Origin of the sequence: Pseudonocardia terrae (genome assembly GCF_021343995.1) — a bacterium.
In the GTDB taxonomy this organism is placed as follows: domain Bacteria; phylum Actinomycetota; class Actinomycetes; order Mycobacteriales; family Pseudonocardiaceae; genus Pseudonocardia; species Pseudonocardia terrae.
The window spans coordinates 57,672-154,847 of sequence record NZ_JAJTTE010000010.1; the positions used below are offsets into that span (position 1 = coordinate 57,672).

At 73.3% G+C, this 97,176-nt stretch carries 86 protein-coding genes, 1 tRNA gene and 2 pseudogenes (1 of these 89 cut by a window edge); 61 read left to right on the forward strand and 28 right to left on the reverse strand.

What is annotated here, in order from left to right; translation table 11 throughout:
* The 7 genes from LWC33_RS08970 to LWC33_RS09000 form a co-directional block, all read left to right on the forward strand.
* Nucleotides 1–199 carry the end of an ABC transporter ATP-binding protein gene (locus LWC33_RS08970; protein ID WP_233303788.1) on the forward strand. 563 nt of this gene lie to the left of the window's left edge, so only the last 199 of its 762 coding nucleotides appear in the window; its start codon lies off the left edge, out of view; the stop codon is at nt 197–199.
* Nucleotides 196–924, forward strand: coding sequence for an ABC transporter ATP-binding protein (locus tag LWC33_RS08975; RefSeq protein ID WP_233303789.1), 729 nt, complete (start codon nt 196–198; stop codon nt 922–924). Before LWC33_RS08970 ends, LWC33_RS08975 begins: the two co-directional genes overlap by 4 nt.
* Complete coding sequence (locus LWC33_RS08980) at nt 921–1,775, forward strand: branched-chain amino acid ABC transporter permease (RefSeq protein WP_233303790.1); 855 nt, start codon at nt 921–923, stop codon at nt 1,773–1,775. Before LWC33_RS08975 ends, LWC33_RS08980 begins: the two co-directional genes overlap by 4 nt.
* The gene (locus tag LWC33_RS08985) at nt 1,772–2,788 is read left to right on the forward strand and encodes a branched-chain amino acid ABC transporter permease (protein ID WP_233303791.1); all 1,017 of its coding nucleotides are present in this window, start codon (nt 1,772–1,774) and stop codon (nt 2,786–2,788) included. Before LWC33_RS08980 ends, LWC33_RS08985 begins: the two co-directional genes overlap by 4 nt.
* Nucleotides 2,785–3,411, forward strand: coding sequence for a TetR/AcrR family transcriptional regulator (locus tag LWC33_RS08990; protein ID WP_233303792.1), 627 nt, complete (start codon nt 2,785–2,787; stop codon nt 3,409–3,411). The genes LWC33_RS08985 and LWC33_RS08990 overlap by 4 nt, the downstream gene beginning before the upstream one ends.
* The gene (locus LWC33_RS08995) at nt 3,408–4,472 is read left to right on the forward strand and encodes an NAD-dependent epimerase/dehydratase family protein (RefSeq protein ID WP_233303793.1); all 1,065 of its coding nucleotides are present in this window, start codon (nt 3,408–3,410) and stop codon (nt 4,470–4,472) included. The genes LWC33_RS08990 and LWC33_RS08995 overlap by 4 nt, the downstream gene beginning before the upstream one ends.
* Nucleotides 4,473–5,062: 590 nt before the next feature.
* Nucleotides 5,063–6,382, forward strand: a complete 1,320-nt coding sequence (locus LWC33_RS09000; protein ID WP_233303794.1) for an HNH endonuclease signature motif containing protein — start codon at nt 5,063–5,065, stop codon at nt 6,380–6,382.
* A gap of 273 nt (nt 6,383–6,655) precedes the next feature.
* Here the strand turns inward: LWC33_RS09000 and LWC33_RS09005 are convergent, their stop codons facing one another.
* From LWC33_RS09005 to LWC33_RS09025, 5 genes are all read right to left on the reverse strand, one after another.
* Nucleotides 6,656–6,835, reverse strand: coding sequence for a hypothetical protein (locus LWC33_RS09005; protein WP_233303795.1), 180 nt, complete (start codon nt 6,833–6,835; stop codon nt 6,656–6,658).
* 220 nt (nt 6,836–7,055) lie between these two features.
* Entirely contained in the window at nt 7,056–8,714 is a 1,659-nt protein-coding gene (locus tag LWC33_RS09010; protein ID WP_233303796.1) for a long-chain fatty acid--CoA ligase, read from the reverse strand.
* Nucleotides 8,715–8,847: 133 nt separating this feature from the next.
* Nucleotides 8,848–10,014 (reverse strand): acyl-CoA dehydrogenase family protein, encoded by a 1,167-nt coding sequence (locus LWC33_RS09015; protein WP_233303797.1) that lies wholly within the window; start codon nt 10,012–10,014, stop codon nt 8,848–8,850.
* A 16-nt stretch (nt 10,015–10,030) separates the two neighbouring features.
* Nucleotides 10,031–11,725, reverse strand: coding sequence for an AMP-binding protein (locus LWC33_RS09020; protein WP_233303798.1), 1,695 nt, complete (start codon nt 11,723–11,725; stop codon nt 10,031–10,033).
* Between the two features lie 55 nt (nt 11,726–11,780).
* Nucleotides 11,781–12,467, reverse strand: a complete 687-nt coding sequence (locus LWC33_RS09025) for a TetR/AcrR family transcriptional regulator (protein ID WP_233303799.1) — start codon at nt 12,465–12,467, stop codon at nt 11,781–11,783.
* A gap of 88 nt (nt 12,468–12,555) precedes the next feature.
* Here LWC33_RS09025 and LWC33_RS09030 point away from each other — a divergent pair, with 88 nt between their 5' ends.
* From LWC33_RS09030 to LWC33_RS09065, 8 genes are all read left to right on the forward strand, one after another.
* Nucleotides 12,556–13,710 carry an acyl-CoA dehydrogenase family protein gene (locus LWC33_RS09030; RefSeq protein WP_233303879.1) on the forward strand — a complete coding sequence of 385 codons (1,155 nt, stop codon included), beginning with the start codon at nt 12,556–12,558 and terminating at the stop codon, nt 13,708–13,710.
* A gap of 70 nt (nt 13,711–13,780) precedes the next feature.
* Nucleotides 13,781–15,370 carry an AMP-binding protein gene (locus LWC33_RS09035; protein WP_233303800.1) on the forward strand — a complete coding sequence of 530 codons (1,590 nt, stop codon included), beginning with the start codon at nt 13,781–13,783 and terminating at the stop codon, nt 15,368–15,370.
* A complete protein-coding gene (locus LWC33_RS09040) occupies nt 15,370–16,968 on the forward strand; it encodes an acyl-CoA carboxylase subunit beta (RefSeq protein ID WP_233303801.1) in 1,599 nt (532 codons plus the stop codon). Before LWC33_RS09035 ends, LWC33_RS09040 begins: the two co-directional genes overlap by 1 nt.
* Nucleotides 16,969–16,973: 5 nt before the next feature.
* Nucleotides 16,974–18,971, forward strand: coding sequence for an ATP-binding protein (locus LWC33_RS09045; RefSeq protein WP_233303802.1), 1,998 nt, complete (start codon nt 16,974–16,976; stop codon nt 18,969–18,971).
* Nucleotides 18,968–20,497 (forward strand): class I adenylate-forming enzyme family protein, encoded by a 1,530-nt coding sequence (locus tag LWC33_RS09050; RefSeq protein ID WP_233303804.1) that lies wholly within the window; start codon nt 18,968–18,970, stop codon nt 20,495–20,497. The genes LWC33_RS09045 and LWC33_RS09050 overlap by 4 nt, the downstream gene beginning before the upstream one ends.
* Nucleotides 20,494–21,270, forward strand: a complete 777-nt coding sequence (locus LWC33_RS09055) for an enoyl-CoA hydratase/isomerase family protein (protein WP_233303806.1) — start codon at nt 20,494–20,496, stop codon at nt 21,268–21,270. Before LWC33_RS09050 ends, LWC33_RS09055 begins: the two co-directional genes overlap by 4 nt.
* 2 nt (nt 21,271–21,272) lie before the next feature.
* Nucleotides 21,273–22,079 carry a TIGR03084 family metal-binding protein gene (locus LWC33_RS09060; RefSeq protein ID WP_233303807.1) on the forward strand — a complete coding sequence of 269 codons (807 nt, stop codon included), beginning with the start codon at nt 21,273–21,275 and terminating at the stop codon, nt 22,077–22,079.
* The gene (locus LWC33_RS09065) at nt 22,076–23,848 is read left to right on the forward strand and encodes an acyclic terpene utilization AtuA family protein (RefSeq protein WP_233303808.1); all 1,773 of its coding nucleotides are present in this window, start codon (nt 22,076–22,078) and stop codon (nt 23,846–23,848) included. Before LWC33_RS09060 ends, LWC33_RS09065 begins: the two co-directional genes overlap by 4 nt.
* A gap of 1 nt (nt 23,849) precedes the next feature.
* On the opposite strand, the gene LWC33_RS09070 is transcribed toward LWC33_RS09065, so the two are convergent.
* From LWC33_RS09070 to LWC33_RS09080, 3 genes are all read right to left on the reverse strand, one after another.
* Nucleotides 23,850–24,692: an alpha/beta fold hydrolase gene (locus LWC33_RS09070; RefSeq protein ID WP_233303809.1), complete on the reverse strand. Its 843-nt coding sequence runs from the start codon at nt 24,690–24,692 to the stop codon at nt 23,850–23,852.
* A gap of 84 nt (nt 24,693–24,776) precedes the next feature.
* Nucleotides 24,777–25,664, reverse strand: coding sequence for an alpha/beta fold hydrolase (locus tag LWC33_RS09075; RefSeq protein ID WP_233303810.1), 888 nt, complete (start codon nt 25,662–25,664; stop codon nt 24,777–24,779).
* A 73-nt stretch (nt 25,665–25,737) separates the two neighbouring features.
* Nucleotides 25,738–26,190 carry an Lrp/AsnC family transcriptional regulator gene (locus LWC33_RS09080; protein WP_233303811.1) on the reverse strand — a complete coding sequence of 151 codons (453 nt, stop codon included), beginning with the start codon at nt 26,188–26,190 and terminating at the stop codon, nt 25,738–25,740.
* Nucleotides 26,191–26,356: 166 nt separating this feature from the next.
* Here LWC33_RS09080 and LWC33_RS09085 point away from each other — a divergent pair, with 166 nt between their 5' ends.
* On the forward strand, nt 26,357–29,794 hold the full coding sequence (locus LWC33_RS09085) for an indolepyruvate ferredoxin oxidoreductase family protein (protein WP_233303812.1): 3,438 nt from the start codon (nt 26,357–26,359) through the stop codon (nt 29,792–29,794).
* A gap of 47 nt (nt 29,795–29,841) precedes the next feature.
* Here LWC33_RS09085 and LWC33_RS09090 read toward each other — a convergent pair whose 3' ends face one another.
* The gene (locus tag LWC33_RS09090; RefSeq protein WP_233303813.1) at nt 29,842–31,914 is read right to left on the reverse strand and encodes a helix-turn-helix domain-containing protein; all 2,073 of its coding nucleotides are present in this window, start codon (nt 31,912–31,914) and stop codon (nt 29,842–29,844) included.
* Nucleotides 31,915–32,044: 130 nt separating this feature from the next.
* Between LWC33_RS09090 and LWC33_RS09095 the strand changes: the two genes are divergently transcribed.
* From LWC33_RS09095 to LWC33_RS09105, 3 genes are all read left to right on the forward strand, one after another.
* Nucleotides 32,045–32,866 (forward strand): alpha/beta fold hydrolase, encoded by an 822-nt coding sequence (locus LWC33_RS09095; RefSeq protein ID WP_233303814.1) that lies wholly within the window; start codon nt 32,045–32,047, stop codon nt 32,864–32,866.
* 74 nt (nt 32,867–32,940) lie between these two features.
* Nucleotides 32,941–34,284 carry an FAD-binding oxidoreductase gene (locus tag LWC33_RS09100; protein ID WP_372476580.1) on the forward strand — a complete coding sequence of 448 codons (1,344 nt, stop codon included), beginning with the start codon at nt 32,941–32,943 and terminating at the stop codon, nt 34,282–34,284.
* Between the two features lie 28 nt (nt 34,285–34,312).
* Nucleotides 34,313–35,644 carry an MFS transporter gene (locus LWC33_RS09105; protein ID WP_372476578.1) on the forward strand — a complete coding sequence of 444 codons (1,332 nt, stop codon included), beginning with the start codon at nt 34,313–34,315 and terminating at the stop codon, nt 35,642–35,644.
* Nucleotides 35,645–35,676: 32 nt separating this feature from the next.
* Here the strand turns inward: LWC33_RS09105 and LWC33_RS09110 are convergent, their stop codons facing one another.
* Nucleotides 35,677–36,423, reverse strand: a complete 747-nt coding sequence (locus LWC33_RS09110; RefSeq protein ID WP_233303815.1) for a Mut7-C RNAse domain-containing protein — start codon at nt 36,421–36,423, stop codon at nt 35,677–35,679.
* A 104-nt stretch (nt 36,424–36,527) separates the two neighbouring features.
* Here LWC33_RS09110 and LWC33_RS09115 point away from each other — a divergent pair, with 104 nt between their 5' ends.
* The 5 genes from LWC33_RS09115 (at nt 36,528) to LWC33_RS09135 (ending at nt 40,700) form a co-directional block, all read left to right on the forward strand.
* Complete coding sequence (locus LWC33_RS09115; RefSeq protein WP_233303882.1) at nt 36,528–37,214, forward strand: RibD family protein; 687 nt, start codon at nt 36,528–36,530, stop codon at nt 37,212–37,214.
* The gene (locus LWC33_RS09120; RefSeq protein ID WP_233303816.1) at nt 37,211–38,182 is read left to right on the forward strand and encodes a zinc-dependent alcohol dehydrogenase; all 972 of its coding nucleotides are present in this window, start codon (nt 37,211–37,213) and stop codon (nt 38,180–38,182) included. Before LWC33_RS09115 ends, LWC33_RS09120 begins: the two co-directional genes overlap by 4 nt.
* A gap of 15 nt (nt 38,183–38,197) precedes the next feature.
* Nucleotides 38,198–38,599 carry a 6-pyruvoyl trahydropterin synthase family protein gene (locus LWC33_RS09125; RefSeq protein ID WP_233303817.1) on the forward strand — a complete coding sequence of 134 codons (402 nt, stop codon included), beginning with the start codon at nt 38,198–38,200 and terminating at the stop codon, nt 38,597–38,599.
* Nucleotides 38,596–39,645, forward strand: a complete 1,050-nt coding sequence (locus LWC33_RS09130; RefSeq protein ID WP_233303818.1) for a glycosyltransferase family 4 protein — start codon at nt 38,596–38,598, stop codon at nt 39,643–39,645. The genes LWC33_RS09125 and LWC33_RS09130 overlap by 4 nt, the downstream gene beginning before the upstream one ends.
* Nucleotides 39,646–39,761: 116 nt before the next feature.
* On the forward strand, nt 39,762–40,700 hold the full coding sequence (locus LWC33_RS09135; protein WP_233303820.1) for a lysylphosphatidylglycerol synthase domain-containing protein: 939 nt from the start codon (nt 39,762–39,764) through the stop codon (nt 40,698–40,700).
* Nucleotides 40,701–41,004: 304 nt separating this feature from the next.
* Here the strand turns inward: LWC33_RS09135 and LWC33_RS09140 are convergent.
* Nucleotides 41,005–41,088, reverse strand: a tRNA-Leu gene (locus LWC33_RS09140).
* A gap of 106 nt (nt 41,089–41,194) precedes the next feature.
* On the opposite strand from LWC33_RS09140, the gene LWC33_RS09145 reads away from it, so the two are divergent.
* Together LWC33_RS09145 and LWC33_RS09150 are read left to right on the forward strand one after the other, a co-directional pair.
* Nucleotides 41,195–42,511: a M20/M25/M40 family metallo-hydrolase gene (locus LWC33_RS09145; protein WP_233303821.1), complete on the forward strand. Its 1,317-nt coding sequence runs from the start codon at nt 41,195–41,197 to the stop codon at nt 42,509–42,511.
* 34 nt (nt 42,512–42,545) lie between these two features.
* Nucleotides 42,546–43,322, forward strand: coding sequence for an SDR family NAD(P)-dependent oxidoreductase (locus LWC33_RS09150; RefSeq protein WP_233303822.1), 777 nt, complete (start codon nt 42,546–42,548; stop codon nt 43,320–43,322).
* Nucleotides 43,323–43,328: 6 nt separating this feature from the next.
* Here the strand turns inward: LWC33_RS09150 and LWC33_RS09155 are convergent, their stop codons facing one another.
* Nucleotides 43,329–43,577 carry a DUF5703 family protein gene (locus LWC33_RS09155; RefSeq protein ID WP_233303823.1) on the reverse strand — a complete coding sequence of 83 codons (249 nt, stop codon included), beginning with the start codon at nt 43,575–43,577 and terminating at the stop codon, nt 43,329–43,331.
* Nucleotides 43,578–43,709: 132 nt separating this feature from the next.
* The gene (locus tag LWC33_RS09160; protein ID WP_233303824.1) at nt 43,710–44,657 is read right to left on the reverse strand and encodes an aldo/keto reductase; all 948 of its coding nucleotides are present in this window, start codon (nt 44,655–44,657) and stop codon (nt 43,710–43,712) included.
* A 93-nt stretch (nt 44,658–44,750) separates the two neighbouring features.
* On the opposite strand from LWC33_RS09160, the gene LWC33_RS09165 reads away from it, so the two are divergent.
* The 7 genes from LWC33_RS09165 to gnd all read left to right on the forward strand — a co-directional run bounded on the left by LWC33_RS09165 (nt 44,751) and on the right by gnd (nt 51,032).
* Entirely contained in the window at nt 44,751–45,578 is an 828-nt protein-coding gene (locus tag LWC33_RS09165; RefSeq protein ID WP_233303826.1) for an undecaprenyl-diphosphate phosphatase, read from the forward strand.
* 64 nt (nt 45,579–45,642) lie between these two features.
* Nucleotides 45,643–46,374 (forward strand): histidine phosphatase family protein, encoded by a 732-nt coding sequence (locus tag LWC33_RS09170; RefSeq protein WP_233303827.1) that lies wholly within the window; start codon nt 45,643–45,645, stop codon nt 46,372–46,374.
* A gap of 61 nt (nt 46,375–46,435) precedes the next feature.
* Nucleotides 46,436–47,026, forward strand: coding sequence for a DUF3090 domain-containing protein (locus LWC33_RS09175; RefSeq protein WP_233303828.1), 591 nt, complete (start codon nt 46,436–46,438; stop codon nt 47,024–47,026).
* An 81-nt stretch (nt 47,027–47,107) separates the two neighbouring features.
* Nucleotides 47,108–47,836 carry an SCO1664 family protein gene (locus LWC33_RS09180; RefSeq protein ID WP_233303883.1) on the forward strand — a complete coding sequence of 243 codons (729 nt, stop codon included), beginning with the start codon at nt 47,108–47,110 and terminating at the stop codon, nt 47,834–47,836.
* Nucleotides 47,837–47,847: 11 nt separating this feature from the next.
* Nucleotides 47,848–48,732: a 4,5-DOPA-extradiol-dioxygenase gene (ygiD, locus tag LWC33_RS09185; RefSeq protein ID WP_233303829.1), complete on the forward strand. Its 885-nt coding sequence runs from the start codon at nt 47,848–47,850 to the stop codon at nt 48,730–48,732.
* 115 nt (nt 48,733–48,847) lie between these two features.
* Nucleotides 48,848–49,444 (forward strand): hypothetical protein, encoded by a 597-nt coding sequence (locus LWC33_RS09190; RefSeq protein ID WP_233303831.1) that lies wholly within the window; start codon nt 48,848–48,850, stop codon nt 49,442–49,444.
* Between the two features lie 154 nt (nt 49,445–49,598).
* A complete protein-coding gene (gnd, locus tag LWC33_RS09195; RefSeq protein ID WP_233303832.1) occupies nt 49,599–51,032 on the forward strand; it encodes an NADP-dependent phosphogluconate dehydrogenase in 1,434 nt (477 codons plus the stop codon).
* A gap of 78 nt (nt 51,033–51,110) precedes the next feature.
* Here gnd and LWC33_RS09200 read toward each other — a convergent pair whose 3' ends face one another.
* On the reverse strand, nt 51,111–52,820 hold the full coding sequence (locus tag LWC33_RS09200) for an MFS transporter (RefSeq protein WP_233303834.1): 1,710 nt from the start codon (nt 52,818–52,820) through the stop codon (nt 51,111–51,113).
* Nucleotides 52,821–52,958: 138 nt separating this feature from the next.
* Here LWC33_RS09200 and LWC33_RS09205 point away from each other — a divergent pair, with 138 nt between their 5' ends.
* Nucleotides 52,959–53,471 carry a DUF2127 domain-containing protein gene (locus LWC33_RS09205; RefSeq protein WP_233303835.1) on the forward strand — a complete coding sequence of 171 codons (513 nt, stop codon included), beginning with the start codon at nt 52,959–52,961 and terminating at the stop codon, nt 53,469–53,471.
* A gap of 3 nt (nt 53,472–53,474) precedes the next feature.
* Here LWC33_RS09205 and LWC33_RS09210 read toward each other — a convergent pair whose 3' ends face one another.
* The 5 genes from LWC33_RS09210 to LWC33_RS09230 all read right to left on the reverse strand — a co-directional run bounded on the left by LWC33_RS09210 (nt 53,475) and on the right by LWC33_RS09230 (nt 57,815).
* Complete coding sequence (locus tag LWC33_RS09210) at nt 53,475–54,578, reverse strand: FAD-dependent oxidoreductase (protein WP_233303837.1); 1,104 nt, start codon at nt 54,576–54,578, stop codon at nt 53,475–53,477.
* A gap of 41 nt (nt 54,579–54,619) precedes the next feature.
* On the reverse strand, nt 54,620–55,600 hold the full coding sequence (locus LWC33_RS09215; protein ID WP_233303838.1) for a threonine ammonia-lyase: 981 nt from the start codon (nt 55,598–55,600) through the stop codon (nt 54,620–54,622).
* Nucleotides 55,601–55,602: 2 nt separating this feature from the next.
* Nucleotides 55,603–55,923 (reverse strand): putative quinol monooxygenase, encoded by a 321-nt coding sequence (locus LWC33_RS09220; RefSeq protein ID WP_233303839.1) that lies wholly within the window; start codon nt 55,921–55,923, stop codon nt 55,603–55,605.
* Nucleotides 55,924–55,932: 9 nt separating this feature from the next.
* Nucleotides 55,933–56,859: a vWA domain-containing protein gene (locus tag LWC33_RS09225; RefSeq protein ID WP_233303840.1), complete on the reverse strand. Its 927-nt coding sequence runs from the start codon at nt 56,857–56,859 to the stop codon at nt 55,933–55,935.
* Nucleotides 56,860–56,930: 71 nt separating this feature from the next.
* Nucleotides 56,931–57,815, reverse strand: a complete 885-nt coding sequence (locus LWC33_RS09230) for an AAA family ATPase (protein WP_233303841.1) — start codon at nt 57,813–57,815, stop codon at nt 56,931–56,933.
* A gap of 161 nt (nt 57,816–57,976) precedes the next feature.
* Between LWC33_RS09230 and LWC33_RS09235 the strand changes: the two genes are divergently transcribed.
* Both LWC33_RS09235 and LWC33_RS09240 read left to right on the forward strand, forming a co-directional pair.
* Nucleotides 57,977–59,098: an NDMA-dependent alcohol dehydrogenase gene (locus LWC33_RS09235; protein WP_233303842.1), complete on the forward strand. Its 1,122-nt coding sequence runs from the start codon at nt 57,977–57,979 to the stop codon at nt 59,096–59,098.
* Nucleotides 59,098–60,702: a class I adenylate-forming enzyme family protein gene (locus tag LWC33_RS09240; protein WP_233303843.1), complete on the forward strand. Its 1,605-nt coding sequence runs from the start codon at nt 59,098–59,100 to the stop codon at nt 60,700–60,702. Before LWC33_RS09235 ends, LWC33_RS09240 begins: the two co-directional genes overlap by 1 nt.
* Here LWC33_RS09240 and LWC33_RS09245 read toward each other — a convergent pair.
* Nucleotides 60,680–62,299: an AMP-binding protein gene (locus LWC33_RS09245; protein WP_233303844.1), complete on the reverse strand. Its 1,620-nt coding sequence runs from the start codon at nt 62,297–62,299 to the stop codon at nt 60,680–60,682. The two genes, LWC33_RS09240 and LWC33_RS09245, sit on opposite strands and share 23 nt — an antisense overlap.
* Before the next feature lie 113 nt (nt 62,300–62,412).
* Between LWC33_RS09245 and LWC33_RS09250 the strand changes: the two genes are divergently transcribed.
* The 6 genes from LWC33_RS09250 to LWC33_RS09275 all read left to right on the forward strand — a co-directional run bounded on the left by LWC33_RS09250 (nt 62,413) and on the right by LWC33_RS09275 (nt 67,217).
* Nucleotides 62,413–62,862, forward strand: a complete 450-nt coding sequence (locus LWC33_RS09250; RefSeq protein WP_233303845.1) for a hypothetical protein — start codon at nt 62,413–62,415, stop codon at nt 62,860–62,862.
* Nucleotides 62,859–63,239: a hotdog family protein gene (locus LWC33_RS09255; protein ID WP_233303846.1), complete on the forward strand. Its 381-nt coding sequence runs from the start codon at nt 62,859–62,861 to the stop codon at nt 63,237–63,239. The genes LWC33_RS09250 and LWC33_RS09255 overlap by 4 nt, the downstream gene beginning before the upstream one ends.
* An 89-nt stretch (nt 63,240–63,328) precedes the next feature.
* Nucleotides 63,329–64,714, forward strand: a complete 1,386-nt coding sequence (locus tag LWC33_RS09260) for a phytoene desaturase family protein (RefSeq protein ID WP_233303847.1) — start codon at nt 63,329–63,331, stop codon at nt 64,712–64,714.
* 1 nt (nt 64,715) lies between these two features.
* On the forward strand, nt 64,716–65,837 hold the full coding sequence (locus LWC33_RS09265; RefSeq protein ID WP_233303848.1) for an LLM class flavin-dependent oxidoreductase: 1,122 nt from the start codon (nt 64,716–64,718) through the stop codon (nt 65,835–65,837).
* Nucleotides 65,834–66,202: a nuclear transport factor 2 family protein gene (locus LWC33_RS09270; protein WP_233303849.1), complete on the forward strand. Its 369-nt coding sequence runs from the start codon at nt 65,834–65,836 to the stop codon at nt 66,200–66,202. The genes LWC33_RS09265 and LWC33_RS09270 overlap by 4 nt, the downstream gene beginning before the upstream one ends.
* Nucleotides 66,203–66,212: 10 nt before the next feature.
* Nucleotides 66,213–67,217, forward strand: a complete 1,005-nt coding sequence (locus tag LWC33_RS09275; RefSeq protein WP_233303850.1) for an LLM class flavin-dependent oxidoreductase — start codon at nt 66,213–66,215, stop codon at nt 67,215–67,217.
* 747 nt (nt 67,218–67,964) lie between these two features.
* On the opposite strand, the gene LWC33_RS09280 is transcribed toward LWC33_RS09275, so the two are convergent.
* From LWC33_RS09280 to LWC33_RS09295, 4 genes are all read right to left on the reverse strand, one after another.
* Nucleotides 67,965–68,516: a DinB family protein gene (locus tag LWC33_RS09280; protein WP_233303851.1), complete on the reverse strand. Its 552-nt coding sequence runs from the start codon at nt 68,514–68,516 to the stop codon at nt 67,965–67,967.
* A 264-nt stretch (nt 68,517–68,780) separates the two neighbouring features.
* On the reverse strand, nt 68,781–70,490 hold the full coding sequence (locus LWC33_RS09285) for a glycerol-3-phosphate dehydrogenase/oxidase (protein ID WP_233303852.1): 1,710 nt from the start codon (nt 70,488–70,490) through the stop codon (nt 68,781–68,783).
* 42 nt (nt 70,491–70,532) lie between these two features.
* Nucleotides 70,533–72,050: a glycerol kinase GlpK gene (glpK, locus tag LWC33_RS09290; protein WP_233303853.1), complete on the reverse strand. Its 1,518-nt coding sequence runs from the start codon at nt 72,048–72,050 to the stop codon at nt 70,533–70,535.
* Nucleotides 72,050–72,880 carry an MIP/aquaporin family protein gene (locus LWC33_RS09295; protein WP_233303854.1) on the reverse strand — a complete coding sequence of 277 codons (831 nt, stop codon included), beginning with the start codon at nt 72,878–72,880 and terminating at the stop codon, nt 72,050–72,052. The genes glpK (LWC33_RS09290) and LWC33_RS09295 overlap by 1 nt, the downstream gene beginning before the upstream one ends.
* Before the next feature lie 166 nt (nt 72,881–73,046).
* On the opposite strand from LWC33_RS09295, the gene LWC33_RS35885 reads away from it, so the two are divergent.
* The 9 genes from LWC33_RS35885 (at nt 73,047) to LWC33_RS09340 (ending at nt 81,053) form a co-directional block, all read left to right on the forward strand.
* On the forward strand, nt 73,047–73,808 hold the full coding sequence (locus tag LWC33_RS35885) for an IclR family transcriptional regulator (RefSeq protein ID WP_233303855.1): 762 nt from the start codon (nt 73,047–73,049) through the stop codon (nt 73,806–73,808).
* Nucleotides 73,805–75,325: a glycerol kinase GlpK gene (glpK, locus tag LWC33_RS09305; RefSeq protein ID WP_233303856.1), complete on the forward strand. Its 1,521-nt coding sequence runs from the start codon at nt 73,805–73,807 to the stop codon at nt 75,323–75,325. Before LWC33_RS35885 ends, glpK (LWC33_RS09305) begins: the two co-directional genes overlap by 4 nt.
* 123 nt (nt 75,326–75,448) lie before the next feature.
* Nucleotides 75,449–75,859: a nuclear transport factor 2 family protein gene (locus LWC33_RS09310; protein ID WP_233303857.1), complete on the forward strand. Its 411-nt coding sequence runs from the start codon at nt 75,449–75,451 to the stop codon at nt 75,857–75,859.
* On the forward strand, nt 75,859–77,430 hold the full coding sequence (locus LWC33_RS09315) for an AMP-binding protein (protein ID WP_233303858.1): 1,572 nt from the start codon (nt 75,859–75,861) through the stop codon (nt 77,428–77,430). The genes LWC33_RS09310 and LWC33_RS09315 overlap by 1 nt, the downstream gene beginning before the upstream one ends.
* 50 nt (nt 77,431–77,480) lie before the next feature.
* The gene (locus tag LWC33_RS09320; RefSeq protein ID WP_233303859.1) at nt 77,481–78,617 is read left to right on the forward strand and encodes an NDMA-dependent alcohol dehydrogenase; all 1,137 of its coding nucleotides are present in this window, start codon (nt 77,481–77,483) and stop codon (nt 78,615–78,617) included.
* A 5-nt stretch (nt 78,618–78,622) separates the two neighbouring features.
* On the forward strand, nt 78,623–79,048 hold the full coding sequence (locus tag LWC33_RS09325; protein WP_233303860.1) for a nuclear transport factor 2 family protein: 426 nt from the start codon (nt 78,623–78,625) through the stop codon (nt 79,046–79,048).
* 72 nt (nt 79,049–79,120) lie between these two features.
* Nucleotides 79,121–79,537, forward strand: coding sequence for a nuclear transport factor 2 family protein (locus tag LWC33_RS09330; RefSeq protein ID WP_233303861.1), 417 nt, complete (start codon nt 79,121–79,123; stop codon nt 79,535–79,537).
* Nucleotides 79,538–79,640: 103 nt separating this feature from the next.
* Nucleotides 79,641–80,129 (forward strand): VOC family protein, encoded by a 489-nt coding sequence (locus tag LWC33_RS09335; RefSeq protein WP_233303862.1) that lies wholly within the window; start codon nt 79,641–79,643, stop codon nt 80,127–80,129.
* A 72-nt stretch (nt 80,130–80,201) separates the two neighbouring features.
* Nucleotides 80,202–81,053 (forward strand): mycofactocin-coupled SDR family oxidoreductase, encoded by an 852-nt coding sequence (locus LWC33_RS09340; RefSeq protein WP_233303863.1) that lies wholly within the window; start codon nt 80,202–80,204, stop codon nt 81,051–81,053.
* A 59-nt stretch (nt 81,054–81,112) separates the two neighbouring features.
* Here LWC33_RS09340 and LWC33_RS09345 read toward each other — a convergent pair whose 3' ends face one another.
* Nucleotides 81,113–81,532 (reverse strand): DUF7144 family membrane protein, encoded by a 420-nt coding sequence (locus LWC33_RS09345; protein ID WP_233303864.1) that lies wholly within the window; start codon nt 81,530–81,532, stop codon nt 81,113–81,115.
* On the opposite strand from LWC33_RS09345, the gene LWC33_RS09350 reads away from it, so the two are divergent.
* From LWC33_RS09350 to LWC33_RS09365, 4 genes and pseudogenes are all read left to right on the forward strand, one after another.
* Nucleotides 81,516–83,048: a phytoene desaturase family protein gene (locus tag LWC33_RS09350; RefSeq protein WP_308190923.1), complete on the forward strand. Its 1,533-nt coding sequence runs from the start codon at nt 81,516–81,518 to the stop codon at nt 83,046–83,048. The genes LWC33_RS09345 and LWC33_RS09350 overlap by 17 nt on opposite strands.
* Before the next feature lie 61 nt (nt 83,049–83,109).
* On the forward strand, nt 83,110–83,943 hold the full coding sequence (locus LWC33_RS09355; protein ID WP_233303866.1) for a mycofactocin-coupled SDR family oxidoreductase: 834 nt from the start codon (nt 83,110–83,112) through the stop codon (nt 83,941–83,943).
* Between the two features lie 218 nt (nt 83,944–84,161).
* On the forward strand, nt 84,162–84,815 hold the full coding sequence (locus LWC33_RS09360; protein ID WP_233303867.1) for a TetR/AcrR family transcriptional regulator: 654 nt from the start codon (nt 84,162–84,164) through the stop codon (nt 84,813–84,815).
* Nucleotides 84,816–84,896: 81 nt separating this feature from the next.
* Nucleotides 84,897–85,523, forward strand: a pseudogene (locus LWC33_RS09365) (SDR family NAD(P)-dependent oxidoreductase); the annotation flags it as partial.
* A gap of 138 nt (nt 85,524–85,661) precedes the next feature.
* On the opposite strand, the gene LWC33_RS09370 reads toward LWC33_RS09365, so the two are convergent.
* Nucleotides 85,662–87,629, reverse strand: a complete 1,968-nt coding sequence (locus LWC33_RS09370; protein ID WP_233303869.1) for an acetyl/propionyl/methylcrotonyl-CoA carboxylase subunit alpha — start codon at nt 87,627–87,629, stop codon at nt 85,662–85,664.
* A 199-nt stretch (nt 87,630–87,828) separates the two neighbouring features.
* Between LWC33_RS09370 and LWC33_RS09375 the strand changes: the two genes are divergently transcribed.
* Genes LWC33_RS09375 through LWC33_RS09400 form a run of 6 tightly spaced genes read left to right on the forward strand, consistent with a single transcriptional unit; the run spans nt 87,829 to nt 94,246 of the window.
* The gene (locus LWC33_RS09375; RefSeq protein ID WP_233303870.1) at nt 87,829–89,343 is read left to right on the forward strand and encodes an acyl-CoA carboxylase subunit beta; all 1,515 of its coding nucleotides are present in this window, start codon (nt 87,829–87,831) and stop codon (nt 89,341–89,343) included.
* On the forward strand, nt 89,340–90,149 hold the full coding sequence (locus LWC33_RS09380; protein ID WP_233303871.1) for an enoyl-CoA hydratase/isomerase family protein: 810 nt from the start codon (nt 89,340–89,342) through the stop codon (nt 90,147–90,149). Before LWC33_RS09375 ends, LWC33_RS09380 begins: the two co-directional genes overlap by 4 nt.
* A complete protein-coding gene (locus tag LWC33_RS09385) occupies nt 90,149–90,952 on the forward strand; it encodes an ester cyclase (RefSeq protein WP_233303872.1) in 804 nt (267 codons plus the stop codon). The genes LWC33_RS09380 and LWC33_RS09385 overlap by 1 nt, the downstream gene beginning before the upstream one ends.
* Entirely contained in the window at nt 90,949–92,163 is a 1,215-nt protein-coding gene (locus tag LWC33_RS09390) for a cytochrome P450 (protein ID WP_233303873.1), read from the forward strand. Before LWC33_RS09385 ends, LWC33_RS09390 begins: the two co-directional genes overlap by 4 nt.
* The gene (locus tag LWC33_RS09395; protein ID WP_233303874.1) at nt 92,160–92,354 is read left to right on the forward strand and encodes a ferredoxin; all 195 of its coding nucleotides are present in this window, start codon (nt 92,160–92,162) and stop codon (nt 92,352–92,354) included. The genes LWC33_RS09390 and LWC33_RS09395 overlap by 4 nt, the downstream gene beginning before the upstream one ends.
* Entirely contained in the window at nt 92,351–94,246 is a 1,896-nt protein-coding gene (locus LWC33_RS09400) for an NAD(P)/FAD-dependent oxidoreductase (RefSeq protein ID WP_233303875.1), read from the forward strand. Before LWC33_RS09395 ends, LWC33_RS09400 begins: the two co-directional genes overlap by 4 nt.
* A 113-nt stretch (nt 94,247–94,359) precedes the next feature.
* Here LWC33_RS09400 and LWC33_RS09405 read toward each other — a convergent pair whose 3' ends face one another.
* Both LWC33_RS09405 and LWC33_RS09410 read right to left on the reverse strand, forming a co-directional pair.
* Nucleotides 94,360–95,997 carry a flavin-containing monooxygenase gene (locus LWC33_RS09405; protein WP_233303876.1) on the reverse strand — a complete coding sequence of 546 codons (1,638 nt, stop codon included), beginning with the start codon at nt 95,995–95,997 and terminating at the stop codon, nt 94,360–94,362.
* Nucleotides 95,998–96,165: 168 nt separating this feature from the next.
* Nucleotides 96,166–97,176: pseudogene (locus LWC33_RS09410) on the reverse strand (hypothetical protein); the annotation flags it as partial.

Genomic DNA, 97,176 nt, shown 5'->3' on the forward strand with positions numbered 1-97,176 from the left:
CGCCCTCGCCGACCTGCTCCGCGCGCTGCGGGAGCGTGGGCTCGCGATCGTGCTCATCGAGCACCACATGGACCTGGTGATGGAGATCGTCGACCGGCTGCTCGTGATCGACCGCGGCGAGACGATCGCCTACGGCCCGCCCGCCGAGGTGCAGCGCGACCCGCGGGTGCTCGAGGCGTACCTGGGGCGGACGGCGTGAGCGCGCTGCTCGACGTCGCCGACCTGCGGGTTCGCTACGGGCACAGCCTGGCCGTCCACGGGGTGTCGCTGCGGGTGGGCGGCGGCGAGCTCGTCGCGGTCGCCGGGGCCAACGGCGCGGGCAAGTCGACGCTGGTCGACGCCGTCGCCGGGTGGTCGCGCGGGCGGCCGACGGTGACGGGGTCCGTGGTGCTCGCGGGCCGCGACGTCGGCCGGCTCGCCGCCCACCGCCGCGCCAAGCTCGGCCTGGTGCTGGTGCCGGAGGGCAAGGGCGTGTTCGACGGGATGACGGTCCGGGAGAACCTGCAGGTGGTGCGCCCGCCGCGCGAGGCGGCCGGGCGGCCGTACTCGGTCGACGACGTCCTCGACGTCTTCCCCCGGCTGCGCGAGCGGATCGCCGCCCACTGCTCGACGCTCTCCGGCGGCGAGCGGCAGATGGTGGCGATCGGCCGTGCGCTGCGGGCGGCGCCGCGCCTGCTGATCCTCGACGAGCCGTCGGTCGGCCTGGCGCCCCGGCTCGTCGTCGAGGTCCTCACGCACATCCGTGACCTGGTGGACGACGGGTTGTCGGTGCTCCTCGTCGAGCAGAACGTGCGGGCCGCGCTCGAGGTCGCCGACCGGCTCCACCTGCTCGACCAGGGCCGGATCGTCGCCTCGGGCACCGCCGCGCAGATGCGCGAGGACACCCGCGTCGCCCAGGCCTACCTCGGAGGGCTGGGCTCGTGATCCTCGCCGCCCTGGTCAACGGGCTCGCGCTCGGCGCGGGCTACGCGCTCCTCGCCGTCGGCTGGACGGTGCTGCTCGGCGCCGCCCGCCTGGTCAACTTCGCGCACGGCCAGCTCTACATGATCGGCGCGTTCGTCACCTGGTTCGTGATCAGCCGGTTCGGTCTGCCCTACGGTATCGCCGTCCCGGTCGCGCTGGTGGTCGTGGCCCTGCTCGGCGTGGTCCTGCAGCTGCTGATGACCCGGATGACGCTCGACCAGAACATCGTCAACCTCATGCTGGTGACGCTCGCGTTCGGCTACCTGCTGCAGGGCGGCGCGGCGCTGCTGTTCGGCGGCGACCCGCAGACGATCGACAGCCCGCTGCAGCAGCAGGACCTGGCGCTCGGGGCCGCGCGGTTCACCGGGCAGGACGTGCTGATCGTCGTGCTGGCCCTGGCCTTCTACGCGCTGACGTTCGTGGTCCTCGGCCGCACCGACCTGGGCCGGATGGTCCGCGGCGTCGCGGAGGACCCGAAGCTCGCCCAGCTCTACGGCATCAACGCCGCCCGGGTCTACCTCGCGGTGTTCGTGTTCGCGGCGGTCTGTGCGGCGCTCGCGGGTGCGGTGGTGGGCCCGCGCAGTCCCATCCTCACGTCCATGGGCTTCGAGGAGGTCATCATCACCTTCCTCGTGGTGGTGCTCGCGGGCGTCGGCAACCTCGTCGGGGGGCTCGTCGTGGCTATCGGACTCGGCCTGTTCACGGCCTTCTTCGGGACGTTCTTCCCGCCGGCCTACTCGACCGCCGCGGCGTTCGTCGTGCTGCTGGCCGTGCTCGTGGTCCGCCCGCAGGGACTGGCGGCCCGCCGATGACCGCCGACCTCGCGACCCGCGAGACGACGGGCGCACCGGCCGCGCGGCGCGTCCCCACACCGCTCCGCGCGCTGCTCTGGGTGGTCCTGGTCGCGCTCGCGTACCTGCTGCCCACCCTGCTCGGGGGATCGGACCGGATCTACACGACGGTGGTGCTGGTCGCGATCTTCGCGATCATGTCCTACGGCGTCGACGTCGTCCTGTCCTACCTCGGCGAGGTCAGCCTGGGGCACACGCTGTTCTGGGCGGCGGGTGCCTACACGACGGCGATCCTCGCGGTGCGGTCCGGCTGGTCGCCGATCCCCGCGCTGCTCGCGTCCGTCGTGGTGACCGTCGTGCTCGCGCTGCTGCTCGGCCTCGCGACCCTGCGCACCCGGGAGTTCGTCTTCTCGCTGGTCACGTACGCGGCGGCGATCATCGGGCTGACCGTCGTCCAGAACACGACGGCCCTGGGCGGGTCCGACGGCGTCGTCGGCGTCCCGCTGCTGGAGCTGCCGGCGTTCGGCGGGACCTACGTCGCCCGCACCAACGCCGAGCTGTGGCCGATCGCGCTGGTCTGCCTGGTGCTCGTCGTGCTGCTGGTGTCGCGGTTCCGGCGGTCCCGGCTCGGCACCACGGCGCTGATGGCGCAGATGAACGGCGAGCTGTCCACGGCGATGGGCGTCGACGTCCGGCGCACCCGGGTGCTGGTCTTCGTCCTGTCCGCGCCGATCACCGCGCTCGCCGGCTGGCTCTACGCCTACCAGCGCAGCTACGTCAGCCCGGACCTGCTGTCGCCGACGTTCCTGCTCTTCATGCTGACCGCGGTGATCCTCCCGGGCCGGCGGCTGCTGCTCGGGCCGCTGGTCGGGGCGGCCCTGCTGACGAGCCAGCAGCAGCTGGCGTCGCTCGGCGGGGACGCGGACAAGATCGTCCTCGGCGGTGTGCTCGCGGTCGTGCTGCTGGCCTCGCCGACCGGGCTCGTCGGGATCTGGCACGCGCTGGTGCGGCGCGTGCGAGGATCCCGGAGGTGACGCGCGAGCTCTCCCGCTCCGGCGCGGGCCCCGGACGCCAGGACATCCTCGAGGCCGCCGCGGTGGCCTTCACCCGCAACGGCTACGACGCCACCACCATCGACGACATCGCCGACGAGCTGCACGCGACCAAGGGGCGCGTCTACCACTACTACCGGAGCAAGGCCGACATCTTCCTCGACGTCGTGTCCACCGGGATCCGCGACCTGCTCGCCGAGATCCGGCCGCTGGCCGAGGCGGACGGCGACGCCCTCGCACGGCTGGCACGGATGGTGCGCCGGCACGCCGCGATGATGATGACCCGCAACGCGTTCCAGCGGGTGGCGGTGCAGGCGGTGGAGATGCGCCGGCTCGGGCAGGGCCCGCGCTACGAGTCGCTCCACGACATCGTCGTGATGCGCGACGAGTACGAGCAGCTCTTCGCCGACGTCGTCGCGCAGGGCCAGCGGGAGGGCACGCTGCGCGGGACCGACCCGCGGCTGGCGACCAAGCCGGTGCTCGGGGCGCTCAACTGGATCACCGTCTGGTACGACCCCGACCTCGCCGGCGACCAGGTGGTCGACCAGATCGCCGACGAGTACGCCGAGTTCGTGGTGGGCGGGTTGCGGAAGGGGGACCGATGAGCGGGCGGACGGTGCTGGTCGCGGGCGCGAGCGGGCTGGTCGGGGAGGCCGCGGTCGACTCGTTCGCCGAGGCCGGGTGGGAGGTCGTCGCGCTGTCCCGACGGCCGCCCGTGCGCCCGGTCCGGCACCTCGCCGTCGACCTGACCGACGCCGACGCCGTGGCCGGGGCGGTCGCCGACCTGCGGCCGTCGCACCTGGTCTACGGCGCGCTGCACGAGAAGCCGGGGCTGATCCGCGGCTGGCGCGAGCAGGACCAGATGCAGACGAACCTGGCGATGTTCCGCGCGCTGCTCGACCCGCTCGCGCCCGGCCTGGAGCACGTCACGCTCCTGCAGGGCACCAAGGCCTACGGCGTGCACCTGCACCCGATCCCGATCCCCGCGCGGGAGCGGTCGCCGCGGGACCAGCACGAGAACTTCTACTGGCTGCAGGAGGACCACCTGCGCGCCTCGGCCGCGGCGCACGGGTTCGCGTGGACGATCCTGCGACCGCAGATCGTGGTCGGCCCGACGACGGGGGTCGCGATGAACCTGCCTCCGGTGATCGGCGTCTACGCGGCGGTGCGCCGCGAGCTCGGCCTGCCCTTCGGCTACCCGGGCGGGGCCGGCCTCGCGAGCGAGGCCGTGGACGTCCGGCTGGTCGGCGACGCCGCGCTCTGGGCCGCCACCGCCGAGACCGCGCGCGACCAGCACTTCAACCTCACCAACGGCGAGGCCTTCAACTGGCGCGACCTCTGGCCGGCGCTCGCCGACGAGCTCGGCATGGACCCCGCGCCCGACGAGCCGGTCCGGCTCGCGGAGTACCTGCCCGCGCACGCCGACGTCTGGCGGGGGATCGCGGAGCGCGACGGGCTCGTCGAGCCCTCGCTCGACGCGCTGCTCGGGGAGTCGCACTTCTACGCCGACTACTGCTTCGCCCACGGCGCCACCGAGGCGCGCCGGCCGGCGCTGGTCAGCACGGTCAAGGTGCGCCAGGCGGGCTTCGGCGACTGCTACGACACCGAGGAGTCCTTCCGGCACTGGCTGCGGGTGCTGCGGGAGCGGAAGGTGCTGCCGGGATAGGGGTTCTCGGGTCGGGCGCCGCGGGTGGGTTGCTCGGGGTGGGTCGCTCGGGGTGGGTCGCTCGCCCCCAATGCCAGCCTCGGGCTCGGTCACCAACGACAAGGTGGAGTGGGTGTCGGATCCGAACCGCTCGCGCAGGGATGCGGGGCCCGCACAACAGCTGTGGCTGGTGCGCGGGGATGGATGGTGGGGGGCGGGCGTGTCGAGCCGGTCGTTTGCGCCTGTCGCCGGCGCGCGGGTCTCGCCACGCTCGGCCTGCCGCCGTCGCAGGAGTGCTGAACACAAGAATCGTGGGCCGTGCCGGACCGGCAGCTACTGGGCTGGTCGTCTCCGGAGTCGCGTTGGTCGTCCGCGCCGGGTGGCTGTCGGACCCGGAGGTTCGTGCCGCGGCCTGGAGGTTCGCCTTGTGGTCGTTCTCCGTGATCGGTTCTCAGGACTCCCGGGCGGTCGGTCCTTCCGCGGGTGCTCGTGCGGCGCCGCGGCAGTCGCCTGGCGTACCCGTGCTCTGGGTTAGCGGTGGATCGAAAAGTAGGCCTCTGAGCTGCGAACTTTATCTTGTGTTCGAAGCTGTGTTCGAGTAGGGTCGATGCATGCTCCCCAGCCCGATCGCCGACGCGTGGCGCCTGCTCGACGACGCCGTCGACGCGCTCGCCGCCGCGACCGGACCGGGCGCAAGTGCCGCCGAGCTGGTGGAGACGCTTCGGGTACGCGAATCGGTCACCCGGCGCCTGGAGCAGCTCGGCGTGCAGACATGCGCCGAACTGGACCGGCGCGGCACGTTCGCCGAACACGGCTACGCCTCACCCACCCGGGCGCTGCAGGATCTGCTGCGCCTCGACCACGGGGCCGCGGCCCAACGGGTCACCGTCGCCGACGCGGTCTGCCCGCGGATCGGGCTCGACGGCGCGGTCCTGCCGGCGAAGTTGTCGGCCACCGCGGCGGTGTTCGCCGCCGGGGACACCTCACTGGCGCACGTGGCCGTGGTCGCCCGCTTGTTGGCCTCCCCGCCGGCCGGTCGGTTGGCCCCGGGAATCTGGGCCGGGGCCGAGGTGCAGCTCGCCGACGCGGCCGCGGTCTACACCCCACGCGAGCTGCAGCAATGGGGCACCGCGCTGCTCGAGATGCTCGACGAGGACGGCCCCGAACCCGACGACACCCCACCCCCGCAGGTCAACGAACTGCGCCTGACCCGCCACGCGAGCAGGCCCGGCGGAAAGCTGGTCGCCCGCTACGACGACGCCGCACTGTTCGACGCGATCGCCGCGGTCCTCGACGCCACAGCCGCCCCGCTGACCGCCGAGGACGAGCGCCCCGCCGCGGAGCGGCAGGCCGAGGCGCTGGCCGAGGTGTGCGGCTGGGTGCTCGAACACGGGGAGTTGCCCGCGGTCGGCGGGCGCCGCCCGGTCTTGACCGTGCAGATCCGCCTCGAGGACCTCGAACAGCGCGCCCGGTCGGGCATGTTGGAGTTCGCCGGACAGCTCTCGCCGACCGCGCTGCGGCAGCTGGCGTGTGACTGCGGGGTGGTGCCGATGGTGCTCGACGGTGCCGGGCAGCCGCTCGACGTCGGGCGGCTCACCCGCTCGATCCCCGACGGGCTGCGCCGAGCGGTGACCTCCCGCGACGGCGGCTGCGCGCACCCGGGCTGCGATCGCCCACCCTCCTGGTGCGAAATCCACCACGTGATCCCCTGGGAACACGGCGGCCATACGGCGCTGGGCAACCTGGTGATGTTGTGCAAGGCCCACCACCGCCAGATCCACACCACCGACTGGGTCGTGCGACTACGCGACGGGATCCCGGAGTTCATCCCCCCGATCTGGATCGACCCCGACCAGACACCCCGCACCCGACCACGAACATGGAATCTCACGGGTGCCCGCGAAGGTCCGCGGATCGCGCAGTTCGCCTAGGACCGCGCCCACGAGGTGCGGCGCGGAGACCTGCGCACAGCACCGTGCCGCCGACGTCCACGCCGGCGACGAGCGCTCCCCGCGAGGAACCTGCCGGTGTCGGTGGCGCTCAGGAGCTTCGCGAAGGACTGCGACCCGATCACGCCCGACCGCGCCCGAGGTGCCGGTGAAGGGCGTGCTCACGCCCCGCTGCGCCGAGCGCGACGGCACCTACGCCGAACTCGTCGCGCGGTGCTCGCAAAGCGGGCGGTGTGCCCGGATCACTGGGCTCCCTCAGCAACCGTCCTCCACGGACGCGGTCGGGGCGAAGACCCCCCAGGCCCCGCAGAACAGGCACGTGCGGTAGCTGACCGGGCCGCCGGAGACGAGGTGGTGCGAGTCGGAGGACCAGGTGTGTCGGTGTTCCGGGGCCGGAAAGGTGCGGCCGGGCCGGATGCTGATGAGCGTGGACATCGGTGTTCCTCTCGTGGTGTCCGCCGGACGTTCCGGCTGGGGCGACACAACGCCCTGCACCACGGTGGCGACTGCTGCGCTCGGTGCCGATCCGGTGACCGGCGGACGCCCCGCCCGACCCCGGGGCCCGCCGATCGCCCGACGGGGGCCCGCCGATCGCCCGACGAGAGGACCCCGCCCGACCGCCCGGCCGACAGGCCCGCCGAACGCCCGGCCGGGGCTACCCGGCGCCCAGCGTCGCCCTTGCCCGCTCCAGCCCCTCGTCGGCGACCACCCCGCGGATGGCTTTCTTGTCGTACTTGCCGACGCTGGTCTTCGGAACCTCGGGCACGAACAGGAACGTGTCCGGGATCCAGAACTTGATGAAGCCCTCGGCGAGCAGGTGCTCGCGCAGTTCCTCCGGGGTGAGCGAGGGGTCGCTCGGCACCACGCAGGCCAACGGGCGTTCGAGCCACTTCTCGTCCTCGATCCCGACGACGGTGGCCTCGGCGACCTTGGGGTGCAGCATCAGCGCGTTCTCCAGGTCGATGGTGGAGATCCACTCGCCGCCGGACTTGATCAGGTCCTTCGACCGGTCCTTGAGCAGCACGTAGCCCTCGGGGTCGATGCAGCCGACGTCGCCGGTCCGCAGCCAGCCGTCGACGATCGAGTCCTTGGTGCGGTCGTCCTTGTAGTACTCGGAGGCGGTGAACGGGGAGCGGACGTGGAAGTCGCCGATGCTCTCGCCGTCCCACGGCAGCTCCTCGCCGGTCGCCTGGTCGACGACCTTGATCTGCAGCAGCGGGATCGGCAGGCCCTGGGTCTGGCGCAGCGCGTAGATCTCGTCCTCGGTGCCGCCGTCGAGGGTGGACTTGAGGGCGAAGAAGCAGATCTGCGGGGAGTTCTCGGTCATGCCGTAGCCCTGCATGACCTCGCACTCGTACTCCTCGGCGAACCACTTCATGACGGCCTTCGACGGCGCCTGCCCGCCCAACCAGAGCGTGGACAGTGACGACAGGTCCCGCGGCCGGTCGCCCGCCCGCACCGCGTCGCGGATCATGGTCCCGATCGTCACGGCCGCGTTCATCCCGGTGACGCCGAGGTCCTCGATGATGTCGACGTAGTCGGCGGGGGTGGGGTGCGCCCCGGGCAGCACGAGCGTGGCGCCCTGCAGCAGCGCGGTGTGCGGGATGTTCCAGCCGTTGCAGTGGAACATCGGCGCGACCTCGAGCCACACCTGGCGTTCGCTCATGTTGAGCTTGTCGTGCATCGCCAGGCACATGGCCTGCAGCACCATCGCCCGGTGCGAGTACACGACACCCTTCGGGTCACCGGTGGTCGCGGAGGTGAAGCACATCGCCGAGGCGGAGTGCTCGTCGAACTCCTCGAACTGCGCGTTCTCGTCGGCGGCGGCGAGCAGCTCCTCGTAGGAGTGCACGGTGATGCCGATCCGGTGCGCGGGCACCTCGTCGGCGAGCACGACGACCGCCTCGACCGTGGGCAGGCCCAGGTCGAGCAGGTCGGCGACGAGGTCGAGCTGGTCGACGTCGACCAGCAGCAGCCGGTCCTCGGCCTTGTCGATCGTGAACTTCTGCTGCGCGGGGGAGAGCCGCAGGTTGATCGTGTGCAGCACCGCCTGGATGCCGGGCACGCCGAAGTAGGCCTCCAGATGCCGGTAGTGGTTCCAGGCGAGCGTCCCGACCCGGTCGCCGGGCCCGATGCCCAGCGTCCGCAGGGCGTCGCCGAGCCGGCGGGCCCGTTTGCCGAAGTCCCGGTAGGTGTAACGGTGGTACTCGGCCGGCCCGAGCCGGGTGACGATCTGCTTGTCCGCGAACAGTCGCTCCGTACGCCACAGGAACGAGTGCAGGAGCAGCTGGCTGTCGAACATCAGACCGCGCATGGGCGCCTCCACGGTGAGACCCGGATCGCGGTGGAGCGTGACATGCTACTCGGCCGCACGGCAACCCCCGGCCGTGACGCTCACCCGCCCGGGAGCGGAACCGACGACCCCCTGCCCGAGGACTCCAGGACGCTCAGTAGCCCCGCGGCAGTCCCAGCACGTGCTGCGCGAGGTAGTTGAGCACCATCTCCTGCGGCACCGGGGCGATCCGCTGCAGCCGGGCCTCCCGGAAGTACCGCTCGACGTGGTACTCGCGGGCGTAGCCGAAGCCGCCGTGGGTCTGGACGGCGGCGTCGGCGGCCTGGAAGGCGGCCTCGGCGGCGAGGTACTTGGCGGTGTTGGCCTGCTCGCCGGCGTGCAGGCCGCGGTCGATGCGCCAGGACGCCTCGCGGATGACGAGTTCGGCGGCGCGCAGCCGGGCGTGCGCGTCGGCGAGCGGGAAGGCGATGCCCTGGTTCGCCCCGATCGGCCGGTCGAACACGACCCGCTCGCCGGCGTAGGCCACGGCGCGGCGCAGGGCGGCCCGCCCGATGCCGAGCGCCTCGGCGGCGATGAGCACGCGCTCGGCGTTGAGCCCGTCGAGCAGGTAGCGGAAGCCCGCGCCCTCCTCGCCGACGCGGTTCTCCACGGGCACCCGCAGCCCGTCGTAGACCACCTCGCAGGAGGCGACGGCGTTGCGCCCGAGCTTGTCGATCGGCGAGATCGCGACGGCGGGGTCCTTCAGGTCCGCGACCAGCAACGTCATGCCCTGGGTCGGCTTCGCGGCCTCGGCGCGCGGGGTGGTACGCACCAGCAGCAGCACCTTGTCGGACTCGAGGGCCTTCGACGTCCAGACCTTGCGCCCGTGCACCACGTAGGCGTCGCCGTCGCGCACCGCGCGGGTGGTGACGTTGGTGGTGTCCAGTCCGGCGTCGGGCTCGGTCACGCCGAACGCCACGTGCAGCGTTCCGGACGCGACGTCGGGGAGCACCCGGCGGCGCAGGTCGTCGCTGCCGTGCAGGACCACGGGGTGCATCCCGAAGATCGACATGTGGATCGCGCTCGCGCCGTTCATGCAGGCCCCGGACGCGGCGACCTCCTCCAGCACGATCGACGCCTCGGTGATCCCGCGCCCGCCCCCGCCGTACTCCTCCGGCATCGCGATGCCGATCCAGCCGCCCTCGGCCATCGCGGCGTAGAACTCCCACGGGAACGTGTGGGTCGAGTCCCGCTCGCTCCAGTACTCGTCCGGGAATTTCGCGCAGATGTCCCGGACGGCCTCGCGGATCAGCCGGTGGTCGTCGTCCTCGGTGAAGTCCATTGCACCAAGTCTGCCTCTACGAGTACAGGTCCGAGTGCTGGGCGCGCAGCTTGTACTTGAGGACCTTGCCGCCGACGGTGTCCGGCAACGACTCGGCGAACACCACCGCCTTGGGCGTCTCGTAGCCGGCCAGCCGGGCGCGGCAGTGCGCGATCAGGTCCTCGGCCTCGGGCTTGCGCCCGTCGCGCGGGACGACGACGGCGGTCACCGCCTCGCCCCAGTGTTCGTGCGGGAGCCCGATCACCGCCGCCCGCAGCACGTCCGGGTGCTCGTGGAGCACGGCCTCGACGCGGATGCTCGAGACGTTCTCGCCGCCGGACTTCACGATGTCCTTGTACCGGTCGACCATGACCCGCAGCCCGTCCTCGTCGACCGTCGCGGAGTCGCCGGAGTGGAACCAGCCGCCGCGGAACGCCTCCCGGGTGGCCTCGGGGTTGCGGTAGTAGCCGGCGGTCATGATCGGCGAGCGGTAGACGGCCTCGCCCGGTTCGCCGCCACGGACAGGGTCGCCCAGCTCGTCGACCACGTCCGAGGCCAGCATCCCGCTCGGCACCCCGACGTGGTTCACGGCCGGGGCGGTGCGGGCGTGGACCTCGGGCCAGCGCGTGGGCCAGAACCGGTGGCAGGCGATGGCCTCGGTCTGCCCGAAGATCCCGAGCGTGACGAACCCGGGTGCGGCCCGCGCCCCCAGCCGCTCGAGCACGGCGGGGGAGAGCGCGCCCCAGCCGTAGACGAGGATCGACAGGGCCGAGACGTCCAGGTCCGGCCGGGCCTCCAGTTCGTCGGCCACCGCCGTGACGAACTGCGGGGACCCCGCCCACAGGGCGGTGGCCCGCGTCGCGGCGGCGGCCTCCGCGACCGGACCGGCGGCGGGGCGTCGGCCGAGCGCGAACGAGCCGCCGGAGACGAAGGCGCCGAAGGGGAAGATCTCGTCCCCGATGTGGTAGATCATCGGCAGGAACGTGCAGAGCCGCAGGTCCGAGTCGTGTCGCAGGCCGCGCGTGAGCGAGAGGGCGAAGTTCAGAGCCGCCAGGTGCGCGTAGCTGTGCGAGAGCATCACGCCCTTCGGCATCGCGGTGGTGCCGGAGGTGAACAACAGCTGCCAGATGTCGTCGCCGTGGATCTCGACCTCGGGCTCCTCGGCGGACGCGCCGGCGACGAACTCGCCGAACGCCGGGCTGCCCGCCACCGGCCCGCCGCCGACCGTGATCGTGGCGCCCACGGTCAGCCCCGTCACCGCGAACACCTGCTCGACGCGGGGCCACAGCTCCGCGTCGACGAACGCGAACCGCGGCTCGGTCAACCCGATCAGGTGCTCGAGGACGTCCGGCGCCAGGCTCGGGTTGAGCGGCACGGCGACCATCCCGGCCTTCGCGACGCCGATCTTCGCCAGCAGCGCCTCGACGGAGTTCTCGCAGATCAGCAGCACCCGGTCGCCGGGGGAGAGCCCGGCCGCGGCCAACGCCTGGGCCACCCGGTTCGCCGTGTCGTCCGCCTCGCGGTAGGTGACCTCGGCGAAGCGCTCCTCGCCGCACGCCCCGTCGACGGCCGTGATCGCGACCTTGTCCGGGTAGCTCCAGGTCAGCCGCTCGAAGAGGTCGCCGACCGAGGTGCGCTCCCAGCGGTGGACGGCCCGCCGCCCCCGCAGGGTCTCGACGTCGATCGAGGCGGGATCGGGCAGCGCCGTGCCGTGCGGCTGGAGGGGCAACATGCCGCCAGCATGCCGTGATCGTCGTCACCCTGGCAAGGATTCAGTCATCCTCGGTTCACTCCAGCGCGGAGTCCGACAGCGCCGGTTCCGGCCCCGGTGCCGGCGCCGGGGCGGGTTCGACGCCGAGGCAGGCGTGGGCCATCCCGTCGAGCAGGTCGGCGAGCCGCTCGGGGGCCAGGCCGCTGCGGAAGAACAGGGTGGACTGGATCGCGCCGATGGCGGCGTGCACGGCCAGCCGGAGCTCGCCGTCGGCCAGGTCGCGACGCAGCGGGGACAGCACGTGCACCCAGTCCTCGAGGTAGTGCCGCTGCAGCCGGCGCAGCCGCCGCCGGTCCTCCTCGGGGAGCGTATGCACCTCCCGGTGGTAGACGGCGAGCACGCTGCGATCCTCGATCGCGACCCGGATGTGGTCCCTGACCAGCGCCGACAGGTGAGTCCGCTCGTCGCCGGGACCCGCCAGCACCGCTCCGGCGCCCTCCTGCAGCCGGGCCATCACCCGGTCGAGCAGGGCGACGAGGATCGCGGTCTTGCTGTCGAAGTGCCGGTAGACGCCGGACCCGACGATCCCGGCCTCGGCGCCGATGTCGGCCATCCCGACGGTGTGGAAGCCACGCCGGGAGGCGAGCTGCGCGGCGGCGGCCAGGATCCGCTCGCGGCGCTCCGGGTCCCGCCGGCTGCGCCCTCCGGCCGCCGGGCCGGAGGCCGTACCGGAGGTGGTCGCGGTGCTGGGGGCGGTCGGCATCTGGTCATCATGGCAGCCGCGCGGTAGGGTCCGCCACGAGTGAACCAGGAATCACAATCCAGGTTCCGTCGAGGTGACGGGAGTCGGAGTGGACTTCGCCGAGAGCGACGAGCACCGCGACCTGCGGGCGGCGGTCGGGGCCGTCGCGGCGCCCTACGGGGGCGCCTACTACGTCGAGCACGCGCGCACGGGCACGGAGTGCACCGAGCTGTGGCACGCCCTGGGCGACGCCGGGTTCGCCGGGGTCAACGTGCCGGAGGAGTACGGCGGGGGCGGCGGTGGCCTCGTCGAGCTCGCGCTGGTGTGCGAGGAGATCGCGGCGCAGGGCGCGCCGATCCTCCTGCTGCTGGTCACGCACGCCATCTCGGCCGAGGTGATCGCCGAGTACGGCTCCGAGGAGCAGCGCAAGGAGTGGCTGCCCGGCCTCGCGAGTGGCCGGCAGAAGGTGGTCTTCGCGATCACCGAGCCCGAGGCGGGGTCCAACACCCACAAGCTCTCGACCCGGGCGCGCCGCGTCGGCGACGAGTGGATCGTGACCGGGGAGAAGTACTACATCTCCGGCGTCGACGAGGCCGAGGCGCTGCTGCTGGTCGCGCGCACGGGCACCGTGTCTTCCGGCTCTGGGGGGCAGCTGTCGTTGTTCCTGGTCCCCACCGACGCCCCCGGCCTGCAGAAGACCGTGCTCCCGGTCGACGTCATGCTCCCGGAGAAGCAGTTCACCCTGCACTTCGACGAGGTCCGGCTGCCGGCGTCGGCGCTGGTCGGGGAGGAGGGGCAGGGCTTCCGGCAGGTGTTCCACGGGCTCAACCCCGAGCGGATCACCGGTGCCGCGTTGTGCGTCGGCATCGCGCGCTACGCCCTGGACCGTGCCGCGCGATACGCGAAGGACCGGCAGGTGTGGGACCGGCCGATCGGCGCCCACCAGGGGGTGGCGCACCCGCTGGCCAAGGCCAAGATCGAGACCGAGTTGGCCGCGCTGATGACGCGCAAGGCGGCGTGGCTGCACGGGAACGGGTTGCCGGCCGGCGAGGCGTCGAACATGGCGAAGTACGCCGCGGCCGAGGCCGCGCTGGCCGCGCTCGACGCCGCGATGCAGACCCACGGCGGCAACGGCGTGGCGCAGGAGTTCGGGCTGCTGCCGTACTGGGGGCTGGCCCGGCTGCTGCGGATCGCCCCGGTGAACCGGGAGATGATCCTCAACTTCGTCGCCCAGCACAGCCTGGGCCTCCCGCGGTCCTACTAGAACCCACCGGCTCCCGGACCGGGCCCCTCGAGCCGAGCGGACCCGCCGAGCGCCGTGAACAGGAGCGCCGATGACGGTCAACCTCATCCAGCGGATCAACGTCGGCGACGCGCTGACCCGCTCCGCCTTCGCCCGCCCCGACCACCTCGCGCTGGTCGACGGGGACCGCCGCTGGACCTACGCCGAGTTCGACACCTGGGTGAACCGGCTGGCCCGCGGCCTGCTCGACCGCGGCTACCGGCTGGGCGACGCGCTGGCCCTGGCCTCGGCGAACAGCGCCGAGTTCCTCGCCGTGTACTACGCCTGCGCCAAGGCCGGCGTGGTGTGTGTGCCGATCAACCTCGGCTGGCGGCCGGACGAGGTCGCGTACGTCCTCGACCACTCGCGGGCACGCGGCATCGTCGTCGAGAGCCAGCTCGTAGCGGGGCTGGCCGAGCTCGACCTACCGGAGACGATCGTCGCACCCGGTGCGGGCGAGACCGCCCCCGGAGCGACCACGCTCGCCGGCCTCGAGGACGCCGACGGCTCCCCGGTCGAGGTGGAGATCCCGGACCGGGCGCCGCTGAGCTACCTCTACACCTCGGGGACGACGTCGTTCCCCAAGGGCGTGGTGGGCACGCACCTGGCGATCCACCTCGAGTCGATGTCCGCGGCGCTGGACTCGGGGTGGAACGCCGAGGACCGCTTCATCGCGATGATGCCGATGTTCCACACGGCCCAGCTCAACGCCTTCTGCACGCCCGCGATCACCGTCGGGGCCACGATCCACGTGCACCGCGGCTTCGAGCCCGAGCGGTTCCTCGACACCGTCGAGCGCGAGCGGATCACCCAGGTCTTCGGGCTGCCGATGATGTACCGCGCGGCGCTGGAGCACCCGTCGTTCGGCGCCCGGGACCTGTCGTCGCTGCGCCGGGCCGTCTACGCCATGGCGCCCATGCCCGAGGCGCAGATCAAGGCCTGCCTCGACGGATTCTTCGGGGGTCGGCAGGAGGCGGAGCCGACGGGGTGGGGAGAACGCAGGGGGTTCGCGCTGCTGTTCGGTCAGACCGAGATGTCGCCGATCACCACGCTGTTCCGCCCGGAGCATCAGCTCAGCCACGTCGGCGCCGTCGGCACCCCGCTCACCGGGGTGCAGGTCGCGATCATGGGGCCCGACGGCGCGCTGCTCCCGCGCGGCGAGCAGGGCGAGATCGTCTACCGCGGCCCGTCGACCATGCAGGAGTACCTGCGCAACCCGGAGGCGACCGCGGAGGCGTTCCGGCACGGCTGGTTCCACTCCGGCGACGTCGGACGCTTCGGCGCGGACGGCGTGCTCTGGTTCGCCGACCGCTTCAAGGACGTGATCAAGACGGGCGGCGAGAACGTCGCCTCGATCGAGGTCGAGCGGGCGGTCTACGACGCCGAGCCGAAGGTCGCCGAGGTCGTGGTGGTCGGGCTGCCGCACGAGCGGTGGAGCGAGGCCGTCACCGCCGTCGTGGTGCCGAAGCCGGGGGAGACGGTCGACCCGGAGGCGCTGCGCGTCGCCCTCAAGGCCCGGCTCGACGGCTACAAGGTGCCCAAGTCCGTGATCGTCGTCGACGAGCTGCCGCGGACCTCGACCGGGAAGATCCAGAAGAACGTCGTCCGCGAGACGCACGCGGACCACTACGGGGGACAGTGATGCCCGTCCTGAAGTCCCTGCTCGACGTCTCCGCGGAGACCTACGCGAGCAACCGCAAGGCCCAGCTGGAGGTGATCGACCAGCTGAACGAGCAGCTGGAGCTCGCGATCGCCGGCGGCGGGGAGCGCTACACGCAGCGGCACCGCGACCGCGGCAAGCTCCCGGTGCGCGAGCGGCTGGAGCTGCTGCTCGACCCGGACAGCCCGTTCCTGGAGCTGTCCCCGCTCGCGGCGTGGGGCACCGAGTTCACCGTCGGCGCCTCCGTGCTGACCGGCATCGGCGTGGTGTCCGGTGTGGAGTGCGTGGTGATCGGGCACGACCCGACCGTGCGCGGCGGGGCGATGAACCCGTACTCGCTGAAGAAGACGTTGCGCGCGTTGGAGATCGCCCGGCTCAACCGGCTCCCGGTGATCAACCTGGTGGAGTCCGGCGGGGCCGACCTGCCCACTCAGGCGGACCTGTTCGTGCCCGCCGGGCGGATCTTCCACGAGCTGACCGAGCTGTCCTCGCTGGCCATCCCGACGGTCGCGCTGGTCTTCGGCAACTCGACGGCCGGCGGCGCCTACGTGCCCGGCATGTGCGACTACGCCGTGCTGGTCGACCGGCAGGCCAAGGTGTTCCTCGGCGGCCCGCCGCTGGTCAAGATGGCCACCGGCGAGGAGTCCGACGACGAGTCGCTCGGCGGCGCGGAGATGCACTCGCGGATCTCCGGGCTCTCGGACTACTTCGCCGCCGACGAGCACGACGCCATCCGGCTCGGCCGCCAGATCATGTCCCGGATCAACTGGCACAAGCTCGGGCCCGCGCCGGCGCTCAACCCGCCGCCGCCGCGCTACGACCCGGAGGAGATCCTGGGGATCCTCCCGCCCGAGGCCAAGGTGCCGTTCGACCCGCGCGAGGTGCTGGCCCGCACCGTCGACGGCTCGGACTTCGACGAGTACAAGCCGCTCTACGGCACCTCGCTCGTCACCGGCTGGGCGAGCATCCACGGCTATCCGGTCGGGATCCTCGCGAACCACCGGGGCGTGCTGTTCAGCGAGGAGGCCAGGAAGGCGTCGGAGTTCATCCTGCTGGCGAACCAGACGGACACGCCGCTGGTCTTCCTGCAGAACACCACCGGCTACATGGTGGGCAAGGACTACGAGCAGGGCGGGATCATCAAGGACGGCGCCAAGATGATCAACGCCGTCACCAACAGCCGGGTCCCGCACCTGACGATCAACATGGCGTCGTCCTTCGGCGCGGGGAACTACGGAATGTCCGGCCGCGCCTACGACCCCCGGCTGATGTTCTCCTGGCCCGGCGCCAAGCTCGCGGTGATGGGCGCCGCGCAGCTCGCCGGGGTCATGTCGATCGTCGGGCGGGCGTCGGCGGCGTCGCAGGGCAAGCCGTTCGACGAGGAGGCCGACGCGGCGCGCACCCGCGCGATCGAGCAGCAGATCGAGGCCGAGTCGCACAGCTTCTTCGTCACCGCCAAGCTCTACGACGACGGCATCGTCGACCCCCGCGACACCCGCACCGTGCTCGGCCTGTCCCTGTCCGCCGTGCACTCCCAGACCGTCGCCGGCCGCCGCGGCTTCGGCGTCTTCCGGATGTGAGACCCGTGATCACGAAGCTCCTGGTGGCCAACCGCGGCGAGATCGCCGCCCGCGTCATGCGCACCGCCCACGCCCTCGGCATCGCCACCGTGGCCGTGTACTCCGACCCCGACGCGTCGGCCCCGTTCGTCCGGCTCGCCGACGAGGCGGTGCGGCTGCCCGGTTCTGCCCCGGCGGAGACCTACCTGCGCGGTGACCTCGTGATCGAGGCGGCCCGCGCGACCGGCGCCGACGCCGTCCACCCCGGCTACGGGTTCCTGTCGGAGAACGCCGGGTTCGCCCGGGACTGCGCGGCCGCCGGGCTGACCTTCGTCGGGCCCACCCCGGAGGCCATCGCGTCGATGGGTTCCAAGCTCGAGGCCAAGGCGCTCATGGACAAGGCGGGCGTGCCCGTCCTCCCCGGGGCGACCGTCGGGCCCGACACCGATCTGGGCGCGGTCGCCGCGGACATCGGCTTCCCGGTGCTGGTCAAGGCCGCGTTCGGTGGCGGCGGGCGGGGGATGCGGGTCGTGCACGACCCGGCGGAGCTCGCCGACGCCGTCGAGGGCGCCCGCCGCGAGGCCGCCTCGGCGTTCGGCGACGGGACCGTGTTCCTGGAGCGGTTCGTCGTCGACCCCCGGCACGTCGAGGTGCAGATCGTCGGCGACACCCACGGCGAGGTCGTGCACCTGTTCGAGCGCGAGTGCTCGATCCAGCGGCGCTACCAGAAGATCGTCGAGGAGAGCCCGTCCCCGGCGGTCGACGACGCGCTGCGGGCCGAGCTGGGTGCCGCCGCGGTCGCCGCGGGGAAGGCGATCGGGTACACCGGCGCCGGCACCGTGGAGTTCATCGTGGACGCTTCCGGGGGGTCTCCGGGGGGCGGAGCCCGCCGGATGGAGTTCTTCTTCCTCGAGGTCAACACCCGCCTGCAGGTCGAGCACCCGGTCACCGAGCTGGTCACCGGCCTGGACCTGGTGGCGCTGCAGCTGCGGGTGGCCGAGGGCGAGCCGCTGCCGCCCGAGGTGACCGGCGCGGTCCTCGACGGGCACGCCATCGAGGTCCGGCTCTACGCCGAGGACGTTCCCGCCGGCTTCCTCCCCGCCACCGGCACCCTGCACCGCGTCCGCATCCCGGACCTGCCCGGCGTGCGGGTCGACACCGGCGTGGCGGACGGCTCGGTCGTCAGCCCGCACTACGACCCGATGCTGGCCAAGGTGATCGCCCACGGCCGCACCCGTGGCGAGGCGGCGCGGACCCTGGCCCGGGCGTTGCAGCGCGCCGAGATCCACGGCGTGACGACCAACCGGGACCTGCTCGTCGACGTCCTGCGCGAGGAGGAGTTCCTCGCCGGGCGCACCGACACCGGCTACCTGACCAGGCACCCCGACCTCGTGAGCGGAGGGTCGCGCTCCGGCATTACGCATCACGCACCGGCGGTGGCGGCCGCACTGGCGAGCCAGGCGACCCACCGGGCCGAGGCGCAGGTGCTGGGCGGCCTGCCGAGCGGGTGGCGGAACGTCGGCGGGATGCCGCAGAAGGTCGCCTACACCCTCGGCGACGAGACGCTGGAGGTCGCGTACGCGTTCCGGCGGGGCGGGCTGACGGCCTCGGTCAACGGCACGCCGCTCGACGTGCGTCTCCTCGGGGCGACGCCCGACGCCGTCGAGCTCGAGGTCGACGGGGTGCGGCGCCGGTACACCGTGCACCGGGTCCCCGGCTGGTCGTTCGTCGACGGCCCGGACGGGTCCGCCGCCCTCGCCGAGGTGCCGCGCTTCGCCGACCCCGACGCCGTCGCCCACGCCGGGTCCCTGCTCGCGCCCATGCCGGGCGGCGTGGTCCGGGTGCTCGCCGCACCGGGCGACATCGTGACCGCCGGCCAGGCCCTGGTCGTGCTCGAGGCGATGAAGATGGAGCACACCGTGGCCGCACCCGTCGACGGCGTGGTCGGCGAGGTCCACGTGGGGCCCGGCGACCAGGTGGAGACGGGCCAGGTGCTGGCCGTGGTCGAGGAGGAGGCGTCGTGAACATCGCCGGCCTGCTGCGCCGCGCTGCCGCCGACCACGCCGGCCAGGTCGCCCTGCGGCTGGAGGACACCGAGATCGGCTACGCGCAGTTCGCCGAGCGGGGCGGCCGGTTCGCGGCGTACCTGCGGGCGACCGGGGTCGAACCGGGCGAGCGGATCGGCTTCTTCCTGCCCAACTGCCTGGAGTACCTGATCGGGCTGCTGGGGACCTGGCAGGCGGGTGCGGTAGGCGTTCCCCTCAACTACCTGTTCCCCGACGCCCCGTTGCGGCACGCGATCGAGGACTCCGGGGTGACCCGGCTCGTCGCGCCGCCCGGCGACGTCGAGCGGCTGAAGACCCTGCTCGGCGGCGGCCCGGAGATCCTCACCACCGGGCCCGACGGCGGTTTCGCCCGGGTCCTGGCCGCGCACGAGCCCGTCCACGACGTCGTCCCGCGGCTGGACCGCGACGACGCGCTGCTCATGTACACCTCGGGCTCGACCGGGGTGCCGAAGGGCGTGCGGCAGACCCACCGCAACACCACCGCGCAGGTCGACGGCGTGATCGACCTCTACGAGCTCACCTCGGCCGACCACGTGCTCAACTGCATGCCGCTGTTCCACGTCGGCGGGCTGCAGCTGGCGAGCCTGCCGATCCTGCTGCGCGGCGGGCAGATCACGTTCATGCCGCGCTGGGACGTCACAATGTGGCTCGACCTCGCGCAACGGCTGCGGCCCACCTACGGGGGCCTGATCTCCACGATGATGATCGACGTCGGCAACCGGACGGCGGCGCAGCCCGTCGTCCTCGACTCCTTCCGGATCTGCATGTTCGGCGGCTCCCGCACGCCCACGGCGGCGATCGAGCGGCTCCGGGCGGGCACCGGGATCCGGGGCGTCGAGATCTACGGGCAGACCGAGCAGAGCGGGCTCGTGGTGTCCTATGCGCCCGGCGACCCGCGCCGGCCGGACTCGATGGGGAAGCCCCTCGAGCAGGTCGTGCGGACGAGGCTCGTGCCGGTCGACGGCGGGCCGGACCTGCGGCCCGGCGACGAGGGCGTCGGCGAGCTGTGGGTGCAGGGCGACGCGGTGACGCCGGGGTACTGGCACCCGGAGCGGAGCGCAGGCGGAGCGACCCTCGGCACGGACGCGCCGGAGAAGTGGTCCGACGGCTGGTTCCGCACCGGCGACCTCATGTCCGTCGACGCCGACGGCTACCTGTACTACGTGGACCGGATCGACGACATGATCGTCTCGGGCGGGGAGAACGTGTTCCCGCAGATGGTCGAGGAGCACCTGGCGAACCATCCCGACCTCGCGGAGGTGGCGGTCATCGGGACGGCGCACGAGCGCTGGGTGGAGCAGGTGACCGCGGTCGTGGTGCCGGCCCAGCCGGGCGTGACCGCCGAGCAGATCGCCGAGTGGTGCGCCACCAACCCCGACCTGCGCGGCATGCACAAGCCGCGGCGCATCGAGATCGTCGAGGCCCTGCCGCGCACCGGCAGCGGCAAGCTGAACCGCCCCGAGCTGAGGAAGAGGTTCCCGTGAGCGAGACCCTGACCGACGTGGTGACCTACGAGGTCGTGGACGGGATCGCCTGGCTCACCATCGACCGGCCCGAGGCCCGCAACGCGCTGAGCAAGGCGGTCCGCGACGGGCTGTGGGAGGGCACGCGCCGCTTCGTCGCCGACGACTCCGCCGCCGTGCTGGTGCTGACCGGGGCCGGGGACAAGGCCTTCTGCGCCGGCGGCGACCTCAAGGAGATGGCGGAGACCACCCTGCAGATCCCGCCGCCGGACTTCCTGCCGCAGTTCGGGCGCAACATCGAGGTCCCCAAGCCGACGATCGCGGCGGTCAACGGGGTGGCCTACGCCGGCGGCTTCCTGTTGGCCCAGCAGTGCGACCTGGTCGTGGCCGCCGAGCACGCGCGCTTCGCCGTCACCGAGGTGAAGGTGGGCCGCGGTTCGCCGTGGGCCGCACCGCTGTCCTGGCTGGTCCCGCCGCGGGTCGCGCTGGAGATCCTGCTGACCGGTGATCCCCTCGACGCCGCGCGCGCCCGCGAGGTCGGCCTGGTCAACCAGGTCGTCCCGGGGGCAGAGTTGCGGCAGCGCACACAGGAGCTCGCCCGGCGGATCGCGGCCAACGCGCCGCTGTCCGTGCGGGCGGCGAAGCGCACGGCGTACCTCTCCGCGGAGTGCACCCGCGCCGAGGCGTACGACCGTGCGGAGGAGATCTGGGCGCCTGTCTACCGGTCCGAGGACGCCCAGGAGGGACCCGCCGCGTTCCGCGACAAGCGGACCCCGGTGTGGAAGGGGAGGTAGCGATGCCCGTCTCGATGGCCGCCCTGGCCGACGACCTCGCCGCCGAGTCGGCGGAGCTGCGCGCGATGCTGGCCCCGCTGGACCACCACGGCTGGGCCCGCGACACCCCGGCCGAGGGATGGACGATCGCCGACCAGGTGTCCCACCTGGCGTACTTCGACGACGTCGCCCTGCAGTCCGCCACGGATCCCGAGGCCTTCCGGGCCGAGCTGGAGCGGATCGAGGCCGAGGGCGGCGTGAACCCCGACGCGGTGGCCGCGCGGTTCCGCGACCTGTCCGGCGGCGAGCTGCTGCGCTGGTTCGACCTGTCCCGGGAGCGGCTGATCGAGGCGTTCCGGGGCCTCGACCCCGGGCTGCGGGTGCCGTGGTTCGGGCCGCCGATGAGCGCGGCGTCGTCGCTCACCGCCCGGATCATGGAGACCTGGGCGCACGGGCAGGACGTGGCCGATGCCGTCGGCGTGGTCCGCGAGCCCAGCGCCCGGCTGCGGCACGTGGCCCACATCGGGGTCGGGGCACGGGCGTTCAGCTACGCGCTCCACGGCCGCGAGCTGCCGGCCGCCGCGGTCCGGGTGGAGCTCGACGCCCCCGACGGCTCGCTGTGGACCTGGGGACCGGACGACGCGACCGACCGGATCACCGGGACCGCCGTGGACTTCGCCCTGCTCATCACGCAGCGGCGGCACCGCGACGACCTGGCGTTGGTCGTCACCGGGCCGGCCGCGCAGGAGTGGGTGGAGATCGGCCAGGCGTTCGCCGGCGAGCCCGGGACGGGGCGGGAGCCGGGGCTGTTCGTCGGAGGTGGTGCATGACCGGCTACAGCGCCCCGGCCGAGACCGACCGGCCGATCCGCATCGGCAACTGCTCGGGCTTCTACGGGGACCGGCTGCGCGCGGCGCGGGAGATGGTCGAGGGCGGGCCGATCGACGTCCTGTGCGGGGACTACCTCGCCGAGCTCACCATGCTGATCCTGGCGAAGGCGCAGGCCAAGGACCCCGCCGCGGGCTACGCGCGGACCTTCCTGACCCAGATGGAGGACGTGCTCGGGACCTGCCTGGAGAAGGGGATCAAGGTCGTCGCGAACGCGGGCGGGCTCAACCCGGCCGGGCTGGCCGCGGCGATCGAGGCGCTCGGGACCGACGCGAAGGTCGCGTACGTCGAGGGCGACGACCTGCGCGGCGCGCTCGGCGCGATCGACCCGCCCGTGGAGGGCAAGCCGGTGTCCGCCAACGCCTACCTGGGCGGCTGGGGGATCGCCGAGGCCCTCGCGGCCGGGGCCGACGTGGTGGTGACGGGCCGGGTCACGGACGCATCGCTCGTCGTCGGGCCGGCGGCGTGGTGGCACGGCTGGGGCCGGGAGGACTTCGACGCGCTGGCCGGCGCGGTCGTCGCCGGGCACGTGATCGAGTGCGGGCCGCAGGCCACCGGCGGCAACTACGCCTTCCTCGACGAGATCACCGACCGCCGCTACCCGGGCTTCCCGATCGCCGAGGTCGCCGCGGACGGGTCGTCGGTGATCACCAAGCACCCGGGCACCGGCGGGCTGGTCTCGGTCGGCACGGTCACCGCGCAGCTGCTGTACGAGATCGCGGCGCCCGCCTACCTCGGCCCGGACTGCACCACGCACTTCGACACGATCCGGCTGGACCAGGAGGGCGAGCACCGGGTCGCCATCTCCGGCGTCCGGGGCAGCGCTCCGCCGCCCACGCTCAAGGTCGCGCTCAACGACGCGGGCGGCTACCGCAACACGATGACCCTGGTGCTGACGGGCCTGGACGTCGAGGCCAAGGCGGCGTTCGCCGAGGAGCTGCTGTTCGACGTGCTGGGTGGGCGGGAGCGCTTCGCGGAGGTCGACGTCCGGCTGCTGCGGTTCGACACGCCCGACGCCCCGGCGAACGAACGGGCCACGGCCCACCTGCGCATCACGGTCAAGGACCCGGACCCGCGCAAGGTCGGGCGGGCCTTCTCCAACGCGACGATGGAGCTCGCCCTGGGCGGCTACGCGGGCTTCCACACCACCACGCCGCCGAGCGCCGAGTCCGCCTACGGCGTGTACCGGCCGGCCGCCGTGCCGCGGGAGGCGGTCACGCACACCGTCGTCCTGCCGGGCGGGGAACGGCGGGTCGTGGCGGACCCGCCGGTGGCGCCGGTGGACACCGGACCGGCCGCCGGGTCCCCGACCCCTCCGGGACCCGGCGGCCCCACCCGGCGCGTTCCACTGGGCACGGTCTGCGGAGCGCGGTCGGGCGACAAGGGCGGCGACGCGAACGTCGGCGTCTGGGCGCGCACGGACGAGGCGTACGGCTGGCTCCGCGGGTTCCTCACCGCCGAGCGGGCCCGCGAGCTGCTCGGACCGGAGGCCGCGGACCTGCCGATCGAGGTGCACCCGCTGCCGAACCTGCGGGCGCTCAACGTCGTGGTGCACGGGATCCTCGGCGAGGGCGTGGCCTCCTCCACCCGGCCGGACCCGCAGGCCAAGGGCTTGGGCGAGTACCTGCGCAGCCGGGTCGTCGAGATCCCGGAGGCCTTGCTCGGAGAGGTCGGGTCGGACCGGTCGGCTCCGACAGGTCGGCTCGGGTAGGTCAGGGGTGGGCCGGCACCGGGTCGCCGGCACGCTCCGGGACCGCGTCGGGCGCGGTCGGGACCGCGTCGGGCGCGGTGACGTCCAGGATCGTGCGGACCACCAGCGCAGGATCGTCGTACATCGGCACGTGTTCGACGCCGGGCAGCCGGACCCGCCCGGCGTCGGGGAACAGGGTGCGGAAGCGCTCGGCGTAGAGCGGGGCGGGCAACAGCCGGTCATGTGCGGACCAGGCGATCCGTACCGGCACGTCCGGTTCCGGCACGGTGAAGTCGTAGTCGATCGCGGACCGCAGAAGCGGGCGCAGGAAGCGGCAGCGGGCGTTGTCGCGCAGGAAGTCCGCGGCCTCGGCCGGCTCCAGCCGGTCGCCGTGCTCCACGCCGAGCCGCAGCAGCGCCTTGCGCGCCGGCGCGAGCCGGACGGCCCGGTCCAGGTGGCGCTCGGTGCGGCGGGCCAGGTCGTGTGCCGGCACCAGCAGCCGCCAGACACGGTGGATCTCCTCGCTGTCCGGTCGCCAGCCGCCCGCCGGGGACAGCGCGACGACCGAGAGCGCGCGGCCGCGGGCTGCCAGCTCGAACGCGAGCCAGCCGCCGAGCGAGTTGCCGACCAGGTGCGCCCGCCCGATCCCGGCCGCGTCGAGCGCGGCCTCCACGCCGTCGACCAGCGCCGGGACGCTCGGGCGGACCCGTACCGGGAAGAGCTCGCCGCCCACGTGGCCGCGCAGGGACACGGTCCGGACCGCGTGCCGGGCCCGCAGGCCGGGCAGCACACGGTCCCAGGCACGCGCGCTACCACCGAGCCCGTGCAGGCACACCAGGGGCTCGGGGGCGTGCGGGTCGGCCATGCGAGATCCTCCGTCGTCGGGTGAACGACAGGGGAATCGTCGGAACGGCCGGGAATGTCACGCGCCGGGCCGGATCCGGGCCGATCAGGCGGGTGGAACCACCCGGTCGAGCCACCCCAGCAGGTCGGCGACGACCTCCGCGCGGTTGGTCTCGTTGAACACCTCGTGCCGGGCGCCCGGCCAGATCCGCACGGTCACGTCCTTCACCCCGGCCGCTGCGAGCCGCTCGGCGAGCGGGTGCAGCAGCGCGAGCCCGCCGTTGACGGGGTCGGCGTCACCGACCGTGATCAGGATCGGGAGGTCCGGGCGGATGCTCCCGACGCGGGCGGGGTCGGCCAGCGCCCGACCGCGCGCGAACATCGCCTTGGACCCGGGGACGTCGAGGCCGAAGCCGCACGCCGGGTCGGCGACGTACTTGTCGACCTCGGCCTCGTCCCGGGACAGCCACTCGTAGCCGGTGCGCTGCTCGAAGGGGGCGTTGAAGCCGGACAGGTCGATCGGGCCGTCGAGGTCGAGGTTCGGCTCCAGCAGGTCGATCACGGCGGTCCCGGAGAGGACCAGCCCGTCGATCTCGCCCGAGTGGTCGAGCACCCACTGCTGGGCGGCGAAGGAGCCCATGCTGTGCCCGAGCAGGACGACCGGGACGCCGGGAAAGGCGGCCCGGCCGGCGTCGAGCAGGATCCCAATGTCGTCGACCAGTCCGGTCCAGCCGGTGGTGCCGAGGACGCCGTGGCGCTCCGGGGTGCCGGCGGTGGCGCCGTGCCCGCGGTGGTCCTGCCCCTGCACCACGAACCTGCGCCCCGTCAGCGCTCCGGCCAGCCGGTCGTAGCGGCGCAGGTGCTCGCCCATCCCGTGGGTGAGCTGCACGATCCCGCGCGGGGTGCCCTCCGGCTCCCACCGGTAGGCCGTGACCTCCGTACCGTCGCGGCCGGTGATCGTGAAGGTGGTCGGTGCGGGGGTCGGCTCGGTCACGGGGCCTCCTCGGGGCGGTCGGCCGTGATCGTCGTCGGCGGCCCGCGGACGGGTCAAGGGGGAGGGCCGTGGGTCAGGAGGCCCCGCGGTTCCACGCTCCCAGCACCAGCAGGGTCTTCGTGCCGGTGACCGTGCCGGCGGTCCGCAGGGTGTCGATGACCTGCTGCAGGTGGGCGACGTCGCGGACGCGGACCCGGACGAGCGCGTCCGGGTCCCCGGCGATGGTGAAGATCGACTGCACCTCCGGCACGGTGCTGGCGGTGGCGACGATGTCGGCGACGCCCGTCGTCCCGGCGTAGCGCAGCTCGGTGAAGGCCTCGACGCCCCAGCCGAGCTTCGCGTGGTCGATCTGGGCGGTGAACCCCGTGATCACCCCGACCTCCTGCAGCCGGTCGACGCGCCGCTTCACCGCGGCCACCGACAGGCCGACGATCCCGGCCATGTCCGAGTAGGTGCGGCGGCCGTCCTCCTGCAGCAGGGCGAGCAGCCGGTGGTCGATGGCGTCGATGGCGCCGTTCTCGGGCACAGGGCCTCCTCACGCAAAGAATTACGCCAGTATCGAGCATGGTCGCATCTCCTTTGCGTCTTGCGCGCCACTTCTCGCGACTGGCTTGCGTGGTCCCCGATCACTCCGGTGTGCTCGACGCCACGCGCGCCGGGAACCGGCGCCCCGGGAGCGACGGGAGCCGAGCTTGAGCATCGACACCACCGTGACCCTCGACGACCGCTATGCGGCCGAGCGCGGGCGGGTCCTCCTCACCGGGATCCAGGCCCTGGTCCGGCTGACCCTGGAACAGCGGCGCCTCGACACCGCCCGCGGCCTGGACACGCGGGTGTTCGTGTCCGGGTACCAGGGCTCGCCGCTGGGCGGGCTCGACTCCGAGCTGCTGCGGTCCCGGCGGTTCCTCGACCCCGCGGGCGTGGTGTTCCAGCCGGGTGTGAACGAGGAGCTGGCCGCCACCGCGGTCGCCGGCACCCAGCTGCTCGGGGAGGTGCCCGGTCGCCGGCACGAGGGCGTCGTCGGGTTCTGGTACGGCAAGAACCCCGGCCTCGACCGGGCCGCCGACGCCATCCGCCACGGCACCCTCGCCGGCACCGCCACGCTCGGCGGGGCGGTCGCGGTGATCGGTGACGACCCGGCGTCGAAGTCCTCGACGGTGCCCAGCTCCTGCGAGCCGATGGCGCAGAGCCTGGCGATGCCGCTGCTCGCCCCGGGGACCGTGCCCGAGATCGTCGAGCTGGGCCTGCACGCCGTGGCGCTGTCGCGGGCGACCGGGCTGTGGACGGGGCTCAAGATCGTCGCCGACATCGCCGACGCCTCGGCGACCGTCGACGTCGAAGGCCTGCGGCTCGGGATCCCGATGCCGCCCGCGCAGCCCCGTCCGCCGGTGGGCGCGCTCGTCGGCCCCGCCGCGCTCGACGCCGAGCACGACATGCTCACCCGCCGCCTCGACCTGGCCCGCGCCTACGCCCGCGAGACCGGGCTCAACCGGGTCACCTTCACGGCGCGGCAGGCCCGGCTGGGCATCCTCGCCAGCGGCACCGGTTACGCCGTGGTGCAGCGCGCGCTGGAGGACCTCGGGCTCGACGAGGCCGCGCTCGACGACCTCGGCGTCCGGCTGATCCGCCTCGCGATGCCCTTCCCGGTCGACGCCGAGGACCTCGCCGCGCACACCACGGGCCTCGAGGAGGTGCTCGTCGTCGAGGACAAGGTCCCGTTCCTGGAGGGGCACCTCAAGGAGGCGCTCTACCGCGTGCCGGACGCCCCGCTGGTGGTCGGGCGGCGCGACGAGCGGGGTCGTCCGCTGCTGACCGCGCGCGGCCAGCTCGGCGCGGAGGACGTGGCGCGGGCGATCGCGGCGCGCCTCGGCCACGACCGCCTGCCCCGGGCCGCGGCGGTGCACCTGTCGGCGATCGAGCCGACGAAGCCCTCCCGGATCGGGCTGCCGTTGGCAGGCGCTGCCCGCACGCCCTACTTCTGCTCCGGCTGCCCCCACAACACCTCGACCCGAACCGGCGACGACACGCTGGTCGGGGTGGGCATCGGCTGCCACGCCATGATCGCGATCAACGGCGAGGGCCGGGGCCACCGGATCGGCCTGACCCAGATGGGCGGCGAGGGCGCCCAGTGGCTCGGCCTCGCCCCGTTCACCGACGACCGGCACTTCGTGCAGAACCTCGGCGACGGCACCTTCCACCACTCCGGCTCGCTGGCCGTGCGCGCGGCCGTGGCCGGCGGCGCGACCATGACCTTCAAGCTGCTCTACAACGACGCCGTCGCGATGACCGGCGGGCAGCAGGCCGTCGGGCGGCTGTCGGTCCCGGAGATCACCACGCTGCTGGCGACCGAGGGCGTCCGGCGGATCGTGATCACCACGGACGACCCGGGCAAGTACCGCGGCGTCGCGCTCGACCCGATCGCCTCCGTGCGGCACCGCGACGACTTCGCCGCGGCCGAGGCCGAGCTCGCGGCCCTCGACGGCGTGACCGTGCTGATCCACGACGACCGCTGCGCCGCGGAGGAGCGCCGGCTCCGCAAGCGCGGGAAGCTGCCCACCCCGGCGGAGAAGGTCGTCGTCAACGAGCGGGTGTGCGAGGGCTGCGGCGACTGCGGGGACAAGTCCACCTGCCTGTCGGTGCAGCCGGTGGAGACCGAGTTCGGCCGCAAGACCCGGATCCACCAGCCCTCGTGCAACTCCGACCTCTCCTGCCTGAAGGGCGACTGCCCGTCGTTCCTGCTGGTGGAGCCGGGTACACCGGCGCGGCGGGAGGTCCCGCCGCTACCGGTCGCGCTCGTCGAGCCCGAGCCGCGGTTCGACGGCGCCGAGACGCTCATCCGGATGCCCGGCATCGGGGGGACCGGCGTGGTCACGGTGTCGCAGATCCTGCAGATGGCCGCGCACCTCGACGGCCGGTTCGCCGCCGGGCTGGAGCAGGTCGGGCTGGCCCAGAAGGGCGGCCCGGTCGTGTCCGACGTCCGGATCGCCAAGCAGCCGGTCCGCGGCTCGCTGCGGGCCTCCCGCGGCACCACCGACGTGCTGATCGGCTTCGACCTGCTCGGCACCGCCGACGCGGCCAACCTCGCCGTCGCGCGGCCGGGGCACACCGTGGCCGTGGTGAACAGCGCGATCGTGCCGACCGCCGCGATGGTGACCGGGCGCGTGGTCCTGCCCGGCTCGCCCGACGACGCGCTCGAGCGGATCGCCGCGGCGACCGGCGAGGAGAACGTCCACGTCGATGCGCAGGGCCTGGCCGAGGCGCTCTTCGCCGATCACATGCCCACCAACATGCTGCTGCTCGGCGCGGCCTACCAGCACGGCTGCCTGCCGGTGAGCGCCGAGGCGGTCGAGCAGGCGATCCGGCTCAACGGGGCGGCGGTGGAGACGACCCTCGCCGCGTTCCGCTGGGGCCGCGCCGCGGTGCTCGACCGCGAGGCCGTCCTCGCCGCCGCCCTTCCGCCGGCCCGGGCCACCGTCGAGGTCTCCGCCCGGTCCCGGGCCCTCGCCGAGGGGCTGGACGAGGCCGTCGCGCTCCGCGTCGAGGACCTCACCGGCTTCCAGGACGAGGCCCTCGCCGCCCGCTACGCCGAGGAGGTCCACCGGGTCGAGGCGATCGCCGCGGACAAGGCAGGCGCGGCGGGCGGGCGGGTCGCCCTCGCGTACGCCCGCGGTCTGCACAAGCTGCTGGCCTACAAGGACGAGTACGAGGTCGCGCGGCTGCACCTCGACCCGGCGGAGAAGGCGCGCCGCGACGCCGAGTTCGGGCCCGACGCCGCCGTGTCCGTCCTGCTGCACCCGCCGGTGCTCCGGGCGCTGGGCATGAAGAACAAGATCCGGCTGTCCGGGCGGACCGCGGAGCTCGCCTTCCGCGGCCTGCGCGCCGCCAAGGGCCTGCGCGGCACCCCGCTCGACGTCTTCGGCTACGCCGGCGTCCGGCGCACCGAGCGGGCGCTGGTCGGCGAGTACCAGTCGCTGGTGCGCACGGCCCTCGACGCGCTGACCCCGGAGAACGTGGACCGGGTCGTCGGGATCGCGGAGCTGGCCGAGGAGGTCCGGGGCTACGAGGACATCAAGCTCGCCGCGGTCGAGCGGTTCCGGGCCGCGGCGACGGACGCCCTCGCGGCTCTCTGAGTCGCGGGCGGGCCGACCCTCGGGTGGGCCGGGCCACAGGCGGGGCTTCACAGGCGGGCGAGCAGCGCGTCCAGGTGCAGCGCGAGCCGGATCTCCAGCAGGCGGTCCGGCGCGCGCCAGCCCGCGCCGAGCAGCGCGGTGATCCGGTCGAGCCGCCGGTAGAGGGTGTTGGCGTGCACGTGCAGGGCCTCGCAGGTGCGGGCGTGGTGCTCGCCGTGGTCGAGGTAGGCCCGCAGGGTGGCGACCAGGTCCCGGCCGTGGTCGCGGTCGTGGCCCAGGAGCGGGCCGAGGGTGGTCTCGACGAAGGCGCGCCCCTCCCCGCGGCCGGCCCGGCTGAACAGCGTGCGGTAGATGCCGAGCTCGCCAGCCAGGGTCGGGCGACCGGTGCGGCCGAGGGCGTGCAGAACCGCGGCCGCCTGCCGGGCGTTCTCGTGGGCGCTGCGCACCCCCGACACCCCGCCGGCGCAGTCCGCGACGCCGGCCGCGACGTCGGCGGGCAGGCCCGTCGCGAGCCGGTCCCGCAGCAGCTCCGGCGCCGTTCCCGGCACCAGCACCACGACCTCGCCCGCGTGCTCCGCCGACCACCCGCGCAGCGCAGCGGCGACCCGAGCCCCGTGGGCCGCGGCGGCCCGCGGGTCGTCCCCGGCGAGCCCGTCGTTCCCGTCCCCGGTACCCCCGGCAGGCAGGCCGCCGGGGGACGGGCCGTCGGGAGAAGGGACTGCGGGAGACGGAGCCGCGGGGGACAGCACGGCGACCGCGCTGATCCGCCCGACGTCGACGCGCGCGGCCCGGGCGCGCCGGCGCACCGCTCCCTCGTCGGACTCGGGGGAGAGCAGTGCGACGAGGAACTCGCCCCGCGTGCGCAGCTCCGCTTCCGCCGCGGTCCGCTCCGACGCCACGACCAGGGCCATCGCCGTCGCACCGAGCGCGAGCACGCGTTCGGCGTCCTCGTCGAGTCCGGCCTCCCGCTCGGCCTCGGGACCCGACACCGCACGGTGCGCGACCAGGCATCCCGCCCGGCCCGTCGGCAGCTCCACCGGTGCGACGACGACCGGCCCGGCCGGACCCGTCACCCGCGCCGGCGCCGATCCCTGCGGCGCCGATCCCTGCGGCGTCGATCCCTGCGGCGTCGATCCCTGCGGCGTCGATCCCTGCGGCGTCGATCCCTGCGGCGCCGGTCCCTCCCGCGCGGATCTCTCGGCGGCTGATTCCCCGGGCGGGGTGCCCACCAGCTCGTCGAGCCGTGGGCCCCGGCCGGTGAGCCGCACGCCGTCGGCGTCGAAGACCGCGACCGCCACCCCGAGCGCCCGCTCCAGCTCCGCCGCGATCGCCGCGGCTCCGCCCCGCCGCAGCACCGCGGCCGTCAGCCGGTCGCGCAGCGCGTCGGCCTCGCGGCGCGCCTCCTCGCTGCGGCGCAGCGCCGCGTTCGCCCGCTCCAGATCGGCGAGCGCGTGCCGGTTCTCCTCGAACAGGCGGGCGTTGCCGATCGCGACGGCCGCGTGCGAGCCGAGCGCGGCGAGCAGCTCGATCTCCCGCGGGGTGAAGCGGCGCGGCCGCCGGTCCGCCGCGCACAGCACGCCGATCGTGCCCGCGCCGGTCCGCAGCGGGACGCCGAGGATCCCGCCGAGGTGCTCCGAGAGGGCGGCGGCGTCGACGTCCGCGGCGTGCGGCAGTCCGTGGTCGGCCAGGTAGTCCTCGGTGCCCATCGGCCGTCCGGTCCGCAGCACCTCGCCGCCGAGCCCCTGCCCCACGGCCAGCTCGATCCCGCGCAGCGCCGCGCCGATCGAGCCGTCGACGACCTCGATCCGCAGCAGCGCGTCGGACTGGCGCAGCATCAGGTAGGCGACGTCGACGGCCAGCAGCCGCCGGGCCTGCGCGGCGACCTCGCCGAGCACGGCCTGCGGATCGCGCAGGGTCGCCAGCCGGCGGGCGAGCTCGTTCAGCGCGGCGAGCTCGACGGCGTGGCGCCGCCGCTCGCCCAGCCGGGCGTGGATGCGCAGCGCCCACCCCGCCTCGGTCTCCGTCCGCACCGGGTCGGCGCCGGCCAGGAGCAGCTCGGACCGGTGGGCCTCGAGCTCCGCCGCGCCCCGGTCGTCGGCCAGCAGTTGCAGCCACGTCACGGGCAGGAGGATATCTCCACGGATCTGCCGCAGCGGGGGACGTTTCCTCCATGGATCGGACCGGGCGCGGCATGGTCCCCTCGCACCCGGTGCCGGCCGGGAGCCGCCGCCACCGGGAAGGACGTCGAGGATGACCGAGAGCACCGTCCGCACGAGCGACGGCGTGACCCTGCACCTCGGCGACAGCGGCGGCGAGGGCCCGCCCGTCGTGCTGCTGGCCGGCTACGGCGCCCCCGCGACCAGCTGGGTCTTCCAGGTCGACGGGCTCACCGCGGCCGGCCACCGGGCGATCTGCCTCGACCGCCGCTCGCACGGCCGCTCGGAGGCCCCCGCCTTCGGGCACCGGATGGCCCGGCACGGCAAGGACCTGCGCGACGCCCTCGACCAGCTCGGCCTCGGCACCCCGGACGCGCCGGTCACCCTGGTCGGCGGCTCGATGGGCGCCAACGTGATCTGGGCGTACGTCGACCTGTTCGGCACCGCGGGGATCCGCGGGATCGTCACCGTCGACCAGACGCCGACGATGGTGAACACCGCGGACTGGCCCTACGGCTTCTACGGCCTCACCCCGGAGAACCTCGGCACCTTCTTCGCCGACGGCGTCCCGAAGACCGGCCGCGGGTTCACCGACGAGCAGGCCACGCCCGCGCTGGTGCGGCTGATCGAGCGGCTCGGCCCCGACGCCGTGCCCGCGCAGCCGGTCGGCACCGAGGCCCTGCTCGCCGACCACGCGCGCCAGGACTGGCGCGACGTCGTCGCCCGCACGACCATCCCGGTGCTGATGGTGGCGGGCCGGCAGAGCCAGCTCTGGCCCTGCGAGCACGCGGCGGCCGCGCTGCGCGACACCCCGCGCGGCCGGGCGCTGGTGCTGGAGGACTGCGGGCACGCCGCCAACCTGGACCGGCCGGAGGAGTTCACCGCGGCGCTGCTCGAGTTCCTGGAGGAGCTGTGACGACCACCCCGACGAACAACCCGACGAACACCCGGCCGGACAGCGGGACCACCGGGACCGGCGTCCTCGACGAGCTGGGCGTTCCCGCACAGCGGGTCCTGCGCGACCCGGACGTGATGGCCTCGCTCGCCCACGACGACGCCGAGTGGGCCCCGGTCGGGACCCCGCTGGCCGTGGTGCGGGCGACGACCCCGGAGGAGGTGCAGGCCGTCGTCGCGGCCTGCTACCGGCACCGGGTCCCGGTGGTCGCGCGCGGCGCGGGGACCGGCCTGTCCGGCGGCGCCAACGCCGTCGACGGCTGCATCGTGCTGGCCCTGGACCGGATGGACCGGGTCCTGGAGATCGACCCGCTGGAGCGGCTCGCCGTCGTCCAGCCGGGGGTGGTGAACGACGACCTGCGCGCGGCCGTGGCGAAGGAGGGGCTCTGGTACCCGCCGGACCCCGCCAGCGCGCCGTGGTCGACGATCGGCGGGAACGTCGCCACCAACGCGGGCGGGCTGTGCTGCGTGAAGTACGGCGTGACCCGGGACTACGTGCTCGGCCTGCAGATGGTCACCGGCACCGGCGAGCTGGTGCGGCTGGGCCGGCGCACCGCCAAGGGCGTGGCCGGCTACGACCTGGCCGGGCTGGTCGTCGGCTCGGAGGGCACGCTCGGGATCGTCACCGAGGTGACCGTGCGGCTGCGGCCGCTGCCGCCGCCCGCGATCACCGTGGCGGGCTACTTCTCCTCGATCGTCGACGCCGGGCGGGCCGTCGCGGCGAGCGCCGCCGCGGGGCTCACCCCGGCCGCGCTGGAGCTCGTCGACAAGCACTGCCTGGCCGCCGTCGACGCCTGGAAGAACATGGGGCTCTCGGTCGAGGCCGACGTCGTGCTGCTGGCCCGCTTCGACGAACCGGGCGCGGCGGGCGAGGCCGCGGCCGAGCGGATGGTGGAGTGCTTCGACGCCTCCGGCGCGAGCTTCGCGGTCCGGTCGACGGACGAGGAGGAGGCCGAGGCGCTGTTCGCGGCCCGGCGGCTGGCCTATCCCGCCCTGGAGCGGCTGGGCCCGGTGCTGACCGAGGACGTGTGCGTGCCGAAGGCGCAGGTCCCCGAGATGCTGGCGCGGATCGAGCGGACCGCGCAGCGGCACGCGATCACCATCGCCAACATCGCGCACGCCGGCGACGGCAACCTGCACCCGCTCCTGATCACCGACCACGGCGACGAGGCCGCCCGCCGCCGGGCCCAGGCCGCCTTCGACGACATCGTCGCCGACGCCCTCGCGCTGGGCGGCACCGTGACGGGCGAGCACGGCGTTGGGCTGCTCAAGATGCAGGGCCTGGCGGCCGAGCTGAGCCCCGCGGTGCTGGACCTGCACCGCTCCGTCAAGCAGGCACTCGATCCCCGGGGCATCCTCAACCCCGGCAAGGTCGTCTGACCCGATCCCCCTGGGAAGGAACCCCCGCATGAGCTCCGACACCGTCGTCGGGACCGAGGAGCGGCTGGTCCGCTCCGGCGTGCGCCGGGCCGGCCGCCGACTCGTCCCGCTCCTGATGCTGCTCTACTTCGTGAACTACCTGGACCGCGTGAACATCGGGTTCGCCGGGCCCAACGGCATGAACCAGGAGCTGGGCCTGTCGGCCACGCTCTTCGGCGTGGCTGCGGGCGTGTTCTTCATCGGCTACCTGCTGCTCGAGGTGCCCAGCAACCTGATGCTGCACCGCTTCGGCGCCCGCCGGTGGATCGCCCGCATCCTCGTGACCTGGGGGATCATCGCCACGCTCATGGCGTTCGTGCCCAACGCCACGGTGCTGATCGTGCTGCGCTTCCTGCTCGGCGTGGCCGAGGCGGGCTTCTTCCCGGGGATCATCCTGTACCTCACGTACTGGTTCCCGGCGGCGCAGCGGGCCCGGATGACAGCGTGGTTCATGACCGCCATCCCGATCTCCACCGCCCTGGGCGCGGTCGTGTCCTCGCTGATCATCGAGCACGGCGACGGGCTGTTCGGGCTGTCCGGCTGGCGGGTGATGTTCCTGGTGGAGGGCATCCCGTCGGTGCTGCTCGCCTTCGTCGTGTGGTTCGTCCTCACCGACCGGCCCGCGGACGCGAAGTGGATGCCGCAGGAGGAGAAGGACGCGCTGGAGCGCGCCCTCGCCGCGGAGGGTCGGGAGGTCTCCGAGGCCGGTCCGCGGTCGGTGCTCGGCGCGCTGAAGAGCCCGCGGGTGCTCGCGCTGTCCTGGGTGTACTTCGGCGTGGTCTACGGCCTCTACGCGCTCGGCTTCTTCCTGCCGACGATCATCAAGAACTTCTCCGCGCAGTACGGCACCCACTTCACCACCGTGCAGCAGGGGCTGATCAACGCGATCCCGTACGTCGTCGGGCTGGTCGTGATGATCGTGTGGACCCGCCGCTCGACGAACCCGACGGTGCGGGTGGCCGTGCCGGCGCTGGTCGGCGGCGTGGCCATCCCGATCGCGCTCTACCTGGCGAACCCGTGGCTGGCGATGGTGGCCGTGACGATCTGCGCCTGCGGTGTGCTGGCGGCGCTGCCCGGCTTCTGGTCGCTGCCCACGGCGTACCTGACCGGCGCTGCGGCCGCGGCGGGCATCGCATTGATCAACTCGCTGGGGAACCTGTCCGGGTTCGTGGCCCCGTACGTCACGGGCGCGCTGTCCGACGCCACCGGCAACAACAAGGTCGGGCTGTGGGTCGTCGGGATCTGCATGGTCTCCGCGGCCGTGGTGACCTGGCTGCTGCGCCGGACCCGGACCCGGGACACGGCGGACCGAGTCGACTGAACCGACTCAGCCGACTGGGCCGACCCGCGGCGTCACCCGCGGCGGCGCGCGACCACTGCGCGCGCGGCCCTCACGATCCGCTCCAGGCCTTCTCGGTGGGCGCCGTGCCAGTACACGCGCCCGCAGGAGCGGCAGCGGGCGAACTCGGCGTAGGTGCGCCGGGTCCCGGCCTCCAGCCGGTCGGCCACGTCCTCGGCGGCCACCGGCGCGAGGTCGCCGTTGCAGGCGGTGCACCGGGTCGACGGGGCGAGCGGCGGGGCGAAGCGGTCGAGCACGTCGGCGAGCTGGTCGTCCGGACGGTCGCCGCGCACGTGCGCACCGGCCCAGAGGGCGCGCCGCATCAGTAGGCCGCGGTCCTGGGTGAGCACGATCCGGCGCTGCGCGGCGCCGTCGCGGACCAGCTCCGCGTCGTCGGCGTCGTTGCGGTAGGCGGCGTCGATCCCGAGCACCCGCAGCCGGCGCGCCAGGGTCCCCAGCCCGACGTCGAGCAGGAAACCGGTCGCGCCCGGCACGTCCTGCGGCCGGTCCACGGGCAGGATCGCGAGCGCGGTCCCGGGCACCGGGCGCTCCTGCGGGGAGACCTCGCGGCCGGCGAGCCGGAGCGCGCCGACCTCGGTGAGCGGGATGCCGAGGCTCTGCACCACGTGCCCGAGGGTGGCGTCGCCGTCCCACCGCACGCTCGCCCGGGCGCGGCGGCGCTCCCGCGACAGGAACGTCCACAGCGCCGGGTCGGGGCGCACCTCCAGCTCGGCGGGGGTGCGCCGCTCCGGGTCGGGCATCCTGCCGACGCTACCGGCCGGGCCAGGTGGCGCTGCGCCGTCCGGGGCAGTCCCGGCTCGCCGCTGGCACACGGGCTTCCCGAGACGGCACGATGCGGGACGTGATGGACCGCCCGTACGTGATCGCCTCCGCGGCGGTGTCCCTCGACGGCTACATCGACGACGTCGCCGAGGCGCGGCTGATCCTGTCCGACGACGAGGACCTCGACCGCGTCGACGACGTGCGGGCCTGGGCCGACGCGCTGCTGGTCGGGGCCAACACCATCCGCGCGGACGACCCGCGGCTGCTCGTCCGCTCCGCCGAGCGCCGGCGGGCCCGGGTCGCGGCGGGCCGGTCCGAGTCGCCCGCCAAGGTCACGTTGACCCGCTGCGGCAAGGTCGACCCCGGGGCCCGGTTCTTCACCGCCGGCGACACCGAGCGGTTCGTCTACACCTGCGACGCCACCGTCGAGGACGTGCGGTCGAAGCTCGGCGGCGTGGCCACCGTCGTCGGCGCGGGGGACCCGCTCGAGCTGCCGCGGATGCTCGCCGACCTGCGGGAACGGGGCGTCGAACGGCTGATGGTCGAGGGCGGCGGCTCGGTCCACACCCTGTTCCTGGCCGCCGACGCGGTCGACGAGCTTCACCTGGTCTACGCGCCGTTCTTCGTCGGGCAGCGGGACGCGCCACGGTTCGTCAACCCCGCCGAGTTCCCGCAGGGCCCCGCCTCGCGCATGCAGCTGACCGACAGCCGGCAGATCGGTGACCTCATGTTCCTGTGCTACCGACCCCGGAGATCGGGCGGGGCATGACCGACACGGCTCTGTGGCTCGACGCGCCGGGCCGGGTCTCGCTGCACGAGGTCGAGGTCGCACGCCCCGGGCCGGAGGAGGTGCTGGTCCGCACGCTGTACACGGGGGTGAGCCGCGGGACCGAGGCGCTGGTGTTCCGCGGCGGTGTGCCGGAGAACCAGCGGGCCGTGATGCGGGCGCCGTTCCAGGACGGGGACTTCCCGGCGCCGGTGAAGTACGGGTACCTCAACGTCGGCGTGGTCGAGGAGGGCCCGTCCGACCTCGTCGGGCGGGCGGTGTTCTGCCTGTACCCGCACCAGACCCGGTACGTCGTGCCCGCCTCCGCGGTCACCCCGGTGCCGGAGGGGACGCCGCCGGAGCGCGCGGTGCTCGGCGGGACGGTGGAGACGGCGGTCAACGCGCTGTGGGACGCCGCCCCGCTGGTCGGCGACCGGATCGCCGTCGTCGGGGGCGGGATGGTGGGGTGCTGCGTCGCCGCGCTGCTCGCGGGGTTCCCGGGCGTGCGGGTGCAGCTCGTGGACCCGCTGCCGGCCCGCGCCGCGGTCGCCGACGCGCTCGGCGTCCCGTGGGTGCCGCCGGGGGAGGCAGCCGACGGCTGCGACCTCGTCGTGCACACCAGCGCCACCGAGGCGGGCCTCGCGCGGTCGCTGGAGCTGCTCGGCCCGGAGGGCGAGGTCGTCGAGATGTCCTGGTACGGCGACCGACCCGTGCGGGTGCCGCTGGGCGAGGCCTTCCACCCCGGGCGGCTGACGATCCGCAGCAGCCAGGTCGGGATGGTGTCCGCCGCCCGGCGCTCACGCCGGAGCTTCGGCGACCGGATCGCCCTCGCGCTGCGCCTGCTGGCCGATCCGCGGTACGACGCCCTCGTCACGAGCGAGGGGCCGTTCACCGGGCTGCCCGCGGACCTGCCGCGGATTCTCGGCGAGGGCGGTGAACCGTCCGGGCTCCTGCACCGTGTCACCTACTGACGCGAGGAGGAGCAGTTGTTCGGGATCACCGTCCGCGACCACATGATGGTCGCCCACAGCTTCCGCGGCGAGGTCTTCGGGCCGGCGCAGCGGCTGCACGGCGCCACGTTCGTGGTCGACGCGACCTTCCGGCGCGCCGAGCTCGACGCCGACGACCTCGTCGTCGACATCGGGCTGGCCACCGCGGCCCTGCAGGCGGTGCTCGGCGAGCTCACCTACCGCAACCTCGACGACGATCCCGCCTTCGCCGGCCGCAACACCTCCACGGAGTTCCTGGCGAAGGTCGTCGCCGACCGGCTGGCCGAGCGGGTCGCGGCCGGCGAGCTGGGGGAGGGAGCCCGGGGCCTCGAGGGCATCGCCGTGACCCTGCACGAGTCCCACGTGGCGTGGGCGAGCTACGAGCGGTCCCTGCCATGACCGTGGCCGCGCCGGTGCTGGCGGCCGTGCTGCCCGCCGACGTCGACGACCCGCAGCGGCCCAGCGGCGGCAACGTCTACGACCGCCGCGTCCTGGCCCGGCTCGCCGGCGTGCAGGAGATCGCGGCGAGCGGGACCTGGCCCGCGCCGTCGCCGGGCGACCGGGCGGCGCTCGCGGCCTCGCTCGCGGCGCTCCCCGACGGCGCGGTCGTCCTGCTCGACGGGCTGGTGGCCTGCGGGGTCCCCGAGGTCGTGGTGCCGGAGGCGGGGCGGCTGCGGCTCGTCGTGCTCGTGCACCTCCCGCTCGCCGACGAGGCCGGCGCCGATCCCGCGCTCGCGGAGCGGGAGCGCGCGGTGCTGCGGTCGGCCGCGGCGGTCGTCGCGACGAGCGCCTGGTCGGCCGGGCGGCTCGCCGCGCTGCACGGTCTGGCCGCGGTCCCCGTGGTCACGCCCGGCGCGGATCCCGCACCCCTCGCCCCGGGCACGGACGGCACGAGCCTGCTCTGCGTCGGCTCGGTCACCCCGACGAAGGGACAGGACCTGCTGGTCGGGGCGCTGGCGCGGGTGGCGGCGCGGTCGTGGCGCTGCCGGCTGGTGGGGCCGCTGGGCCGGGCGCCCGGGCATGTCTCGCTCGTCCGGCGCGAGCTGGAGAAACACGGCCTCGCCGACCGCGTCCGACTCGACGGCCCGCTCACCGGCGCGGCCCTCGACGAGGCCTACGGCGCCGCCGACCTGCTCGTCCTGCCCTCGCGGGCCGAGGCCTTCGGGATGGTGGTGCTGGAGGCGCTCGCGCGCGGGATCCCGGTGCTGGCCACCGACGTCGGCGGAGTGCGGGAGGCGCTCGGCGCCACCCTGTCGGGCGAGATGCCCGGCCTGCTCGTCGCACCGCACGCCGACGCCCTCGCCGCCGCGCTGCGGGACTGGCTCGACGACCCCGCCCTGCGCACCCGCCTTCGCGGCGCCGCCCACGAGCGCCGGCGGACGGTCCCGGACTGGGCTGCCTCCGCCACCGCGCTCGCCGCGATCCTCGAGGGGGTGCGGTCGTGAGCGCCCCCGTCGTGCCGGCCCGGGCGACGCAGCATGGATCCACAACGCCCTCGGGTCGTCCAGGTGGCCCGCGTCATGGAGCCATGACGCGGGCTGCGGCTGCTGGGTGGCGGGCGATGCGGCCGGTGCTGGGGTCGTCCCGGGTGCGGACCGCGGTGGCGGTGGTGCTGCTCGCCGTCGTGATCTGGCGGCTGGGCGCGGGGCCGGTGCTCGACGGGCTGCGCGCCCTCGACCTCCCCGCTGTCGCCGCAGCGCTCGTCCTCGGCGCCGCGACCACGCTGTGCGGCGCCGCCCGCTGGGTCCTCGTCGCCCGGCGCCTCGGGATGCCGCTGCGCCTGGGACCGGCCGTGGCGCACTGCTACCGGGCGCTGTTCCTCAACTCCGTGCTGCCCGCCGGCATCCTCGGCGACGTCGGCCGGGCCGTCGAGCACGGGCGCGCGGTCGGGGACGTCGGCCGCAGCGCCCGCGCCGTGATGCTGGAGAAGGTCGCCGGGCAGGTCGCGCTGGTGGTGGTCGGCACGACCGTGCTGGTCGCCGAACCGGCCGTCCTCTCGGCGTTGTCCCTGCCGGTGCAGATCTGGGGCCCCGCACTCGGCGTGCTCGGCGTGGCCGCCGTCGTCGGGCTGCGCGTCCGTCGGGTCCGGACCGGCCTGGGAACCCTGCTGGCCGACGCCCGCCGCGGGCTCCTCGCCCGCGACGCCTGGCCGGGCGTCGCCCTGCTCTCCCTCGCCGCGCTCGCCGGGTACCTCGGGCTCTTCCTGGTCGCGGCCCGGACCGTCGGCGCCACCGCCCCGACCACCCAGCTGCTCCCGCTGCTGGTGCTGGCCCTGTTCGTGATGGGCCTGCCGGTCAACGTCGGCGGGTTCGGCCCGCGCGAGGCCGTGGCCGCCGTCGCGTTCGGCGCGGTCGGTCTCGGCGCGGCACAGGGGCTGTCCGCCGCCGTGGCCTACGGCGTCCTGACGCTCGTGAGCACGCTCCCCGGCGGCCTGGTCCTCCTGGCCGGGCTCCTGCGCCGCGCCGTCCGCCGCCCCGTCGTCGCACCGGCCCCGGCCTGATCGACGCATGCCTGCACTGGCGGCCGTCTCCGCGGCCGCCAGTGCACGCCACCGCCGATCGCCGGTCAGGGGAAGTGCGGCCATGATCGCCGGTCCCGTGCATCGAGTGCTCCGCCGCACACCTTCGACGCACGCAACCGACGATCACGACACGCCGACAGCGCCCGTGATCATCGGTCCTGTGCGTCCACGGCTGTGTCGCCGGGCCTCGGTGCACGAGAGCGACGATCACGCGACGACCCCCTGAGAACGACGAAACCCCGGTCCAGAGGGGCCGGGGTCGTGATCGAGGAGATGTTCTCTGTGTCCGAGGGGGGACTTGAACCCCCACCCCCTACTCGGGGACTAGCACCTCAAGCTAGCGCGTCTGCCATTCCGCCACTCGGACCTGCACCGCCCGGGCCCTGCCCGGTGCGACCGTTGAAGCATAGCGGAGGCGTTCCGGGCCCCGCGCAGGGGCATGGGTGTCGGGGCGGGGTGGTAGGAACATCGTCATGACCGGCCCGCTCAGCGCGGTGGACGAGGTGGTCGAGCTCTGCTCGGACCTCATCCGCATCGACACGTCCAACACCGGCGACCCGGAGACCGTCACGGGGGAGAAGGAGGCGGCGGAGTACGTCGCCGCGAAGCTGACCGAGGTCGGGTACGAGTGCGAAGTGCTGGACTCGGGCGCCCCCGGCCGCACCAACGTCTTCACCCGCCTGAAGGGTGCCGACCCGTCGCGGGGCGCGCTGCTGATCCACGGCCACCTCGACGTGGTGCCCGCCGAGCCGAGCGAGTGGTCGGTGCACCCCTTCTCGGGTGCGGTGCAGGACGGCTACGTCTGGGGTCGCGGCGCCGTCGACATGAAGGACATGGTCGCGATGACCATCGCGGTCGCCCGGCAGTTCAAGCGGGAGGGCTACGTCCCGCCGCGGGACATCGTGTTCGCCTTCGTGGCGGACGAGGAGGCCGGCGGTTCGTACGGGTGCCAGTGGCTGGTGGAGCACCGGCCGGACCTGTTCGAGGGCGTCACCGAGGCCGTCGGCGAGGTCGGCGGGTTCTCCCTGACCCTGGGCCAGGACCGCCGGGTCTACCTGATCGAGTCGGCCGAGAAGGGCATGGCCTGGATGCGCCTGCGCGCCAAGGGCAGGCCCGGCCACGGCTCCTTCCTGCACGACGAGAACGCCGTGACCGTCCTCTCCGAGGCGGTCGCCCGGCTGGGCAACCACCGCTTCCCGCTGGTCATGACGGACACGGTGCGCGCCTTCGCCGAGCAGATCCGCGAGCTGACCGGCATGGAGTTCCCCGACGAGGACATCGAGGGCGCCTTCGCCAAGCTCGGCCCGGTCGCCCGGATGGTGGGCGCCACGGTCCGCGACACCGCGAACCCGACCATGCTCAGCGCCGGCTACAAGGCCAACGTGATCCCGTCGACGGCCGAGGCCGTGGTCGACTGCCGTGTCCTGCCCGGCCGTCGGGACGCGTTCCTCCGCGAGGTCGACGAGCTGCTGGGCCCGGACGTCGAGCGCGAGTGGATCCAGGACCTGCCGGCTCTGGAGACCGAGTTCGAGGGCCCGCTGGTCGAGGCCATGGCGGCCGCGCTGCGCACCGAGGACCCGGACGCGAGGACCGTCCCCTACATGCTGTCCGGCGGCACGGACGCGAAGTCGTTCGTCCAGCTGGGCATCCGCTGCTTCGGGTTCGCCCCGCTGCGCCTGCCCCCGGACCTGGACTTCGCCTCGCTCTTCCACGGCATCGACGAGCGCGTGCCCGTCGACGCCCTGGAGTTCGGCGCCAAGGTCCTCGATCGCTTCCTGCGAACAGCGTGAGCAGGAACAACGGACACGGCTTGAGGAACTCGTGATGGATCTCTCGAACAAGGTCGCCCTGGTCACCGGCGGCGCCTCCGGCATCGGCGCGGCCGCGGCCCGGCGGCTGGCCGCGGCGGGCGCGCACGTGGTCGTCGCGGACCGGGACGGCGACGCCGCCGAGCTGGTCGCCGGCGAGGTCGGGGGCACGGCCCGGGTCGCCGACGTCACCGACCCCGAGGCCGTCGCCGCGCTGGTCGCCGCGGCCGAGGAGGTGCAGGGGCATCTCGACGTGGTGCTGCTCAACGCCGGCATCACGTCCGGCCAGTCCGGGACCGCCGAGCTGGATCTCGCGGGCTACCGGGCGATCATGGGCGTGAACGTCGACCACGTGGTCTTCGGGCTGACGGCCGCGGTCCCGGCGCTGCGCCGGGCCGGCGGCGGCAGGATCGTGGTCACGGCCTCGCTCGCCGGCCTGGTCCCCATGCCGGGCGACGCGCTCTACACGGCCTCGAAGCACGCCGTCGTCGGCTACGTCCGCTCGGCGGCGCCGGTGCTCGCGCCGGAGGGGATCGTGGTCAACGCCGTGTGCCCGGGCTTCGCCGACACCCCGCTGATCGCGCGGGCCAAGGCGCAGTTCGGCGACTTCCCCCTGCTGACGGCCGAGGACGTGGCGACCGCGATCGAGTCGATCCTGGAGCGTGGCGAGCCGGGGGAGTGCTGGTTCGTCCAGCCCGGCCGCGAGCCCGCGCCGTACGGGTTCCGCGGCGTGCCGGGACCCAGGGGGGCCGGTGCCCCGCCGCCGGTGAACTGGGAGACCGGACGGCACTAGCCGGGACTAGTAGGACAGCTCCGGCAACATCTGCCCCGTGCGACGGCGGCGCAGCCACACCTTGCGTACCCCGCCGGGGTAGAGCCGGACCCGGGAGAGCTCCCATCCCGCGAACTCGGCCTGGATCGCGAGGCGCACGGCGGCCGTCAGCCGGGGCACGTCACCGTCGATCCGGAGGGGGCGGTACTCCCAGTCCCCCTCCACATGGGGTTTCCCTTCGGGATCGATCGCCTCCACCGCACCGGTACCTGCCACCGGTCACCTCCCGCCGTACTTCGCGACCCCCGGTGAACCTGGGGTTACACGACCACCATACGAGGGTGTCGCGGGCCGGGGCCAGGGCCGGCCGGGGTTCGGCCGGGTTCGGCCGCGGCCGTCGCGGAGCGGTCAGGGGCCGGCACTGACGTCGTCGAGCGCGGCCCGGATCTCCGGCGGCAGGGTCACCGACTCGGTGGCCAGGGAGGCGGAGAGCTGGGCGGCGTCGCGGGCCCCGACCACGGCCGCGGCCACCCCGGGCCGGTCCCGCACCCACGCCAGCGCGACGGCCAGCGGTGAGGTCCCGAGCCCGTCGGCGGCGGTGAGCACGGACTGCACGATCCGCGCGCTGCGCTCGTTGCGCCGGGCCTCGACGTAGGCCGCCAGCAACGGCGAGGTCGCGCGCGAGTCGGCGGGTGTGCCGTCGGTGTACTTGCCGGTGAGCACCCCCCGCCCGAGCGGGGCCCAGGCGAACAGCCCCAGCCCGTGGTGCCGCGCGGCGGGCAGCAGCTCGGCCTCGGGCCCGCGGTGCAGCAGCGAGTACTCCGCCTGCGCCGACACCGGCATCACGACGTTGCCGAGGGCGCGCGCCCGCTCCGCGACGGTGGCCAGCTGCCAGCCCGCGGGCGCGACCAGCCCGGCGTAGCGGACCTTCCCGCTCAGCACCGCCACCTGGATCGCCGACAGCGTCTCCTCGAGCGGGACCTGGGGGTCCCAGCCGGGTAGCTGCCACAGGTCGAGCCGGTCGGTGCGCAGCCGGCGCAGGGTGGCGTCGAGACCGTGCAGCAGGGCGCCGCGCGCGGCCCGCCGGCCGAGGGCGCCGTCGGGCGGGCCGCCGCGGGCGGCGATCACGAGGTCGTCCCGGTCGACCAGGCCGGCCTCGAGGTGCGCGCCGAGGACCTCCTGGGCTGTCCCGTCGCCGTAGACGTCGGCGGTCTCGACGAGGGTGCCGCCGCCCTCGACGAAGGCGAGGAGCTGCTCGCCCGCGCCCTCGGCGTCGGTGTCCTCGCCCCAGGTCATCGTGCCCAGCCCGATCCGGGACACCTGCAGCCCCGACCCCCCGACCCTCCTGCGCAGCACCCGGTGAGCCTGCCATCCGGGGGTGGGTCCGCGGCCGTCGACCCCGCCCTCGCTACGGTGACGCCCCGTGACCGTGACCCGGGGGGACGTCCGATGAGCTGGCTCGAGGTCGTGGTGCTCGGCCTGGTCCAAGGCCTGACCGAGTTCCTGCCGATCTCCTCCTCGGGGCACCTGCGGATCGTGTCCGGGCTGTTCTTCGGCAACGACCCGGGCGCGGCGTTCACCGCGGTCAGCCAGCTGGGTACGGAGCTGGCCGTCCTCATCTACTTCGCGAAGGACATCTGGCGGCTGGTCGCGGTCTGGTTCCGCGGGCTGCGCGACCCGGAGGCCCGGCTGAACCCGGACTACCGGGTCGCCTGGCTGGTCATCCTGGGCACGATCCCGATCGGTGTGCTCGGGGTGCTGTTCCAGGACAAGATCGAGACGGTCGCGCGCAACCTGTGGCTGATCGCGACCACGCTGATCGTGTTCGGCGTCCTGCTCGGCCTCGCCGAGCGCTACAGCCAGCGGCTCGCGGAGCGCCGCACGATCGAGCAGCTCACCGTGAAGGACGGCATCCTCCTCGGCTTCGCCCAGGCCCTGGCGCTGATCCCGGGCGTCTCCCGGTCCGGCGGGACGATCACCGCGGGCCTGTTCCTCGGGCTCGAGCGCGCCGCGGCCGTGCGCTACTCCTTCCTGCTCGCCATCCCGGCGGTCGTCTCGGCCGGGGTGTTCCAGCTCAAGGACGTCACGGCGGGCGACACGACGGTCCCGCAGATGGTGGTGGCCACGGTCATCGCGTTCGTCGTCGGGTACGCCGTGATCGCGTGGCTGCTGCGGTTCGTGGAGCGCAACAGCGTGTACGTCTTCGTCGCCTACCGGATCGCCCTCGGCGTGGCGCTGATGGCGGCGCTGGGTATCGGCGCGGTGTCCGCCACCTAGCCGGGCCACCAACTGGCCGGACCACCACCGGGGCGGCCCCCGGCGCCACGTAGGCTCGATCGTCGTGACCACCCTGATCCTGCTCCGGCACGGCCGGTCGACGTCCAACACCGCGGGCGTCCTCGCCGGCCGGACGCCCGGCGTGGAGCTGGACGACAAGGGCCGCGAGCAGGCGTCGGCGGTGGTCGAGCGGCTCGCGCCACTGCCGCTCGCCGAGATCGTCACCTCCCCGATGCTGCGCTGCCGGCAGACCGTCACCCCGCTGGCCGAGGCCCGCGGCCTGGCCCCGGTCGTCGAGGAGGACCTGTCCGAGGTCGACTACGGCGACTGGACCGGCGGGAAGCTCTCCGAGCTGGCCAAGGAGGACCTCTGGAAGGTCGTCCAGGCGCACCCGTCGGCGGCGGTGTTCCCCGGCGGCGAGGGCCTCGCCGGCATGCAGGCCCGGGCGGTCGCCGCGGTCCGGCACCACGAGCGGCGGATCGCGGCCGCGCACGGGCCGAACGCGATCTGGGTCGCCTGCAGCCACGGCGACGTCATCAAGGCGGTGCTGGCCGACGCGCTGGCCAGCCACCTCGACAACTTCCAGCGGATCGTCGTCGACACCTGCTCGATGTCGGTGGTGACCTACACGAAGACCCGGCCGTTCGTCGCGCGGGTCAACGACGTGGGCGGCGACGTCACGTCGCTGGTCCCGCCCCCGCCCGAGAAGAAGGAGGGGGCCGAGGGGCAGGACGACGGCGCGCCCGAGCCCGAACCCTCCTCCGACGCGGTGGTCGGTGGCTCCACAGGGGCCTGACGAGCTCGTCGGCCACACCGGGGTGCCACGCCCGCGGCCGTGGCCTACTCTGGGTTTTGCCATGTCACGCGTCATCCACGTCTTCCGCCAGCCCGAGCGCTTCGTCGCGGGCACCGTCGGCGAGCCCGGCGACCGGGCCTTCTACCTGCAGGCCATCCAGGACGCGCGGACGATCAGCGTCCTGCTCGAGAAGCAGCAGGTCTCGGTGCTCGCGGAGCGGATCGAGGCGCTGCTCGCCGAGATCGCACGGCGGTTCGGCAGCGAGGTCGACACCGGCCAGGAGGTCGAGTCCGCGGACAACGACCCGCTGGCCGTGCCGCTCGAGGAGGAGTTCCGGGTCGGCACGATGGGCCTGGGGTGGGACGCGGACTCGCGGTCCATCGTGGTCGAGCTGCTCGCGGTCACCGAGGAGGAGGTCGACGAGTCCGTCGTCCTCGACGACACCGAGGAGGGCCCCGACGCCCTGCGCGTGTTCCTGTCCCCGGTGCAGGCGCGCGAGTTCGCCGACCGGGCCGAGAAGGTCGTGTCCGCCGGGCGCGCCCCGTGCCCGCTGTGCGCGGAGCCGCTCGACCCGCAGGGGCACGTGTGCGTGCGGCTCAACGGCTACCACCAGCGCTCCCCGATGGGGGACGTCTCCGGCGCGGGCGAGTAAACGCGCTTGACCGGTTCGGACCTGCGCGATCCCGCGGTGCTCGACGTCCTGCGCAGGGGACGCATCGAGGTCACCGGGCGGATGGTCGACGCCTCCAACGCCACCCTGTTCGGCACCGTCTCGGCCGACGGCTGCACCGTGCAGTGCGTCTACAAGCCGGTCCGGGGCGAGCGGCCGCTGTGGGACTTCCCCGACGGCACGCTGGCCGGCCGCGAGGTCGCCAGCTACCTGATCTCCGAGGCCGCGGGCTGGCACGTCGTGCCGCCGACCGTGCTGCGCGAGGGTCCCTTCGGCCCAGGCATGGTGCAGGCCTGGGTGGAGACCGGGACGACCGGGGACCTGGTCGACATCCGCTCGCCCAAGAAGGTCCCGCGGGGCTGGCGGGGTGTGCTGCGCGCCCGGGGGGACGACGGCGCACCCGCCGTGCTGGTGCACGCCGACGACCCGCGGCTGCGGGCGATGGCGGTGTTCGACGTCGTGGTCAACAACGCCGACCGCAAGGGCGGGCACGTGCTGGCCGGCGACGACGGCCGGGTCTACGGCGTCGACCACGGGCTCACGATGCACGTCGAGGACAAGCTCCGCACGGTGCTCTGGGGGTGGGTCGGCGAGGAGCTCAACGACGAGGAGATCGAGGCCCTGTCGAAGCTGCGCGCCGAGCTCGCCGGGAACCTGGGCGAGGAGCTGGGCCCGCACGTCACGCTCTCGGAGATCCGGGCGCTGACCGACCGCGTCGACCTCGTCCTGGCCGTGCCGCTGTTCCCCGAGCCCTCGGGCTACGGGCCCGCCATCCCCTGGCCCGCGTTCTAGGATCCCGGGCCATGACGGCCGCGGCGACACCCATGCCCGCGGCGTTCGTCGGGCACGGCAGCCCGATGAACGCCCTCGAGCGCAACCGCTGGACCGAGTCCTGGCGTGTCCTCGGCGAGGCGCTGCCCCGGCCGCGCGCGGTGCTGGTGATCTCCGCGCACTGGTACATCAACGCCACCGCGGTGACCGCGATGCCGCGGCCCCGCACGATCCACGACTTCTTCGGCTTCCCGCAGGACCTGTTCGCGGTCGACTACCCGGCCGCCGGTGCGCCGGAGCTCGCCGAGGAGGTCGCGGAGATCGTGAAACCGACCTGGGTGGGGGCCGACGTCGACAGCTGGGGCCTCGACCACGGCACCTGGTCGGTGCTCGCGCACGTCTTCCCCGAGGCGGACGTGCCCGTCGTCCAGCTGTCGATCGACGCGACCAAGCCGCTGGAGTACCACCTGGACCTCGGCGCCCGGCTCGCCCCGCTGCGCGAGCGCGGGGTGCTGGTGCTGGGCAGCGGCAACGTCGTGCACAACCTCGCCGGCATGGACGCCCGGCAGCCCGAGTCAGGCTTCGACTGGGCGCAGCGGTTCGACGAGGCCGCGCGGGCCGTGCTCACGGGCGCGCCGGAGGAGGTGCTGCGGCTGCGCGGGGCCGGCGACTGGGCGGCGGCGGTGCCGACGCCGGACCACCTCGTCCCGGTGCTCTACCTCGCCGGGCTGGGCGCGGCCGCCGGGCACGGCGCCGACGTGCTGGTCGACGGCTACACCTACGGCTCGCTGTCGATGACCTCGTACACCCTCGACCTCGAGGACACACCCGCCGCTCCCGCCGCGGGTGGCGCCCCCGGCGTCGACCACGCGGCGCCGCTGCCCGACGGCGTGCCCCCGGAGTCGACGAACATCTAGCTCCGGCCGTGTCCGTCCCGCCGGGCCGCGTCCTCCTCGCGGGGTGCTTACGCATTTCCGCGTATGGCCAGGCGGCCCGCCGATCGCCACGCTGTGTGACGAGGAGGTGGGCCGGGTGGATGCGGAAACGGACGTGCGCCGCGCGCTGCCGTACGCACCGGGGGAGTGGACCCGGCTCGTCTCCTCCGTGGTCCTCGGCCTCGCGACGGTGGCTGGATCGGCCCAGCCGGGCCCGCTGCCCGCGCGTCTCGTGCTGGAGTGCGGCCGGCACCTCGTCGCCGCCCTCGATCCCGCGTGCCGGCCCGCGCGCCGGGGCGAGCAGCACCTCGACCCGCACCTCGTGTACGTGACCGTCGACCCGGCCGACGTCACCCTGCTCGGCGCCGCGGCCCGCGAACTGGGGACGCGGCTGCTCCCGTGGATGCCAAGTGCGCCGGCCGGCCCGTCGCCCGTGCCGGAGACGCCCGTGCTGGACCCGCCCGCCACCGGGACCGCCGAGGCCCTCGCCGTGCTGGTCCCGGACATGGCCCTGGTCCACGTGCTGCTCGACACCGACCACGGCACGGACACCGACACGGTCCGCCGCTGGGGTGCCGACGGGGCCGTGTTCCGCACGCCGCCCCCCGCGGCGGTCGCCGCGCACCACCGCGTCGCCGCGCGGGTGCTGTGGCTGTGGCGCGCCGGGCTGGTCGGGACCCGCTCCGCCGAGTAGCGGATCACACCACCTCGCGCCGCGCGCGGGTCGCCCCGGCCCCGTCCGTGAGGGCAGGATGGGCCCCCGGGGGCGGGCGGCGCGGACCGCGCGGCCGCCCACCGGCGGCAGTCACTGGCAGCGACGAGCGACACCACACCGAGGGAGCGAGCGCATGGCGGAGAAGAGCCGGATCGGCGTCACCGGGCTGGCGGTGATGGGCGCGAACCTCGCCCGGAACATCGCGAGCCGCGGCGTCGCGGTCGCCGTGCACAACCGCACCGCGGCGAAGACCGAGCAGTTCATGGCCGAGCACGGCGGCGAGGGCGACTTCACCGGCACCGAGTCCGTCGAGGACTTCGTGAACGCGCTGGAGCGGCCGCGGCGGATCATCGTGATGGTCAAGGCGGGCAAGCCGGTCGACGCCGTCATCGAGGAGCTCACCCCGCTGCTCGACCAGGGCGACATCATCATCGACGCCGGCAACTCGCACTTCCCGGACACCGTGCGCCGCACCGAGGAGTGCGCCGCGAACGGGATCCGGTTCATGGGCGTCGGCGTGTCGGGCGGCGAGGAGGGCGCGCTGCTCGGGCCGAGCATCATGCCCGGCGGCGACCCCGAGGCCTACGCCGAGGTCGAGGAGATCTTCACCGCGATCTCCGCGAAGGTCGACGACACCCCGTGCTGCGTGCACGTCGGCCCCGGTGGCGCCGGGCACTACGTGAAGATGGTGCACAACGGCATCGAGTACGCCGACATCCAGCTCATCGCCGAGGCGTACGACCTGCTCGGCCACGTCGCGGGCCTCGACGCCCCGGCGATCGGGAAGATCTTCGAGGAATGGAACACCGGCGACCTCGAGTCTTTCCTCATCGAGATCACCGGCAAGGTCCTGGCGAAGACGGACGAGCGGACCGGGCGCCCGCTCGTCGACGTCATCGTCGACCAGGCCGAGCAGAAGGGCACCGGCCGCTGGACCTCGCAGGACGCGCTGGACCTCGGTGTCCCGCTGACCGGCATCACCGAGGCCGTGTTCGCCCGGACCCTGTCCGCGCTGCGGGACGAGCGCAAGGCCGCGTCGACGACGCTCGCCGGCCCCGCGCCCGCGCAGAAGGCCGACGAGCAGCTGGTCGAGGACATCCGGCAGGCGCTGTACGCGTCGAAGGTCGTGGCCTACGCGCAGGGCTTCGCCCAGATGCGCGCGGCCTCGATCGAGAACGACTGGGACCTCACGCTCGGCGACATGGCCACGATCTGGCGCGGCGGCTGCATCATCCGCGCCCAGTTCCTCAACCGGATCCGCGACGCCTACGCCGAGCACCCCGACCTGGACAACCTGCTCATGGTCCCCTACTTCACCGAAGCCGTGGCGAACGCTCAGGACGCCTGGCGGCGGGTCGTGACCGTGGCGACCGAGCAGGGCGTGGCGATCCCGGCGTTCTCGTCGTCGCTGAGCTACTACGACGGCTACCGCCGCGAGCGCGGCCCGGCCAACCTCATCCAGGGCCTGCGGGACTACTTCGGCGCCCACACCTACCGGCGGATCGACGCCGAGGGCTCGTTCCACACCCGCTGGGCGCAGGACGGCTCCGAGGTCCGCACCGACTGACGTCGTGGGTGCCGGGTGCCCCGCGTGCGGCACCCGGCACCCACGCCCCCGACGGCCCCTGGCAGCCCCCGACGACGGTCAGGCGGCGGCCCGGTCCGTGGCGGGCTCGGCCGCCGGCTCGACGTGCACGTACTTCCCGCCCCGCAGCAGGCTCGCGACCGCGGCGATCAGGCAGGCCGCGGCCGCGAAACCCAGGGCGAGGTTCAGGCCGTCGGCGAAGGGGCCGGAGATGAGGTCGGGGAAGAACCCCCGGCCGGTGAGGTAGCCCGCCTGCTCGGGGGTGAGCGCGCCGAGCACCTGCGGCCCGAGCAGCGTCTGGATCGGGTTGTAGCCGAGCAGGGCCGCGAACAGCGTCGCCACGGGCGGCAGCGCCGAGATCTGCTGCGCGACGGCCGTCGGGACGCCCTGGCCGGTCAGCCCGGTGAACAGCGCGCCCGGCAGGCTCTTCGACAGGCCGAGGATCAGCATCGAGAAGAAGATGCCGATCGACAGGACCGTCGCGGCGTTCTGGAAGGTCGTCATCATGCCCGCGCCGGCGCCCCGGCTGCGGGCGGGCAGGCTGTTCATGATCGCGGCCCGGTTCGGCGAGCCGAACAGCCCGTTGGCCAGCCCGTTGAGCGCGAGGATCAGCGCGAACGCCCAGTACGGGAAGTCGACGGGGAGCAGGTCGAGCAGCAGGAAGCTGGCTGCGGCCACGACCATGCCGCCGGTGGCGAAGGCCCGCGCGCCGTAGCGGTCCGACAGGATCCCGGAGACCGGGCCGGCCACGAGGAAGCCGATCGTCAGCGGGACCATGTAGATCCCCGCCCAGAGCGGCGTCTGCTCGAACGCGAAGCCGTGCCTCGGCAGCCAGATCCCCTGCAGCCAGATGATCAGGATGAACTGCAGGCCGCCGCGGCCGAGTGCGGCGAGCAGGTTGGCCAGGTTGCCGGCGGTGAAGGCGCGGATCCGGAAGAGACCGAGCGCGAACATCGGCTCGGCCACCCGCGTCTCGATGAAGGCGAACACGGCCAGGACGGCCGCGCCACCGAGGATCAGCCCGAGCACGAGCGGGTCGGTCCAGCCCATGGTGTGCCCGCCGTAGGGCTGGATGCCGTAGGTGATCCCGACGAGCACGGCGACCAGCCCGACGGCGAAGGTCAGGTTGCCCCACCAGTCGATCCGCGCGTGCCGCCGCTCGCCGACCTCGCGCAGCATCACGTACGCCCAGATCGTGCCGAGCACGCCGACCGGCACCGACACGAGGAACACCAGGTGCCAGTTCACCGGGGCCAGCACGCCGCCGACGACCAGCCCGATGAACGAGCCGGAGATGCCGGCCACCGAGTTGACGCCGAGGGCGAGGCCGCGCTGGTCGTCGGGGAAGGCGTCGGTGAGGATCGCCGTGGAGTTGGCGAGCAGCAGCGCCCCGCCGACACCCTGCAGCACCCGCATCACGATCAGCCAGATCGCGCCGGCCGAGCCCTGCAGCCAGGTCGCCGCGAGCAGGATCGAGAAGACCGTGAACACGGCGAAGCCCAGGTTGTACATCCGCGTCCGGCCGAACATGTCGCCCAGCCGCCCGAAGCTGACGACGAGGACCGCCGTCACCACCAGGTAGCCCATGATCAGCCACAGCAGGAACGAGATGTTCCCGGGCGCGAGGGGGTCGATGCCGATGCCGCGGAAGATGTCCGGCAGTGCGATCAGCAGGATCGACATGTTGATCGTGACGATCAGCACGCCCATGGTGGTGTTGGAGAGCGCGACCCACTTGTAGCGGCCGGGCGCGACAGAGTTCCTGAGCATCGCTAACGAGTTTACGGCCGTACCGCCCGGACCGGTAGCGTTCGCGGACCGGATCGAGCGGTAGCGCCCGCGGCCCCTGGCGGTACCCGGCGCCGGCGGGCAGGCTGTCCGGGGCGGTCGAGCGACGGGGGAACGCGCGTGAGGGCCGACGACCAGGACACGGTGTGCGGCCCCCGCGCGGCCACCCGGACCGACCGGCTCTTCACGCTCGCCCTGCTGGTCAAGGGGATCGACGGCGCGGCGGAGCTGATCGGCGCGATCGTGCTGGTCCTGGTGTCCGGCGCGACCGTGAACCGGCTCGTCGCCGAGGTCCTCGCGCACGACCTGCTGGGCCCGGCCGACGGCACGCTGGCCCGGCACTTCGTCGCGGGGACCTCGGAGTTCGTGTCCGGCGACCGCACCTTCGCCGTGCTCTACCTGGCCCTGCACGGGGTGGTGAAGCTGGCGTTGGTGGTGGCGCTGCTGCGCAAGTGGCTGCCCGCCTACCCGGTCGCGGTCGTCGTCCTGCTGGTGTTCGTGGTGTACGAGATCATCCGCGCGGTCCACACGGGTTCGGTGCTGCTGCCCTTCCTCGCCGCGCTCGACCTCGTCATCACGGTGCTGGTGGTCCGGGAGTACCGGATGCTGCGCCGGGAGCGCCGCGCGGCCTGACGGTCACGCGGCGGCCCGCTCCCGCAGGCGGTGCACGATCTCGTGCGCGGCCGCCCGGCCCGCACGGTTGGCACCGATGGTGCTGGCCGAGGGCCCGTAGCCGACGAGGTGCACCCGCGGATCGGCGACCGCGCGGGTCCCGTCGACCGCGATCCCGCCCTGCGGCGAGCGCAGGTGCAGCGGGGCGAGATGACCGATCGCCGGGCGCCAGCCCGTGGCCCAGAGGATGACGTCGGCGGGCTCGGTGGTGCCGTCCGCCCAGGCCACGCCGTCGGGGGTGATGCGGGAGAACATCGGTCGCCGGTCGAGCACGCCGCTCTCGATCCCCTCCCGGTAGGCCGGGGTGAGCGGCAGGCCGGTCACGCTGACCACCGGCCGCGGCGGCAGGCCCGCGCGGACCCGCTCCTCGACGAGCGCGACCGCCTCCCGGCCGGCGACGTCGTCGAACGGGCCCTCGCGCCAGCGCGGCGGCGTGCGGGTGACCCAGGTGGTCGCGGCGGCGAGTGGCGCGATCTGCAGCAAGAACTGCACGGCCGAGGTCCCGCCCCCGACGACCACCACGCGCAGCCCGGCGAATGCCTCCGGCCCGGGGAAGTCGACGGCGTGCAGCTGCCGGCCGCGGAAGTCCCGGGCGCCGGGGTACGCGGGGACGAAGGGGCGGGTCCAGGTGCCGGTGGCGTTGACGAGGGCCTGCGCCGTCCAGGTCCGGTCCTCCGGGGCGCCACCGACGCCCTGCGTCCCGGGCTCCGTCTCCACCGCGAGATCCGCGCCCACCGACCGCACGGCCGTCACCCGCACGGGCCGCCGGACCTGCAGGTCGAACTCCCGCTCGTAGGCCGCGAAGTACTCCGGCACCACCCGGTTGGCGGGGCGGTCGGGGTCCTCGGGCGCGAAGTCCAGCCCGGGCAGCGAGTGGATGCGGTGGGCGGAGAAGGCGTCGCCGGCCACGCGGAGGGTGTCCCAGCGGTGCCGCCACGCCCCGCCCGGCGCCTCGTCGGCGTCGAGCACCACGAACCCCGGCCCGGGCTCGAGCCCGGCCCGGCGCAGCCCCCAGGCGGCCGAGAGCCCGGCCTGCCCGGCGCCGATCACCACGACCTGCGTGTCCACGCCCGTGAGAACGCACGGGCCCCGTCGATCAGTCCCGTCGATCAGTCCCGCACGCCGAACCGCTCCGCCCAGCTCTCGACGTCGGCGAAGGTCGCGTTGCCGCCGCACACCACCAGCCCGAGGCGGGCGCCCGGCCCGACGCGGTCGAGGACCCGGCGCGCGGCCGGGACCAGGCACCCGGCGGCGGGTTCCGTCCACAGCTTGGCGTGCGCGGCCAGGTCGAGCGTCCCGCGCACGGCCTCGGCGTCGGGCACCACGAGGATGTCCGTGACCAGGGCCGTGACGTGCTCGTACGTCAGCCGCGACGCCGACGGGGCGCTGAGCGAGGTCACGATCGACGACAGCGCGACCGGCGTGGGCCCGCCCGCCGTGATCGCCGCGGACATGGCCTCGGCGCCGGTCGTCTCCACGCCCCACACCCGCAGGCCGGGCCGGCGGGCGTGCAGCGCGGCCGCGACGCCGGAGATCAGCCCGCCGCCCCCGATGCTGACCAGGACGTCGGTGAGGTCGCCGGCGTCGTCGGCCAGCTCCACGCCCACGGTGCCCTGGGCCGCGACGACCACGGGGTCGTCGAAGGGATGCACCATGGTCCGGCCGGCCGCCTGCAGCTCCACGGCCAGCGCGAAGGCCCCCGCGATGTCCGGGGTGAGCCGCACGTCCGAGCCGGTGGCCCGGCACGCCGCGACCGTGCGCGACGACGCCGACTCCGGCATCACCACCGCCGCCTCGATGCCGAGCGCGGCCGCCATCTCGGCGACGGCGATGCCGTGGTTGCCACCGCTGACCGCGACGACGCCCGCCGCCCGCTCTGCGGGCGTCAGCGACAGCAGCTTCGCGGTGGCCCCGCGGGCCTTGAACGACCCGGTGCGCTGCAGCAGCTCCAGCTTGGTGGTGACCGGCACCCCGAGCAGGGCCGACAGGCCCGGGCTCGCCACCGTCGGCGTCCGGACGACGTGCCCGGCGATGCGCTCGGCGGCGGCGGTGATCTCCGGGAGGCCGATCAGGGAGCTGCTGACAGTCACCCTCAGATGGTGCCCTGCTCCGTGGTGCCGGCGGGGATCGGCGTGAAGGTCTTCACGTCGAGCGGCCGGGCGAGGCGGCCCTTCAGCGCGGCGCCGACCTCGGTGAGGGCCGGTGCGGCGCCGTGGGTCTTGAGCGCCTCGGCCGACTCCCAGCGCTCCACGAACACGAGGTCGGTCGAGTCGCTCGTGCTCTCGTGCAGGGCGTACTTCCCGCAGCCCGGCTCCCCGTGGACCTTCGGGATGGCGGCGAGGAAGGCCTCGCGGACGGCCTCCTCCTCACCCGGCTTCGGCGAGATGGTGGCGATGACGATCACGGGGCTCATCGGGTTCTCCTAGCGGTTGAGGATGCGGTTGAGGGCGGGGGCGACGTCGCGGTGCGTGTGCACCGGGTGCAGGGTGCCGTGGCCGAGGCGGGCGAGGTCCCGGCCCAGCGGCAGGTCGTGCTCGCCGTCGGTCTCGAGCAGGACGTGCAGCTCACCGAACCGGCGGGCGAGGTCGCGGGGGTCGGGTCCGGCGTTGTGCACGGCGTCGGTGAGCAGGATGGCGGTGCGCCGGCGGGCGGCGGAGCGGGCGAGCTCGGCGTGCGCGACCGAGAGCCCGAACCCGACGTTGGTCAACCCCCGGGCGGCGATGCGCAGCAGCTGGTCCAGCAGCTTCGACGGCGTCGCCGGGGTGGTGAGCGGCTTGAGCACGGCGGCGTCGGACCAGAACGCGACCAGGGCGAGCTGGTCCGAGGCGCCGGACAGGTCCGCGGACAGCGCGGCGACGGTGGCCGCGGCGATGCGGACCTTCTCCCCGCGCATGGACCCGGACACGTCGACGATCAGCACCGCGGCCCGCCGCGAGCTCATCCGCTCCCGGACGATGATGTCGGTGTCCTCGGGCACCGGCCGCTCGGCGAGCATCTCGATGGTCTTGTCGAGGTCGATGTCGTCGGAGCGGTAGGCGTAGGGCACCGACGCCAGCGCACCGGTCCCGCGTTCGGCGCGGGCGTCGCGCGGGCGGCGGCGGACGGAGAGCCGCCGCGCGATGGCCTGGGCCATGGAGGCGACCACCGGGTCGGGTGGGGTGTCCTCGAGCAGCTCGCCGAGCTCGCGCTGCCGCGCGGTCTGCGAGGTCACGAGCACGCCCTGCCCGCCGGCGGGCAGCTCGTCCTGCCCGCCGGAGCGGTCGGGGTTCAGCTCGGCGACGACGGGTGCGCCCTTGCCCTTGCTGAACAGCTCGGGTGCGGTGTCGAGGCGCTTGGGCTTGCGCCGCAACGGGGCCAGGTTCCGTCGCTCACCGGGGTCGGCGGTGGGCAGCGCGACGGCTATGTCCTTGGGGTCGAGGTTCAGGCGGTGCGGGCCCGGCGCTGCCCGCCGGGGGCGGAGAAAAAATGGTTCTCCCAGATCTCGGTGATGACCTGCTCGGGGGTGGCGTCGGAGGCCTCGTCGACCCCGACCCGCGCGGACAGGGCCAACAGCGCGGCGTCGAGGACCACCCGGGTGCGCTCGCCCTCCCGGTCGATCCGCTGCAGCTCCATGGCGATCGCGACCAGGTCGATCGCGCCCCGCACGGACGAGCCGCGGCGCAGCTCGGGGTGGGTGCGGGTGGCCCGGGTCAGGGCGACGCCGTCGTCGATCAGCGCCCGGTCCTCGCAGCCGGTGCGGCGGGCGACGATGTCGCCCTCCTCCTCGGCGGACTGGTAGCCGACGGCCAGGCGGCACCAGCGGTCGTAGACGGAGTCGGAGATCCGCGCGGTGCCGACGTTGTCGAAGGGGTTCATCGAGGCCAGCACCCGGAACGTCGGGGCGGCCGAGAGGGTGCCGACGCGGGGCACGGTGACCGCGCGCTCGGCCATCGCGCCGAGCAGCACGTTGAGCGTGTCCTCCGGGGCGCGGTTGAGCTCCTCGATGTAGAGGAACCCGCCGCGCTGCATGGCCTCGACCAGCGGGCCCGGGACGAAGTTCTCCGCGGAGTAGTCCTCCTGCAGCACCCGGGCGGGGTTGTGGTGCCCGACGAGCCGGGCCGGGGTGAGCTCGGCGTTGCCCTCCACCAGCACGAACGGCACGTCCCAGTGCTCGGTGATGGCGCGCAGCATCGTCGACTTCGACGTCCCGGGCGGACCTTCCAGCAGGATGTCACGGCCCGCGGCCACCGCCGCCAGCACCAGGGTCAGCTCGCGGTCGCGGCCGACCACGGCCTGCGCGATGGCGTCCCGCGCGGCGCCGTCCACCGTGGGGCTCGTCGTTGATGCACTCACATCACCATCCGACAGGCCGGGCGAACGTTCGTCAACCCGGCTCTTGAAACGACTACCGGTCGGTCGGTAGACAATGTGTCGTGGACCACGACGAGGTGGTCCGGCCCGAGGATCCCCCGAGGAGGACCCCCACCGTGAAGACGCACGCCTCCATCCTGCGTAGCGCGCCCGGCAAGTTCGAGCCCGCGGACCTCGATCTCGAGGGGCCCCGCAGCGGCGAGATCACCGTGAAGCTCGCGGCCTCGGGCCTGTGCCACTCGGACGACCACATGGCGACGGGCGACATCCCCGCCGGCACCTACCCGCTCTGCGGCGGGCACGAGGGGTCGGGCGTGGTGACCGAGGTCGGCCCGGAGACGCCCGGCTTCGCGGTCGGCGACCACGTCGTGTTCACCTTCGTGCCCTCGTGCGGGCGCTGCCGCTGGTGCGCCGCGGGCATGCAGAACCTGTGCGACCTGGGCGCGAACATGATGGTCGGCTCCCGCTTCGAGGACACCTCGAGCTACCGCATGACGCTCGACGAGCAGCCGGTCGGCCAGATGTGCGGCATCTCCACCTTCAGCGAGTTCACCACCGTGAGCGTCAACTCGGCGGTCAAGGTGCCGAAGGAGGTCCCGCTGGCCCCGCTGTGCCTGCTGGGCTGCGGCGTCGGGACGGGCTGGGGCTCGGCGGTGAACGCGGCGCAGGTCCAGGCCGGGCAGACCGTCGTGGTGATGGGCATCGGCGGTATCGGCACCAGCGCCGTGCAGGGCGCCGCGCACGCCGGGGCGACGAACGTGATCGCCGTCGACCCGGTCGCGTTCAAGCGGGAGAGCGCCATGGAGTTCGGCGCCACCCACACGGCCTCGACGATGGAGGAGGCCTCCGAGCTGGCGAGCCACTTCACCGACGGGCAGGGGCCGGACTCGGTGATCGTGACCGTCGGCGTCACGACGGCGGACCACGTCGGCCAGGCCGTCGCGGCGGTGCGCAAGGCGGGCACGGTCGTGGTCACCGGGGCGGGCAAGGCGGAGCTGTCCCAGGTGCCGATCAACCTGCTCGAGCTGACGATGTCGCAGAAGAAGATCGTCGGGGCGCTGTTCGGTGCGGCGAGCCCGTTCACCAGCATCCCGTGGCTGACCCAGATGTACACGAGCGGTCGGCTCAAGCTCGACGAGATGATCACCAAGCGGTACTCGCTCGACGAGGTGGCCGAGGGCTACGAGGACATGCACGCGGGCACGATCATCCGCGGCGTCGTGGAGTTCGACCGCTGATGGCCCGTCGCTGGATCGCCCCGACCACCCTCGGCGATCTCGTCGACCGGCATGCGGCCGAGCACCCGGCGGACGAGGCGCTGGTGTTCCCGGACGGGCGGGCCACCTTCGCCGAGCTCGGGGAGCGGGCGCAGCAGTACGCGCGCCGGCTGCTCGGGCTCGGCGTCGGCCGCGGCGACCGGGTCGGGACGCTGCTGCCGGCGTCGATCGACCTGGTCGCGGTGATGATCGGGGCGGCGAAGATCGGGGCGGTCACGGTGCCCGTCAACGCCCGGTTCAAGGCCGTCGAGCTGCGGCAGATCGTGGTGCACTCCGGGATGCGGGTGCTGGCGACGGACGCGGCGTCGGTCCCGCTGGTCCGGGAGGCGACGGCGGACGGTGCCCCGGAGCTCGCGCACGTCCTCGTGCTCGACGACCCGGACTCGCTCGCCGCGGCCGACCTCTCGGCGGCGACGGACGAGGCGGTGTGGGCGCGCCAGCCCGGCGTCCGGGTCCGGGACACCGCGGTGATCGTCTACACCTCGGGGACCACGGCCGCGCCGAAGGGCGCGATGCTCAGCCACGAGGCCCTCACCCGGCTCGCCGACGGGATCGGCGAGCGGATGGCGCTCACCCCCGCGGACCGGGTCTGGACGGCCATCCCGCTCTTCCACGGCGGCGGCATCACCTTCCTGCTCAGCTGCCTGACCGCCCGGGCGACGTTCGTCCACCCCGGCTACTTCGACCCCGCGACGACCCTCGAGCTGCTCACCACGGAGCGGGTCACCGTGGCCCTGGCCGCGTTCGAGACGATCTGGATGCCCGTCCTGAACCGGCCGGACTTCGCGGGCTTCGACCTCTCCGGGATCCGCCTGGTGATGGCCGTCGGGGTACCGGAGCGGTTGCGCGACATGGCCTCCCGGCTGCCGTGTGCGGTGCACGTGTCCTGCGTGGCGATGACCGAGTCGTCGGCCTTCCTGTCGCTCAACCGCACGGACGACCCGCTGGACAAGCGGGTGACGACGGGCGGGCACCCGATGCCGGGGATGGAGGTCCGCGTCGTCGACCCCGACACCGGCGCCGACCTCCCGCCCGACACCCAGGGCGAGCTGCTCTTCCGCGGCCCCACCGCCTTCGACGGCTATTTCCGCGACCCGGAGCGCACCGCCGAGGTGATCGACGCCGACGGCTGGTTCCACACCGGCGACCTCGTCGTGGTCGACGTGGACGGGCGGCTCACCTTCCGCTCGCGGCTCAAGGACATGCTCAAGGTCGGCGGGGAGAACGTGGCCGCGGCCGAGGTCGAGGGGTACCTGCTCGGGCACCCGGCGGTCGACCTGGTCGCGGTGGTGGCCGCCCCGGACGCGTACTACGTCGAGGTGCCGGCCGCGTTCGTGCAGCTCAAGCCGGGTGCGACGGCCACGGAGCAGGAGCTGATCGAGTTCTGCGTCGGCCGGATCGCCACCTACCGCGTGCCGCGCTACGTCCGCTGGATCGCGCCGGGGCAGTGGCCGATGTCCGGCACGAAGATCAAGAAGTACCTGCTGCGCGAGCGGATCGCCGACGAGCTCAAGCAGCGCGGCCTCACCGAGGCGCCGCGGATCACGACCCGGCCCGGGAGCTGAGCACGGGGGCCTCGGTGATCCCCGCGGCCTTCAGCTCGTCGGCCAGGCGCTCCTTGAGGCGGAACTTCTGGACCTTGGTCCCGGACATCGGGAACTCGTCGACGAAGCGCACGTACCGCGGCACCTTGAAGGTCGCGATGCGCCCGAGGCAGAAGGCGACGAGCTCCTCCTCCGTCGCGGTGGCCCCGGCCTTGAGCTGCACGAACGCGGCGGCGACCTCGCCGTAGCGGGCGTCCGGCGCCCCGACGACCTGCACCAGCCCGACGGCCGGGTGCTCGCAGAGGAACCCCTCGACCTCGGCGGCGGCCACGTTCTCCCCGCCGACCTTGAGCATGTCCTTGAGCCGCGACACGAACCGCAGCCGGCCCGCCTCGTCGGCCACGACGAGGTCCCCGGAGGCGAACCAGCCGTCGGCGTCGATCCGGGCGGCGGTGGTCTCGGGGTCGCGGTGGTAGCGGACCAGCCGCGAGGCGCCGCGGAAGCGGAACTCACCGGGGACGCCCGGCGGCACGGGCCGGCCGGTCTCCGGGTCGACGACCTCCGCCTCCATGTGCCGCAGCGGTACGCCGCTCGTGGTCGCGCGGACCTCGGCCGGGTCCTCGGGCGAGCCCATGCAGCAGAACCCGAACGACTCGGTCATGCCCAGGCAGGAGGTCTGCACGGCCTGCGGCAGCCGGGCCTGCATGGCGCGCATCCGCTCGGGCGCACCGACGTTGATCACCAGCCGCAGGGCGGACAGGTCGGCCTCGGGGAAGCGCGGGTGCTCGAGCACCGGCACCCAGATCGTCTCGAAGGCGGGGAAGCCGATCGTGCAGCGCTCCCGTTCGAGCTGGTCGAGGGCCCGCCCGGGCTCGAACGTGCCCACGTGGACCATCCCGCACCGCCCGGCGAGGGCGGCGATCGCCACGTCGAACCCGCCGCAGTGGAACATCGGCAGCGGCGCCCAGAAGCGGTCGTCGGGCCGCAGGCCGAGCCGTTCCGCCACGGCTCCGCCCTCGGCGACCAGCGACGCGTGGTCGTGCACGCAGCCGCGCGGCTGCGAGGTGGTGCCGGAGGTGTAGAGCATGAGGATCGGGTCCGACGCCCGGAGCGCCCGCCGGGCCTCGTCGGCCCCGGCGGGGTCGGCCGTCTCGTCCAGCCCGTGCAGGAGCCCGGCCGCGGGCGCGTCCAGTGCGACCACGGCGCGCAGCAACGGGGCGGCGTCGAGCGCGAGGCGGCCCGGCACGCCGTCGGCCAGTCCGGGCAGCGCCCCGTAGAGCACCGGCGCGAACCCGGCGGTGGTGACCAGCAGGCGCAGGTCGGCGTTCTCGATCATGTAGCTCAGCTCGCGGGGCTTGAGCCGGGGGTTGAGCGGCACCGTGACCGCGCCGATCCGGGCCGCGGCGAGCCAGAGCCGGTAGCTGTCGAGGCAGCCGTGCAGGAGCAGCCCCACGGAGTCCCCGGGCCGGACGCCGAGCGCCCAGAGCGCGGCCGAGAGCCGGCGCGTCGAGCGGGCCAGCTCGGGGTAGGTCTCGCGGCCGTCGGGGAAGACGACGCCCTGGTCGGCCGCGTCCATCGCGCGGCGCTCGAGCAGGTCGGGAACGGTGGTGTCCGGCATCCTCGGCGGCCTTCCGATCTGTCCAACGACCGTTTGACAGTCGAACCGTAGCAACGGCGTCCGGGCCCGTCGAGGCAGCTGACTATCAACCGTCCAGTAGGTACTCTGGTCCCGTGATCACCGAGGAGAAGCTCTCCGGCACCGTCGGTCACAGCATGCCCGGCGGCACCGCACGCGTCGAGCACTACGCGGACTGGTTGCTCCGGGACGCGTTGGGGGCGCCGCCGGGCGAACCGGGCCTCGCGCACCCGACGTTCGCCTTCCTCGCGGCGCAGGGGGGTGTGGGGCTGAGCCTCGAGGAGGTCTTCGCCGTCTTCGGGGCCTCCTCGGCCGACGGCCCGATGCTCGGGGAGTGGGCGGTGGACTTCGCGGAACCGCTGCGGCTCGACGTCGACTACGCCGTGACCTGCGTCGTCGAGGCCGCGACCCGGAAGACCGGCGCGCGCACGGGCGTGTTCGACCTGGTCACGGTGCGGATCGAGCTGACCGGGCCGGACGGGCGCGTGCACGTGATCGTCCGGCCGACCTATGTGTTCCCCCGTCGATCGGCGGTGCCGGCGTGAAGGTCGGGGACGCGCTGGCGGAGCGCGTGGTCGAGTCGGTCGACCCGGAGAAGATGAAGATCGCCGCGGCGCTGCTGCGGGACCCGAACATGATCCATCTCGACCCGGCCGTCACCGAGAAGCTGGGCATGGGGTCGCGGGTGGTCAACCAGGGGCCGCTGAACCTGGGCTACATCCACACCCTGCTCGAGGAGTACGGGCGGGTGGTCGCCTCGCGCTTCCGGTTCCACGGCAACGTGGTCGCCGGCGACCGGGTCGTGGCGGGCGGCCGGGTCATTGCGGTCGAGGGGGACCTCGTCGACTGCGAGGTCTGGCTGGACGTGACGGGCGGGGCCCGGGCAGTCTCGGGGACGGTGCGGATCCGCCGCGCACGGTGAGCCGGGCGCCGGCTCCCGGGTGCGGGCGCTTGCGTGATCCGTCCCGCCGTGACACCGTGTCAAACGGTCGGTTGGTAGAGAGAGGTGTCATGCCGAGCTACGACGTCGTGGTCATCGGGGCCGGGGCCGCCGGGCTCTCCGCGGGAGCGCTGCTGGCCAAGGAGGGCAAGCGGGTGGTGGTGCTCGACCGCAGCCCGTACCTGGGCGGGCGCGCCATGGCGGTGCCGGACGAGGGGTTCACCGTCAACCTCGGCGGTCACCTCATCGAGGACGGCGGGTCGGGCATCACGAAGGTGTTCGAGCACGTCGGCAAGGAGCTGATCCACGGCGAGGTCAGCAACGACATGCCGATCTGGGAGAACGGCAAGGGCTGGGGCTCGATCCGGGACCGGTACACGGACCGGACCGAGCTCAAGAAGGTGATCAAGGCCCTCGTCAACACCCCCTACGAGGAGCTCGACGACTGGGACGACCGCTCGCTGCGCGAGTGGATCCACCAGCACACGCACGACCAGGGCGTGGTGGACCTGTTCGAGTTCATCTCGGTGCTGGAGTGCATGACCGACAACTGGTACGACCACTCCGCCAGCGACAACCTCTACGTGCGCAAGATGCACTTCGAGGAGCGCAACACCGCGGCCTACTCCTGCTGGCCCGGCCAGGGCTGGGACGGGATCTGGCGCGACCTCGCCGACGCGATCACGTCGAACGGCGGGGAGCTGCGGCTGGGGACGTCGGTCGAGCGGGTGATCATCGAGAACGGCGCGGTGAAGGGCGTGGCGGTGGGCCGCGAGCCCAAGGTGCTGCCCAACGAGTTCTTCGAGGAGGAGATCCTCGAGGCGCCCGCGGTGATCTCGACGCTGCCGGTGTGGACGGTGCTGAACGTCGTCCCGCGGTCCGCGCTGCCGGAGTGGTACGCGAGCCAGATCGAGTTCCTCGCGCAGGACAAGTTCCGGATCGCCTGGCTGGGGCTCTACCTCGCCACCGAGGAGCCGGTCACGCAGTTCGACCCGCGCGAGCTCGCCACCTGGACGTCGACGCCGTCGACCGACTGCTCGGGCTTCATGTTCGACCAGTCCGCGATGGACCCGTCGTGCTCGCCGGAGGGCACGCACCTGCACGTGATGGGCGCGATCATCCCCGGCGCGAAGGGCCGCGACCGGGAGTGGTGCCGGCAGACGATGGAGGCGTTCGAGCGCGACGCCGAGGTGATGTGGCCGGGCTTCGCCAAGCCGATCTGGCGGCGCCGGCACCTGGTGTTCGAGCCGAGCTTCGGGGTGATCCAGATGCCGGGCCTGGTCGGGAAGTACCGGCCGCACTGGCGGGCGCCCAACGTCGAGGGGCTGTGGTTCGCCTCCGAGACCTTCCGCAGCCGCGGCATCGGCACCGACCGTGCGGCGCGGGCGGCCCTGACCTGCGTCGAGGACTACCTCGGCGCCCGGATCCCGACCTTCGGCGACGGGTGGAGGTACTGAGGTGAACCGCCTGCAGGTGGGCGTCCCCGGGCAGATCATGCCCCCGGCGGATGCGGCGGTGAAGTTCGCGCAGCGCAGCGAGGCCGAGGGGTACGACGCCGTGTGGTGGCCGGACCACCTCATGGGCTGGCACGCGGACACGATGTGGACCCCGGACCTGACGCCGCTGGCGAAGGTCCAGGCCAACCCGCACACCTACTTCGACCCGATGATCATGATGGGGGTCGTCGGGGCGCAGACGGAGCGGATCAAGGTGGGCGTGGTCGTCACGGACCTGATCCGGCGCAACCCGGCCATGGCCGCGGCCACGGCGCTGACGCTCGACCACGTGACCCGCGGGCGGGCGATCATCGGGCTCGGTTCGGGCGAGAAGCTCAACGTCACGCCCTACGGGATGTCCTTCGACAAGCCCGTCGCCAGGCTGTCCGAGGGCATCGACGTGATGCGCCTGCTCTGGGAGGCCGACGGGCCCGTCGACTACCGCGGGCAGTTCCACACGCTGGACAAGGCGGTGCTGGGCCTGTCGCCCTACGGGGACACCCCGCCGGAGATCTGGACCGCCGCGCACGGCCCGCGGATGCTGCGCCTGACCGGCACCAAGGCCGACGGGTGGCTGCCCACCAAGATGACCGCGCCGGACTACGGCAAGGCGCTCACGGTGATCCAGCAGGCCGCCCAGGACGCGGACCGCGACCCCTCTCGGATCACGCCGGGCATGTTGGGCTACATCCTGATGGGTCCGGACGAGGAAACCGTCCGGCGGCTGACCGAGGCGCCGCTGGTGCGGGCGCTGTGCGTGCTGCTGCCCTCGCAGGTGTTCCGGGACCTGGGCGTGGAGCCGCCGCTGGACGGCGGGCCGCACGGCTCGGGCTTCCACGACTTCATCCCGACGACGATCCCGCGCGAGGAGTCCCTGCGGATCATCGACGCGATCCCGCCGGAGGTGGTGCGGCACTACGCCTTCTGCGGCACCCCCGAGCAGGTCGCCGAGGAGCTCTACGAGTACCGAGAGGCCGGGCTGGAGCACCTGGTCATGTGGAACATCACCGCGTTCGGCGACCCGTCGCTGGCCAAGTGGTCGTTCCAGGCCATGGCGGAGCTGAAGAAGCTGGTGGGCTCGTGAGCCGTGCGGTGGTCGAGGGCTACTTCGCCGCGATCAACTCGGACTCGTTCGCGGACCTGGCCGCGGTGTTCGCCGACGACGTGGAGATCCACACGGTCGGGGCGACGCCGGTCGTAGGGCGGGAGGCGGCGCTCGCGCACTTCCCGAAGGTCCTGGCGAGCTACGCCGAGCACGAGGACCGGGTGACGCGCTGGATCGAGACCCCCGGGGCGATCGTCACCGAGATCGACTTCGAGGGGAAGCTCGCCGACGGCCGCCCCGTCGTCTTCTGCGCGCTCGACGTGTTCGACCTGCGGGACGGGCGGATCGCCAAGGTGACGACCTGGTACGACACCCGGGACGTGCGACGGCAGGTGCTCCCGTGAGGCGGGCGTCGTGAAGCTGGGGGTCACCCTGCCCGTCGACGACGGGCTCGGTGTCCCCGAGTACCTCCGGCTCGTCCGGGCGGCCGAGGAGGCGGGCTACGACTCGGCGTGGGTCGGCGAGGTGACCGGGCCGGAGGTCTTCTCCATGCTCGGGGTGCTGGCCGCGAGCACGTCGCGGATCCGGCTGGGCTCCGGGATAGCGACGGTCTACCCGCGCTCGCCCGCGCTGGCCGCGATGGGGTTCGCGACGCTGGCCTCCGCGGCCCCCGGGCGCATCCTCGCCGGGTTGGGCGCGAGCAGCCCGATGGTCACCGAGGACTGGCACGGCCGCGCGCACGACCGCCCGCTCGCGACGATCGAGGGGTACGTCCGCGTGCTGCGCGCGGCCTGGGCGGGCGAGCGGGTGTCCGTCGAACATCCGCGCACGCAGGGCTTCCGCGCCACGCTCCTGCCGCCGGAGCCACCGCCGATCGTCGTCGGCGCGATGAACCCGAAGATGCTGCGGCTCGCCGGCCGGGTCGCCGACGGCGTGTTCCTCACCTGGTCCCCGGTCGACGAGATCGCGGCCAAGCTGGCCCTGGTCCGCGAGGGGGAGTGCGAGGCCGGCCGCGAACCCGGCAGCGTGTGGGCGATGGTCTCCTTCTGGGCCTACGCCGGCGACCGGCTGCCCGAGGGGATGCAGCGGCTGCGCCGGCTCTGCCTGCAGTACGCGATGGTCCCGACGCACGCGGGCTCCTTCACCGGCGTCTTCCCGGAGATCGCCCGCGCCACCGACCTGTGGCGCGCGGGCGACCGCCGCGGCGCGCTCGCCCTGGTGCCCGACGAGGCGGTGCACCGGCTCTGCGCGATCGGCACGGGCGAGACCGTCGCCGCCCGCGCCGCCGCCGTGCACCGGGCCGGCGTCGACCTCGCGGTGCTGCTCACCCCCGGCGCGGTGCCGGGCGAGATCGACGGTCCCCTCCAGACCATCACCCGCACCGCTGCCGCCGCGGGCCTGCTGCAGACCGCGCAGTAGGCGGCGAGCGTGACCGGAGCGCTTCGCCGACCACCGCACGGTGACGCCCGACCGCTCAGCCGCCGACCTCCCGCACATGATCCTTCCGGGGGTTGACAGCAGCGTCGCCGCCACAGCAATCCTGTAGCGCCCTCATCGATCGTGCGCAGCCGCCGAATTCCGACTCTCCGTGCATGATCATTGCGAGTGTGACAGGAGCGCTCCCACCACCGCAGTCCTGTAACGCTCGGATCGATCTTGAGCAGCGCATTGCTGGTTCCGCTGACCTTCTGCCCATGATCAGCGCGAGCGTGACGGGAGCAGATCAGCACGAGCGTGACGGGCGGGCTGTGAGCGCCGCGCTCCTGTAGCCCTCGGATAGATCTTGCGCCTCCCGCACTGCTGATTCGGCCGACCTTCTGTCCATGATCGTCGCGAGCGTCACGGGAGCGCTGTCAGCGCAGCAGTCTTGTAGCGCTCACATCGATCGTGCTGGCGCAGCAGGCTCCGCCGACCCTCCGCCTGTGATCGTCGCGAGTGTCACGGGAGCGCTGTCAGCACAGCAGTCCTGTACCGCTCGGATCGATCTTGTGGTGCGCCACTGCTGGTCCGGCCGACCTCCTGCCCATGATCAGCACGAGCGTGACCGGAGGGCTGTCGCACCGCGCTCCCGTAGCGCTCGCATCGATCTTCAGCCGGCCGCGTGCTAAGGCCAACCCATGATCGAATGTGAGGAGAGCGCTGCCGCCACAGCGGTCCTGGGTCGAATCAGCCCATCGTCTTCGCGCCGTCGATGGCCTCGCGGATGATGTCGGCGTGGCCGGCGTGCTGCGAGGTCTCGGCGATCACGTGAAGGAGCACCCGGCGCAACGACCACTCCGCGCCGGGCTCGAACCAGGGGGCGCTGGGCAGGGGCCGGGTGGCGTCGAGGTCGCCGGTGACGACCAGCTCGTCGGTGGCCTCGGCTACCCGGTCGTAGTGCTCCAGCAGGGCGGGGAGGGTGTCGGCGTCGGTGAGCACGAACCGGGTGTCGACGAACTCGCCGGACTCCATGGCGGCGCGCATGGCGTCAGCGTCGAACCCGCCGCCGGAATCGCCGTCGAACCCCATCGCCCCCGGCTTGCCCAGCGCGAAGTCGATCCAGCCCTGCTCCGTGTCGGCGACGTGCTTGATCAGCGACGCGAGGGTGAGCGCGCTGACCGTGCTGCGGTTGCGGGCCTGCTCCTCGCTCACGCCGGCGACGGTCTGCCGCAGGAAGTCGCGGTGCCGGCGCAGCGACTCCAGCAGGTCCGCACGCTCGCGGGTGAGGGTGGTGGTCACGGGAGGCTCCTCGCGTCGGGCACCAGGTCGGGCGGGCACCCTACCGCGATCTCCGGACACGCAACGGCCACGCACGATGGCGCCACAATGCGACCCTCTCGGCCCTGAGCGCGCATCATGGTTCCATAACGCGATTCTCCCGGACCGGAGGGCGCATTATGATTCCACAACGCGATTCTCCCGCGCCCGAGGGCGCATTATGGTTCCACAACGCGGCAAACCCCCAGCGCAAAGCGCGTCATGGAACCATAATGCGAACCAGGATCAGCTGACGGGCACCACGTCCGGCGCGCCCATGCGGGCGGAGTCGGCGGTGGCGTCGTCGGGCATGGTCTGGCTCTCCCGCTCGGCGGCGACCCGCCCGCGGTAGTGCTCGACCTCCTTGGCCTTCTGCGCCTCGGTCCAGCCCAGCACCGGGGCCATCAGGTCCGCGGCCTCCTGCGCGGCGCCGAGGCCGCGGTCGAAGGTCTCGATGCTGGTGCGGGTGCGGCGGGTGAGGACGTCGTCGAGGTGCCGGGCGCCCTCGTGGCTGGCCGCGTAGACGATCTCGGCGCGGATGTGGTCCGGCGCCCCCGTGAGGGGCTCGCCGAGCGTCTTGTCCTCGGCGACCAGCTCGAGCAGCTCGTCGATCAGCGAGCCGTACCGGCAGAGGAGGTTCTGGATCCGGGCCGGGTGCAGGCCCGACCGCTCGGCGATGACGTGCACCGAGTTCTGCAGCGCCTCCCAGCCCTCGGCGCCGAGCAGCGGCACGTCCTTGGTCACGGACTCCGGGACCTTGGCGTCCATGCCGTGCACGGCCGCGTCGACCGCGTCCTTCGCCATGACCCGGTACGTCGTGTACTTCCCGCCCGCGACGACGACCAGCCCCGGCACCGGGGTGGCGACGGCGTGCTCGCGGGAGAGCTTCGACGTCGACTCCGACTCCCCGGCGAGCAGCGGCCGCAGGCCCGCGTAGACGCCCTCGACGTCCTCGTGGGTCAGCGGCTGCTCCAGCACGGAGTTGACGTGCTCGAGCAGGTAGTCGATGTCCGCCTTGGACGCGGCCGGGTGCGCCTTGTCGAGGTCCCAGTCGGTGTCGGTGGTGCCGATGATCCAGTGCCGGCCCCACGGGATCACGAACAGCACGGACTTCTCGGTGCGCAGGATCAGCCCCGAGTCCGAGCGGATCCGGTCCCGCGGCACCACCAGGTGGATGCCCTTGGACGCGCGCACGTGGAACCGGCCGCGCTCGCCGGCCAGGCCCTGGGTCTCGTCGGTCCACACGCCGGTGGCGTTGATGACCTGCTTGGCCCGCACCTTGATCGTGTCCCCGGTCTCGAGGTCGTGGACCTCGGCGCCGATGACGCGGCCGGACTCCTTGAGCAGCCCGACCACCCGGGCCCGGTTCGCCACGTGCGCCCCGTAGGCCGCCGCGGTGCGGGCGACGAACATGGTGTGCCGGGCGTCGTCGACCTGGGCGTCGTAGTACTGCAGGGCGCCGACGAGGGCGTCCTTGCGCAGCGACGGCACGATCCTGCGCGCGCCGCGGCGGGTGAGGTGGCGGTGGTGCGGCACGCCGCGGGACTGCCCGGAGAGCAGCCCGAGGGTGTCGTAGAGCGCCACGCCGGAGCCCGCGTACAGCCGCTCCCAGACGTGGTGCTGGAGCGGGTAGATGAACGGGACCGGGTGGATCAGGTGCGGGGCGAGCTTCTGGATCAGCAGCCCCCGCTCCTGGAGGGCCTCCGCGACCAGCCGGAAGTCCAGCATCTCCAGGTAGCGCAGGCCGCCGTGGATGAGCTTCGAACTGCGGCTCGACGTCCCGGCGGCGAAGTCACGGGCCTCGACGAGGCCGACGCGCAGGCCGCGGGTGGCGGCGTCGAGGGCAGCCCCGCTACCCACGACACCGCCGCCGACGACGAGAACGTCGAGCTCCTCCCGGGCCATGTCCTCCAGCGCCCGGGTCCGGGCGGCGGGGGAGAGCGCGACGGATCTCATGATCAGATCTTCCTTTCCCAGCGGGAGGTCGATGTTGTGGTCCTAGTCGACCTCTACCCAGTCCAACGTCCGCTGCACCGCCTTCTGCCACCGGGCGTAGGCGGTGTCACGCTGTTCCGCGGACCACTGCGGCTCCCAGCGCTTCGACTCGTTCCAGTTCTGGCGCATCTCGTCGGTGTCCTTCCAGAACCCGACCGCCAGGCCCGCGGCGTACGCGGCGCCGAGCGCGGTGGTCTCGGCCACGACCGGCCGTGACACCGGGATGCCCAGCACGTCCGCCTGGATCTGCATGCACAGCTCGTTGGCGGTGACGCCCCCGTCGACCTTGAGGATGTCCAGGTTCACCCCGGAGTCCTTGGCCATGGCGTCGGCCACGTCCTTGCTCTGGAAGCAGATCGCCTCCAGCGTGGCCCGGGCGAGGTGCGCGTTGGTGTTGTACCGGGACAGCCCGACGATCGCGCCGCGGGCGTCGGACCGCCAGTACGGGGCGAACAGGCCGGAGAACGCCGGCACGAAGTACACCCCGCCGTTGTCCTCGACCTGGCGGGCGAGCGACTCCGACTGCGCGGCGCCGGAGATGATGCCCAGCTGGTCGCGCAGCCACTGCACCGCCGAGCCGGTGACGGCGATCGAGCCTTCCAGGGCGTAGACCGCCGGCTCGTCGCCGAACCGGTAGCAGACCGTGGTCAGCAGGCCGGAGTCCGACCGGACGAGCTCGGTCCCGGTGTTGAGCAGCATGAAGTTGCCGGTGCCGTAGGTGTTCTTGGCCTCCCCGGGCGCCAGGCAGACCTGGCCGACCATGGCGGCCTGCTGGTCGCCGAGGATGCCGGTGATCGGCACCTCGCCGCCGAGCGGCCCGTTCGCCAGGGTCTTGCCGTACGGCTCGGGCGAGCTCGACGAGCAGATCCTCGGCAGCATGGAGCGCGGGATCCCGAACAGGGCGAGCAGCTCGTCGTCCCAGTCGAGGGTCTCGAGGTCCATGAGCATGGTCCGGCTGGCGTTGGTGACGTCCGTGATGTGCACGCCGCCGTTCGGCCCGCCGGTGAGGTTCCAGACGACCCAGCTGTCGGTGTTGCCGAAGATCGCGTCGCCGCGCTCGGCGGCCTCGCGGGCCCCGTCGACGTTCTCGAGGATCCACTGGATCTTGCCGCCGGAGAAGTACGTGGCCGGGGGCAGGCCCGCCTTGCGGCGGATGGTGTCGCCGTGCCCGTCGCGCTCGAGCTTCGAGGCGATCCGGTCGGTGCGGGTGTCCTGCCAGACGATCGCGTTGTACAGCGGCCGGCCGGTGTTCTTGTCCCAGACGACGGTCGTCTCGCGCTGGTTGGTGATGCCGAGCGCCGCGAGGTCCTTGGCGGCCAGCCCGGTCTTGTTCAGGCCCGACTGGATGACCGAGGAGGTGCGCTCCCAGATCTCCACGGGGTTGTGCTCGACCCAGCCCGCCTCGGGCAGGATCTGCTCGTGTTCCAGCTGGTGGCGGCCCACCTCGTTGCCACTGTGGTCGAAGATCATGAACCGCGTGCTCGTCGTCCCCTGGTCGACGGCGCCAACGTACTCGGCCATCACTTCTCACCTCCGTGCTCGACGACGACCTCGCGCCCGACCGGCTGCTCCTCGGTGTCCTCGGGAAGCAGGTAGCGGTCGATGAAGAGCTTGAACAACGCGCCGCCGACGAGCCCGCCGACGATCGGCGCGACGATCGGCAGCCACCAATATGGTGTGCCGTTCGGATCGACCCAGGCGGTCGCGTACCCCGTGATGTACGACGCGAAGCGCGGGCCGAAGTCACGTGCCGGGTTGATCGCGTAGCCGGCGTTGGCGCCGAACGCCATGCCGATCGCCACGACGAGCAGGCCGATCACCACGGGAGCCAGGTTCGACAGCGGCGGGTTGTTCCGCGCGTGGACCAGGGCGAAGATCACGAAGACCAGGATCGCGGTGCCGACCACCTGGTCGAGGAAGGCGGTGGGTATCGAGACCCCGCCCCCGCCGTTGCCCGGCAGCGTCGCGAAGATGATCTGGGTCGCCGACGTGTGGTTGGGGTCGGCCCGGTTGATGAGGTCCGCGTAGGTCACCCGGACGATCAGTGCCGCCACGAAGGCGCCGAGCGTCTGCGCCACGACGTACGGCACGACCCGCTTCCAGGGGAAGCCCTGGAAGGAGGCCAGCGCGACGGTGACCGCGGGGTTGAGGTGGGCGCCGGAGAGCCGCCCCGCGACGTACACACCGAGCGTGACGCCGATGCCCCAGGCCCATGTGATCGAGTCGTGGTTGCCCAGGGGGCTGTCCTTCGGCGCCGTGACGACCTGCGCCACGACGCCGTTGCCGAACAAGATCAGGATCATCGTTCCGGCGAACTCGGCGCTCAGCGCGCCGAAGTACGAGTTCCGCATCGAACTCTCCTTCCGGTCGTGACGGCCCCCGCCCGGGCGTACGCGCCGGACGGGGGCCGAACGGGACAGAACCTAGGAACGCGCGCGGAGCGCGACAACGGCCGACGTTCGACAATGTCGAACTGATCCTGTCGACCGGGTCACACCACCCCGTAGGCTCCCACCCGTGCCGGGAGCGATCCAGTCCGTCGAGCGCGCGGCCGCGATCCTGCGGCTGCTGGGCGGCGCGGGCCGTCCGCTCGCCCTCGCCGAGCTGGCTGCCGCGCTCGACCTGCCGCGACCCACCGTGCACGGCCTCGTCCGGACCCTGCGCGACGAGGGGCTCGTCGACCAGGACCGGGCCACCGCGCTGTACCGACCGGGGAGCGGGCTGCGCCGGCTCGGCGACGGCTGGGACCGCCACGACCTGCGCGCGCGGGCGATGAACTGGGCGGACGCCCTGGCCGGAGGGACAGGGTGCGCGGTCTACCTCGCGGTCCCGGCCGGCACGATGGCGAGCCTGGTGCACCACGTCTTCCGGCCGGACGGCTCGCCGCAGACCCTGCGCACCAACACCGAGCAGCCGCTGCACGCGACAGCCTGGGGCAAGTGCCTGCTCGCCTTCGCGCCCGTGGCCACGCCGCCGGCCCGCGAGCTCGAGCTGCGCCGCTACACGGGCCGCACCGCGAGCACCGTCGCCATGCTCGAGGCGCATCTCGCGGCGGCCCGCACCCGAGGCATGGCGACGGACGTCGGCGAGTTCGAGGCGGGAGTCGGCGGGGCCGCGGTGCCGCTGCGTTCGGGCGGCGGGCTCACGGTGGCCGCCCTCGGCATCGCGGCACCGGTCGAGGAGCTGTTCGGCGGGGGCGGGGAGCCGCGCCGGCCCCTCGCCGACCAGCTGCAGGCCGCAGGTCGGGAGATCTCCGCGCTGCTGGTGACGCCCCGATGAGCGAGCCGCGGACCTCGGCGCCGCGCGAGCGGGTGGTGGCGGCCATCGACCAGGGCACCACCTCGACCCGGTGCCTGCTGTTCTCCCGCTCCGGCCGGATGCTCGCCGTGGCCCAGCGCGAGCACCGCCAGCACTACCCCGAGCCCGGGCGGGTCGAGCACGACGCCGAGGAGATCTGGCGCAACGTCGCCCGGGTGGTCCCGGAGGCGCTGCGGCGGGCCGGGCTGGAGCCGGAGAACATCGTCGCGCTCGGGATCGCCAACCAGCGCGAGACCACGGTGATCTGGAACCGGCACACCGGCGCCCCGCTGGCCCGGGCGATCACCTGGCAGGACACCCGCACCGGTCCGATCGTCGCCCGCCTGGTGGAGGAGGGCCTCGGCCCGCTCTACGCGTCGACCAGCGGCTTCGGCCCCGCGACCTACTTCGCCGGCCCGCGGCTGCGCTGGCTGCTCGACCACGTCCCGGGCGCCCGTGCGGGCGCGGAGGCGGGCGACGTCCTGTTCGGAACCATGGAGAGCTGGCTGATCTGGCGGCTCACCGGCGGTCCGGGCCGCGGCGTGCACGTCACGGACGTGACCAACGCCAGTCGGACCATGCTCATGGACCTGCGCACCCTCGAGTGGTCGCCGAAGCTCCTCGAGGCGCTGCGCGTCCCCGAGCGGATGCTGCCGGAGATCCGGTCGAACGCCGAGGTCTACGGCGTGTGCGCGGAGGTGCTGCCCGGGGTGCCGGTGGCCGGGGCGCTGGGCGACCAGCAGGCCGCGCTCGTCGGACAGACCTGCTTCGCCCCCGGCGAGGTCAAGTGCACCTACGGCACCGGCGCCTTCCTGCTCAAGAACACCGGCGCGCGGATCGGCGGCTCCGCGCAGGGGCTGATCCCGACGGTCGGCTACCTGGTGGGGGAGCGGCCGGTCTACGCGCTGGAGGGCTCGATCGCGGTCACGGGCTCGCTGGTGCAGTGGTTCCGGGACTCGCTGGGCATGATCGGCACGGCCGCGCAGATCGAGACCCTCGCCCTGACGGTGCCGGACAACGGCGGCTGCTACGTCGTGCCCGCCTTCTCCGGCCTCTACGCGCCGCACTGGCAGGCCAACGCCCGCGGCGTCATCGTCGGTCTGACCAGCTACATCACCCGCGGGCACCTGGCCAGGGCCGTGCTGGAGGCGACCGCGTGGCAGACCCGCGAGGTCGTCGACGCCATGAACGCCGAGTCCGGGATCCCGGTCACCCGGCTCAAGGCCGACGGCGGCATGACCGCCGACCACCTTCTCATGCAGTACGTCGCCGACGTGCTCGACGTGCCGGTGGAGCGCCCGCTCGGGTCCGAGGCGGTCTCGCTCGGCGCGGCCTACGTCGCGGGCCTCGCGGTGGGGCACTGGCCGGGTCTGGAGGTGCTGCGCGGCAACTGGCACCGGGCCGCGATGTGGGAGCCGGCCATGGACGCCGCGGTCCGCGAGCGCGAGCGCGAGAACTGGGCCCGCGCGGTGGCCCGCAGCTACGACTGGGTGCGCTGAGCCCCGTCCGCGATCGTTCCGTCGCCGCGGACGGGAGTGTTGTGGGCCACTCGCGGCGAGTGCTAGCCTCACCGCTACCAAACGGCCGTTAGACGATGATGACCAGCGTTGCCGGAGGCCCCCATGACCGCTCGTGCGGAGATCGAGAACACCCTGGGCCGTGCGTCCTGGGGTTACGACGAGAACGACGTCGACCTGATCGCCTCGCAGTTCACCGAGACCGCCACCATGACCATGCAGATCGGCCGAGACGGCGACACGGTCGGCCCGTTCGACGGCCGTGAGGCCATCCGGAAGCTGCACGCCGACTCGCTCGCGGCGCAGACCGACCAGCGCCGGCACAACATCTCGAACGTCGTGATCGTCAAGGAGACGGCCGACAGCGCGTCGACGACGTCGAACCTCACGTTGCTGTCGATCGAGGACGGCGCGATCCGCGTGCTCTCCAGCGGCTGGTACCGCGACGAGCTGGTCAAGCAGGGCGACAGCTGGCTGATCGCCTCCCGGCACATCTACCTCGACCTGCCCTACTGATGGTCAACGTCGGACGGATCCCGGAGAAGTGGGCGGCGCTGACCCCCACCCGGGACGCGATCGTCGACGCCCCGAACGGGCGCCGGATCGACTGGCGCACGCTCGACGAACGGGTGCGGCGGCTGGCCAACGGGCTCGCCGGCACGGGCGAAGGGGGGCTCGGGCTCGCCAAGGGCGACCGGGTCGCGATCCTGGCCAAGAACTCGATCGAGTACCAGGAGCTGTACTACGCGGCCGGCCGCGCCGGTCTCGTCGCGCAGCCGCTGAACTGGCGGCTCGGCGTCCCGGAGCTCACGAAGATCGTCGCCGACGCGGCGCCGAAGGCGCTCATCGCCTCGGACGAGTGGCTCGACACCGCCAAGCAGCTGCAGGCCGCGGTGGACGTGCCGCACTGGCTGCAGTACGGCCGCGGCGGCGACGGCAGCTACGAGGACCTGCTGGCCCGCAGCAGCACGGACGAGCCGGAACGCGCCGCCACGACCGGCGACGCCGATCCCTTCTTCATCCTCTACACCGGCGGCACCACGGGGGAGTCGAAGGGCGCGCTGCACAGCCACACCAGCACGTCGTTCGGGATGCTCAACCAGACGGTCGCGGAGCGGATCGTCGCGACGGACGTCTACATGTTGACCGGGCAGATGTACCACATCCCGGTCGTGCTCTCGATGAACTACCACCGGCACGGCTGCCCGCTGGTGCTGATGAACTTCGAGGCCCGCACCGCCCTGGAGCTCATCCAGGAGGAGAAGGTCTCGGCCTTCCTGGGCATCACCACGATGCTCAACTGGATGATGGCCGTGCCCGGCTTCTCGTCCTACGACATCTCGTCGCTCCGGAACATCCAGTACGGCGGCGGGCCCATGCCGTCGTCCGTTGTCAAGGCGGCCCTGGACAACTTCCCGTGCACCCTGATCCAGGGGTACGGGCAGACCGAGGGCACGACGATGTGCTTCCTCTCCCAGGAGGACCACCTCGACGCGGTGCGCGGGATCCACCCCGAACGCCTCATGTCCTGTGGGCGCGAGGGGTTCGTGACCTCCGTGCGCGTGGTGGATCCCGACGGCGACGAGGTGCCCAAGGACGGGAGGACCGCCGGGCAGATCGTGGTCCGGTCCGAGGCGAACATGCTCGGCTACCTGAACCGCCCGGACCTCACCGCGGCCACGCTGCGGGACGGCTGGATGTGGACCGGCGACGTCGCCACCTGGGACTCCGACTCGTACGTCTTCATCGTCGACCGCGCCAAGGACATGATCATCTCCGGCGGCGAGAACATCTACTCGATCCAGGTCGAGGAGGCCGTCAACCAGCACCCGTCGGTGCTCGAGTGCGCCGTGATCGGCGTGCCCGACGACGAGTGGGGCGAGACCGTCAAGGCCTTCGTGGTGCTCAAGCCGGAGACCACGGCGACCGAGGCGGACATCATCGAGACCGCGCGGCAGCACCTGGCCTCGTACCAGAAGCCCCGGTCCGTCGAGTTCGTCGACGCCCTGCCCAAGGCTCCCACCGGGAAGATCCTCAAGCGCGACCTCCGCGCGCCCTACTGGGCGGACCGCGACCGGTCCGTCTGACCCCCGACCGCCCCCGTTTCCTGTCCGCGCCCGCTCGAAGGGGAGCATCCATGAAGACCGAGGGAGCCCTGCTCTGGGAGCCCGGCACCAACTCCGGATGGAGCGTCGAGGAGATCGAGATCGATCCCCCGAAGCGCCGCGAGGTGATGGTGAAGCTGGCCGCGTCCGGCATCTGCCACTCCGACCACCACCTCGACGACGGCGTGATCCCGCTGCCCTGGGCGCCCGTGCTCGGCGGCCACGAGGGCGCCGGCGTGGTCACCGAGATCGGCCCGGAGGTGCACGACCTGGAGGTCGGCGACCACGTCGTCCTCTCCTTCCTGCCCTCCTGCGGCAAGTGCGCGATGTGCGTCGCCGGCCGCTCCAACATGTGCGAGCTGGGTGCCGGTGTGCTCGCGGGCTACGCCCCCGACGGGACCCACCGCGTGCACGCGCGCAGCAAGGACGGGAAGGACGCCGGCGTCGGCTGCATGTCGTTCCTCGGCACGTTCGCGCCGTACGTCTGCGCGCCGCTCGACGCCGTCGTCAAGATCGACAAGGACATCCCGCTGGACAAGGCCGCGCTGATCGGCTGCGGCGTGCCCACGGGCTGGGGGTCCTCGGTCTACGCCGCGGACATGCAGCTCGGCGACACGGTCGTGATCGTCGGGATCGGCGGTGTCGGCATCAACGCGGTGCAGGGCGCGCGGCACAAGGGCGCCAGGAACATCATCGCGATCGACCCGGTGCCGTTCAAGCAGGAGCAGGCCCAGGAGTTCGGCGCCACGCACGCGGTGTCGAACTACGAGGAGGCCGCGAAGCTCGTCGAGCAGCTGACCAACGGGCAGGGCGCCGACCGCGTGATCATCACGGTCGGGGTGGCGTACGGGAACCTGCTCAACCCGGCGCAGGAGATGACCCGCCGCGGCGGCGTCGTCGTGCTGACCTCGGCCGCGCCGATCCTGCAGCGCGACGTCGAGTTCGACCTGTTCACCTTCGCGATGTCCGGCAAGCGGCTGCAGGGCTCGCTCTACGGGACCACCCGGTCCCGCACCGACATCCCACTGCTGACGGACCTGTACCGCAGCGGCCAGCTCAAGCTCGACGAGCTGATCACGCGCACCTACGGGCTCGGGGACATCAACCAGGCGTTCGCGGACATGCAGAAGGGTCTCAACCTCCGCGGCGTGATCATGTACGAGGACTGAGGGACATGAGCCGCGCAGAGGACATCCAGCAGATCGTCAACGCCACCCTCCTGTACGCCCGGGGGCTCGACCTGTTCGACCCGGACGAGGCCCTCTCGGCCTACACCGACGACGCCTACTGGGACGCCACGGCGGTGGGTCTCAAGAGGTTCGAGGGCCGCGACGAGATCCACGGCTTCTTCAAGGCCGACGCCGAGTCGATGGCCGAGCAGTTCCACATCATGACCAACCACATCGTGGAGTTCGACGGCCCGGACACCGCGCACGGCACCAACTACGTGTTCTCCGAGGGGAAGACGAAGTCCGGGGCGGCGATCAAGGCGATCGCGCTCAACCGCGACGAGTACCGCCGGGTCGGGGACACCTGGAAGATCTCGGGCCGGGCCATCTCGCCGCTGACGGCCCCGCAGATGGAGGGGTTCGATGCATGAGCCCCGCCGACGCACTCTCCTTCGCGGAGGCGGCGTGAGCTCCGCCGACGCACTCTCTCCCGCGGAGGCGGCATGAGCACCGGCCAGAAGGTGATCGAGCGGTACGTCGAGATCATGAACGAGCTCGACATCGACGCGCTCGGGGAGATCTTCGCCGACGACGTCGTCGTCCGGCTGCCGTTCGCGCCCGACCCCGTTCCGAAGGTGACCGAGGGCAAGGAGGCCGTGCTCGCGCTCTACGGCGGCTTCCCGCACCTGGTGGGGCCGCTGGGCTTCCACGACCTGGTGATCTCGCCGCTGGCCACCGAGGGCGAGTTCGTGGCGGAGTACCGCAGCGACACCACGATGCTCGCCACCGGGCAGCCGTACCGGAACGCCTACATCAGCACCTTCACGGTGCGGGACGGCAAACTCGCGGCCTTCGCCGAGTTCTTCGACCCGCTCGTGTTCCTGCAGGCCCAGGGCGCCACGGTGGCGCCGCCGGCCTGATCCCGTCCCCGTGAGTGCCGGGCGCCCGACAGGGGCGCGGCCGCGAGGGCGGGGTCGAGGGCATCGCGCCGTACTTCGAGACCAAGATGCTCCAGGGGATCGAGTGGCGGAGCCGCCGCCGGCGCCGTCCTCGTCCGGAGGCCTGCACCATCTCGGCGTCCGGGTCGCGGACCTGGACCGGGCGACCGCGTTCTACCGGGCCCTGGGCGCCGTGCCGCTCGCCGAGCCGCTCACGCTCGGTGGGCGGGCGGCGGGCCTGGCGATGAACGCCCCACGTGGCACGTCGGTCCGCATCGCCCTGCTCGGCTTCCCGGACGGCAGCGGGGTCGAGCTGTTCGAGTTCGACCCGGACCCGGAGTGGTGCGGGCCGATCGACGCCGCCGCCCGCCTGCCCCACCTGGGCATCCGGGTCGACGACGTCGACGCCGCCCTGGCCGCCGCCGAAGCCGCCGGCGGGCGGCGCCTCTGGCCCGAACCGTCGCACTGGGGGTCGGTCCGGGTGGTCTACCTGTGTGATCCCGACGGCACGGTGCTGGAGCTGCTCGACGGGCCTCTCGTCGACGTCGCCAAGGTGATCGTCGCGCGCCGTTGACCCGCCGCCGCGTCGTCCGGACGGTGGGGAAGCTGCGGGCGACGGGGCCCGCACCGGACGACGGAGGTTCCCATGGCGGGACGGGTCGAGGGCAAGGTCGCGCTGGTCACCGGGGCGGCGCGCGGGCAGGGGCGCAGCCACGCGCTGCGGCTCGCGCAGGAGGGCGCGGACATCATCGCCGTGGACCTCTGCGCCGACGTGGCGTCGGCGCCGTACGACGGGGCGACGGAGGCCGACCTGGCCGAGACGGTCAAGCAGGTCGAGGACCTCGACCGCCGCGTGCTGAGTCGGGTCGCCGACGTCCGCGACCTGCGGGCGCTGGAGGCGACGGTCGCGGACGGGATCGCGGAGTTCGGGCACCTCGACATCGTGGTCGCCAACGCCGGTATCGCGTCCTTCGCGCCGGCGTGGGAGATCACGGAGGACTCCTGGCAGGAGATGCTCGACATCAATCTGACCGGGGTCTGGAAGACGACCAAGGCGGTGATCCCCGCCATGCTGGAGCAGGGGACCGGCGGCTCCATCGTCCTGACCAGCTCGATCGCCGGGCTCGTCGCGTTCGGCAACCTCGCGCACTACACGGCGGCGAAGCACGGCGTCACGGGGCTGATGCGCACGCTCGCCGTGGAGCTCGCGCCGCACCGGATCCGCTGCAACTCCGTACACCCGACGACCGTCGACACCGACATGGTCAACAACGAGCCGATCTACTCGCTCTTCCTCGGTGGGCAGCGCGGCGCGACCCGCGCCGACGCGGAGGCCGGCTTCACCGCGCTCAACGCCATCCCGATCCCGTGGGTGGACCCGGTCGACATCAGCAACGCCGTGCTCTACCTGGCTTCCGAAGAAGCCCGGTACGTCACCGGCACGACGCACGTGATCGATGCGGGGGCGATGGCGCCGTTCAAGATCCCGCACGCGTAGCGGTGGTCACGGGCGGCGCTCCCCGGAGTGCCGCCCGTGGGCCCGACGGAACTTTCCGCTCAGCCGCCCACTTCCTGGCCGTGGCGCACGACCGCCCACACGATCAGGGCGGAGAGGACCAGGATCAGGGCCGCTCCCACCGGGTAGGCGGCGAGGAAGGCGAGCTGGACGATCCCGTTGAAGCCCGCCACGAGGACCGCCACCACCCGTGCCCATCCGGCTCCGCGGAGCAGGGCCGGCGCGGCCGCGAGCTCCACCACCCCGAGGGCCAGCAGGACCCAGCCCCACTTGGTGACCTCGAGCAACAGGACCTGGTCCGCGTCGGCGACCACGAACCCACCGCGGGCGAGCGCGCTGATCCCGTCCCACACGTTCCACAACCCGAGCAGGAGCAGCAGCACCGCAGCCAGACGCACCACCACGATCCATCGGGTCCGCCGGGGTGCTCGCGGCTCCCCGGCGGTGAGGTCTCCGGTCACGTCGGTCCTCCTCCGTCCGCGGGGCCGTGTCCGGCCAGGCTGGCGCGGCCGCCCGGCCCGGTCGTCATCCGCCGCGGGTGAACGGCTTCCCGGGCGGTTGTCCGGCGGGGAGCACGGCGCTACCGTCACTACCAAACGAACGGTAGACACAGGGGAGGCGCTCGTGTCGTACGACGTCATCGTGGTCGGGGCGGGGGCGTCCGGCCTGGTCACCGCGTCGCTGTTGGCGGAGCAGGGCAAGCGGGTGCTGCTGCTGGAGAAGCACGCGTACCTCGGCGGGCGGGCGCGGGAGTACCGGTACAAGGGGCACCAGCTGGGCCTCGGCAGCCACCTCGTCGAAGATCCCGGGGACTCGCTGACCCGCGTCTGCTCCGTGATGGGGCTCGACCTGGTGCACTCCGAGCGCAGCGACGCGATGCCGTTCTGGACCAACGGCAAGGGCTGGGCCCCGATCCAGGAGCAGTACTCCGGCGAGGCGAAGCAGGGGCTCAAACGCTGCATCCAGGCGCTGAACGACGTCTCGTACGACGAGCTGGAGACCTGGAACCACGCGTCGCTGCGGGAGTGGATGGCGCAGTACACCGCGGACGAGGGCGTCTACACGGTGTGGGAGGCGATCTCGGTCCTCGAGCAGATCACGCTGCGCCCGTGGGAGCACTCGGCGTCGGAGAACCTCTACACCCGCAAGCTGCACTACTCGACCCAACGCACCGCCGGCTACTCGTTCTGGCCGATGGGCGGGTGGGACGCGCTGTGGCACGCCATGGTCGCCGCGTTCGAGGCGAAGGGCGGGGAGATCCGGCTGTCGGCGCCGGTGCGGCGGATCGACGTCCGCGACGGGGCCGTGCAGGGCGTCACGCTCCGCGACGGCGAGGAGATCCCCGCGCCGCAGGTCGTGGTGTCCGCGCCGGTGTGGGACCTGCTGCGGCTGTTCGACGACGGCGCCCTGCCCTGGGAGCTCCGCTCGCGCATCGCGATGCTCGCCGCGAACCGCAACCGCGCCTGCTGGATCGGCTACTGGATCGCCGCGAAGGAGCCGGTGATCGCGATGAGCGAGCGCGAGATGGCGTCGTTCCTGTCGACACCGCGGTGCGGGCTGCCCGGCTTCACGCTGAACTTCACCGGCTACGACCCCGGCGTCTCGCCCGACGGCGAGTACCTGACCTGTGTCGGCGCCTCGTTCGACGCCACCGAGCACTACGGCGACCGGGCCTGGCTCGACCGGAAGTTCGCCGAGCTGTGGGAGGACGTCGAGGAGATGATGCCGGCGGCGCGGGGAGCACTGTGGACGAAACCGCACGTCGTCACGAGCTACGGGGTGATCACCAAGCCCGGGCTCGTCGGGCCGGTCCGGCCCGACGCCGAGGTCCGCGGCGTCGCCGGGCTCTGGCTCACCGGGGACACCACTCGCACCCGCGGGATCGGCATCGACAAGGCCGCGCGCTCGGGCATCACCACCGCCGAGGCGGTGCTGGGCCGCCGGCTCGAGGCGTTCACCGGGACCATGCGCTACTGAGCTTCCGTATCGGACAGCCGTTTGGTAGACAGGTACGGTCGACGACGCGAGGAGGCGGGCCATGGCGGGACGGGTCGAGGGCAAGGTCGCACTGATCACCGGAGCGGCGCGGGGGCAGGGCCGCAGCCACGCGGTCCGGCTGGCGCAGGAGGGGGCCGACATCATCGCCGTCGACCTCTGTGGCCCGCTGGCTACGGTGGACAAGTACCCGCCGGCCACCCGGGCCGACCTCGACGAGACGGTCGCCGAGGTGGAGAAGCTCGACCGGCGCATCGTCGCGCGGGTCGCCGACGTCCGCGACCGGGCCGCGCTCACCGCGGCCGTCGACGAGGGCGTCACCGAGCTCGGCGGGCTCGACGTCGCGGTGGCGAACGCGGGCATCGCGAGCTTCGGCGCCGCCTTCGAGATCACCGACGAGATGTGGCAGGAGATGCTGGACGTCAACCTCACCGGCGTCTGGAACACCGCCCGCGCAGCGGTGCCGCACCTGATCGAGCGCGGCGGCGGGTCCCTGATGTTCACCAGCTCGATCGGCGGGCTGAAGGGGATCCAGAACGTCGGGCACTACGTCTCGACCAAGCACGGCATCGTCGGCCTGATGCGCACCCTGGCCAACGAGCTGGCGCCGCACCGCATCCGGGTCAACACGATCCACCCGACCAACGTGAACACCGACATGATCCAGAACCCGGGCACCTGGAAGCTCTTCGCGCCGGACGACCCGGAGCCCACCCAGGAGAAGGCGCTGCCGGGCTTCGTGTCGCTCAACGCGCTGGAGGTGCCCTGGGTCGAACCGATCGACATCAGCAACGCGGTGCTGTTCCTGGGGAGCGACGAGGCCCGCTACATCACCGGCGTCACGCTGCCCGTCGACGCCGGCGCGAACGTCAGGTAGGACCGCGGTGCGGATCACCGACGCGGTCGGGCTGGTCTCCGGCGGGCCTCCGGGCTCGGTGCCGGTACGGCCCGAATGCTGGTCGAGCGGGGTGGGAAGGTCGGGATCCTCGACCTGCTGATCAACGGCGAGGTGGTCCGGCTGGACGCGGCGACCCGCCTGTGACTGTCGACCGTTTGGTAGGCTTTTGCGATTCGACCGCGTCGAGGGGAGCGGGGATGCGGCAGCCGGCCGGGCGGAGTGCGCGGCGTTCCGGGGGAGAGCGTAAACCCCGCGAGGAGCGCTGGGCCGAGCTCATCGAGGTCGCCACGCAGGTGTTCTACGAGAAGGGCTACGACGGCGCGTCCCTGCAGGACATCGCCGACCGGCTCGGGATGCTCAAGGGCAGCCTCTACTACTACATCCAGTCCAAGGAGGACCTGCTCTTCGACGTGATCAGCGCCGTCCACAAGGAGGGCCTGGCCGTCGTGCGGTCCCGGTCGGAGGTGCCCGGCGGGCCGCTGGAACGGCTGGAGAGCGTGATCCGCGGGCACGTGGAGCACACCTGCCGCAACCTCGTACCCACCGCGGTCTTCCTGCACGAGCTGTCGGCGCTCCCGGTCGAGCGCCGCAAGGAGATCCTCGGGTCCGAGCACGCCTACCAGGGCGTGTTCCGCGACCTCGTCGAGCAGGGGCAGGCCGCGGGGCTGGTGCGGGCCGACCTCGACCCGCGGCTCGCGGCCCTGTCGATCCTGGGCTCGACGAACTGGGTGTACCGCTGGTTCCGTCCCGGCGGCACCTTCACCCCCGAGCAGATCGGGGCCGAGATGGCGGAGATGGCGATCCGCGGGATCGCGACCGAGGAGACGTTGCAGGACCGCGCCTCCCGCTGACACCCCAGGAGGAGCACCATGCCGGTCCGCTGAGCGGACGTACCGCCCTGGTGACGGGCGGGTCCCGCGGAGTCGGGCGCGGGGGACGTCGTGGTCGTCTCGAGCACCACCACCGGGGAGCTGCCCAAGGACGGCGCGGCGTACTCGCCGGCCAAGGCGGCGATGGAGGCCGCCGCGTTCACGCTCGCCCGTGAGGAACGCGAGCACGGGATCCGGGTCAACGTCGTCGCGCCCGGGCTCGTGGCCACGGACAGGGGGGAGCGGCTGGTCGCCGCGACCGCGGGCGGGAGCATCGCGGACCTCGACGCCGCCTACCCCTACGGCCGCGTCGCCCGCCCCGCCGATGTCGCCGGCGTCGTCGCGTTCCTGGCCTCGCAGGACGGGGAGTACCTCACCGGCCAGCGCATCGAGGTCGACGGGGGCGGGCCGGAGCAGAGCCTGTTCCACTGCCGCGGCGGGGTCGCGAGTGCGGTCAGCGGGGGTGCGGGACGCACATTGCGGTCGTTGATCCACGTCCGGGCAGCGGGAGGTTCGGACTCTTCGAGCGTTCCGCTGCCGAAGTGCGGATCTCGGGGCAGCGGGCAGGCCGGCGGGCGGCGGCCCGGCTCGTGCCCCGTGATCAAGGGCGGAACGGGGTGTGCGGGCGGTGCGGAGGACGGTCTGCCCTTGATCACGGGTCGGCCCGGTGGCCGGCTCGATCGCCCGTGATCAAGGGCGGAACGGGGTGGGCGAATGGTCCAGAGGCCCGATCTGCCTTGATCACGGGTCGGCCCCGGCAGCCTCGGTGGGCGAGCGCGGGGTCGACGGGGTGGGCCTCGGTGGCGAGGCCCCGCTCGTCCGTGCCGGTCAGGTGAGGGTGATCAAGGGGGAGCCGGCGGCGACGGGGGTGCCGGCCTCGGTCAGGACCTGGCCCACCGTGCCGCCGACCTCCGTGCGGATCTCCATCTCCATCTTCATCGCCTCGAGCACCGCGACGACGTCGCCGGGCGCAAGCTCCTGGCCGGACTCCACGCGGACCTCGACGACGGTCGCGTCCATCGGCGCGACGGGCACGGTGCCGGCCGCGGAGGCGGCTCCTCCTGTGGCACCCACGGACTCGCGGGTCGGGCGGGACGACGCCGTGGCCGCGGCTCCCGGCCGGACCGTGCGGCCGTACACCGCCACCTCCACCGGGCCGCGGTCCGTCGCGATGCGGACCCGGCGGGTGGGAACGACCGCGCCGCCCCCGACCGCGCCGCCCCCGACCGCGCCGCCCCCGACCGCGCCGCCCCCGACCGCGGCCCCTCCGACCCCGCTGCCCCCGACCGCGCTACTTCCGACTGCCCCGCCCCCGATGCCCCCGGCCCCGACCGCATCTGCGATCGCGCCACCCACCCCACCGGCCGCGTTGCCGGCGGCGGAACCCTGAGCCGCGGCCCCACCGACCCCCACGGGCCGCTTCGTCAGGTCCGGGGCCCACTCCCGCTGCACCGAGCCGGTGTCGTGGGTCCCGGCGGCGAAGGACTCCGAGCCCAGCACCTCGCGCAGATAGGGCGCGGTGGTCGGCACGCCCTCGACCCTCAGCTCACCGAGCGCGGCGATCAACCGGCGACGGGCGGCGTCGCGGTCGGCGCCGTGCGCGAGCACCTTGCCGAACATCGAGTCGTACTCCGGCGCGACCCGGCTGCCCGGGCCGCCGCCGGGCTCCACGCCGAAGTCGTTGCGCACCCCCGGTCCCAGCGGGAGCGCGAGCCCGGTGATCGCGCCGGGCGCGGGCCGGAAGTCCGCCCACGGGTCCTCCGCGGCGATGCGGGCCTGGATGGCGTGCCCGGAGATCCGGACGTCGTCCTGGGTGAAGGGCAGCGGCGCGCCGTCGGCCACCCGCAGCTGCGTGGCGACGATGTCCAGCCCGGTGACCAGCTCGGTCACCCCGTGCTCGACCTGCAGCCGGGTGTTGATCTCGAGGAAGAAGAACTCGCTCTCGGTCAGCGCAGTCCCTGGCACCACGAGGAACTCCACCGTCCCCGCGCCGACGTACCCGACCGTCCGCGCGAGCGTCACGGCGGCGTCGAGGATCCGGGAGCGGAGCGAGGAGGAGAGCCCGAACGCCGGGGCCTCCTCGATCAGCTTCTGGTGCCGCCGCTGTACCGAGCAGTCCCGGTCGCCCAGGTGGACGACGGTGCCGTGTGCGTCGCCGATCACCTGCACCTCGACGTGCCGCGGGCGCTCCAGGTACCGCTCGAGGTGCACCTCGGACCGGCCGAACGCCGCGCCGGCCTCGCGTCCGGCGGCGGCCATGGCGTCGGCCAGCTCGTCGGCGGAGCGCACCACCCGCATCCCGCGGCCGCCACCCCCGAACGACGCCTTGACGACCAGCGGGAACCCCAGCCCCTCCGCGGCCGAGGACGCCTCGGCCGGGGTCAGGTCCCCGGTCCCGGGCGGCACCGGCACCCCGCACTCCTCGGCGAGCGCCCGCGCCGCGACCTTGTCGCCCATCCGGGCGATGACCTCGGCGGACGGTCCCACGAACGTCAGCCCGGCGCCCGTCACGGCCTCGGCGAACCCGGCGTCCTCGCTGAGCAGCCCGTAGCCGGGGTGCACGGCGTCGGCGCCGGAGGCCTTGGCGGCGCCCAGGATCGCGTCGACGTCCAGGTACGAGGCCCGCGCGGGGGCCGGGCCGATCCGGTGCGCCTCGTCGGCCAGCCTGACATGCAGCGCGTCGGCGTCGGCGTCGGAGTACACGGCGACGGCCCGCAGGCCGAGCTCCCGGCAGGACCGGATGATCCGGACGGCGATCTCGCCGCGGTTCGCCACCAGGACGGTCTGGATCGACACGGGCCGCTCCGCTCTACTCGGGGGGTCGACGAGGTCTGTCTACCAATCGACCGTCTGGTAGTCTAGCGTCCGTCGGTGAGACCAGACGGACACCGGTACGAGCGGAGGTCCCGTGACGGCAACGGACAGCCCCACGGCGTCAGCAGGCACCCCCGGCAGTGCTCCCGGCACTCCCCACGGAGACGGCGGCGCGCACACCATGGCGGACAGGATCGCGCTCCTGCGCGAGAAGCAGGAGGCCGCCCACGCCAGCGGCGGCCCGGAGGGTCTGCGCCGGCACCGCGAGTCCGGCCGGCTGCCGGTGCGCGAGCGGATCGACATGCTCGTCGACCCGGACACCTGGTTCGAGATCGGTGCGTTGGCGCTGCCGGAGCTGCGGCGCGAGAAGCCCATCCCGGGCGACGCCGTGGTGACCGGGTTCGGGCTGCTCGACGGGCGTCGCATCGGCGTGATCGGCATCGACTCCAGCGTGGTCGCGGGCACCACGGCCCCGATCAGCATGCGCAAGCAGGGCCGGTTGATCGAGCACGCGCAGCGGCACGGTTTCCCCCTGGTCCTGTTGTGCGACGCCGACGGCGGCCGGATGCCGGACGTCTCGGGCTGGCGGTTCTCCGGTCTGCCTCTGGACTTCACCACGTTCCTCAAGCCGCCGCCCGGTCAGCCGGTGGTGCCGCGCGCGGCCGCAGTGCTCGGGCCGAGCTACGGCGACTCGGCGTTGCACGCCTCCACCGCGCACTACGTGGTGATGGTGCGGTCCGGCTCGATCGCGCTGTCCGGCCCGTCGGTCGTCGAGCCGGCGATCGGGGAGAAGGTCACCGACGAGGAGCTGGGCGGCCCGTCGGCCGCGACCGAGGCGGGCAACGCGCACCTGGTCGTGGACACCGAGGCGGACGCGATGGACGCGATCGCCGCCTTCCTGTCCTACATGCCGCAGAACTCCATGCAGCGCCCGCCGCTCGCGCCGCCGCTGCCGCCGGGGCGCGACCCGAAGGACCTGGAGAGCATCGTCCCGCTGGGGGCGCGGTCGGGCTACGACATGCGCGACGTGTTCGCCTGCCTCGCCGACGAGGCCAGCATCCTGCCCTGGGCCGACGGCTGGGGCTCGAGCCTGCTGTGTGCGCTGGCCCGGATCGAGGGCCGCCCGGTGGGGTTGGTCGGCAACCAGCCGATCGTGCGCGCGGGCGCGCTGGACCCGGCCGCGTTGGAGAAGGAGAAGGTGTTCGTGCAGCTGTGCGACACCTTCGGGCTGCCGCTGGTGTTCCTGCACGACGTGCCGGGGCTGATGATCGGCACGCAGGCCGAGCGGGGCGGGATCCTGCACGGCTACGAGGCGCTGGTCTCGGCGATCGCCGAGGCGACGGTACCGAAGGTCGGCGTGGTGCTGCGCAAGGCCTACGGCGGCGGGCACTTCGCGATGGGCGGGCGCCCGACCAAGCCCGACTTCCTCTACGCCTGGCCGAGCGCCGAGCTCGGGTTCATGGCCCCGGAGACCGGCATCCGCACCATCCACCGGCGGAAGCTGGAGAAGGTGCTCGCCGAGCAGGGCCCGGAGGCGCACGCCGCGCTGGTCGCGGAGCTCACGGCGGAATGGATCAGCGAGGCGGAACCGTGGGAGGCCGCCGCGCACCTCTCGCTCGACGACGTCATCGAACCGGGCCGGACCCGGGAGGTCGTGGCGGCGAGCATCGACATCGCCCTTGGGGGATCGCTGTGAGCAGCACGAACGGTACGGCCACCCGGAACGTCCGGGTGGAGGTCGAAGAGGTCGGCGACGGCCGGGTCGGCATCGCCGTGCTGACCATCGACGACCCGGCGAAGCTCAACGCGATGGGCCGCAGCTTCTGGGTGGAGATGCGCGAGGCGCTGGCCACGCTGGAGGCCGACGGCCGCACCCGGGCGGTGATCATCACCGGGGCGGGGGAGAAGGCCTTCTCGGCGGGCGGGGACATCGCGAGCTTCGCCGAGCTGACGGACGTCGCGGCGAAGCGGGAGTTCCAGCAGGACTGCATGCGGACCTTCGCCGCGGTCGAGGAGACCCCGCTGCCGGTGATCGCCGCGGTGAACGGCTACGCGATGGGCGGCGGGTGCGAGCTGGCGCTCGCGTGCGACGTCGTGGTGGCCGCGGACAACGCCACGTTCGGCATGCCGGAGAGCGCGGTCGGGCTGGTGCCCGGGTTCGGGGTGCTGCGGGCGCCCTTGGTGATCGGGCGGCACTGGACGAAGCTGATGATGTTCTCCGGGGAGCGGGTCGACGCCGAGACCGCGTTGCGGATCGGGCTGGCGCAGAAGGTGGTGCCGGCGGCCGCGCTGATGGACACCGCGCGCGAGATCGCCGCCCGGATCGCCGGGATGGCCCCGCTCGCGCTGGCCACCGGGAAGAACCTGGTCAACCGGGGCGTGGACCGCGGGGAGTTCGACCACTCCACGGCCGCGCTGACCACCCTGCACGCCACGGCCGACGCCGCCGAGGGGATCGCGGCGTTCGTCGGGAAGCGCGCGCCGAAGTTCGAGGGGCGGTAATGGAGCCTTTCGTCGCGCTCATGCGGCGCTACGTCAACGACTACACCAACCGGCACGACGTCTCGGTCTGCCCCGAGATCATGGAGCCGGGCTACACGCTGCGGATGGGTCCGCACGAGGTGGCGGGCCGCGACGAGCTGTACATCCCGGCGTCGCAGAAGCAGTTCCGGCAGTTCCCGGGCCTGTGCCTCACGGTCCACGAGATCGTGACCGACGGCGACCGGCTGGCCATGCGCTTCTCCGAGCACGGCCGCTCGGTCACGCACGACGGCCGGGGTGCGGCGTGGACCGGGCTCGGGCTGTACCGGTGGAACGGCACGAAGCTCGTCGAGAACTTCGTGGAGCAGGACTACCTCGCCCGACGGCGCCAGCTCGCCACCGGCGTGCCCGCGGAGGTCGAGCGCCCGGCGCTGGCGCCGTGGGACGCCGTCGCCGAACCGGCGGACCCGGCTGCCGAGCAGGTGGTGCGGGAGTGGATCTCGTCCGGTGCCGGCGCGGGACCCGTGACCCTCGACGACGGGGCTCCGGACATCCTGCTCGGCGACGCGTCGTCGCAGGTCGACGACCTGTTCTCGGCCGGCGCGCACGTCGCGTTCCGGGTCACCCGCACCGGCACCTACCGGGGCGGGCTGGGACCCGACGCCGGCATCGACGACGCCGCGCTGACCGGCGCGCCCGGCACGCTGCACCTCGTCGGCCTGGTCACCGTGGCCGGCGGGCGGGTGACCGGCGGCCGGATCGTGCGCGACCGGTTGGGGCTGGCCCGGAGCCTGTCCCGGCCGACCGTGGGGAGCGCGTCGTGAGCGTGCTGGACGATCTCACCACCCCGTCGGCGAGCGCGGACCCGTTCTCCGTCTTCCGTGCCCTGCGCGAGAGCGACCCGGTGCACTGGAGCGAGGCGCACCGGGCCTGGCTGATCACGCGCTACGACGACGTCTCGGCCGCCTTCCAGAACAAGGCCTTCTCCAACGACCGGGTCCGGCCGGTGCTGGAGCGGAAGCGGCAGTCCGGGGCGGAGTCCGCTGCCACGGGCGTGCTCGGTCTGATGACGGGCTGGATGGTCGTCAACGACCCGCCCGTGCACACCCGGCTGCGCAAGCTCGCGGCCGGCGCGTTCAAGGGCCAGCGGATCGCGGCGATGGACGCGATGATCACCCGGATCGTCGACGAGCACCTCGACGCGTTCCTGCGCGGCTCCGGGCCGCAGGACCTGATCTCCGAGGTCGCGTACCCGCTGCCCGCCACGGTGATCGCGACGATGCTCGGCGCGGCGCCCGAGGACCGCGACCGGTTCCGGGAGTGGTCCGACGAGCTTGCGCTGGTCGCCTTCGGGACCGGCGGGGCCGCGCGGGCGGACCGGCACGAGCGGGCGCTACGCGGGCTGCGGGAGATGGAGTCCTACTTCCACACGCTGATCGAGAAGCGCCGCGCCGAGCCGGGCGAGGACATGCTGTCCGCCCTCATGGCGAAAGAGGGCGACGACCGCCTGACCGACGACGAGCTCGTCGGCATGTGCGCGCTGCTGCTCTTCGCCGGCCACGAGACCACCACGAACTCGATCGCGAACTCCGTGCTGGCGCTGCTCCGGCACCCCGACCAGCTCGACCGCCTGCGTCGTGACCCCGCGTTGATCGGCCCGGCCGTCGAGGAGCTGCTGCGCTTCGACGGCCCGATCAAGGTGCTCAACCGCTGGGTGGTCGCCGAGACCGAGGTGCGCGGCAGGACCATCCGGCCGGGGGAGCGGGTGCACCTCGTGCTCGCCTCCGCCAACCGGGACCCGGAGAAGTTCGCCGCCCCCGACGCGCTCGACCTGGGCCGCAGCCCGAACCCGCACGTCGCGTTCGGCAAGGGCATCCACGCCTGCATCGGCGCCCAGCTGGCCCGGATGGAGACCCGGATCGCGGTGGCCCGGATCGTCGAGCGGCTGCCCGGGCTGGCACTGGCGGAGGAGCCGGAGTGGAAGGACGTGCTCGCCTCCCGCTCCATGGAGAAGCTGGTGGTGACCCACTCGTGAGGATCGGGGTCGACAACGAGGTCTGCGAGGCGCACGGCCAGTGCTCGATCGTGGACATGGACCTCTTCCCGCTCGACGACGACGGCTACTCGGCCGTCGGGCCGGACCGTGAGGTGCCCGAGGGCGAGGAGGACACCGCCAGGCTGGGCGTCGACGCATGCCCGGTCCGCGCGCTGAAGGTCCTGTCGTGAGCGTGCTCTTCACGCCGGTCCGGCTGGGCACCCTCACGTTGAAGAACCGCCTGGTCATGGCCCCGATGGGGACCTGCCTGGACAACGGCGGTTTCATCACCGACGACACGGTGGCCTACTACCGCCGACGCGCCGAAGGAGGGGTCGGCGCGATCACGGTGGAGGGCTGCCTGGTCTCGTCGGACACCGTGGGGCCGGAGCCGCGGATCAGCGGGCCGGAGTACCTGCCGGGACTGTGCCGGGTCGTCGAGGCCCTGCGGCCGCACGACGTCACGGTCGGGGTGCAGCTCATGCACCCCGGCCGGCAGGTCGTCGAGGGGCCGTCGGTGGCGCCGTCGCCGGTGCCGCTGAACTCGGCGTCGCCGGTCCCGCACGAGCTGACGGTGCCCGAGATCGAACGGATCGTCGCCGACTACGCGCGGGCGGCCCGGTACGCCCAGCAGACCGGGTACGACTACCTCGAGGTGCACGGGGCGCACGGGTACCTGCCGTCGAACTTCCTGTCGCCGCAGCACAACCACCGCACGGATGCCTACGGCGGCTCGCTGGAGAACCGCGCGCGGTTCTCGGTGGAGGTCGCCCGGGCGATCGTCGCGGCGTGCGACCTGCCGCTCGTGTGGCGGCTCAACGGCACGGACGCCGAGCCCGGCGGGTTCGACCTGGAGTCGGCGGTGGCCGTCGCGCGGATGCTGGAGGAGGCCGGGGTCGCCTCGATCTCGGTGTCGTCGGGAACCTGGCTGACCCTGCAGCAGACCCTCGCGCCGATGTCCGTGCCGCGCGGGCACATGCGGCCGCTGGTCCGGGCGGTCAAGGAGGCCGTCTCGGTGCCGGTGATGGCGGTCGGGCGGCTCGACGACCCGGAGCTCGCCGAGGACATTGTCGCGTCGGGCGAGGCCGACATGGTGCTGCTCGGTCGCGGGCTCATCGCCGAGCCGGACTGGCCGCTGCTGGTCCGCGACGGCCGGCGGGACGAGCTGCGCCCCTGCATCGCGTGCAACGCCTGCGTCGACCTGGTCGGCCGTGGCGAGCGGGCGCGCTGCGCGGTCAACCCCGAGGTCGGTCGCGAGCTGACCTGGGAGGTCGAGCCCGCGGCGCGGCCGCGGCGGGTGATGGTCGTGGGGTCCGGACCGTCGGGCCTGGAGGCGGCGCGGCTCGCCCGGCTGCGCGGGCACGAGGTGTCGCTCTGGGAGCGGGACGCGGAGCTGGGCGGGAAGCTGGAGGTCGCGGGCCTCGCGCCGAGCAAGCGCGAGGTGCTGCGGTTCCGCGAGCATCAGGCGCGGCGGCTCGGGGCGCTCGGCGTGGAGATCCACACGTCCGCGCCGGTGTCCGCGGAGACGGTCGCGGCCGAGCGGCCGGACGTCGTCGTCGTCGCGACGGGCGCGGACCCGCTCGTCCCGCCGATCCCCGGCATCGAACTCGCGCACGACGCCCAACGGCTGCTGCGCGGGGAGATCGAGGTCGGCCCCGGGACGCGGCTGGTCGTGGTCGGCGGCAGCGCCACCGGCTGCGAGACCGCGGAGCTGATGCGGGAGAAGGGCGCCGAGGTCACGATCGTCGAGATGCGCGGCAGCATCGGCCGCGGGATCGAGGCGATCACCCGGCGGCAGCTGGTGCGGCAGCTGAAGAAGGACGGCGTGGACGTCCTGACCAGGGCCACCGTCGTCGGGATCGAGCCCGGGGTCGTGCACTGGCAGGGGGCCGACGGTACGGCGCACGCGCTCGACGCCGACCTCGTCGCCCTGGCGATCGGCTGGCGTCCGACCGGTTCCGAGGTCACCGCCGGGCTGGAGCTCGGCGAGGGGATCGAGGTGCGGGTGCTGGGCGACGCCGACTCGCCGGCCGACTTCGTCCGCGCGGTCAACGCCGGCGCCGATGCAGGCCTGACCGTCTGACCCGCACCGTCTGACCCCTTCCGCGAGGCGGCGGTCTCCGTACACCGAACCGCACATCCCGGGAGGTCCCGGGATGTGCGGTTCGGTGGGTCAGGAGTGCCGACTCGCGGGGATCAGGCGGACTGCTTCTCCGGGGCCGCCGTGACGTCCGGGGACTTGGCGTAGCCCTCGTAGCCCTTGGCGGCGACGTCGTCGCACTTCTCGCGGTACACGCCGACCCCGCCGATGTAGGCCATGAAGACCCGCGGCTTGCCGGGCACGTTGGAGCCCATGTACCAGGAGTCCGCGGTCGGGTAGAGGGTCGTGTCGCCGACCTCCTCGACGTGGCGCACCCACTCGTCCTCGGCCTCGGGCGTCGCGTCGAGCTCGGCGACGCCGTTGTCGCGCATCCAGCGCACGCAGTCGGTGACCCAGTCCACGTGCTGCTCGATCGAGACCATCATGTTCGACAGCACCGACGGGCTCGACGGGCCGGTGATCGTGAACATGTTCGGGAACCCGGCCACCGACAGCCCCAGGTAGGAGCGGGGGCCCTCGCCCCACTTCTCCTTCAGCGACACACCGTTCTTCCCGCGGATGTCGACCCGGGTGATCGCGCCGGTCATGGCGTCGAAGCCGGTCGCGAAGACGATCGCGTCGACCTCGTACTCCTGCTCCGACGTCCGCACGCCCTTCTCGGTGATCTCCACCAGCGGGGTCTTCCGGATGTCGACGAGGCGGACGTTGTCCTTGTTGAACGTCTCGTAGTAGCCGCTGTCCAGGCACGGCCGCTTGGTGCCGTACGGGAAGCTGCGCGGCGAGAGCAGCTCGGCCAGCTCGGGGTCGCGCACCTTCTCGCGGATCTTCGACCGGACGAACTCCGCGGCGGTCTCGTTGGCGTCCTTGTCCGCCAGGGTGTCGGTGTACGAGGCGAGCACGGCGACCAGGTTGCCCTGCTCCCACCCGGCCTGGTACGTGGCGTTGCGCTCGTCCTCCGGGACCTCCAGCGCGGACTGCGTGGGCGGCGGGACCGGCACTCCGAACGCGGAGATCTGCTGCTCCTTGCGGTACTCCCGGTACGTCGCCTTGCGGGCGGAGACCTCCTCCTCGGTGAGGGGCCGGTTGCCCGCGGGCATCGAGAAGTTGGGGGTCCGCTGGAAGACGACGGTGTCCGTGGCCTGGCCGGCCATGATCGGGATCGACTGGATGCCCGACGACCCGGTGCCGATCACCGCGAGGCGCTTGCCGGTGAAGTCCACGCCCTCGTGCGGCCAGTGCCCGGTGTGGTAGGTCGGGCCCTGGAAGCGCTCGGCGCCGGGGATCTCGGGCGCCTTCGACACCGAGAGGCAGCCGGTGGCCATCACGAACCAGCGGCAGTCGACGACCTCGCCGGTGTCGGTGGTGATCGTCCAGCGGGCGCGCTCGGCGTCGTAGACCGCGCTCTCGACGCGGGTGTCGAACGTGATGTCGTCGAGGAGGTCGAAACGCTCGGCGACGTGCTGGGCGTAGGTCAGGATCTCGGGCTGGGTGGCGTACTTCTCGCTCCAGGTCCACTCCTGCTCCAGCTCGGGCGAGAAGGAATAGGAGTAGGCGAGGCTCTCGACGTCGCACCGGGCGCCGGGGTACCGGTTCCACCACCAGGTCCCGCCGACGCCGGAGGCGGCCTCGAACACCCGGGTGGACAGGCCCAGCTCGCGGAAGCGGTGGAGTTGGTAGAGGCCGGAGAACCCGGCTCCGACGATGACGGCGTCGACGGCTCTGTCGTTGGTCACGCGTGCTACCTCCAGGCTGCGACTCTGCAGACGGTTGGTGACGTGCGACCCAGTCAACCGATCGTTTGGCACAGTTGGCGACGTCCGCGGCGACGCAGTCGGCGCGCGGCTTCGTTCCGGGGACACCTTGACCCGGACCGGTCCGATGTGCTCCCGATGTGCTGTGGATCACTCGCCGCGGGAGAAACCGCCGGTCAGCGCGGCGACGAGCGCCCAGTCCGGCGCGGCCGGGTCCAGCTCGCGCAGCTCCCGGACGGATCGGGCGGCGGGAGAGTCGGCGAGGCGGGCGGCGACGAGGTCCGAACACTCCGGGAGCCGGCCGACCTGGACGAGGCCCGCGGCGAGCCGGGACCACCCGGTCGCGGCGGCGTCGCCGGCCTCGGTCAGGGCCGCCAGGGCGGAGCGGTGGGCGGCGACGGCCCGGCAGGGGTGCCCGGCCGCGCGTTCGACGGCGGCCACCTCCTGCCATGCCGCGGCGACGTCCGCAGGCCGGCCGAGCGTGCGGAACAGCGCGAGGGCGGCGTGCAGGTCGGCCAGCGCCTCCGCGGGACGGTCGCGCCGGCGGGCGAGGTGCGCGCGGTCGACGAGGGCCAGGGCGTGGGCGGCGTCGTCGCGGCCGGCGAGCAGGTCGACGGCGAGGTCGAAGGCCGCGCGGGCGTCGCGCAGGCCGGCGGGGTAGGCGGCTCCGACGGCCGGTGCGGAGGGGGTGACCGGCGGCGGGACCGCCTGCGCGTCCGACACCGCGGGGGTGTCCGACACCGACGCCGCCGGTGCGTCCGGTCCCGGGCCGCCCGCCGTTGGGCTCGGGACGGACGGGGTGAGCCCTGCCGGCGGGGCCGCCGGGGCGCTCGGAGCGGGTTCCGCGGCGCCGGCGAGCGCGGCGGCGAGCCGGTGGGCGGCGCGACCGAGCAGCACCGGGTCGCCCGCGCGGTCGGCGAGGTCGAGGGCGGCCGTGGCCGCGGCCAGGGCGGCGGTGTCGTCGCCCCGGCGGGTGCGGGCGGCGGCAAGGTGGACCAGGGCGTCGGCGCCCACGACGGGATCGGCGTGCGCCGCGGCGTGGTGGGCGAGCCGCTGGAGGAGCGTGGCGGAGTCGGCGGCGGGAACGGCGTGCGGGGCGGTGCTGTCGTGCGGGGCGGTGCTGTCGTGCGGGGCGGTGCTGTCGTGCGGGGCGGTGCTGTC

What these genes read in the sequence shown, in the direction of transcription:
- glpK (WP_233303853.1), bottom strand. Translation starts at nt 72,050, where the DNA reads ATGGCCGAGTACGTTGGCGCCGTCGACCAGGGGACGACGAGCACGCGG.
- LWC33_RS09020 (WP_233303798.1), bottom strand. Translation starts at nt 11,725, where the DNA reads ATGTTGCCCCTCCAGCCGCACGGCACGGCGCTGCCCGATCCCGCCTCG.
- LWC33_RS08995 (WP_233303793.1), top strand. Translation starts at nt 3,408, where the DNA reads ATGAGCGGGCGGACGGTGCTGGTCGCGGGCGCGAGCGGGCTGGTCGGG.
- LWC33_RS09025 (WP_233303799.1), bottom strand. Translation starts at nt 12,467, where the DNA reads ATGCCGACCGCCCCCAGCACCGCGACCACCTCCGGTACGGCCTCCGGC.
- LWC33_RS09320 (WP_233303859.1), top strand. Translation starts at nt 77,481, where the DNA reads ATGAAGACCGAGGGAGCCCTGCTCTGGGAGCCCGGCACCAACTCCGGA.
- LWC33_RS09385 (WP_233303872.1), top strand. Translation starts at nt 90,149, where the DNA reads ATGGAGCCTTTCGTCGCGCTCATGCGGCGCTACGTCAACGACTACACC.
- LWC33_RS09065 (WP_233303808.1), top strand. Translation starts at nt 22,076, where the DNA reads ATGACCGGCTACAGCGCCCCGGCCGAGACCGACCGGCCGATCCGCATC.
- LWC33_RS09095 (WP_233303814.1), top strand. Translation starts at nt 32,045, where the DNA reads ATGACCGAGAGCACCGTCCGCACGAGCGACGGCGTGACCCTGCACCTC.
- LWC33_RS09015 (WP_233303797.1), bottom strand. Translation starts at nt 10,014, where the DNA reads ATGGACTTCACCGAGGACGACGACCACCGGCTGATCCGCGAGGCCGTC.
- LWC33_RS09070 (WP_233303809.1), bottom strand. Translation starts at nt 24,692, where the DNA reads ATGGCCGACCCGCACGCCCCCGAGCCCCTGGTGTGCCTGCACGGGCTC.
- LWC33_RS09310 (WP_233303857.1), top strand. Translation starts at nt 75,449, where the DNA reads ATGACCGCTCGTGCGGAGATCGAGAACACCCTGGGCCGTGCGTCCTGG.
- LWC33_RS09360 (WP_233303867.1), top strand. Translation starts at nt 84,162, where the DNA reads ATGCGGCAGCCGGCCGGGCGGAGTGCGCGGCGTTCCGGGGGAGAGCGT.
- glpK (WP_233303856.1), top strand. Translation starts at nt 73,805, where the DNA reads ATGAGCGAGCCGCGGACCTCGGCGCCGCGCGAGCGGGTGGTGGCGGCC.
- LWC33_RS09325 (WP_233303860.1), top strand. Translation starts at nt 78,623, where the DNA reads ATGAGCCGCGCAGAGGACATCCAGCAGATCGTCAACGCCACCCTCCTG.
- gnd (WP_233303832.1), top strand. Translation starts at nt 49,599, where the DNA reads ATGGCGGAGAAGAGCCGGATCGGCGTCACCGGGCTGGCGGTGATGGGC.
- LWC33_RS09175 (WP_233303828.1), top strand. Translation starts at nt 46,436, where the DNA reads ATGTCACGCGTCATCCACGTCTTCCGCCAGCCCGAGCGCTTCGTCGCG.
- LWC33_RS09330 (WP_233303861.1), top strand. Translation starts at nt 79,121, where the DNA reads ATGAGCACCGGCCAGAAGGTGATCGAGCGGTACGTCGAGATCATGAAC.
- LWC33_RS09220 (WP_233303839.1), bottom strand. Translation starts at nt 55,923, where the DNA reads ATGAGCCCCGTGATCGTCATCGCCACCATCTCGCCGAAGCCGGGTGAG.
- LWC33_RS09240 (WP_233303843.1), top strand. Translation starts at nt 59,098, where the DNA reads ATGGCCCGTCGCTGGATCGCCCCGACCACCCTCGGCGATCTCGTCGAC.
- LWC33_RS09120 (WP_233303816.1), top strand. Translation starts at nt 37,211, where the DNA reads ATGACCGACACGGCTCTGTGGCTCGACGCGCCGGGCCGGGTCTCGCTG.
- LWC33_RS09315 (WP_233303858.1), top strand. Translation starts at nt 75,859, where the DNA reads ATGGTCAACGTCGGACGGATCCCGGAGAAGTGGGCGGCGCTGACCCCC.
- LWC33_RS09010 (WP_233303796.1), bottom strand. Translation starts at nt 8,714, where the DNA reads ATGCGCGGTCTGATGTTCGACAGCCAGCTGCTCCTGCACTCGTTCCTG.
- LWC33_RS09340 (WP_233303863.1), top strand. Translation starts at nt 80,202, where the DNA reads ATGGCGGGACGGGTCGAGGGCAAGGTCGCGCTGGTCACCGGGGCGGCG.
- LWC33_RS09180 (WP_233303883.1), top strand. Translation starts at nt 47,108, where the DNA reads ATGGTCGACGCCTCCAACGCCACCCTGTTCGGCACCGTCTCGGCCGAC.
- LWC33_RS09355 (WP_233303866.1), top strand. Translation starts at nt 83,110, where the DNA reads ATGGCGGGACGGGTCGAGGGCAAGGTCGCACTGATCACCGGAGCGGCG.
- LWC33_RS08985 (WP_233303791.1), top strand. Translation starts at nt 1,772, where the DNA reads ATGACCGCCGACCTCGCGACCCGCGAGACGACGGGCGCACCGGCCGCG.
- LWC33_RS09260 (WP_233303847.1), top strand. Translation starts at nt 63,329, where the DNA reads ATGCCGAGCTACGACGTCGTGGTCATCGGGGCCGGGGCCGCCGGGCTC.
- LWC33_RS09105 (WP_372476578.1), top strand. Translation starts at nt 34,313, where the DNA reads ATGAGCTCCGACACCGTCGTCGGGACCGAGGAGCGGCTGGTCCGCTCC.
- LWC33_RS09110 (WP_233303815.1), bottom strand. Translation starts at nt 36,423, where the DNA reads ATGCCCGACCCGGAGCGGCGCACCCCCGCCGAGCTGGAGGTGCGCCCC.
- LWC33_RS09145 (WP_233303821.1), top strand. Translation starts at nt 41,195, where the DNA reads ATGACCGGCCCGCTCAGCGCGGTGGACGAGGTGGTCGAGCTCTGCTCG.
- LWC33_RS09005 (WP_233303795.1), bottom strand. Translation starts at nt 6,835, where the DNA reads ATGTCCACGCTCATCAGCATCCGGCCCGGCCGCACCTTTCCGGCCCCG.
- LWC33_RS09040 (WP_233303801.1), top strand. Translation starts at nt 15,370, where the DNA reads ATGCCCGTCCTGAAGTCCCTGCTCGACGTCTCCGCGGAGACCTACGCG.
- LWC33_RS09035 (WP_233303800.1), top strand. Translation starts at nt 13,781, where the DNA reads ATGACGGTCAACCTCATCCAGCGGATCAACGTCGGCGACGCGCTGACC.
- LWC33_RS09150 (WP_233303822.1), top strand. Translation starts at nt 42,546, where the DNA reads ATGGATCTCTCGAACAAGGTCGCCCTGGTCACCGGCGGCGCCTCCGGC.
- LWC33_RS09135 (WP_233303820.1), top strand. Translation starts at nt 39,762, where the DNA reads ATGCGGCCGGTGCTGGGGTCGTCCCGGGTGCGGACCGCGGTGGCGGTG.
- LWC33_RS09375 (WP_233303870.1), top strand. Translation starts at nt 87,829, where the DNA reads ATGGCGGACAGGATCGCGCTCCTGCGCGAGAAGCAGGAGGCCGCCCAC.
- LWC33_RS09165 (WP_233303826.1), top strand. Translation starts at nt 44,751, where the DNA reads ATGAGCTGGCTCGAGGTCGTGGTGCTCGGCCTGGTCCAAGGCCTGACC.
- LWC33_RS09295 (WP_233303854.1), bottom strand. Translation starts at nt 72,880, where the DNA reads ATGCGGAACTCGTACTTCGGCGCGCTGAGCGCCGAGTTCGCCGGAACG.
- ygiD (WP_233303829.1), top strand. Translation starts at nt 47,848, where the DNA reads ATGACGGCCGCGGCGACACCCATGCCCGCGGCGTTCGTCGGGCACGGC.
- LWC33_RS09000 (WP_233303794.1), top strand. Translation starts at nt 5,063, where the DNA reads ATGCTCCCCAGCCCGATCGCCGACGCGTGGCGCCTGCTCGACGACGCC.
- LWC33_RS09115 (WP_233303882.1), top strand. Translation starts at nt 36,528, where the DNA reads ATGGACCGCCCGTACGTGATCGCCTCCGCGGCGGTGTCCCTCGACGGC.
- LWC33_RS09060 (WP_233303807.1), top strand. Translation starts at nt 21,273, where the DNA reads ATGCCCGTCTCGATGGCCGCCCTGGCCGACGACCTCGCCGCCGAGTCG.
- LWC33_RS09285 (WP_233303852.1), bottom strand. Translation starts at nt 70,490, where the DNA reads ATGAGATCCGTCGCGCTCTCCCCCGCCGCCCGGACCCGGGCGCTGGAG.
- LWC33_RS09200 (WP_233303834.1), bottom strand. Translation starts at nt 52,820, where the DNA reads ATGCTCAGGAACTCTGTCGCGCCCGGCCGCTACAAGTGGGTCGCGCTC.
- LWC33_RS09245 (WP_233303844.1), bottom strand. Translation starts at nt 62,299, where the DNA reads ATGCCGGACACCACCGTTCCCGACCTGCTCGAGCGCCGCGCGATGGAC.
- LWC33_RS09130 (WP_233303818.1), top strand. Translation starts at nt 38,596, where the DNA reads ATGACCGTGGCCGCGCCGGTGCTGGCGGCCGTGCTGCCCGCCGACGTC.